At 73.9% G+C, this 111,311-nt stretch carries 103 protein-coding genes and 1 riboswitch (1 of these 104 running past the window's edge); of the genes, 47 read left to right on the forward strand and 56 right to left on the reverse strand.

All coding sequences use genetic code 11. The annotated features are described in order from the left end of the window. Nucleotides 1-3,331: HEAT repeat domain-containing protein (locus tag IF45_RS31925; protein ID WP_030308115.1), on the reverse strand; the 3,331-nt coding region annotated here is incomplete at its 3' end. A gap of 201 nt (nucleotides 3,332-3,532) precedes the next feature. On the opposite strand from IF45_RS31925, the gene IF45_RS33950 reads away from it, so the two are divergent. Next, the gene (locus tag IF45_RS33950; protein ID WP_256671085.1) at nucleotides 3,533-3,667 is read left to right on the forward strand and encodes a hypothetical protein; all 135 of its coding nucleotides are present in this window, start codon (nucleotides 3,533-3,535) and stop codon (nucleotides 3,665-3,667) included. A 98-nt stretch (nucleotides 3,668-3,765) separates the two neighbouring features. Then, the gene (bla2a, locus tag IF45_RS0116595; protein ID WP_030308117.1) at nucleotides 3,766-4,710 is read left to right on the forward strand and encodes an Exo family class A beta-lactamase; all 945 of its coding nucleotides are present in this window, start codon (nucleotides 3,766-3,768) and stop codon (nucleotides 4,708-4,710) included. A gap of 94 nt (nucleotides 4,711-4,804) precedes the next feature. Here the strand turns inward: bla2a and IF45_RS0116600 are convergent, their stop codons facing one another. Together IF45_RS0116600 and IF45_RS0116605 are read right to left on the reverse strand one after the other, a co-directional pair. Then, a complete protein-coding gene (locus IF45_RS0116600; protein WP_030308119.1) occupies nucleotides 4,805-5,017 on the reverse strand; it encodes a DUF6199 family natural product biosynthesis protein in 213 nt (70 codons plus the stop codon). An 89-nt stretch (nucleotides 5,018-5,106) separates the two neighbouring features. After that, entirely contained in the window at nucleotides 5,107-5,820 is a 714-nt protein-coding gene (locus IF45_RS0116605; protein WP_030308120.1) for a copper homeostasis protein CutC, read from the reverse strand. Nucleotides 5,821-6,046: 226 nt separating this feature from the next. Between IF45_RS0116605 and IF45_RS0116610 the strand changes: the two genes are divergently transcribed. Next, nucleotides 6,047-6,733: an HD domain-containing protein gene (locus IF45_RS0116610; RefSeq protein ID WP_008406848.1), complete on the forward strand. Its 687-nt coding sequence runs from the start codon at nucleotides 6,047-6,049 to the stop codon at nucleotides 6,731-6,733. Nucleotides 6,734-6,839: 106 nt separating this feature from the next. Here the strand turns inward: IF45_RS0116610 and IF45_RS0116615 are convergent, their stop codons facing one another. The 16 genes from IF45_RS0116615 to IF45_RS0116690 form a co-directional block, all read right to left on the reverse strand. Beyond that, nucleotides 6,840-7,022 carry a hypothetical protein gene (locus IF45_RS0116615; RefSeq protein WP_030308122.1) on the reverse strand — a complete coding sequence of 61 codons (183 nt, stop codon included), beginning with the start codon at nucleotides 7,020-7,022 and terminating at the stop codon, nucleotides 6,840-6,842. A gap of 47 nt (nucleotides 7,023-7,069) precedes the next feature. Further along, the gene (locus tag IF45_RS0116620; protein WP_030308124.1) at nucleotides 7,070-8,686 is read right to left on the reverse strand and encodes an ABC transporter permease; all 1,617 of its coding nucleotides are present in this window, start codon (nucleotides 8,684-8,686) and stop codon (nucleotides 7,070-7,072) included. Then, nucleotides 8,683-9,585 carry an ABC transporter ATP-binding protein gene (locus tag IF45_RS0116625; RefSeq protein ID WP_030308126.1) on the reverse strand — a complete coding sequence of 301 codons (903 nt, stop codon included), beginning with the start codon at nucleotides 9,583-9,585 and terminating at the stop codon, nucleotides 8,683-8,685. Before IF45_RS0116625 ends, IF45_RS0116620 begins: the two co-directional genes overlap by 4 nt. A 90-nt stretch (nucleotides 9,586-9,675) precedes the next feature. After that, nucleotides 9,676-10,077 carry a hypothetical protein gene (locus tag IF45_RS0116630; protein WP_030308128.1) on the reverse strand — a complete coding sequence of 134 codons (402 nt, stop codon included), beginning with the start codon at nucleotides 10,075-10,077 and terminating at the stop codon, nucleotides 9,676-9,678. Nucleotides 10,078-10,193: 116 nt separating this feature from the next. Beyond that, nucleotides 10,194-11,378, reverse strand: coding sequence for a sensor histidine kinase (locus tag IF45_RS0116635; protein ID WP_030308130.1), 1,185 nt, complete (start codon nucleotides 11,376-11,378; stop codon nucleotides 10,194-10,196). 82 nt (nucleotides 11,379-11,460) lie between these two features. Further along, the gene (locus IF45_RS0116640; protein ID WP_030308132.1) at nucleotides 11,461-12,132 is read right to left on the reverse strand and encodes a response regulator; all 672 of its coding nucleotides are present in this window, start codon (nucleotides 12,130-12,132) and stop codon (nucleotides 11,461-11,463) included. Nucleotides 12,133-12,152: 20 nt separating this feature from the next. Further along, nucleotides 12,153-12,362, reverse strand: coding sequence for an MbtH family protein (locus tag IF45_RS0116645; RefSeq protein WP_030308134.1), 210 nt, complete (start codon nucleotides 12,360-12,362; stop codon nucleotides 12,153-12,155). Continuing rightward, a complete protein-coding gene (locus IF45_RS0116650) occupies nucleotides 12,359-13,249 on the reverse strand; it encodes an ArsR/SmtB family transcription factor (protein ID WP_049978120.1) in 891 nt (296 codons plus the stop codon). Before IF45_RS0116650 ends, IF45_RS0116645 begins: the two co-directional genes overlap by 4 nt. Before the next feature lie 89 nt (nucleotides 13,250-13,338). Further along, nucleotides 13,339-14,181: an enduracididine biosynthesis enzyme MppR gene (gene mppR, locus IF45_RS0116655; protein WP_049978121.1), complete on the reverse strand. Its 843-nt coding sequence runs from the start codon at nucleotides 14,179-14,181 to the stop codon at nucleotides 13,339-13,341. Continuing rightward, nucleotides 14,175-15,395: an aminotransferase class I/II-fold pyridoxal phosphate-dependent enzyme gene (locus IF45_RS0116660; protein WP_051720702.1), complete on the reverse strand. Its 1,221-nt coding sequence runs from the start codon at nucleotides 15,393-15,395 to the stop codon at nucleotides 14,175-14,177. The genes mppR and IF45_RS0116660 overlap by 7 nt, the downstream gene beginning before the upstream one ends. Beyond that, on the reverse strand, nucleotides 15,392-16,522 hold the full coding sequence (gene mppP / locus IF45_RS0116665) for an enduracididine biosynthesis enzyme MppP (protein WP_234344630.1): 1,131 nt from the start codon (nucleotides 16,520-16,522) through the stop codon (nucleotides 15,392-15,394). The genes IF45_RS0116660 and mppP overlap by 4 nt, the downstream gene beginning before the upstream one ends. A 62-nt stretch (nucleotides 16,523-16,584) precedes the next feature. Beyond that, on the reverse strand, nucleotides 16,585-17,613 hold the full coding sequence (gene gntD / locus IF45_RS0116670; RefSeq protein WP_030308142.1) for a guanitoxin biosynthesis L-enduracididine beta-hydroxylase GntD: 1,029 nt from the start codon (nucleotides 17,611-17,613) through the stop codon (nucleotides 16,585-16,587). A 309-nt stretch (nucleotides 17,614-17,922) separates the two neighbouring features. Further along, nucleotides 17,923-19,236 (reverse strand): MFS transporter, encoded by a 1,314-nt coding sequence (locus IF45_RS0116675; RefSeq protein ID WP_078842883.1) that lies wholly within the window; start codon nucleotides 19,234-19,236, stop codon nucleotides 17,923-17,925. Nucleotides 19,237-19,249: 13 nt separating this feature from the next. Further along, nucleotides 19,250-20,569, reverse strand: a complete 1,320-nt coding sequence (locus IF45_RS0116680) for a serine hydrolase domain-containing protein (RefSeq protein WP_049978124.1) — start codon at nucleotides 20,567-20,569, stop codon at nucleotides 19,250-19,252. Between the two features lie 3 nt (nucleotides 20,570-20,572). Then, nucleotides 20,573-32,971, reverse strand: a complete 12,399-nt coding sequence (locus tag IF45_RS0116685) for a non-ribosomal peptide synthetase (protein ID WP_051720703.1) — start codon at nucleotides 32,969-32,971, stop codon at nucleotides 20,573-20,575. After that, on the reverse strand, nucleotides 32,958-41,033 hold the full coding sequence (locus tag IF45_RS0116690; protein WP_051720704.1) for a non-ribosomal peptide synthetase: 8,076 nt from the start codon (nucleotides 41,031-41,033) through the stop codon (nucleotides 32,958-32,960). Before IF45_RS0116690 ends, IF45_RS0116685 begins: the two co-directional genes overlap by 14 nt. Nucleotides 41,034-41,444: 411 nt before the next feature. Between IF45_RS0116690 and IF45_RS0116695 the strand changes: the two genes are divergently transcribed. From IF45_RS0116695 to IF45_RS0116705, 3 genes are read left to right on the forward strand one after another with little or no spacing between them, the layout of a single operon-like run. After that, nucleotides 41,445-42,677, forward strand: a complete 1,233-nt coding sequence (locus IF45_RS0116695) for a Cmx/CmrA family chloramphenicol efflux MFS transporter (RefSeq protein ID WP_030308150.1) — start codon at nucleotides 41,445-41,447, stop codon at nucleotides 42,675-42,677. Between the two features lie 42 nt (nucleotides 42,678-42,719). Further along, on the forward strand, nucleotides 42,720-43,829 hold the full coding sequence (locus tag IF45_RS0116700; protein WP_030308151.1) for a GNAT family N-acetyltransferase: 1,110 nt from the start codon (nucleotides 42,720-42,722) through the stop codon (nucleotides 43,827-43,829). Between the two features lie 48 nt (nucleotides 43,830-43,877). Then, nucleotides 43,878-44,336 (forward strand): DUF6234 family protein, encoded by a 459-nt coding sequence (locus IF45_RS0116705; protein WP_030308153.1) that lies wholly within the window; start codon nucleotides 43,878-43,880, stop codon nucleotides 44,334-44,336. 306 nt (nucleotides 44,337-44,642) lie between these two features. Here IF45_RS0116705 and IF45_RS0116710 read toward each other — a convergent pair whose 3' ends face one another. Further along, nucleotides 44,643-44,912: a DUF4031 domain-containing protein gene (locus IF45_RS0116710; protein WP_030308154.1), complete on the reverse strand. Its 270-nt coding sequence runs from the start codon at nucleotides 44,910-44,912 to the stop codon at nucleotides 44,643-44,645. A 10-nt stretch (nucleotides 44,913-44,922) separates the two neighbouring features. Continuing rightward, a complete protein-coding gene (locus IF45_RS0116715; RefSeq protein ID WP_003949970.1) occupies nucleotides 44,923-45,285 on the reverse strand; it encodes a DUF8819 family protein in 363 nt (120 codons plus the stop codon). Nucleotides 45,286-45,354: 69 nt separating this feature from the next. On the opposite strand from IF45_RS0116715, the gene IF45_RS0116720 reads away from it, so the two are divergent. Next, nucleotides 45,355-46,131, forward strand: coding sequence for a hypothetical protein (locus IF45_RS0116720; protein ID WP_030308156.1), 777 nt, complete (start codon nucleotides 45,355-45,357; stop codon nucleotides 46,129-46,131). A gap of 41 nt (nucleotides 46,132-46,172) precedes the next feature. On the opposite strand, the gene IF45_RS0116725 is transcribed toward IF45_RS0116720, so the two are convergent. Continuing rightward, nucleotides 46,173-46,877: a histidine phosphatase family protein gene (locus IF45_RS0116725; protein ID WP_008411338.1), complete on the reverse strand. Its 705-nt coding sequence runs from the start codon at nucleotides 46,875-46,877 to the stop codon at nucleotides 46,173-46,175. A gap of 340 nt (nucleotides 46,878-47,217) precedes the next feature. Here IF45_RS0116725 and IF45_RS0116730 point away from each other — a divergent pair, with 340 nt between their 5' ends. The 8 genes from IF45_RS0116730 (at nucleotide 47,218) to IF45_RS0116765 (ending at nucleotide 54,882) form a co-directional block, all read left to right on the forward strand. Further along, nucleotides 47,218-48,303: a VCBS repeat domain-containing M23 family metallopeptidase gene (locus tag IF45_RS0116730; protein WP_030308158.1), complete on the forward strand. Its 1,086-nt coding sequence runs from the start codon at nucleotides 47,218-47,220 to the stop codon at nucleotides 48,301-48,303. A 134-nt stretch (nucleotides 48,304-48,437) separates the two neighbouring features. After that, on the forward strand, nucleotides 48,438-49,361 hold the full coding sequence (locus tag IF45_RS0116735) for a MurR/RpiR family transcriptional regulator (protein WP_030308160.1): 924 nt from the start codon (nucleotides 48,438-48,440) through the stop codon (nucleotides 49,359-49,361). A 70-nt stretch (nucleotides 49,362-49,431) separates the two neighbouring features. Next, nucleotides 49,432-50,397 carry an N-acetylmuramic acid 6-phosphate etherase gene (gene murQ / locus IF45_RS0116740; protein ID WP_037638138.1) on the forward strand — a complete coding sequence of 322 codons (966 nt, stop codon included), beginning with the start codon at nucleotides 49,432-49,434 and terminating at the stop codon, nucleotides 50,395-50,397. Between the two features lie 44 nt (nucleotides 50,398-50,441). After that, the gene (locus IF45_RS0116745; RefSeq protein ID WP_030308164.1) at nucleotides 50,442-52,055 is read left to right on the forward strand and encodes a PTS transporter subunit EIIC; all 1,614 of its coding nucleotides are present in this window, start codon (nucleotides 50,442-50,444) and stop codon (nucleotides 52,053-52,055) included. Between the two features lie 77 nt (nucleotides 52,056-52,132). Beyond that, nucleotides 52,133-53,032, forward strand: a complete 900-nt coding sequence (locus tag IF45_RS0116750; RefSeq protein ID WP_015507369.1) for an aldo/keto reductase — start codon at nucleotides 52,133-52,135, stop codon at nucleotides 53,030-53,032. Nucleotides 53,033-53,088: 56 nt separating this feature from the next. Next, nucleotides 53,089-53,607 carry a VOC family protein gene (locus IF45_RS0116755; RefSeq protein ID WP_003949962.1) on the forward strand — a complete coding sequence of 173 codons (519 nt, stop codon included), beginning with the start codon at nucleotides 53,089-53,091 and terminating at the stop codon, nucleotides 53,605-53,607. A gap of 64 nt (nucleotides 53,608-53,671) precedes the next feature. Continuing rightward, nucleotides 53,672-54,289: a DUF6817 domain-containing protein gene (locus tag IF45_RS0116760; RefSeq protein ID WP_030308166.1), complete on the forward strand. Its 618-nt coding sequence runs from the start codon at nucleotides 53,672-53,674 to the stop codon at nucleotides 54,287-54,289. Beyond that, on the forward strand, nucleotides 54,286-54,882 hold the full coding sequence (locus IF45_RS0116765) for a GNAT family N-acetyltransferase (RefSeq protein ID WP_030308167.1): 597 nt from the start codon (nucleotides 54,286-54,288) through the stop codon (nucleotides 54,880-54,882). The genes IF45_RS0116760 and IF45_RS0116765 overlap by 4 nt, the downstream gene beginning before the upstream one ends. Before the next feature lie 44 nt (nucleotides 54,883-54,926). On the opposite strand, the gene IF45_RS0116770 is transcribed toward IF45_RS0116765, so the two are convergent. Both IF45_RS0116770 and IF45_RS0116775 read right to left on the reverse strand, forming a co-directional pair. Further along, nucleotides 54,927-55,190: a hypothetical protein gene (locus IF45_RS0116770; RefSeq protein ID WP_008411317.1), complete on the reverse strand. Its 264-nt coding sequence runs from the start codon at nucleotides 55,188-55,190 to the stop codon at nucleotides 54,927-54,929. Next, nucleotides 55,187-55,429, reverse strand: coding sequence for a hypothetical protein (locus IF45_RS0116775; RefSeq protein WP_008411314.1), 243 nt, complete (start codon nucleotides 55,427-55,429; stop codon nucleotides 55,187-55,189). Before IF45_RS0116775 ends, IF45_RS0116770 begins: the two co-directional genes overlap by 4 nt. Before the next feature lie 208 nt (nucleotides 55,430-55,637). Here IF45_RS0116775 and IF45_RS0116780 point away from each other — a divergent pair, with 208 nt between their 5' ends. Beyond that, nucleotides 55,638-56,123: a hypothetical protein gene (locus IF45_RS0116780; RefSeq protein ID WP_015507372.1), complete on the forward strand. Its 486-nt coding sequence runs from the start codon at nucleotides 55,638-55,640 to the stop codon at nucleotides 56,121-56,123. Between the two features lie 119 nt (nucleotides 56,124-56,242). On the opposite strand, the gene IF45_RS34415 is transcribed toward IF45_RS0116780, so the two are convergent. The 5 genes from IF45_RS34415 to thrC form a co-directional block, all read right to left on the reverse strand. Beyond that, nucleotides 56,243-56,320 carry a 50S ribosomal protein bL37 gene (locus tag IF45_RS34415; protein ID WP_370443954.1) on the reverse strand — a complete coding sequence of 26 codons (78 nt, stop codon included), beginning with the start codon at nucleotides 56,318-56,320 and terminating at the stop codon, nucleotides 56,243-56,245. Between the two features lie 183 nt (nucleotides 56,321-56,503). Beyond that, nucleotides 56,504-58,126 (reverse strand): chaperonin GroEL, encoded by a 1,623-nt coding sequence (gene groL, locus IF45_RS0116785; protein WP_003949957.1) that lies wholly within the window; start codon nucleotides 58,124-58,126, stop codon nucleotides 56,504-56,506. 612 nt (nucleotides 58,127-58,738) lie between these two features. Then, complete coding sequence (locus tag IF45_RS0116790; RefSeq protein WP_003949956.1) at nucleotides 58,739-58,942, reverse strand: cold-shock protein; 204 nt, start codon at nucleotides 58,940-58,942, stop codon at nucleotides 58,739-58,741. 444 nt (nucleotides 58,943-59,386) lie between these two features. Further along, on the reverse strand, nucleotides 59,387-59,665 hold the full coding sequence (locus IF45_RS0116795; RefSeq protein ID WP_003949955.1) for a MoaD/ThiS family protein: 279 nt from the start codon (nucleotides 59,663-59,665) through the stop codon (nucleotides 59,387-59,389). A gap of 80 nt (nucleotides 59,666-59,745) precedes the next feature. After that, complete coding sequence (thrC, locus tag IF45_RS0116800) at nucleotides 59,746-61,053, reverse strand: threonine synthase (protein ID WP_030770559.1); 1,308 nt, start codon at nucleotides 61,051-61,053, stop codon at nucleotides 59,746-59,748. Between the two features lie 17 nt (nucleotides 61,054-61,070). Beyond that, nucleotides 61,071-61,228, reverse strand: a riboswitch (SAM riboswitch). Between the two features lie 310 nt (nucleotides 61,229-61,538). On the opposite strand from thrC, the gene IF45_RS0116805 reads away from it, so the two are divergent. Together IF45_RS0116805 and IF45_RS0116810 are read left to right on the forward strand one after the other, a co-directional pair. Next, a complete protein-coding gene (locus IF45_RS0116805; RefSeq protein ID WP_030308170.1) occupies nucleotides 61,539-62,558 on the forward strand; it encodes a glucosyl-3-phosphoglycerate synthase in 1,020 nt (339 codons plus the stop codon). Nucleotides 62,559-62,762: 204 nt separating this feature from the next. After that, the gene (locus tag IF45_RS0116810; RefSeq protein ID WP_003949952.1) at nucleotides 62,763-64,214 is read left to right on the forward strand and encodes an alpha,alpha-trehalose-phosphate synthase (UDP-forming); all 1,452 of its coding nucleotides are present in this window, start codon (nucleotides 62,763-62,765) and stop codon (nucleotides 64,212-64,214) included. Nucleotides 64,215-64,244: 30 nt separating this feature from the next. On the opposite strand, the gene otsB is transcribed toward IF45_RS0116810, so the two are convergent. The 3 genes from otsB to IF45_RS0116825 form a co-directional block, all read right to left on the reverse strand. Continuing rightward, on the reverse strand, nucleotides 64,245-65,102 hold the full coding sequence (gene otsB, locus IF45_RS0116815) for a trehalose-phosphatase (protein ID WP_030308172.1): 858 nt from the start codon (nucleotides 65,100-65,102) through the stop codon (nucleotides 64,245-64,247). Nucleotides 65,103-65,157: 55 nt separating this feature from the next. Continuing rightward, nucleotides 65,158-65,463 carry a DUF3263 domain-containing protein gene (locus tag IF45_RS0116820; protein ID WP_010643430.1) on the reverse strand — a complete coding sequence of 102 codons (306 nt, stop codon included), beginning with the start codon at nucleotides 65,461-65,463 and terminating at the stop codon, nucleotides 65,158-65,160. Nucleotides 65,464-65,594: 131 nt separating this feature from the next. Further along, nucleotides 65,595-66,035, reverse strand: a complete 441-nt coding sequence (locus IF45_RS0116825) for a hypothetical protein (protein ID WP_030308176.1) — start codon at nucleotides 66,033-66,035, stop codon at nucleotides 65,595-65,597. A 299-nt stretch (nucleotides 66,036-66,334) separates the two neighbouring features. On the opposite strand from IF45_RS0116825, the gene IF45_RS34280 reads away from it, so the two are divergent. Genes IF45_RS34280 through IF45_RS0116845 form a run of 4 tightly spaced genes read left to right on the forward strand, consistent with a single transcriptional unit; the run spans nucleotide 66,335 to nucleotide 68,977 of the window. Continuing rightward, nucleotides 66,335-66,847, forward strand: coding sequence for a gas vesicle protein (locus IF45_RS34280; protein ID WP_078842887.1), 513 nt, complete (start codon nucleotides 66,335-66,337; stop codon nucleotides 66,845-66,847). Beyond that, nucleotides 66,840-67,784, forward strand: coding sequence for a gas vesicle protein (locus IF45_RS32405; protein WP_242536792.1), 945 nt, complete (start codon nucleotides 66,840-66,842; stop codon nucleotides 67,782-67,784). Before IF45_RS34280 ends, IF45_RS32405 begins: the two co-directional genes overlap by 8 nt. An 18-nt stretch (nucleotides 67,785-67,802) precedes the next feature. Further along, the gene (locus tag IF45_RS0116840) at nucleotides 67,803-68,117 is read left to right on the forward strand and encodes a gas vesicle protein K (protein WP_023417859.1); all 315 of its coding nucleotides are present in this window, start codon (nucleotides 67,803-67,805) and stop codon (nucleotides 68,115-68,117) included. Further along, the gene (locus tag IF45_RS0116845) at nucleotides 68,114-68,977 is read left to right on the forward strand and encodes a GvpL/GvpF family gas vesicle protein (RefSeq protein WP_078842885.1); all 864 of its coding nucleotides are present in this window, start codon (nucleotides 68,114-68,116) and stop codon (nucleotides 68,975-68,977) included. The genes IF45_RS0116840 and IF45_RS0116845 overlap by 4 nt, the downstream gene beginning before the upstream one ends. A gap of 97 nt (nucleotides 68,978-69,074) precedes the next feature. Here IF45_RS0116845 and IF45_RS0116850 read toward each other — a convergent pair whose 3' ends face one another. The 7 genes from IF45_RS0116850 to IF45_RS0116880 form a co-directional block, all read right to left on the reverse strand. After that, the gene (locus IF45_RS0116850) at nucleotides 69,075-70,280 is read right to left on the reverse strand and encodes an SRPBCC family protein (RefSeq protein WP_030308182.1); all 1,206 of its coding nucleotides are present in this window, start codon (nucleotides 70,278-70,280) and stop codon (nucleotides 69,075-69,077) included. Further along, on the reverse strand, nucleotides 70,273-70,878 hold the full coding sequence (locus tag IF45_RS0116855; protein WP_030308184.1) for a hypothetical protein: 606 nt from the start codon (nucleotides 70,876-70,878) through the stop codon (nucleotides 70,273-70,275). The genes IF45_RS0116850 and IF45_RS0116855 overlap by 8 nt, the downstream gene beginning before the upstream one ends. Nucleotides 70,879-70,902: 24 nt before the next feature. Further along, entirely contained in the window at nucleotides 70,903-71,157 is a 255-nt protein-coding gene (locus IF45_RS0116860; RefSeq protein WP_023417863.1) for a gas vesicle protein GvpG, read from the reverse strand. Between the two features lie 46 nt (nucleotides 71,158-71,203). Continuing rightward, nucleotides 71,204-71,917 (reverse strand): GvpL/GvpF family gas vesicle protein, encoded by a 714-nt coding sequence (locus IF45_RS0116865; protein WP_030308186.1) that lies wholly within the window; start codon nucleotides 71,915-71,917, stop codon nucleotides 71,204-71,206. A gap of 2 nt (nucleotides 71,918-71,919) precedes the next feature. Further along, the gene (locus IF45_RS0116870) at nucleotides 71,920-72,372 is read right to left on the reverse strand and encodes a gas vesicle structural protein GvpA (protein WP_030308189.1); all 453 of its coding nucleotides are present in this window, start codon (nucleotides 72,370-72,372) and stop codon (nucleotides 71,920-71,922) included. A 67-nt stretch (nucleotides 72,373-72,439) separates the two neighbouring features. Continuing rightward, nucleotides 72,440-72,745, reverse strand: a complete 306-nt coding sequence (locus IF45_RS0116875; RefSeq protein ID WP_023417866.1) for a gas vesicle protein GvpO — start codon at nucleotides 72,743-72,745, stop codon at nucleotides 72,440-72,442. Between the two features lie 177 nt (nucleotides 72,746-72,922). Next, on the reverse strand, nucleotides 72,923-74,260 hold the full coding sequence (locus tag IF45_RS0116880; protein ID WP_030308190.1) for an extracellular solute-binding protein: 1,338 nt from the start codon (nucleotides 74,258-74,260) through the stop codon (nucleotides 72,923-72,925). A 377-nt stretch (nucleotides 74,261-74,637) separates the two neighbouring features. Here IF45_RS0116880 and IF45_RS0116885 point away from each other — a divergent pair, with 377 nt between their 5' ends. Together IF45_RS0116885 and IF45_RS0116890 are read left to right on the forward strand one after the other, a co-directional pair. Continuing rightward, complete coding sequence (locus tag IF45_RS0116885) at nucleotides 74,638-75,561, forward strand: SIS domain-containing protein (protein WP_003949948.1); 924 nt, start codon at nucleotides 74,638-74,640, stop codon at nucleotides 75,559-75,561. 124 nt (nucleotides 75,562-75,685) lie between these two features. After that, entirely contained in the window at nucleotides 75,686-76,018 is a 333-nt protein-coding gene (locus IF45_RS0116890; RefSeq protein ID WP_030308191.1) for a hypothetical protein, read from the forward strand. Nucleotides 76,019-76,048: 30 nt separating this feature from the next. On the opposite strand, the gene IF45_RS0116895 is transcribed toward IF45_RS0116890, so the two are convergent. Then, nucleotides 76,049-76,462, reverse strand: coding sequence for a hypothetical protein (locus tag IF45_RS0116895; protein WP_030308193.1), 414 nt, complete (start codon nucleotides 76,460-76,462; stop codon nucleotides 76,049-76,051). Then, a complete protein-coding gene (locus IF45_RS0116900) occupies nucleotides 76,444-76,752 on the reverse strand; it encodes a hypothetical protein (RefSeq protein ID WP_008412564.1) in 309 nt (102 codons plus the stop codon). Before IF45_RS0116900 ends, IF45_RS0116895 begins: the two co-directional genes overlap by 19 nt. A 274-nt stretch (nucleotides 76,753-77,026) precedes the next feature. Between IF45_RS0116900 and IF45_RS0116905 the strand changes: the two genes are divergently transcribed. The 6 genes from IF45_RS0116905 to IF45_RS0116930 all read left to right on the forward strand — a co-directional run bounded on the left by IF45_RS0116905 (nucleotide 77,027) and on the right by IF45_RS0116930 (nucleotide 83,397). Next, nucleotides 77,027-77,959 (forward strand): ROK family protein, encoded by a 933-nt coding sequence (locus IF45_RS0116905; RefSeq protein WP_003949944.1) that lies wholly within the window; start codon nucleotides 77,027-77,029, stop codon nucleotides 77,957-77,959. Further along, nucleotides 77,959-79,134 (forward strand): N-acetylglucosamine-6-phosphate deacetylase, encoded by a 1,176-nt coding sequence (gene nagA, locus IF45_RS0116910; protein WP_003949943.1) that lies wholly within the window; start codon nucleotides 77,959-77,961, stop codon nucleotides 79,132-79,134. The genes IF45_RS0116905 and nagA overlap by 1 nt, the downstream gene beginning before the upstream one ends. 159 nt (nucleotides 79,135-79,293) lie before the next feature. Next, the gene (locus IF45_RS0116915) at nucleotides 79,294-80,199 is read left to right on the forward strand and encodes a helix-turn-helix domain-containing protein (RefSeq protein ID WP_030308195.1); all 906 of its coding nucleotides are present in this window, start codon (nucleotides 79,294-79,296) and stop codon (nucleotides 80,197-80,199) included. 239 nt (nucleotides 80,200-80,438) lie between these two features. Further along, the gene (locus tag IF45_RS0116920) at nucleotides 80,439-81,386 is read left to right on the forward strand and encodes a lytic polysaccharide monooxygenase auxiliary activity family 9 protein (RefSeq protein WP_030308196.1); all 948 of its coding nucleotides are present in this window, start codon (nucleotides 80,439-80,441) and stop codon (nucleotides 81,384-81,386) included. A 164-nt stretch (nucleotides 81,387-81,550) separates the two neighbouring features. Next, on the forward strand, nucleotides 81,551-82,480 hold the full coding sequence (locus IF45_RS0116925; protein WP_030308197.1) for a 1-phosphofructokinase family hexose kinase: 930 nt from the start codon (nucleotides 81,551-81,553) through the stop codon (nucleotides 82,478-82,480). 71 nt (nucleotides 82,481-82,551) lie between these two features. After that, nucleotides 82,552-83,397: a class II fructose-bisphosphate aldolase gene (locus IF45_RS0116930; protein ID WP_003949939.1), complete on the forward strand. Its 846-nt coding sequence runs from the start codon at nucleotides 82,552-82,554 to the stop codon at nucleotides 83,395-83,397. 101 nt (nucleotides 83,398-83,498) lie between these two features. On the opposite strand, the gene IF45_RS0116935 is transcribed toward IF45_RS0116930, so the two are convergent. Next, nucleotides 83,499-84,458: a carbohydrate-binding protein gene (locus tag IF45_RS0116935; protein WP_030308199.1), complete on the reverse strand. Its 960-nt coding sequence runs from the start codon at nucleotides 84,456-84,458 to the stop codon at nucleotides 83,499-83,501. Nucleotides 84,459-84,964: 506 nt separating this feature from the next. Beyond that, the gene (gene cdgB, locus IF45_RS0116940; RefSeq protein ID WP_008412054.1) at nucleotides 84,965-86,695 is read right to left on the reverse strand and encodes a diguanylate cyclase CdgB; all 1,731 of its coding nucleotides are present in this window, start codon (nucleotides 86,693-86,695) and stop codon (nucleotides 84,965-84,967) included. A gap of 418 nt (nucleotides 86,696-87,113) precedes the next feature. Here cdgB and IF45_RS0116945 point away from each other — a divergent pair, with 418 nt between their 5' ends. Beyond that, complete coding sequence (locus IF45_RS0116945) at nucleotides 87,114-87,701, forward strand: flavin reductase family protein (RefSeq protein WP_008412057.1); 588 nt, start codon at nucleotides 87,114-87,116, stop codon at nucleotides 87,699-87,701. 32 nt (nucleotides 87,702-87,733) lie between these two features. On the opposite strand, the gene arfB is transcribed toward IF45_RS0116945, so the two are convergent. Beyond that, nucleotides 87,734-88,201, reverse strand: coding sequence for an alternative ribosome rescue aminoacyl-tRNA hydrolase ArfB (arfB, locus tag IF45_RS0116950; RefSeq protein WP_018893864.1), 468 nt, complete (start codon nucleotides 88,199-88,201; stop codon nucleotides 87,734-87,736). Between the two features lie 201 nt (nucleotides 88,202-88,402). On the opposite strand from arfB, the gene IF45_RS0116955 reads away from it, so the two are divergent. The 4 genes from IF45_RS0116955 to IF45_RS0116970 all read left to right on the forward strand — a co-directional run bounded on the left by IF45_RS0116955 (nucleotide 88,403) and on the right by IF45_RS0116970 (nucleotide 92,332). Further along, nucleotides 88,403-88,978, forward strand: coding sequence for a TerD family protein (locus tag IF45_RS0116955; protein ID WP_003949934.1), 576 nt, complete (start codon nucleotides 88,403-88,405; stop codon nucleotides 88,976-88,978). A gap of 140 nt (nucleotides 88,979-89,118) precedes the next feature. Further along, a complete protein-coding gene (locus IF45_RS0116960; RefSeq protein WP_003949933.1) occupies nucleotides 89,119-89,691 on the forward strand; it encodes a GNAT family N-acetyltransferase in 573 nt (190 codons plus the stop codon). Then, nucleotides 89,691-90,866 carry a glutathione-independent formaldehyde dehydrogenase gene (locus tag IF45_RS0116965; RefSeq protein ID WP_030308201.1) on the forward strand — a complete coding sequence of 392 codons (1,176 nt, stop codon included), beginning with the start codon at nucleotides 89,691-89,693 and terminating at the stop codon, nucleotides 90,864-90,866. Before IF45_RS0116960 ends, IF45_RS0116965 begins: the two co-directional genes overlap by 1 nt. Before the next feature lie 110 nt (nucleotides 90,867-90,976). Continuing rightward, nucleotides 90,977-92,332 (forward strand): FG-GAP and VCBS repeat-containing protein, encoded by a 1,356-nt coding sequence (locus IF45_RS0116970; protein WP_030308203.1) that lies wholly within the window; start codon nucleotides 90,977-90,979, stop codon nucleotides 92,330-92,332. Here IF45_RS0116970 and IF45_RS0116975 read toward each other — a convergent pair. After that, nucleotides 92,329-93,294: an NAD-dependent epimerase/dehydratase family protein gene (locus IF45_RS0116975; protein WP_015507381.1), complete on the reverse strand. Its 966-nt coding sequence runs from the start codon at nucleotides 93,292-93,294 to the stop codon at nucleotides 92,329-92,331. The two genes, IF45_RS0116970 and IF45_RS0116975, sit on opposite strands and share 4 nt — an antisense overlap. A gap of 191 nt (nucleotides 93,295-93,485) precedes the next feature. Between IF45_RS0116975 and IF45_RS0116980 the strand changes: the two genes are divergently transcribed. Next, nucleotides 93,486-94,193, forward strand: coding sequence for a TetR/AcrR family transcriptional regulator (locus IF45_RS0116980; RefSeq protein ID WP_015507382.1), 708 nt, complete (start codon nucleotides 93,486-93,488; stop codon nucleotides 94,191-94,193). Between the two features lie 18 nt (nucleotides 94,194-94,211). Here IF45_RS0116980 and IF45_RS0116985 read toward each other — a convergent pair whose 3' ends face one another. From IF45_RS0116985 to IF45_RS0117000, 4 genes are all read right to left on the reverse strand, one after another. Continuing rightward, nucleotides 94,212-95,567, reverse strand: a complete 1,356-nt coding sequence (locus IF45_RS0116985; RefSeq protein ID WP_030308204.1) for a M1 family metallopeptidase — start codon at nucleotides 95,565-95,567, stop codon at nucleotides 94,212-94,214. Nucleotides 95,568-95,745: 178 nt separating this feature from the next. Next, the gene (locus IF45_RS0116990) at nucleotides 95,746-96,357 is read right to left on the reverse strand and encodes a TetR/AcrR family transcriptional regulator (RefSeq protein WP_003949926.1); all 612 of its coding nucleotides are present in this window, start codon (nucleotides 96,355-96,357) and stop codon (nucleotides 95,746-95,748) included. A 63-nt stretch (nucleotides 96,358-96,420) separates the two neighbouring features. Beyond that, a complete protein-coding gene (locus IF45_RS0116995; RefSeq protein ID WP_030308206.1) occupies nucleotides 96,421-97,137 on the reverse strand; it encodes an ABC transporter ATP-binding protein in 717 nt (238 codons plus the stop codon). Beyond that, nucleotides 97,134-98,261, reverse strand: a complete 1,128-nt coding sequence (locus IF45_RS0117000; RefSeq protein ID WP_003949924.1) for an ABC transporter permease — start codon at nucleotides 98,259-98,261, stop codon at nucleotides 97,134-97,136. The genes IF45_RS0116995 and IF45_RS0117000 overlap by 4 nt, the downstream gene beginning before the upstream one ends. 161 nt (nucleotides 98,262-98,422) lie before the next feature. Between IF45_RS0117000 and IF45_RS0117005 the strand changes: the two genes are divergently transcribed. From IF45_RS0117005 to IF45_RS0117015, 3 genes are all read left to right on the forward strand, one after another. Next, nucleotides 98,423-98,932, forward strand: coding sequence for a hypothetical protein (locus IF45_RS0117005; RefSeq protein WP_003949923.1), 510 nt, complete (start codon nucleotides 98,423-98,425; stop codon nucleotides 98,930-98,932). 104 nt (nucleotides 98,933-99,036) lie between these two features. Beyond that, entirely contained in the window at nucleotides 99,037-99,387 is a 351-nt protein-coding gene (locus tag IF45_RS0117010) for a hypothetical protein (protein WP_030308207.1), read from the forward strand. Between the two features lie 286 nt (nucleotides 99,388-99,673). Further along, nucleotides 99,674-100,714 (forward strand): M14 family zinc carboxypeptidase, encoded by a 1,041-nt coding sequence (locus tag IF45_RS0117015; protein WP_003949921.1) that lies wholly within the window; start codon nucleotides 99,674-99,676, stop codon nucleotides 100,712-100,714. Between the two features lie 27 nt (nucleotides 100,715-100,741). Here IF45_RS0117015 and IF45_RS0117020 read toward each other — a convergent pair whose 3' ends face one another. Continuing rightward, the gene (locus IF45_RS0117020) at nucleotides 100,742-101,218 is read right to left on the reverse strand and encodes a GNAT family N-acetyltransferase (RefSeq protein WP_018893857.1); all 477 of its coding nucleotides are present in this window, start codon (nucleotides 101,216-101,218) and stop codon (nucleotides 100,742-100,744) included. Nucleotides 101,219-101,419: 201 nt separating this feature from the next. Here IF45_RS0117020 and IF45_RS0117025 point away from each other — a divergent pair, with 201 nt between their 5' ends. After that, on the forward strand, nucleotides 101,420-101,923 hold the full coding sequence (locus tag IF45_RS0117025; RefSeq protein WP_030308209.1) for a DUF6624 domain-containing protein: 504 nt from the start codon (nucleotides 101,420-101,422) through the stop codon (nucleotides 101,921-101,923). Between the two features lie 90 nt (nucleotides 101,924-102,013). Here the strand turns inward: IF45_RS0117025 and IF45_RS0117030 are convergent, their stop codons facing one another. Beyond that, entirely contained in the window at nucleotides 102,014-102,925 is a 912-nt protein-coding gene (locus IF45_RS0117030) for an aminoglycoside phosphotransferase family protein (protein ID WP_030308211.1), read from the reverse strand. 202 nt (nucleotides 102,926-103,127) lie between these two features. Here IF45_RS0117030 and IF45_RS0117035 point away from each other — a divergent pair, with 202 nt between their 5' ends. Beyond that, nucleotides 103,128-104,525, forward strand: coding sequence for an NAD(P)/FAD-dependent oxidoreductase (locus IF45_RS0117035; RefSeq protein ID WP_030308214.1), 1,398 nt, complete (start codon nucleotides 103,128-103,130; stop codon nucleotides 104,523-104,525). 24 nt (nucleotides 104,526-104,549) lie between these two features. Here the strand turns inward: IF45_RS0117035 and IF45_RS33335 are convergent, their stop codons facing one another. The 3 genes from IF45_RS33335 to IF45_RS0117050 all read right to left on the reverse strand — a co-directional run bounded on the left by IF45_RS33335 (nucleotide 104,550) and on the right by IF45_RS0117050 (nucleotide 105,475). Then, nucleotides 104,550-104,687, reverse strand: a complete 138-nt coding sequence (locus IF45_RS33335; RefSeq protein ID WP_008414706.1) for a hypothetical protein — start codon at nucleotides 104,685-104,687, stop codon at nucleotides 104,550-104,552. Next, entirely contained in the window at nucleotides 104,665-105,078 is a 414-nt protein-coding gene (locus tag IF45_RS33955; RefSeq protein WP_008414704.1) for a hypothetical protein, read from the reverse strand. Before IF45_RS33955 ends, IF45_RS33335 begins: the two co-directional genes overlap by 23 nt. Nucleotides 105,079-105,265: 187 nt before the next feature. Continuing rightward, entirely contained in the window at nucleotides 105,266-105,475 is a 210-nt protein-coding gene (locus IF45_RS0117050; RefSeq protein ID WP_030308216.1) for a hypothetical protein, read from the reverse strand. Nucleotides 105,476-105,603: 128 nt separating this feature from the next. Between IF45_RS0117050 and IF45_RS0117055 the strand changes: the two genes are divergently transcribed. The 5 genes from IF45_RS0117055 to IF45_RS0117075 all read left to right on the forward strand — a co-directional run bounded on the left by IF45_RS0117055 (nucleotide 105,604) and on the right by IF45_RS0117075 (nucleotide 107,421). After that, nucleotides 105,604-106,422, forward strand: coding sequence for a helix-turn-helix domain-containing protein (locus IF45_RS0117055; protein ID WP_003949913.1), 819 nt, complete (start codon nucleotides 105,604-105,606; stop codon nucleotides 106,420-106,422). A gap of 2 nt (nucleotides 106,423-106,424) precedes the next feature. Further along, on the forward strand, nucleotides 106,425-106,631 hold the full coding sequence (locus IF45_RS32415; protein ID WP_174905216.1) for a DUF397 domain-containing protein: 207 nt from the start codon (nucleotides 106,425-106,427) through the stop codon (nucleotides 106,629-106,631). Between the two features lie 54 nt (nucleotides 106,632-106,685). Further along, complete coding sequence (locus IF45_RS0117065; RefSeq protein WP_003949911.1) at nucleotides 106,686-106,892, forward strand: DUF397 domain-containing protein; 207 nt, start codon at nucleotides 106,686-106,688, stop codon at nucleotides 106,890-106,892. A 52-nt stretch (nucleotides 106,893-106,944) separates the two neighbouring features. Then, nucleotides 106,945-107,151: a DUF397 domain-containing protein gene (locus IF45_RS0117070; RefSeq protein ID WP_003949910.1), complete on the forward strand. Its 207-nt coding sequence runs from the start codon at nucleotides 106,945-106,947 to the stop codon at nucleotides 107,149-107,151. Between the two features lie 63 nt (nucleotides 107,152-107,214). Beyond that, a complete protein-coding gene (locus IF45_RS0117075) occupies nucleotides 107,215-107,421 on the forward strand; it encodes a DUF397 domain-containing protein (protein ID WP_003949909.1) in 207 nt (68 codons plus the stop codon). A gap of 147 nt (nucleotides 107,422-107,568) precedes the next feature. On the opposite strand, the gene IF45_RS0117080 is transcribed toward IF45_RS0117075, so the two are convergent. Next, nucleotides 107,569-108,975 (reverse strand): hypothetical protein, encoded by a 1,407-nt coding sequence (locus tag IF45_RS0117080; protein ID WP_030308218.1) that lies wholly within the window; start codon nucleotides 108,973-108,975, stop codon nucleotides 107,569-107,571. A gap of 142 nt (nucleotides 108,976-109,117) precedes the next feature. Between IF45_RS0117080 and IF45_RS0117085 the strand changes: the two genes are divergently transcribed. Then, nucleotides 109,118-110,380, forward strand: a complete 1,263-nt coding sequence (locus IF45_RS0117085; RefSeq protein WP_030308220.1) for a molybdopterin-dependent oxidoreductase — start codon at nucleotides 109,118-109,120, stop codon at nucleotides 110,378-110,380. A gap of 325 nt (nucleotides 110,381-110,705) precedes the next feature. On the opposite strand, the gene IF45_RS0117100 is transcribed toward IF45_RS0117085, so the two are convergent. Next, on the reverse strand, nucleotides 110,706-111,311 hold the 3' portion of the coding sequence (locus tag IF45_RS0117100) for a class I SAM-dependent methyltransferase (protein WP_030308221.1). The gene runs 180 nt beyond the window's last position; 606 of the gene's 786 nt are visible here — the last part of the coding sequence; its start codon lies beyond the right edge, outside the window; its stop codon occupies nucleotides 110,706-110,708.

A 111,311-nucleotide genomic window follows, 5' to 3' on the forward strand; every position in this document is an offset into this window, starting at 1 on the left:
TTTCCGCACCTCGGCGTCGGGGGGCGGATTCGGGGCGGGTGACGGCGTCCCGGAGCGAGACGATGGCCCGAATCCGCACGTCAGGGCTCTCGTCCTCCAGAGCATGCAGCAGCCCGTCGAACGCCTCCTCGTCTGCGGAGTGTCGCCCCAGCAGGATCACTGCGGCCTCCCGCACCCCAGCGTCCTCGTCCGTGCCGGCCGCCAGCAGGAGGTCCAGCGCCCCGTCACGGTCGGAAAGGGCTCTGAGGGCTCGCACGCGTACGGTCGGCTCGGGATCTCCTGCCGCCTTCACCAGAGCGTCAGCCACGTCCTCCGCGTGGTCAGGCCACTCCTCCATCGCGGCGACGGCGGCTTTCCGCACCTCGGCGTCGGGGTCGGTCAGCGATCGCCGGACCGCGGCCCCACCCACTCCGGTGGGGAACTTGCCCCCGAACGCCCGGAGGACCGTCGCCCTGTCCTCGGGCTCGGACTCGTCCAGCGCCGACAGTGCGGTCTTCCTCGTTTCCTCGTGCTCGGGCCAGAAGACAGCGGTCGCGGAGTAGGCGAATTCGCGCACCTCGGCATCGTCATCCGCTGTGGCGAGGAGGACCAGCTTGCGGGCTTTGTCGCCGCTGCGGAGGAAGCGGCTTACCTGGCTCGACAGCGCCGTGCGGCGTGCTTCTGGGGCCTTCTCGGTCAGCCCTGCTTCGAGAGCCGCGAGTGCTCGGTCCCCGGGAAAGACGGCCAGCGCGGCCAGGGCCGCCCTCCGGATGTGAGGCACATCTGAATCGCTGGCGGTCAACAACGTGTCGAGGCAATCCGGTCGATCTGCCCAGTACCTCAGGGAATCGATCGCGGCCACGCGCGTTTCGACATGGCCGGCGGAGACCCCGGCGAGTACAGCGGCGTACGCCCGTTCCTCATGCGGCCACAGCCTGCCCAGAAGCGAGAAGGCTTCAGGCCGATGGGCCATCCCTTCACCCGCGGCCACTCGCAGTACGTAGTCGAGGCCCTTCTCCTTCGCGGACCACCTGGACAGCTCAGGCAGCAGATGGTGACCGGCCCTGTCGCCCCACGGATCGTCCAGCAACCTCAACGCCTCATCGATGTCCCGTGTCAGCGAGGCCACCACCCAAGCCGCCTGCGAATTACCGGAACCCGCCGCAACGCGCCCCCGGTACCACCGCAAGTAGCGCTCACGCCCGCTCCAGAAATGATCGAACGTCCGCAGGGCTGGCCGAGGGGGTCGGAAGGGGCTCCAGTTCACCGTGTGGAAGATCAACGCATCCACGATCGCGTCGCTCTGGGCCCCCACCGACAGCGCGGCCCTCTTTCGGTCCTCCCGGGGAGGCCCCACCTCCTCCACCTCGGCCAGCACCCGCACGGCCAGCGGGAGCATCGGCCCCCGGACCGCTTCCGACGCCCAGTACAACTCCAACAACCGCCCCAGAAACGCCGCCACATCCTTCTGGCGCAGCTTCCCCGCCATCAGCAACAACACCTCGTGCCAGGCCGGCTCCTGCGCCCGTTCCGCGAGCAGCGCGACCAGTTCCTCCCGCTCCCACTCTTCCTCGTCCCGCCGCCGCAGCAGATCCAGCGCCGCCAGGTACTCCATGAAGGTCCGGTGCACGAAGCCGTAAAGGCCGCCGCCGTAATGAGCCAGCAGAAAGTTCCGCGTGCGCAGGTGATCGACCAGTTCCCTCGCCGCCGCCATGGCCACCGAGGCCCCGACATTGGACTCCACCAGGAAGTCGCGGACGATCTCGATCAGGTCGTCGTGGTGGATGAAGGTCCCGGCCGGTGAACCCACGCCCTCCTGCATGCGCCGCGCCACCCGCTCCAGCAGCTTGAGCCGGCGGCTGACTGTCAACCCCTCCAGCGCATGCGCCACATCCGTCGTACAAGGAGTCGGCGGCGCCAGCAGCTTGGCGTCCCTGTCCCAGCGCTCGATCAGTACCTCGATGGCATGGTCGTACATCTCCCGGCGCTCACGCGGAATCGTCCGGCTCTGCCCGATCGCCGCGAGGATCGTGAGCAGCAGCGGATTCCCTGCCAGTTCACCGACGGAGCCCACGTCCCGTACGGCGCCCAGCATCCGGTCGATACGGCGTTCGGCGAGCTGCGGGTCGTCGGGATAGGCCGCCCGGTACCAGCGCCGTACGAACTCCTCCACCTGCTCGCGCGTCAGATCCTCCAACATCAGCTGGCAGAAGTCGGCGTTCACGAACTCGTGCGACTGGTAGCCGTACTCGCGCGAGGTGACGATCACCCGGCACCGCGGGTACTTCGCGGCGAAGGCGGTGATGCGGCGGGCCATCGCCGCCCGCCTGCCGGGGTCGAAGACCTCGTCCAGCCCGTCGAAGAGGACGACGGCCTCACCGTCCTGGAGCAGCCGCGTCAACAGCTCACGCGGCAGCGGCAGGTACGCCTGCGTGTGCGCCCGCTCGATGAAGTCCTCAAGGGTGTCGCCCCACGCCTCCGGTACGGCGTACTCCCGCAGCTCCACCAGCACCGGCACCAGCCCCTCCAACGGGGCCAGTTCCTCCGGTACCGCTTCCAGCCCTCCCGCCAGCGCGAGGGCGAGGTACTTGGCCAGCGTCGACTTGCCCGCCCCCGGGTCGCCCAGCACGACCGCCCGCCGCCCGCCCTCCTCGGCCAGCGCGGCGAGCACCGGACGCGGCTGCTCCTCCCGCTGGGGGAGTTCGGCGGCCCGCGCTTCCAGCTCGTCGACCAGTTCCCCGCGCGTCCGCAGGGCCTGCCGCAGCTCCTCCCGCATCCGGGGCACGTAGGACTTGGCCAACTGCGGCATGAACACCTGCCGTACCTCGATCATCGCCTGCTCGCCCGCCATGCCGGAGGGCCCGAGCACGTCGAGGTTGAGGCGGCGGTGCCGGTTCCGCACGCGTTCCAGGTAGAGGCCGATGTGGGCGCGCTTCTCAGCGGCGTCGGCCCCGGCAGCGGTGACGGGCTCTTCCCGTTCCTCGTGGGCCTCGCGCAGCAACCGGTCCCACTGCCCCTTGTTCGCCTTCCGCCAAGCAGGGGCGATCGTGCCGTCCGCCCGCAGGCTCGCCTCGCCGGCCCACGCCGACCAGACGGCCACCACCGCGAGCAGCGCACCGAAATCCTGTGGCAGCTTGCACTTGTCCGCGCGGGCAGGCGCCCAGTCGCTGACCCGCTGCCCGCTGAACGTCCCGGTCCCCGGCTCCCCCGTGCGCCGGACCGCCGCCTGCAACCGCTTCTGCGTCCCCTCCCGCCCCCGCGCCGCCTCGGCCTCCACCCGCAGGTCGTTCAGCCTCCGCCGCAGCAGCTCGGCCTTCGGCCCGCGCTTCGGTCCGTCCGACTCGGCAGCCATCTCGGCCCTCCCTCGCCCGCCCCGCCCGTCCCGTACCCGGCGGGCGTCGCTCCCCACCCCGTCCGACCGGCAGCGTAGGCACGAACACGCCCGCCTCGCCCGCCACTTCGGACAGCTCACCCACCCGCGACGCACAGTCGTGTCAACGCCGGGCCCGGCCACCGCACATTCGCCGCTCGACACGACCTCGGGAGCGCCACCATGCCCACCACCACGCCTCCACCCGCCCGCCGCAAGCTCTCGCACCTCGCCCTGCGCCGCGCCGTCCTCTCCCTGGCCGCGACGGCGGGTCCGGCCCTGCTCCTCGTCCTGGAGTGGTGGCTGACCAAGGGGTGACGGCGAGTCAGCCGCAGGCCGGGGCGTGAAACCGGTTCCCTCGGTCAGAGCGTCCTGTACGGCGTCCCCCCACACCCCTGACCGAGAGGAACCACCCCGTGCACCCCAGCACCTCCCGTCCCTCCCGCCGCACCCTGTTGACCGCCACGGCGGGGGCCGCTCTGGCCGCCGCCACGCTCGTACCCGGTACCGCGCACGCCTCCTCCGGCGGGCGGGGCCACGGCCACGGTTCCGGTTCCGTCTCCGACGCCGAACGGCGGCTCGCGGGGCTGGAGCGGGCCAGTGGGGCGCGGCTCGGGGTGTACGCGTACGACACGGGGAGCGGGCGGACGGTCGCGTACCGGGCCGACGAGCTGTTCCCGATGTGTTCGGTGTTCAAGACGCTGTCGTCGGCGGCCGTTCTGCGGGACCTCGACCGGAACGGGGAGTTCCTGTCCCGCCGGATCTTCTACACGCAGGACGACGTGGAGCAGGCCGACGGCGCCCCCGAGACGGGCAAGCCGGAGAACCTGGCCAACGGCATGACCGTCGAGGAGTTGTGCGAGGTCTCCATCACCGCCTCCGACAACTGCGCCGCCAACCTCATGCTGCGCGAGCTGGGCGGGCCCGCCGCCGTCACCCGGTTCGTCCGCTCGCTCGGTGACCGGGTCACCCGGCTCGACCGCTGGGAGCCGGAGCTGAACTCCGCCGAGCCCGGCCGCGTCACCGACACCACCTCGCCGCGCGCCATCACCCGCACCTACGGCCGCCTCGTCCTCGGCGACGCCCTGAACCCGCGCGACCGCCGCCTGCTCACCAGCTGGCTCCTGGCCAACACCACGAGCGGCGACCGGTTCCGCGCGGGGCTCCCGGACGACTGGACCCTCGGCGACAAGACCGGCGCCGGCCGCTACGGCACCAACAACGACGCGGGCGTCACCTGGCCCCCCGGCCGCGCGCCGATCGTCCTGACCGTCCTCACGGCCAAGACCGAGCAGGACGCCGCCCGCGACGACGGGCTCGTCGCGGACGCGGCCCGGGTACTGGCGGAGACGCTGGGCTGAGGGACCGGCCGCCCCGCGTGAGGGCCCGCGCCGGTACGCCCGGCGGGCCCTCGCGGTGGGGGCAGCCGGCGCGTGCCGGGGCGGGCCGGGGACGTCAGAGCGACGTGCGGAGCATGGTGACCGCCGCGATCAGGACCACGACGCCGACCACGCGCGTCATCGTGTAGCCGGCCCTGGTGGGCTCGGTCGCGTCGTAGTCCTTCACGAAGGGCTTCTGCAGCGGCCGGTTGAGCCGCCACAGGAGTTGCGGTCTCACGACCTGCACGAGGGCCATCGCGACGAACAGACTGAGCAGCACCACATACACCGACGGTCACCCTCTTCGTGAAGGAAGCGTGGACGGTGACGTCTTCCCCGGCTCGGCTCCCCGACTCCTCGCCGGGCCGGGGGCGCGCCCTACGCCCCCAGCACCCCGCGCCACTCCCCCACCGCCGAGGCCGCCACCGGCCCCTCCCACCCCTGCGGCCGTGCCGCTCCGCCGATGTGGAAGGCCGTGATCCCCGCGGCCAGCAGGTCGGGGAGGTGGGTGAGATGCAGCCCGCCGCCGACCATGAGGACGGGTTCGTAGCCCGGTTCGGCGGTGTGGGTGAGGGCGGCCTCGGCGAGGAGGGTGGGGAGGCCGTCGGTGACGCCGGCGGGGGAGCCGGCGGTGAGGTAGGTGTCGAGGCCGGGGAGGTCGGCGAGGTGCTTGCGGAGGGATTCGCGGGAGGCGGCCCGGTCGATGGCGCGGTGGAAGGTCCAGCGGGCCGGGGCCGGGTCGGCGAGGACGGCCAGGAGCGCGTCGAGGGCGCGCAGGTCGGGGCCGCCGGTCTCGTCGAGGAAGCCGAAGACGAACTCGTCGGCGCCCGCGTCGCGCAGGGCGCGGGCGGTCTCGGTGAGGGCGCGCAGGTCGGCGGGGGTGCCGACGGAGAAGCCGTCGGAGGCGCGGAGCATCACCCGGACGGGCAGCGGGACGGCGGCCCGGACCTCGCGGAAGGTGGCGAGGGAGGGGGTGAGGCCGTCGGCGGCCATGTCGGTGACCAGTTCCAGCCGGTCGGCTCCGCCTTCGGCCGCCGCGACGGCGTCCCGTGCGTCGAGGGCGATCACCTCCAGGAGGGCGCGCTTGTTCATGGGTGACCCCTATTCCGACCGCCGGTTCCGACGACCACCGCTGCCTGTCCCGCTGACCGGCAACACGATGAGCAATGTGTCAATTATGGGTAATGCGGACATCTCCGACCAGTACGTGCCACACGCGGCGCGATAGGTCTAGTCCAATGCACCACCCTACGCGGCGCGGGCCCGCCACGGCAGGGTGACTCCGGACAGAGCCGGGCCGGGCGGCCACAATGGGGCCATGGCCTCCGTACCCGCCGGGCCCGCCCCGGCCGCCGACCCCCGCCCCGCCCTGGTCGCCCGCTGGGTCGCCACCGTCGACGCCGTACGCGGGCCGGACGCGGCGGGTCCGGCCCCCGAGCCGTACGCCGAGAACCTGCTCGGCCGGTGGGACGAGCCGCAGCGGGCGTACCACACGGTGGCGCACCTGACGGCGGTGCTCGACCGGATCGACCTGCTGGCCGCGCACTCCTACGCCGAGGACATCGAACTGGTGCGCCTGGCCGCCTGGTTCCACGACGCGGTCTACCTGCCCGAGCGGGACAACAACGAGGAGCGCAGCGCCCGCCTCGCCGAACGCGCCCTGGCCGAACTGGGCCTGGACGAACGGCGCGTCGCCGAGGTGGTCCGCCTGGTCCGCCTCACCCTCAGCCACGACCCGGCCGACGCCGACGGCAACGGCGCCGTCCTGTGCGACGCCGACCTCGGGGTGCTGGCCGGCAGCCCCGAGGAGTACGCGGCGTACGCCTCGGCCGTGCGCACCGAGTACGGGTTCGTCGAGGGCGAGACCTTCCGGGCCGTCCGCGCCGAGCTGCTCCTCCAGATGCTGGAGCGGCCCGCGCTGTTCCGCACGGAGTACGGGCACCGGCACTGGGAGGAGCAGGCGCGGCAGAACCTGCGGACGGAGCTGGATCTGCTGGTGATGTGAGGGCCCCCGCGCCGGGCCGCGGGGCGTTCCCCCCGTTCCGGTGGAACGCGAACCGGCCGGCCCTCCGGGGGATGTGAGGGCCGGCCGGCGTTCGTGGGGACGGAGATCAGGCGGGGGCGTCCGCGGAGCCGGGGACGGCGTAGGAGCCGATGATCCTGATCAGGATGCCGTTGGCGTGGCGCAGCTCCTCGTTCTCCGCCTCCAGGCGGGAGATCCGGCGCTCGGTCAGCCGGCACGGCTGGTAAAGGAGTTCCGCTCGGGCAGGATCGGGATGCAGGTCGTAATCCACGTTCTTCCCTCCGGGATCGGTGCTGGGACGTAGGGGGCTGTCGCGGGTCAGGCCGTGAGGTTGCGCCTGGTCTCGGCGGCCAGGAAGGCCGCGCCGAGCATGAGCAGGGCCGCCGCGTAGAAGAGAGGCGTGGGACCGGCGGGGGCGCCCGCGTCCCGTACGGCGCCCATGAAGTCGAGGGCCGCGACCTTGTTGACCACCAGGTACCAGATCGGCAGGTAGACCGCCTGGAACACCCGGTGTGTGCGGCAGACGACGCCGAGCAGCATGGCGAGCGAGGGGATGAACAGCACCCCGGCCAGCCAGGCGGCGAGGCCCGGGAGATCGGCCGCGAGGGCCATCCGGATCAGCGGGGCCACCCCCAGGACCGCCGTCAGGACGACACCGGAGCCCCATTCGGCCAGCAGCCTCCGGCGGACCGCCGGGTAGGCGCCCAGCAGCCCCTCCATGCCGTGCTCGACCTGCTGGCTGCCCAGCCGGGACCAGATCAGCACGGGCCAGATCCAGACGGCGGGCAGGACGAGCCCGGTGACGAGGCCGGCGGGGACGGCGAGTCCGGCCACGGTCAGCGCGGCGGCCACCGCCCACCACCACGGGGAGACGCCTCCGACCAGGATGCGCACCTCCCCGGCGAGGAGCCTGCCGAAGGTGCCGCCGCCGCTCTCGGTGGCCGTCTTCGGCAGGGTCAGGGCCGCGGTGGGGGCCGGACGGTACACGGGGACGGCCGTCTGCCCGGTGTCGCCCGCCCCGGACAGGGCGGCGGCCTCGTCCTCGGCCCCGGCCTTCGCGGCGGCGCCGCGCCGGTCGCGCGAGGGGTCGAAGCGGCCGAACCAGAAGGCCGGGAGCAGGGCCAGCGCCACCGCGATCACCACGATCAGCAGGCGGCTCGCGAGGAACCCGCCGGCGAGTTCGAACCCGTCCCAGCGGAAGGGCGTCAGGGGTTCCGCGATCTGGGTGAGCCCGAGGCTGAAGGTGCGGTCGCCGCCCTTGCCCAGCTCCTCGGTCAGGGCCGCGTCCATCGAGTCGATGGCCCGGCCGACGCCCAGCCCGCCGAGGGGAGCGTCGGAGGACTGCCCGCCGATCCCCACCACCAGGGCGACGAAGAACCAGATCACGTTGCCGACGCCGCCGCGTAGCACCGGGACGGTCTCGAAGAGCACGGCCGCGGCGGCGGTGAGCGCCAGCAGCGGCAGGGCCAGCACCAGGAAGGGCTTGAGCAAGGCGATCAGGTCGATGCCGCGGTCCTCGCCGCGCATCAGCTGCATGGCGAGCGCGGTGACCGCCAGCACGCCGAGCATCGAGACCAGCACCAGGAAGCTGCTGAGGAACTTGGAGGCGAGGAACAGGGCGGTGCGGACGGGGGTGGCGGCCAGGATCTGGCCGACCCGGGTCTCCTCGTCCCGGGCGATGCCCTTGCGGACGACGTAGAAGCCGCCCAGGGTGAGCCAGAGCGCCCCCGCCAGGGCGGTGGCCACGCCGACGTACGCGCTGTTGTACGTGCCCCGGTACTCGCCGAGCGCGAGGATCACCCACCGGCCGTCGGCCGGGGGCACCGCCAGGTAGCCGAGGCCGACGGCGGCCAGCAGGACCACCAGGTAGACGGGGCGGCGCACCCGGTCCTTGAAGTCCCCGGCGGTCAGGCCGGGCAGGGCTCTCAGGTTCATCGCCGCACCGCCGGGCGGTCGTCGCTGCGCCGGTCCGCGGCGCCCCGGATGACTCCGAGGTAGGCGTCCTCCAGGTCCGGGGCGACCTGGGTGGCCTCGCCGACCGGGGGCTGGGCCGACAGGACCCGCAGCCGCACTCCGGCGGAGGTGCGGATCATGCGGCTGACCACGTAGTGGCTCTGCACGGCGGAGACGGCGGAGGGGTCGACGAGGATCTCCCAGACCCGCCCCTCCAGGTCCCCCATCAGCTCCTCGGGGGCGCCCCGGCGCAGCAGCCGGCCGCCGGCCATGACCGCGATGTCGGAGGCGACGGACTCCACGTCGGAGACGATGTGGGTCGACAGCATCACCACGCGGTCGGCGGAGAGGTCGCTCAGCAGGTTGCGGAACCGGACCCGCTCCTCGGGGTCGAGGCCGGCGGTGGGTTCGTCGACCACGATCACCCGGGGGTCGCCGAGCAGCGCCTGGGCGATGCCGACACGGCGCAGCATGCCGCCCGAGTAGGCGCCCAGCGGCCGCTTGACCGCCTCGGTGAGGTTGACCAGTTCCAGCAACTCCTCGATGCGCGCCTTGGCCGATCGGGCGGAGAGCCCTTTGGCGGCGGCGAGGTAGGCGAGGAATTCGCGGGAGGTCAGGTGGGGGTAGACCCCGAAGTCCTGCGGCAGGTAGCCGAGGTGGCGGCGGATCGCGTCCGGGTCGGCGGTGAGGTCGGTGCCCTCGTAGCGCAGGGTTCCGCTGGTGGGCCTGGTCACCGTGGAGATGATCCGCATCAGGGAGGACTTGCCGGCGCCGTTGGGGCCGAGGAGTCCCACCATCCCGTGACCGAGGGTCATGGACAGGCCGTCGACCGCGCGTTTGCCCCCCTTGTAGACCTTCGTGATGTCGGTCAGCTCAAGCATCGTCTCCGCCTTCTCGCCTTCTCCGGCCGCTCCGGCCGGCAGTTCTGCGTACGTGGTGGGGTGCTGCCCCGGGGCCGGCTCGCGGCCCGGTCAGCCCTTGAGGTCGGTGGCCTTGCCGTTGCGCAGGACGGTCAGGTCACGCGGGACCTCCACGCGGAACTTGGTGTCGCAGTCGGCCAGGCCGCTGCAGGAGGCGTCCAGGTCGAGCGTGTCACCCTTCAACTCCCAGGTGATGTCGCTGCCGCCGAGCGAGGCACCCTCGTGGAACCAGAGGGTGACGCGGACGTCCTCGATGTCGGCGGGGACCAGGTCGGTCGGGTTGTCGTTGGTGCGGACGTTCAGCTTCTTGCCGCTGAAGGGGAACGCCTTCTCCTGCGGGTCGGCCTTCTTCGCGTCGGCGCAGCCGGTCGTGGTGAGCAGCAGGCCGGCGGTGAGGGCGATCAGGGCGGCGGCGGTCCTGCCGCGGGTGTTCTTCTTGGCTCGGGTGAACATCGGGTGCTCCGTCTCCGGTCGGATGGTGATGGCTCAAGATTTCCGGAGTACGGGTCCCCTGCCATCTGCCGTTCGGCAGATATCGGGGGCGGGGCTTCACGGCCCGACGGTGGGGCCTAGGGGGTGTCCAGCGGCAGCACGCCGATCACGGTCCAGCCGGCCGGGCCGGGGCCCGCCTCAAGGCTGCCCCGCAGGCCGGTGAAGCGCTCGGTCAGCGCCACCAGGCCCGTACCGCCGTCGGCGCGGGGGGCGGGGGCGGGCCCGGTGGGGCGCCCGCCGTCGTCGGAGACGGCGACCCTGAGCCCGTGTGCGTCGCGGCCCACCGCGACCGTCACCAGGCGGGCGTCGGGGGCGTGCCGGCGGATGTTGGTCAGTGCCTCGATGACCAGGCGGTACGCGGCGTCCTCGGTCTCCCGGGGGAGTGTCCCGGCCAGTCCGGGCGGCAGGTCGAGGGCGGTACGGACGCTGCCCGAGCCCTCGAAGCGCCCGAGCAGGCCGGCCAGGTCGTCGAGACCGTGCACGCGGGTGGCCGGGGGTTCCGTCCGGGTGCCGGGTTCGCGCAGGACCCGCAGGGTGTCGTCCATGGAGGACAGGGCCCGCTGGCCGGCCGCCTCCAGCCGCTCCAGCAGTTCCCTGGTGCCCGCCTCGTCGTAGTCGACGAGGCGCGCCGCCTGGGTCTCCAGCAGGATGCCGGTCACCTCGTGGGCGACGAAGTCGTGCAGGTCCCGGGCGACCTGGAGGCGCTGGTCGCGCCGGGCCCGGTTGATCGCCTCGGCCCGGCGTTCGTCCTGGGCGCGCTGGTGCAGCCCGATCCCCGCCGCGGCGAGGGCGAGGACGGCGGCCGCCAGGACGCCGAGGACCGACTGCTCCAGCACGCTGTGGGAGTTCTTCAGCGAGAAGCGCAGGGGCAGGACGACGGCGGCGGCCGCGGTGAGCGTCCCCAGGGCGGCGGCCGGGAGCACGGGCGCCCGGCGCACCACCCGCAGCAACAGCACCAGCAGGGCCGTCAGTTCGAAGGGCAGCCAGGGCAGGGCCCACTTGACCTCCGCCCAGCCGTCGCTGGTCAGCAGGAAGCCGAGGTCTCCCAGGACGGAGAGGGCCGAGGTGGCCGCGACCGCCCTCGGCAGCGTGAGGCCGCCAAGGGGGTAGCGCGCCATGGAGGCCACCACGGCGACGGCGGTGGGGATCACCACGAACAGCGCTTCGAGGGGTGCCACGAAGGCGGGGAGGACAACCAGGCAGGTCACCAGGGCGCAGACCGTGGCCCGGCGGTTGGAGTCACGCGTCATGTCAGTCCGCATGGGGGCGAGCGTACGCACGACGGGGCCGCCTGATATCTGCCGTTCGGCAGAGGCGGAAGCGGACCGCCCCTGCCCGGCGGCCTCACTTCGGGCGGCGGCTGAAGGTGTATCCGCGCTCGAAGGCCCGGACGGCGATGCCGACCCGGTTCCGCACCCCGAACTTCCGCTGGATGGCGGCCACATGGGTCTTGACCGTGCCCGGGGAGATGAAGAGTTCGGCGGCGATGTCGGCGTTGGTGCCGCCTTCGGCGACCAGCGCGGCGATCTCGCCCTCCCGCTCGGTCAGCGCCTCCGCGCGGGGCTCCGGGTCGCCCGGCGCCCGGTTGCCGGTGACGTGCCGCAGCAGCCGCACCGTGACGGACGGGCTGATCAGGCTGTCCCCGGCCATGGCGGCGCGGACCGCCTCCACCAGCAGGGCGGGGCCCGAGCGCTTCAGCAGGAACCCGGAGGCGCCGTTGCGCAGCGCCGGGTACACGTACTCGTCGAGGTCGAAGGTGGTGACGACGATGACCTTGGGCCGCGGTTCGGGCGCCTGGGGTCCCGCCAGCCGCCGGACCACCTCCAGACCGTCCATCCGGGGCATCCTGATGTCCGCCAGGACCACGTCCGGCTGGAGGCGGCGGGCGACCTCCACCGCCTCCACCCCGTCGGCCGCCTCGCCGACCACCTCCATGCCCTGCTGGTTGTCGAAGATGACCCGCATACCCCGCCGGACCATCTCCTGATCGTCGACGAGCACCAGTTTCACCGTCATGGAGGCAGCTTGTCAGCAATTCAGCTCTGCCGCGCCACGCTCTTCGGACGCATGTCGGTCCAGTTCTCGTCCACGTAGGCCACGGCCGTCGCGCGGTCGGCGTCGGGGAGGACCACCGTCCACCCGGCGGGCACTTCGGCGAAGACGGGCCACAGCGAGTGCTGCCCCTCCTCGTTGACCAGGACGTGGAAGACGCCGTCCGCGTCGTCGAACGGGTTGCCGCCGCTCATGAGACTCCTCCTTGTACGGGGATTCTGACCCTCCCGGCCGGAGCGCCGGGACGCAGTGTCGGGGGTACGGCGAAGGAAGCCTCCTGCCGGTGCCGCTGGAGCAGCGCCATACCGAGGGACGTGAGGATGTGGATGGCCTTGTTGCGGTTGCGGGACGTCGTGATGAGGCCGGCCCGCCGCAGCACCGCCGCGTGCTTGCTGGCCCCGGCGAGCGAGATGCCGAGGCGGTCGGCCAGCTCCCCGGTGCTGCAGCTGTCCGTGAGCGCCTGGAGCGCCGCCGCCCTGGTGTGCCCGACGAGGGCGCCGAGCGCGGAGTCGTCCGGCTCGACCAGCCCGAACCAGGTGTCGCGGCGGCGCTCGGTGCTGGTCGGGAACGACAGGACCGGCCCGCCGCTCTCCCGCTCCCTGTCGATGAAGACGCAGGACTGCCCCCCGAGGAAGAAGGAGGGGCTGAGGACGAGGCCCCGGCCGCCGAGGTGGATGTCCCGGTCGGGACCGTCGTGGATCTCCAGCACCGAGTTGTGCCAGTGCAGTTTGGGGTGGAGGTTGTCCAGCAGCCGCTCGATGCCGTTGGTGATGACGATGCGGGCGCGCACCTCCCGGACCTTCTCCAGCTCGCTCTTGACCCCGCTCCAGTACGGCATGACGGCCACACGGACGAACGCGGCGAGCAGGGACCGGTTGACGGTGGTGTCCTCCTGCGGTTCGTGGCCCACGCACTGGCCGAGCGCGGCGAGCAGGGCGTGCGGGTTCCGGGTCCGCTCGGCGAGCGCCTCCAGTTCGTCCACGTAGAGATCGAGTTCCGCCCGCACCCGGTGCCGCCACGGCCTCAGCACGGCGTCGCCGCTGTGGGCGAAGAGGTGCAGCGCGAAGGCCCCCTCCACCATGGGGCCTAAGCCCGCCACCATTCTGGACTGCGCGAGTTCACTCGCGGTGAAATGAATCCTCAACATCGCTTCTCCCCCGTTGCGATCGATTAGTGGTGATCGGTCGTGAGCACAGCACCCCCGCGAAGCGTCTCGGCGTACGAGAAGACGTGGCCGCGTCCCACGTCCACCGGGGCCAGTGAGGCGAAGTCCTCCCCCAGGACCTCGTGGAAGCCGAGCCGCGCCGCTCCGCTCCACACCGGCGAGAACTCGACGCCGCTGACCTCCGAGGCCACGAGGACCGAGGGCATGGCGCCGGTGGCCGCCCAGTCGGGGAAGGTCAGGGTGTGGGCGAGGGGCACGTCGTGCAGGGCCGGCGGGGTGTCCGAGACCTCCTCCAGCGAGACGGTGGCCTCCACCGCCCGCCGCCCGTACACGGAGAGGCTGCCGGCGAAGAGCCCGCCCTTGCCGAGACGGGGGGCGGAGCGCCCGAGCGTGGCGGCCCGGCTCATGTGCACGTCCCCGAACTGCTTGGGCATGCCCTGCACCCAGCCCCGCATCATCGGCACCGGCTGGTCCACCCAGGCGAAGGGGCAGCGTGCCATCGCGCGCCCCTCGAACTCGCAGGCCAGCAGGATCAGGAACTCCGAGAAGCGGTTCCTGGCCGGATCGGTGAGTTCCTCACCCGAGTCGGAGCACCACTGCCAGTCGGCGAAGACCGCCGCGGCGGCGCCGATGTCCGGCCCGGGGCTCAGCCCCGGTGGCAGGAAGGCGGCCGCGGCGCCGGGGTCCACCCGGTAGTCGACCATCACGACCTCGCCGGTGAAGTGCCACGGCGGCGGCGTCAGCATGGACGCCTCGCCGGACGGGGACAGCGGAAGGCTGTATCCCCGCGGTCCCGCGGTGCCGCGGTCCCCTCCTGCTCCGGCGCGCGCCGTTCCCTCGGTCAGCATGAACCTTTCCCCTCCTGGTGTCGGGCCGGGTCGTGCAGGTGCGTGGCGAGTCGTCGGCCCGCGCGCTCCAGCAGACCGGGTGGGTTGAAGGCGTAGGAGAGGCGTACCGCGGTACGTCCGGCATGGCCGAAACGTGATCCCGGCGCGATCCTCATCCTCGACGCGAAAGCTTTGGCTATCAATTGCTCTTCCGGTAAACCCGGGGCGCATTCCAGCCAGAGAAAGAACCCGCCGCGCGAGGGGGTCGCGGTCCACCCGCAGGCCCCCGCCGAGGTGAGTCCCCTCAGCAGCGCGGCACGGCGCTCGCGCAGCCCGGCACGCAGGACCGGCAGGTGCCGGTCGTACGCCCCGTCCTCCAGCAGCCGCGTGACCATCATCGACATGGTGTGGTTGAGCGCGCCGCCGCTCTGGACCAGGCCGTGCCCGGCGAGCCGCCCGACCAGGCCGGGCTCACCCGTCAGCCAGCCCAGCCGCAGGCCGGGGGCCAGGGTCTTGGCGAAGGTGCGCAGCCGCAGGACACCCCGGTGACCGGCGATCCCGGCCATGGAGGGCACCGGCTCGCCCGGGTCCAGCGCCAGCTCGGCGTAGGCGTCGTCCTCGACGACGAGCACGCCGTGCCGGGCCGCCACCGAGAGCAGCTCCTCGCGCCGGGCGCGGGAGAAGGTGCGGCCGGTGGGGTTGTGGAAGGTCGGTGTGGCGTAGAGGAAGGCCACGCGGCGTCCCTCGGCACGGACCGCCCGCGCCGCCTCGTCCAGGGCGGGCACGCTCGTGCCGCCCTCGTCCGAGGCGATCCGCCGCAGCAGCAGCCCGCAGTCGGTGAAGAGCCGCTGGGCCAGGTCGTAACTGGCCTCGTCCAGCAGGACCACGTCACCGGGGCGGGCGAGGGTGGTGGCGATCAGGTGCAGCGCCTGGGAGGTGCCGGCGGTCAGCATCACCTGCTCCGGGCCGGCGAAGTCCGGGTCGTCCGGCGTGCGCTCGGCGAGGAGCGCCCGAAGCCGCAGCGCGCCCTGGTTCTCGCCGTAAGTCAGCGCGGCCGGGCCGTACTCGGCCAGCGCCCGGCCCGCCGCGTCCGCCAGGAGTTCCACCGGGAGCAGGGCGGGGTCCAGGTACCCGGGGGCGAGGTCGTCCACCCCGGGCGGGGCGACGTCCTGCACCACCCCGCGCACCCAGTGACCCCGCCCCGGTACCGCGGCCACCGTGGCGGCTGAGGTCACCGCGTCTCCAGGACGGTCCGCAGGACCTGGACGGACTTCTCCAGCGGCTCGGTGGAGCGGGAGAGGGCGATGCGCACCATGTGGTCGCCGTCCGAGGGCTCGGCCCAGTGGAACTGCCGGCAGGGCAGGGCGAAGACGTGGTGGCGCTGGAGCTCCTCCCAGACCTCGGTGCCGGTGCGTCCCGCGAAGGCCACCCGCTCCACGCTGCTGCGGCTCTCGGGGTCGGGGAAGCTGACGCCCTCCACCCCGGCGAGGGCCCGGCGGACCACCGAGCGGTTGTGGAGGATGAAGGCGTGCAGGTCGGCCAGGCCGCCGTCGGCCGCGTCACGGGAGAACTCGCGGATGAGCGCGAGGATGAGCGGGGAGACGCCGAGCAGGATGTCCGAGTAGATCTTCTCGACGGGCAGGCCGATGTCCTCGGAGAAGACCAGCAGTCCGGCCTTGAGGTCGAGCGTCGGCCAGAGTTTGCCGGTGTCCTCGATGACGACCCAGCGGCAGCCGGCCTCCTGGAGCACCGCGTAGTGGTCGTAGTGGGCGGCGGCGTCGAAGCCGCGGAAGGAGGTGTCGAGGGCCAGTACGGTGCCGTGCTCGGCGCACTGCTCGGCGAGGCGGCGCAGCCGCTCCTCGGCCAGGACGCGGCCGGTGGGGTTGTTGGGGGTCGTCACGAAGACGCAGCCCACCGAGGAGAGAAGTTCGGCGGAGAGGTCCGCGCCGTGCAGGGCGTCCTCCTCGACGGGGACGAGGTCCAGGCCGTTGCCGCGCAGCAGGTCGGCGATGTTGTCGAAGGTCGGGTGCACCAGCGCGACCCGGTCCACCGACGCGGAGAGCGATCTCGCGAGGATCTCCATGGAGACGGACGAGGAGTAGCAGCTCAGGACACGGCCGGGCTCCGCCGGGTAGCCGTGCTGGCCGAGCAGGGTGAAGTACGCCTGGTGGGCCTCGCTCTCGATCTGCTGGACCGGGCGCTGCTCGCTCTCCGCCCACAGGACGGGCAGTTCGTTCACGATCTTCTGCTGCCCGGGGCTCAGCGCCTGCCGGGCGTGGCCGTCCGCGATGTTCAGCTCACTGTTGAGGGCCAGGTACTCCCACTGGGTGAGGTTCTCCTTGAGCTGGGGCTGGGTCGTCACGATGTCATCCTCGGGTCTGGGTGGTCTGGGTGGTGGTGCGGCGGGCGGGAGCGCACGTCGGGTCAGTGGACGACCCGGGAGTCGGCGCTGAGCCGGTACTCCCGCGACCTGCGCAGATCACGGGCGATGTTGAGGCGGCGCAGCCACCGGTCGGTGCCGTCGAACCGGGCCTGGAAGGGCTTCCGCCCGTGCACCACCTGGTAGTTGTCGAGGAAGCAGATGTCACCGGGGGTCAGCACCACGCCGGACATGGCGGTGTCGATCGCCTCGCCGATCCGGTCGAGCGCCTCCTGCTCCTCCCCCTCGTGCTGCCCCTGCATGTAGTAGGGGTCGATGACGAGGTAAGGGGACTCCGGATCGCCGAAGAGGACGGCGACGGGCTCGGGCTCCTTGAGCGCCCGCTCCACCCGCTCCCGGGCCTGCTCGTGCAGCCGGGCCTCGCGCGGGGTCAGGACGCGGCCGGACCCGGCGGCCTCGGGCCGGTGCGAGTCGTCGGGGAGGATGCGGAAGCGCTTCTCGCCGAGCAGCCGGCGGGTCGCCTCGTCGAGCTGGATGTCGGCGACGTCGGCGACGGTGGTCTCGGTGCCGTCCGGGTTGCGCAGGCACATGAGGCCGAGGTAGTCGGTCCGCAGGTGGTGGAAGGCGTCCTCGGTGTGCCAGGTCAGCGTCTGGGCGCTGCCCCAGCCGATCTGGTCGTGCTCGTACTTCTCGACCGGGTAGATGTCGTGCATGATCCGGCCGTCCTGCTGGGTGGCCCAGCCGATCGGGTCGCCGAGCAGGCTCGCGATCAGGAAGAAGGCCAGGTCCTGGTGGTGCGAGGGCGAGAGGGACGGGGCCGAGGCGTGGTCGGCCGGGGTCGGGCCGAGGCTCGCGTCGTCGACGGTGAGGCCGGTGACGACCAGGGCCCCGGACTTCTCGGTGAGCCGGAAGTCCTCGAGTTCCCGGCGCACCCCGCGCGGCAGTTCCTGGGCGTACAGGCGGCTTTCCCGCAGGAACTCCGCGGACTCCACGGTGGCGTACCTGGCCGCCAGCTCCGCGCAGAGTTCCTGGACCGCCGAGACCTCGCGGTCGTCGAGCTGAAGGACGTGCATGGTGCGGGTTCCCCCCTGTCGGTCGGACTCCGGCCGCGCACGGGCCTGTAGTCCACACATTCGATTCCCGTGCCTTTGGAGCCTCACCGATGTGTCGATCCCGTACCAGTCCCTTGAACGAGGAGTGAAATTGCCCCACCTCCGGCGCCGATCTGCCGCCGGGACGACATGTGGGCGAAATGTCCCGGCAGGGGACCGCACATCTCCGACACCGGGCCGCCGGCCTCCGGGCGTACGGGAAGGACCCGGCAGGCGGCCCGGGAACGGGCTCGCGTCCTGCCAGGTCCTTCCGTGCCGCGTACTGCCGGCTCAGTCGTCCAGGGGCTCCAGGACCGAGGGGAAGCGGCGCAGCGAGGGGCTGAGCATGCTGACCGCCGCCACCGCCGCGAAGGCCCCGGCGCAGACCAGCACGGCGGTGCGGCCCTCGCCGCCCCAGGTCATCAGCAGGCCGCCAGCGAGCGGCCCGAGTGCCCCCGCGCCCCCGGAACAGAACGCGGCCACGGAACTCAGGCGGCCCCGCAGCTCGTCGGGGGCCACCGTCAACTGGTACGCCATGACGGCCGTGTTGGCGGGAGGTGCGAGGAAGCCCGCGACGCCCAGCAGCGCGCCGAGGGCCAGGCCGGTGGGGACCACCGCCATCAGCGCGGTGGCGCCGGTGGCCACGACGGCGAAGCCCAGAACGAGGACGCGCGGGCGCAACGCCTCGTAGAGCTTGCTCGCGCACAGGGCCCCGAGCAGGCCGCCCGCGCCCAGGAAGGCCATCATCATGCCCATCTCGCCCGGGTCCACGTCGTCCTCCCCGGAGAGCACCAGGATGATGACGAGCAGGGCGTTGAAGACCAGGTTGACCGCCATCATCCAGACCATGGTGTCCCTGATGACGGGGTTACCCAGAATCCACCGGACGCCCACCATGATCCCGCCGGAGTTCTCGGCGCTCCCGCCCGTTCCCGGCCGCGGCCCCGCGCCGGCCTCGGAGGCGGGTCCGGGTGCCGGGGCGCGGCGTGGCGGCAGCCGGAGCATGATCAGCGCGCCGAAGGAGAGCGCCAGCATCACGGCGGTGGTCAGGAACGGGCTGAGGGGGTGCACGGTGAAGAGGAAACCGGCTGCGGCCGGGCCGACGAGGGTGGCGACGAACGGGCGCGCCGCGTTGCGGGCGAGCGCAGCCGGCAGCTGCGCCTCAGGGACGACCTGCGGCACCGCGGCGTGTTCGGCCGGTTCGAAGACCGAGCCCAGCACCCCCTCCAGCACGATCACCACCATCACGTGCCAGAAGGAGTAGTGGCCGAGGGCGAGCGCGAGGGCCAGGCTGCCCATGCACAGGGCCCGCAGCCCCTCGCAGACCAGCATCACCCGGCGGCGGTTCCAGCGGTCGGCGACGACCCCGGCGGGCAGGGCGGCGAGCATCTTCACCGCGGCCAGCACCGAGCTGGCGAGGCCCATCTGGAGCGGCGACCCGGAGTGCGCGATGATCAGCAACGGGATGCCGATCATGGCGAGTTCGAAGCCGAGTTCGGAGAAGAGCTGACTGGACCAGAGGATGTTGTAGTTGCGGTTGCGCCCGAGCGGGGGCGGTGCCGCCGGGGCTTCGACGTGCTCGTCGTCGGGGCGGGTGATCGTCACTCTTCATCACCGATCAGTGGTCGTGGAGCCGGGCCACGCGGCCGGACACCTGGAGGTGGCGGATCCGTCCGTCGGCGGCCGGGGCTCCGGGCGCGCGCAGGAACCGGCCGCGATGGACGAGGGGACCGCCGGAGCGGGGACGCAGGGCGAACCGCAGACCGGCGTCGCACTCCAGGGCGTACCGGCCGTGCGGGCCGACGCCGAGCCACACCCCGTCCGCGTCACGGCCGACGGTGTAGTCGAGGTCGCCGTTGACGTACCGGCCGAGGCAGGCGTCGGGTACCGGGGCGGCCGGGCCGAGGCCGGCGGAGCCGGTCACCGGGTGGTCGGCCACCTTGACGCCGCGCGCCCGCAGCTCCGTCAGGAGCGCGCCCCACAGTTCCTGGCCGGTGTCGGCGTTGGTGGTCAGGGCGACGACGGTGCCCGCGGCCGGGTCGAAGCGCAGGTGGCAGCTGGTGCCGTCGCCGGTGCCGTCGTGGCCGAAGCTCTCGGGGCCGTCCCCGTCGTACCGGGCCCAGCCGAGGCCCCAGCCGTCCGCCATGCCGTAGGGCCCCGCCACGTCGGGGCCGAGCGGGTCGCGGCACATGGCGGCGACGGTCTCCGCGTCCAGCGGGCCGGGCCGGGCGTCGTGCAGGAACAGCCCCGCGAAGGCCGCCAGCCCCTCCGCGCCCAGCGCCAGGTCGCCCGCGGGCGCCTCCGCCGGGGGGCCGGGCTGGTACTCGGCGAGGACGGCCTGCCCGTCGGTGCGCCGGACCACGTGGCCGAGCACGCCCGGCGGACCGCCGATGCCCGCGGGCAGCCCGAGCGGCCGCAGCAGCATCGTCCCCAGCGCCTCGGCCCAGCTCATCCCGGTGGCCTGCTCGATGAGGCGGCCGATGAGCAGGTAGCCGATGTTGGAGTAGGAGAAGGCGCTGCCGGGCTCGGCCACCAGGGGGAAGCGCCGCGCGGACCGGGCGGTCCAGCGCTCCAGGCTGTCCAGGTGCGGGTCGTCCTCGGCCGGGTTGGCGGCGAGGCCCGCGGTGTGGCTGAGGAGCCGGCGCGGCGTGATGCCCGGGGCGTCCGGGGCGTGCGGCACCTGCTCGGCGAGGGGCGCGTCGAGGTCGATGTCGCCCTCTACGGCGAGGGTCACCGCCAGCGCCGCCGTGAACGGCTTGGTCAGCGAGGAGAGGGGGAACGCCGTGGCCGGCGTGACCGGGCGGCCACCGCCGACCGCGGTCTCACCGGTCGCGGCGCACGCGACGCTCCCTCCCCGGCCTACGACGAGCTGGGCGCCGGGCACCCGGTACCGGCCGGTCAGCCCGGCCAGCAGGGCGGTGAGTTCGGCGTCGTCCATGGTTCATCTCTCCTCTCCGTGGCGGGCCGCGGCGCGCAGCAGCCCGAGGTGCTCCGCGGCCAGCCGCTCGACGGTGGCGCGGTGGTGCACGGTTTCCGCGTAGTACCAGGTCAGCCGCAGGCGGCCGCCGGAGACCGCGCCCACCACCTCCAGCAGGTGCCCCTCGCGCGCCGCGGGGCTGCGGTCGAGGCCGACGGGCGGGCCGAAGGCGTGGAAGAGGCCCTCGGGGTCGTGCGGCAGGTCGGTCTGCCCGTGGTAGTTGAAGACGACCTCGGCGCCGGGGCCCCCGGGCACCGCGCCGCCCTCGGCCAGCCGGCGCAGCGCGCCGTGGCCCAGGCCGTTGCCGGGCGTGGCCCGCAGCCCCCGCCGGACCGCCCTGGCCAGCGCCTTCCAGTCCTCGGGGGCGCCGGAGCCGGCCTCCTCGCCGGGCAGGTCCAGGGAGACCGGGTAGAGCGTGGTGAACCAGCCCACGGTGCGGGAGAGGTCGACCTCCTCGAAGAGGTCCTCCCTGCCGTGGCCCTCCAGGTCCACCGTGACGGCGCGCTGCCCGGTCCAGCGGGCGAGGACACGGGCCAGCCCGGCCAGGACGAGGTCCCGGGGCGCGGCCCGCAGCAGGCCGGTGGCCCGGTGCAGCAGCAGCTCCGTCTCCTCCTCGCCGAGTTCGGCGAGGACGGTGCGTACCTCTCCGTGCCGGTACTCGCCCGCGCGGTCGCGCGGCAGCGGCGCCGGCTCGGGGAGCCCTCGCCAGTGCGGCAGTTCCGCGTCGAAGCCCCCGGCCCGCGTGTGGTCCCGCAGCCGGCGGGCCCACTCCTGGAAGGAGGTGGTGCGCGCGGGCAGCCGGACCGGCTCCCCGGCCCGGAGCTGGGCGTGGCCGGTGGCCAGGTCGTCCAGGAGGACGCGCCAGGAGACCGCGTCGACCACCAGGTGGTGCACGGTCAGGAAGAGCTGCCGCCGCCTGCCGGGGCCGAGGTCGAGGAGGAGGGCGGACCAGAGGCGGCCCGCGGCGAGGTCGTGCCCGGCGTCCGCCTCGGCCGCCAGCCGCTCCACCGCCGCCCACCGCTCGTCCTCGGGCAGCGCGCTCAGGTCGTGCCGTACGAGGGGCACCTCGCCGGGCGGCCCGGGGTCGATCCGCTGCCGCCACCGCGTGCCGTCGTGGGTGAAGCGTGCCCGGAGCATGTCGTGACGGACGGGCAGCTCGGCGAGGGCGGCGGCGAGAGCCTCCTCGTCGGCCCCGTCCGCCAGCTCGGCCAGGACGGACTGGGTGAAGTGGTGCGGGTGGACCGGGTCGGCGTCGAGGAACTCCTGCTGCATCGGGGTGAGCGGCAGCTCGCCGGAGACGGGCCCCCGCTCCTGGTCCGCGTCCTTCCCGGCCGGGGTCACCACGGTGGCCAGCCCGGCGACGGTCGGGTGCAGGAACAGCTCCCGGGAGGTGAGGCGGAACCCCGCCTGGCGTACCCGGTGCACGGCCTGGAGGGAGAGGACGGAGTCGCCGCCGAGGTCGAAGAAGTTGTCGTCGGCGCCGACCCGCTCCCGTCCGAGGACCTCGGCCCAGATCTCGGCGAGGACGCGCTCGGCCCCCTCGGCGGGGGCGCGGTACCCCTCCTCGGGCCCTTCGGCGGACTCCGGTTCGGGAAGCCGGGCACGGTCCACCTTGCCGCTGGCGGTCAGCGGGAGTTCGTTGAGGACGGCGACGGCCGAGGGCACCATGTAGGACGGCAGCACGGCGCGGCAGGCGTCGCGCACCCCGGCCGGCGCGAGGTGGTGGCCGGGCAGGGCCGTCACGTGCGCCACCAGACGCGGGGCACCCGTCGCTCCGGGGCGTACGGTCACGATGGCGGAGCCGGTGCCGGGCAGGGCGGCGAGGACCGCCTCGATCTCCCCCGGCTCGACGCGGTACCCGCGGATCTTCACCTGGTGGTCGGCGCGGCCGAGGAACTCCAAAGTGCCGTCCGGGCGGCGCCGGGCCCGGTCGCCGGTGCGGTACATGCGGGCGCCGGGCGGGCCGGAGGGGTCCGCGCAGAAGCGCTCGGCGGTGAGCGCGGGCCGCTTCAGATAGCCGCGTCCGAGCTGGCCCCCGGCGAGGTACAGCTCGCCCGGCGTCCCGTCCTCCACCGGGCGCAGGTACCGGTCCAGGAGGTGGGCCCGGGTCCCGGTGAGCGGGCGGCCCAGGTGGGGCGCGGCGTCGGCGGTGACGGGCGCGTACAGCGTCTCGACGGTGCACTCGGTGGGCCCGTAGGTGTTCTCGCCCAGGACCCCCTCGGCCTCGGCGAGCCGCGTCCACAGGGCCTCACCCACCGCCTCGCCACCGAGGACGACCCGGCCGGGGCGGTGGCCGCCGGGCCGGAGCAGACCGGCGGCGACCAGCTGTTCGGCGAAGGTCGGGGTGATCTCCAGGTGGTCGACGCGGTGGTCGCGGACGTAGCGGACCAGCGCCTCGGGGTCGCGGCGCGTCAGGTCGTCGACGACGTGGAGTTCGCCGCCTCCGGCCAGGACGAGCAGGCCCACCACGGAGCTGTCGAAGGCGAAGGTCGCGGTGAGGGCGGCGCGCGGGCGCCCGTCCGGGGCGCTGCCCGGGTAGCGGCCGGCCCGGACCGTCAGGTGCTCCTCGGCCAGCCGGGCGAGGTTGCGGTGCTCGACGACGACGCCCTTGGGGCGGCCGGTGGAGCCCGAGGTGTAGATGACGTACGCCGGGTCGCGCGGGTCGGCGGGGGCCGTCCGTACGGCGTCGGTGAGGGGGGCGGCGGACAGCCCCGCCAGCTCGGCGGCGAGCGCCGGGCCGGCCGGGTCGAGGCTCGGCACCGCGCCGGCCCAGGCGCCCGCGCCGGGCCCCAGCAGCAGCGCCGGCTCCGCGTCGGCGAACTGGTGCGCCAGCCGCTCGGCCGGCTGCTCCGGGTCGTACGGGAGGTAGGCGGCGCCCGTCTTCAGCACGGCGAGGAGGGAGACGACCGTGGCGGCGGTGCGGTGGCCCGGGACGGCGACCAGCCGCTCCGGGCCGATGCCGCGGGCGGCCAGGAGCCTGGCCAGCCGGTTGGCGCGGGCCTCGGCCTCGCCGAAGGTGAGCCGCTCGCCGGCGGCCACGACCGCCGGCGCGTCGGGACGCAGCGCGGCCTCCCGCTCGAAGCGGGCCACCACCCCCTCGGCGGGGAGCTCCCCGGGGCCGCCTCCGGCCGGCGCGGTGCGCGCCGCCGCGGGCGGGCCGACCGGTACGTCGGTGAGACGGCGGTGCTCGGTGAGCACCCCGCGCAGGAGCGCCTCGAAGCGTTCGGCGAGCCGGTCGACCGTGGAACGGTCGAAGAGCGCCGTGCTCCAGCTGATCCCGGCGGTGAGCCGGCCGTCCTGCTCGAAGAACTCGAAACCGAGGTCGTAGCTGACCTGCGAACCGACCAGCGGGACGGGTTCGGCCGCCAGTCCGCCGAAGGACAGGTCGCCCCCGGGTCCGCTCTCCAGCGCCACCGACACCTCGGCGAGGGGGTTGCGGCTGGCGTCGCGCTCGGGCCGCACCTCCTCCACGACCCGGTCGAAGGGCACCTCGGCGTGGTCGAACGCCTCCAGCACCGTCGTCCGGGCCCGGTCCAGCAGTCCGGCGAAGGAGAGCGCCTCGTCGACCTCGGTGCGCAGCACCACGGTGTTGACGAAAAAGCCGACCAGGCCGTCCAGTTCGGGCCGGCCGCGGCCGGAGACGGGGGTGGCCACCGCGATGTCCGACTGCCCCGTGATCCGGGAGAGCAGCAGCTGGACGGCGGCGACCAGCGCCATGAACAAGGTGGCGTCCTGGGACCGGGCCAGCTGCCGCACCCCGTCCACCACCGCCGGGTCCAGGTCCACCATCGTCAGCGCGCCCTCGGCGGAGCGGACGGCGGGCCGCGGGCGGTCCACCGGAAGGGCGAGCGGCGCGGTCCCGTCGAGCCGCCGACGCCAGTGGGCGAGGTGCCCGGCGTACTCGGGCCCCTCCAGCCGGGTGCGCTGCCAGGCGGCGTAGTCGGCGTAACGGACCGGCAGCGCCGGCAGCAGCAGGGGCTCGCCGCGCTCGGCCGCCGCGTACGCCGCTCCCAGTTCGGCGGCGATCAGGTCCATCGACCAGCCGTCGGTCGCGATGTGGTGCATGACCAGGACGAGCAGGTGTGTGTCGTCGTCGAGACGGACCAGGTGGGCTCGCAGGACGGGCGGCTCCCCCAGGTCGATGGGCTGCTCCAGCTGGTCCCGCAGGTATGTCCGGGCCGCCTCCTCGCGGGCGTCGGCCGGCAGGTGGGAGAGGTCGGCGTGGACCGGCTCCACGGGCTCGGGTGCCAGGACCACCTGGGTGGGCCGCCCGTCCACGGTCCGGTAGACCGTGCGCAGCGGCTCGTGCCGGCCGGCCACGTCGGTCAGCGCGGTCCGGAGCACGTCCGGGTCCGGCCGGCCGCGCAGGCGCAGCGCGAGAGCGGTGTGGTACTCGCTGCTCTCCGGGGCGAACTCGTGGAGGAACCACAGGCGTTGCTGGCCGGAGGAGAGCTCGGCAGGCTGTTCCGGATCGGTCGGGACCGGCCCGGAGCCGCGTCCGGGCGCGCCGCTCGCCGTGCCGTCCAGCCGCTGGGCGAGCCCGGCCACGGTGGGGGTGTCGAAGAGCTGCCGGGGCGAGACGGCCACCCCGAGGAGGGCCCGCATCCGCGAGATGACCCGGATGCTCATGACCGAATCCCCGCCCAGTGCGAAGAAGTTGTCGCTCCGGCCGACCCGTTCCAGGCCGAGCACCTCCGCCCAGATCTCCGCCAGTACCGCTTCGGCTCCCTCCTGCGGGGCCTCGTAGGCGGTGGTGGTCTCCAGCGGCCGCGCCGGGGCCGGGAGCATCCGGCGGTCGACGGTGCCCGCCGGGGTCATGGGCAGCTCCGCCAGCAGGGACAGCGCCGAGGGGACCGCCGGCGCCGGCAGCAGCGCCGAGGCGTGGGCCCGGACGGCGGCGAGGTCGGGGGAGCGGCCCGACCGGGGCACGAGGTGGGCGACGAGGCGGCCGACGCCGGCGGCGTCGGGGCGTACGACGGCCGCGGCGGCGGCGATGTCGGGGTGGCGGGCGAGGGCCGCCTCCACCTCCCCGAGTTCCACCCGGAAGCCGCCGATCTTGACCTGGTCGTCGGCGCGGCCGACACACTCCAGGTCACCGTCGGGGCGCCGCCGGACGAGGTCGCCGGTGCGGTACATCCGGGCGCCGGGGACACCCGCGAACGGGTCCTCGGGGAAGCGTTCGGCGGTCAGAGCGGGCCGGTTGAGGTAGCCGCGGGAGACGCCGTCACCGCCGATCCAGCACTCCCCGACCACCCCGGCCGGGACCGGGCGGCGGTCCCGGTCCAGCACGTAGATCCGGGTGTTGGCCAGCGGCTTCCCGATGGGGACGTGGGCGCCGTCGACCGGACGGCCGGGGAGCAGTTCGAAGGCGGTGGAGTCGACGGTGGTCTCGGTGGAGCCGTAGGCGTTGGCCACCAGGGTGCCGGGGCCCAGTCCGGCCCGCACCTCGGCGGCGGAGTCCACGGGCCACCCCTCGGAGCCGACGAGCAGCACCTTCAGGTGGTCGGCGCGCACCCCGGACCAGCCCAGTTCCTGCACCACCGCGCGGGCCAGCGTCGGGACGGTGACCATCAGTTCGGCCCGGCTGCTCAGCAGGAGGGCGGTGAGGGCCACGGGGTCGGCGACCGTCTCCGACGGGCAGATCACCATGGTGCCGCCGAAGAGCGCGGAGAGCAGGAAGTCGGCGAAGAAGAGGTCGACGGAGAGGCTGGAGACCGAGAGCACGCGGGGTTCCAGGGCGCTCAGGCCGTAGCGGGCGTCCCAGGCGTGCACCATGTGGTGCAGGTGCCGGTGCTCGACCATGACGCCCTTGGGGCGGCCGGTGGTGCCGGAGGTGTAGATGACGTACGCCAGGTCGTCCACGGCCGGACCGCCGGGCGGGGCGGTGGCCGGGCGGTCCGCCCACTGTGCGCGGTCGCGGTCCAGGCAGACCGGGACGGCTCCGGACGCGGCCGTCCTCGGCAGCAGTTCCTCCTCGGTGACGACCAGCTGGACGGCCGCGTCCTGGAGCATCAGGGCGAGCCGGTCCTCGGGGTAGGACGGGTCGAGCGGGACGAAGGCACCGCCCGCCCGACCGACCGCCAGCAGGGCCGTGACCGCGCCGGTGCCCCGTCCGGCGCAGACCCCCACCAGGACCCCGGGGCCCACGCCCCGCTCCACCAGGTGGTGGGCGAGCCGGTTGGCCTCGGCGTCGAGCTGGGCGTACGTCAGTTCGCCGGTGCCGCACCGGACGGCGACGCGGTCGGGCGTCCGGAGGGCCTGCTCGGCGAAGAGCTCCGGCACGGTGCGCGGGGCCGGGAAGCGGGCCGCCGTGTCGTTGCTGCCGTGCAGCAGGTGCGCGGTCTCCTCGTCGGAGAGCATCGGCAGCAGGTGCAGCGGCGTCTGGGGAGTGGTGACCAGGGCGTCCAGCAGGCGGTCCAGGTGGCCGGCGAGCCGCTCCACGGTCGTCTCGCCGAACAGGTCGGGGTCGTAGCCCAGGGCCAGGGTGAGCTGGTCGCCGGCGTGGGCGGTGAGGGTGAGCGGGTAGTTGGTGTGCTCGTCGCTGCGGTAGGTGCCGATCCGGATGCCCTGCTCGGTGGCGCCCTTCTCGTCGTACGGGTAGTTCTCGAAGACCACGATGGAGTCGAAGAGGCGGGTCTCGCCCAGTCCGCTCCAGCGCTGCACGTCGGCCAGGCCCGCGTACGCGAAGTCGCGGGCCTCCGCCTGTTCCTCCTGGATACGGCGGAGCCAGGTGAGGGCGGGGCCCTGGTCGCCGACGGGGACCCGGACCGGGACCGTGTCGATGAACAGGCCGATCATCGCCTCGGCGCCCGGCAGCGAGGTGGGGCGGCCCGAGACGGTGGCGCCGAAGCAGACCTCGTCCTCGCCGCTGTAGCGGGCGAGCAGCGCGGCCCAGGCCCCCTGCACCAGCGTGTTGACGGTCAGCCGGTGGGTGCGCGCGGTCTCGTACAGCCGCTGCGAGCGGTCGAGGGGGAGCACCACGCGCCGCTCACGGGAGGAGCGGGTGGAGTGGGCCTGGACGGGGGCCCGGTCGTACGGCAGCGGGGTGGCGCCCGTGAAGCCCTTCAGCGTCTGCCGCCAGTACCGCTCGGCGGCGGCCGGGTCCTGGGCGAGGAGCCAGCTCACGTACTGCCGGTAGGGCGGGCGGGCCGGGGCGGGCGCGCGGCCCGCGGTGCCGGCCGCGTACTCCTGGAAGACGTCGGAGAGGACGTGGGAGAAGCTCCATCCGTCGACCATCATGTGGTGGGTCGACCAGAACATCTCGACCGAGGTGTCGGTGAGCCGCACGACGGTCAGCCGCAGCAGCGGGACCGAGGTGAGGTCCAGGCTGCGGCCGACGCGCTCGTCCCAGTAGCGGTCGAGCGCCTCCTGCCGCTCGGCGGCGGGCAGCCCGCGCCAGTCGAGTTGCGTCACGGGCACCTCGACGTCCCGGTGCACGACCTGGACCGGCTCGGGCACGTCCTCCCAGACCACCGAGGTCCGCAGCGCCGGGGTGCGGTCCACCACGCGCTGCCACGCCCGCGCGAGGGCCCGCGGGTCGGCGACGCCGTCCAGGCGCACGCCGAAGTGGCCGGTGTACATGTCCCGTTCCGGCTCGGACAGGGAGTGGAAGAGCATGCCGCTCTGGGCCGGGGTCAGCGGGTAGACGTCCTCCACCGTCCCGCCGCCGGTCACCGTGTCCACCTGCACCTGGTCGAGCCGGACCAGCGGGAAGTCGGAGGGCGTGGCGCCGCCGCTGCCGGGCTCGGCGCAGTGCCGGACGATCTCCCGGAGCGCCTCGGCGAAGGCCCCCGCCATCCGCTCGACGGTCCGCGGGTGGTGCCGCGCGGACGAGTACGCCCAGTCGAAGCGCAGGACGCCGTCGGCGACGTATCCGTTGACCTCGATGAGGTACGGGCGTTCCTGCCCGGGGGCGCGCTCCCTCCCCTCGGTGTCGAGCCGGGCGCGGACCAGGCCGCCGGGGGCTTCGCCCGTGTCGAGGCGCCCCAGGTAGTTGAAGCTGATCTCGGGCTCCCCGGCACCGGCCAGGGGGCCGTCGGGTCCGGAGAGCCACCGCAGCGCGCCGTGGCCCACTCCGTGGGAGGGGACCGCGCGCAACTGCTCCTTGACGGCCTTGAGGACGGTGGACCAGCCGGCGCCCGCGTCGGCGCTGAGCACCACGGGGTACAGGGTGGTGAACCAGCCGACGGTGCGCGACAGGTCGAGATCGGCGAAGAGGTCGGCGCGGCCGTGCCCCTCCAGGGCGACCGGTACGGCGTCGTGGCCGGTGGCGTCGGCGACGGCCCGCCACACCGCGCTCAGCAGCAGGTCGTTGGCGCGGGTGCGGTAGGCGGCGGGTGCCTGGCGGAGCAGGGCCTCGGTCTCCTTGGGGGTGAGCCGGACGGTGACGGAGCGTTCGGTGGCGACGGTGTTGGCGCCTTCGAGGTCCACCGGGAGCCGGCCCGCCTGGGCCCGCGCGGCCTCGACGGCCTTCCAGTACGCCACCTCCTCGGCGAACCCGCCCGCGGCGGTGTGCTCGCGCAGCCGCACGGCCCACTCCTGGAAGGAGGCGGTCCGGGCGGGCAGCTCGACGGGCCGGCCGGAGCGGGCCTGCGCGTACCCGGTCTCCAGGTCCTCCAGGAGGACGCGCCAGGACACCACGTCGACCACCAGGTGGTGGGCGGCCAGCAGGAGCCGGGCGGGGGTGCCGGGGCCGGTGAGGAGGTGGGCCCGCAGCAGCGGCCCCTCGGCGAGGGGGAAGCCCTCCTGGATCCGGGCCGCCGCCTCGGCGACGGCCGCCTCGCGCCGCCCGGCCGGAAGCCCGCCCAGGTCGGTGCGGGTGAGCAGCGGGCCGTCCTCGGTCTCGGCGATGCGCAGGCGCCAGCCGTCCCCGCCCGGCTCCGCGCGCAGGCGCAGGCCGTCGTGGTGGGCCGTCAGGGCGGTGAGGACGGTGCGCAGGGCCGCCTCGTCCGGCTGCTCGCCCAGTTCCAGCAGCATGGTCTGGTTGAACCGGTCCAGGCTCGCGTCGAGCCGCTCGAAGAACCACCGCTGGACCGGGGTGGCGGGCAGGGGCCCGCTCACCGGCCCGCGCTGGAGCGCCGGGGTGCCGGGGTGCGGCGCGGCGGCGTCGGCGGCCGCGGCCAGTTCGGCGACGGTCTGGAGCAGGAAGGTCTGCCGCGCGGTCAGCGCCACTCCGGCGTCCCGGGCACGCGAGACCACCTGGAGACTGAGGATGGAGTCGCCGCCGAGGTCGAAGAAGTTCTCCTCGACACCGACCTGGTCGACCCCCAGCAGCTCGCACCAGATGCGGGCGATCACCCGCTCGGTCCCGGTGCGCGGGGCCACCCCCGCCGGGCCCTGCTCCCGGCCCGGGTCGGGCAGGGCGCGCCGGTCGATCTTCCCGTTGGCGTTGACGGGCAGGGCGTCCAGGTGGACGAAGGCGGACGGCACCATGTACTCGGGCAGCAGGCCCCGGGCGTGGTGGCGCAGCGCCGCGGTGTCCGGGCCGCTGCCGCCGGTCACGACGTACGCCACCAGGCGGCGCACGCCGCGCGTGTCCTGCCGGACCGTCACAGCGGCGGCCTGGACGCCGGGACACCGGGCGAGCACGTCCTCGATCTCGCCGGGCTCGATGCGGAAACCGCGCAGCTTGACCTGGTCGTCGGTCCTGCCCAGGTACTCGACGCTGCCGTCGGGCAGCCAGCGGGCACGGTCGCCGGCCCGGTACATGCGGGCGCCGGGGGCGCCGAAGGGGTCGGCGACGAAGCGTTCCGCCGTCAGCCCGGGCCTGCCGAGGTAGCCGCGGGCCAGGCCGGCGCCGGAGAGGTAGACCTCGCCCGGGACGCCGGCCGGCACCGGGCGCAGGAAGCGGTCGAGCAGCCGTACCCGGACGGCGGGCAGCGGGTGCCCGATCGGCACCGGGCCCTCGCCGAGGCGGGCCGGGTCGAGCGGTCCGGTGACGGTGGCGCAGACGGTGGTCTCGGTGGGGCCGTAGGCGTTGAACATGCGGCGGCCCGCCGACCAGAGCCGGGCCGTCTCCGGCGGGCAGGCTTCGCCGGCGACCGCGAGGGTCATCCCGGCGGGCAGCTGCCCGGGGTCCATGGCGGTGAGGGCGCTGGGCGGCAGGGTGGCGTGGGTGACGGCGTGCCGGGTCAGCACGGCGGCGAGGGGGTCGCCGGGCAGCAGTTCGTCCCGGTCGGCGACGACCAGCGCGCCACCACTGAGGAGGGCGGTGGCCAGCTCGTAGAAGGCCGCGTCGAAGCCGGGCGAGGCGAACTGGAGCACGCGGGAGCCGGGGCCGGCACCGATGGCGCCGCCGAGGCCCGTCACGAGGCCGTGGACGCCCTGGTGCGTGACGAGGACGCCCTTGGGGCGGCCGGTGGAGCCGGAGGTGAAGATGGCGTACGCGGGATGCCCGGCGAGCGGCGCCGTCCCGGGCGGTCCTTCGGGCTGCGCCGCCAGTGCGGCGGTGGTGGCGGGGTCGTCCAGCGCCAGGGCCGGGGCGCTCGGGGCGAGGCGCTCCACCTGGTCCTGGGTGGTGACGAGCAGCGAGGGGCGGGCGTCGTCCAGGATCAGGCGGAGCCGGTCGTCGGGGTGGGAGAGGTCCAGCGGGAGGTGGGCGGCCCCGCACTTGAGCACGGCGAGCACGGTCACGACCGCCTCGACGGAGCGGGGCAGGCCCACCGCCACGAGCTGTTCGGGTCCGGCGCCGCGCTGCGCCAGGAGGCGGGCCAGCCGGTCGGCCCGCCGGTCGAGTTCGGCGTAGCTGAGCGTCTCCCCGTCGGAGACGACGGCGGGGGCGAAGGGGCGGGCGGCGACCTGCTCGGCGAAGAGTTCGGGCACGGTCGCCACGCGGGACGCGGCCCGGTCACCGTGGTCGCCCCACTCGGTGAGGATCCGGCGCCGCTCGTCCTCGTCGAGCGGGGAGACCTGGTGGAGCGGGACGTGCGGGGCGGCGGCGATCCTCTCCAGCAGCCGGACGAGGGCGGTGGCGAGGGTCCGGGCGGTCCGTGGGGTGTACAGGTCGGTGTTGTAGCTGAGGGAGGCCGCCAGTTCGCCGTCCCGCTCGGTGAAGTCGAAGGCGAGGTCCATGCTGGAGGTCACCGAGGGGGTGGGCAGCTCGGAGAGGCGCAGTTCCGGCGGCGTGGTGAGGGCCCCGGGCGGGTTGTGGAGGTTGACGGCCACGTCGACGAGGGCCGGGCGGGAGGGATCGCGCTCGGGGCGGAGTTCCTCGACGACGCGCTGGTAGGGCACGTCCTGATGCTCCAGCGCGTCGAGCACCGTGGAACGGACGGAGTCGAGCAGCGCGGTGAACGGCCGCGACTCGTCGACGGAGGTGCGCAGCACCAGGTTGTTGACGAAGAAGCCGGCCATGCGCTCCGTCTCGGGCCGCTCACGTCCGGAGACCGCGGTGGCCACCGCCACGTCGGTCTGCCCGCTGCGGCGGGACAGCAGCAGTTCGACGGCGGCGGTGAGCGTCATGAACACGGTCGCCCCCCGCTCCTTGGAGAGCGCGCGCAGGCGGTCGGCCAGCGGCGCCGGCACGGTGAACGGGTGCAGGGCCCCGGCTCCGCTGCGTACGGCGGGGCGCGGCCGGTCCGTGGGCAGGTCCAGCGGCTGGAGCCCGTCGAGCCGCTCCCGCCAGTGGCCGAGTCCTCGGCGGGCACCGGGCCGGGCGAGGCGCTCCCTCAGCCAGACGGCGTAGTCCGCGTACTGGACGGGGAGTTCGGGGAGGGCGGCGGGCTCGCCGCGGGTCTCGGCGGTGTAGTACGCCATCAGGTCGCCGGTGAGCACCCCGGCCGACCAGCCGTCGGTGACGATGTGGTGCAGGCTCAGCACCAGGGCGTGCCGCTCGGGCGCGAGGGCGACCAGCAGGGTCCGCAGCAGGGGGCCGCGCCGCAGGTCGAAGGGGGTCCGGGCCTCGTCGAGGAGGAGGCGGTCGAGGGCCGGGCCGCGTTCCGGCGCCGGCAGATCCGTCAGGTCGTGGAGGTGGAGCGGGGGGTCCGCGACGGGCCGGGGGAGCTGCCGGCCGACGCCGTCGCAGGAGTCGAAGACGGTGCGCAGCGCCTCGTGGCGCGCGGCCAGCCGCCGCAGGGCGGCGCTCAGGGCCCGCCGGTCCAGCGGGCCGTCGAGCCGCACCCCGTGCAGGACGTTGTACTCGATGCTGTCCGGGTCGACCTCGTGCAGGTACCAGAGGCGCTCCTGCGCGGGGGAGAGGGGCGCGCCGTCCTCCCGGGCGGCGGCCGGGATGGTCTCCGGCGCGCCACGGTCCTGGGCTCGGCTGCCGAGGCGGCTGCGCAGCTGCTCCCTGAGGTGGGCGGGGAGAGCCGCGATCCGCTCCTCCCGCGATGCCGCCGTGCCGTCCGCAGTCTCATGCCGCGTCATGCGTGTCGCCTCCGACCAACTCTTCGAGGGTCTTCAAGATCTCTTCCTCGACGGCCTCGGCCAGCGCCCGCACGCCGGCCCCGTCGAAGAGGGCGCGCGGCGGCAGGTCCACGCCGAACACGCCGGATATCCGGGACATCAGCCGCAGGGCGGTGACGGAGTCCCCGCCGAGCTCGAAAAAGCCGTCCTCGACGCCGACCGGCCCGCTCCCCAGCACCTCCGCCCACAGCTCGGCGAGCGTCTGCTCGGTGGGGGTACGGGGCGCCACCGGCGCTCCGGTGGCCGGTGCGGCCGCGGGGGCGGCGCCGGGTGCCGGGGCGGCGCCGGCGCGGGGGCGGACCGCCGCGCCGATCTCGCCGACGGTGCGGTGCGGGTCGCGGGCGATCTCGGTCAGCACCGTCTCCAGGTCGTCGAGGAGGCCGCGCACCGTCGCCGCCGTGAAGAGCCTGGGGTCGTGGTGGAGCACCAGGGTGAGCCCGTCCGCGGCGTAACCGATGAGGTTCAGCGGGAAGTTGGTGCCGCTGTCCGCCTGGATGTCGACCAGTTCGAGGCCGAAGTCGGAGACGAGTTTCTGGTCGAAGGGGTAGTTCTCGAAGATCACCACGCTGTCGAAGAGCTGCTCCTCGCCCCGCGCCCCGGCCCAGCGGCGCAGCTGGTGCAGGGGGGCGTGCTCGTACCGCCGGGCCTCGGCCTGCTGCTCCTGGAGCGCCCGCAGCCAGCCGTCGAACGGGGCCCGCGCGTCCGCCCCGGTCCGGACCGGCAGGGTGTTGATGAAGAGGCCGATCATGTCCACGACGCCCTCCAGCTCGGCCGGGCGGCCGGCCGAGGTCGCGCCGAAGCAGACCTCGTCCTGGCCGCTCCACCGGCTCAGCAGCAGCGCCCACACCCCCTGGACGAGGGTGTTCATGGTGACGCCCGCCCGCTTGGCCGCCGTGTGCAGGGCGGTGGCGTCGGCATCGCGGACGCGCAGTTCCGCGCGGGCCGAGGAGGCGGAGGTGTGGCCGGCGGGCCTCGGGTGGTCGTAGGGCAGGGGGGTGGGTGCCGTCCAGCCGGCCAGGGCCCGCCGCCAGTGCCGCTCGGCCTCGGTGTGGTCCTGCCCGAGCAGCCAGCCGACGAAGTCCCGGTAGGGGCTCGGGGCGCGCGGGGTCCGCTCGCCGCCGCGGGCCAGGGTGCCGTACTCGGCCAGCACCTCGGCGAGCAGGCGCATGGCACTCCAGCCGTCGAGCAGGGCGTGGTGGAAGGTCCAGAACAACTGGACCCGGTCGTCGCCGAGCCGGGCGACCGCGAACCGGGAGAGCGGGGCCGTGCCGAGGTCCAGGCCCCGGGCGCGGTCCTCGGTGAGGTACGCGGTGGTCGCCTCCCGGCGGCCGGCCTCGTCCAGGTCCCGCCAGTCGAGGGTGGTCACGTCGATCCTGGCGTGCCGGCGGACGACCTGGAGGGGTTCGGGGACTCCTTGCCGGACGATCGCGGTGCGCAGCACCGGCGTCCGGTCCACGATCCGCTGCCAGGCGGTGGCGAGCAGGTCGGGCCGGGCGACACCGGCCAGCTCGATGTGGTTCTGTTCCAGGTAGAGGCCGCGGTCGGTGTCGAGGAGGGTGTGCAGGACCATGCCGCTCTGCATCGGCGTCAGCGGGTAGACGTCCTCCACGTCGCGGCCGTCGCCGACCAGGCGGTCGACGGTCTCCTGGTCGATGCGGGCCAGCGGGAAGTCGGAGGGGGTGCGGCCGCCCACGCCCGGTGCGGCGCAGTGCGCCACCAGTTCGGTGAGGCGTTCGGTCATCCGGTGGGCCAGCCGCTCGACGGTGGCCCGCCGGTGCACCCCCTCGCCGTACGACCAGGTGAACTCCAGCCGCCCGTCGCGGACCGCGCACACCACGTCGATCAGGTGCATGCGGGGGCTGTCGGGGTCCTGGTGGAGGCCGATGCCGGAGACGGAGCGCAGCGGGCCCTCCGCGCGGCTGCCGCCGAAGCGGCCCAGGTAGTTGAAGCTCAGCTGCGGCAGGGGCTGTTCGGCCAGTTCCCGTACGCCCGCCGTGTACCGCAGCGCGCCGTAGCTGAGTCCGCGGCCGGGGACGGCGCGCAACTGCTCCTTGACGGAGCGCAGCAGGTCGCCGGGGCCCTGGGCGGGGGAGGCGGTGAGGGCGACGGGGTAGTAGGAGGTGAACCAGCCGACCGTGCGGGAGAGGTCCTCGTCCTCGAAGAGGTCCTCCCGGCCGTGGCCCTCCAGGGCGATGACCACGCGGCCGCGGCCGGTCCACTCGGTGAGGACCGGGGCGAGGGCGGCCAGCAGGACGTCGTTGATCTCGCTGCGGTAGGCCGGCGGCACGTCACGCAGCAGGGCGGTGGTGGTCTCCTCGTCGAGGCCGGCGGTCACCTCGCGGGTGCCGGAGACCGGGTTGGGTTCCTCGCTCTCCCGCGGCAGGACGTCGGCGTCATCGGCGAACATGCCCTCCCAGTACGGCAGGTCGGCGTCGAAGCGCCCCTCACGGACCGCCCGCGCGAACCGGTGCGACCAGGCGGCGAGCGGGGTCCCGGCGGATTCCAGCACGACGGGCCCGCCGGAGGCGGCCTGCGCGTAGGCGCTCTCCAGGTCCTCCAGCAGGACGCGCCAGGAGACGCCGTCCACCACCAGGTGGTGGACGACCAGCAGGAGCCGGGCGGAGCCGGAGCCCGACAGGAGGAGCACGGCGCGGACCAGCTCGCCGGTGCGCGGGTCGAGTGCCGCGTGGGCCCGAGCGGTCTCGGCGCGGACCGTCTCCTCGTCCGCGGCCTTCGCGCGGCCGCTGAGCGGGACGACCCGCAGCAGCTCCGCCCCGGCCCCGGCCCCGTCGGGCGCCGGGTACTGGAGCCACCGGCCGCCGGTGCGGGTGAAGCGTGCCCGCAGGATGTCGTGGTGGCCCGTCAGCGCCTCCAGCGCGCGGCGCAGCGCCTCCTGCCGCGGCTCCCCGGCCCACTCGACCGTGACGTACTGGTGGAAGGCGTCGCGCCCCTCGGCCCGGTCCAGGTAGAGCCGCTGGACGGGGAGGACGGGGGCGGGCCCGGACGGGTGGCCGGCCGTGCCGGGGGCGGTCTCCTCGCGGGCCGCGTGCGGGGCCAGGGCGGCGACGGTCTGGTGGCGGAAGATGTCGCGGGAGAGCAGCCGCAGGCCCGCGCGGCGGGCGCGGGCGACGACCTGGAGACTGAGGATCGAGTCCCCGCCGAGGGTGAAGAAGTTGTCCTCGACGCCGACCCGGGGCAGGCCCAGGACCTCCGCCCAGATCCCGGCGAGGGCGCGTTCGGTCTCCGTGCGCGGGGCGACGTGCGCGCCCGGCGCCCCGCTCCCGGGGTCGGTGGCGGCCAGCGCGCGCCGGTCGATCTTGCCGTTGGGGGTCAGCGGCATCGCGGGCAGCACCTCGACGCGGGCGGGCACCATGTAGCCGGGCAGCAGTTCCCGGGTCCGGGCGGTCAGTTCCTCGGGCCGTACGGTCGCTCCCTCCTCGGGGACCGTGTACGCGACCAGGCGCCCGGCGCGGCCCGGCACCTCCTCGACCAGGACGGCGGCCTGCGACACCTCCGCCAGCCCGGCCAGGACGTTCTCGATCTCGCCGAGTTCGATGCGGAAGCCCCGCAGCTTCACCTGGCTGTCGATCCGGCCGAGGTAGTCGAGCGCACCGTCCGGGCGGTACCGCACCAGGTCACCGGTGCGGTACATGCGCGAGCCGGGCGGCCCGAAGGGGTCGGCGACGAACCGTTCCGCGGTCAGGCCGGGGCGCTGGGCGTACCCGCGCGCCAGTCCCTCGCCGGCCAGGTGGAGTTCACCGGCGACGCCGGTGGGCACCGGGCGCCCGTGGCGGTCGAGCACGTAGGCGGAGCTGTTGTCGACCGGGCGGCCGATGGCCGGGGCGCCGCCGTCCCCGGCGGGGTGGGTCTCCCCGGCGGTGGCGACCACGGCGGACTCGGTGGGGCCGTAGTTGTTGACGAGCCGGAACGGCAGTCCGGCGGCCGGGGGGCGGTGCAGGGTGTCGCCGCCGGTGAGCAGGGTCCGCAGGTGGGTGCCGGCGACCGCGGGCTGTTCCAGCACCACTTCGGCGAGCGGGGTGGCGAGGAAGCAGACGGTGGTCCGCCGCTCGGTGAGCCACTCCACCAGCGCGGCCGGGTTGCCCAGGACGGTGTCCGAGGGCAGGTCGATCCGGGCCCCGGCGGTGAGCGCGGGCCAGATCTCCCAGACGGCGGCGTCGAAGCCGAGCCCCGCGGTCTGCGCGGTCCGGTCCTCGGGCCCCACCTCGTAGACGTCGACGTGCCAGGCGCAGAGGTCGGTCAGCGCGCGGTGCGGGACCATCACGCCCTTGGGCGTCCCGGTGGAGCCGGAGGTGTAGACGAGGTAGGCGAGGTGGTCGGGGCCGGCCTCGGCGGGCGGTTCGGTGGCGGGCCGTTCGGCGATCTGCCCGGCGTCCCGGTCCAGCAGGACCGCCCGGCAGGTGGTGCCCCGGGGCAGGCCGTCGACCAGCTCCGAGGTGGTGATCACGACGGGGGCGGCGGTGTCCTCGACGATGAAGCCGAGCCGCTCGGCCGGCAGGCCCGGCGCCAGCGGCACGTACGCCCCGCCGGCCTTGACCACGGCGACCATCCCGACCAGCAGCTCCGGGCTCCGTTCGAGGAGGAGGGCGACGGGTACGTCCGGTCCGACGCCGAACGCCCGCAGGTGGTGGGCGAGGCGGTTGGCGCGCCGGTCCAGCTCGGCGTAGGTCAGCTGCCGGTCGGCGGTGGCGACGGCCACGGCGTCGGGGCGCAGCGCGGCCTGCCGGGCGAAGAGCTGGTGCGCGGCGAGCGCGGGGCGCGGGCGCCGGGGCCCGCGCCAGCCCGCCAGCAGTTCCCGGTGGCCCTCGCCGGTGAGCAGGGGCAGTTCGGCGACGGGCCGGCCCGGCTCGGCGACCGAGGCGGCGAGCAGCACCTCCAGGTGTCCGGCGAGGCGTTCGACGGTCGACGCGTCGAAGAGGGCGGTGCCGTACTCGATCATCACGTCGAGCGCGTCGTCGCGTTCGGTGAACTCCAGCGTGAGGTCGAGCACCGCCGCGGTCCTCGGCACGGGGAGGCGTTCGGCGCGCAGGCCCGGCAGGGAGAGGCCGCCGCCGGGCGCGTTCTGGAGGACGACCAGCGCCTCGACGAGCGGGGTGCGGCTGGCGTCGCGCTCCTCGCGGAGTTCGTCGACGAGGCGCTCGAAGGGCACGTCCTGGTGGCCGAAGGCGTCGAGGACCGTCTCGCGCACCCGGTCGAGGTGGTCGCGGAAGCTCGCGGTGCCGTCGACCTCGGTACGCAGCACGACGGTGTTGATGAAGGCGCCGACGAGCCCTTCGAACTCCTCGCGGTCCCGGCCGGAGACGGCCGTTCCCACCGCCACGTCGCTCCGGCCGGTGAGCTTGGCGAGGAGCACCTGGGTGGCGGCGGCCAGGGTCATGAAGAGGGTGCCGCCCCGCTCGGCGGCGACCGCGCGGAGCCCGGCGACCAGGTCGCGGCCGAGGGTGAAGCGGTGGGCGGCGCCGGCGGTGGAGCGGACCGGCGGGTGCGGCCGGTCGGTGGGCAGCTGGAGCGGGGTCACCCCGTGCAGCCGTTCCCGCCAGTGGGCGAGGTGCGCGGCCCGCTCCGGGGAGTCGGCGTGCCGCCGCTGCCAGGCGGCGTAGTCGGCGTAGCCGATGTCCAGCGGCGCCAGTTCCGGCGCGCGGCCCTGGAGGCGGGCGGTGTAGAGGGCACCGAGTTCGGCGACGAGGAGGTTGGTGGACCAGCCGTCGGTGGCGATGTGGTGGACCCCGATCGCCAGGACGTGGTCCCGGTCGGCCAGCCGGACGAGCAGGGCGCGCAGGACGGGGCCGCGCCGCAGGTCGAAGGGGCGCCCCGCCTCGGCCTCCAGGAGGCGGGCCAGTTCCTGTTCGCGCTCGGCCGCCGGCAGGCCCGTGAGGTCCGCCCGCTCGGTGGCCGGCCGCAGGGAGCCGGCCGGGTGCACGGTCTGGAAGACGCCGTCCTCGTCGGTGTCGTAGGTGGTCCGCAGCGGTTCGTGGCGGGCGAGCAGGCCGGTGAGGGCCGCGTCCAGCGCCTCGGCGTCCAGGGTGCCGCGCAGCCGGAAGGCGGTGTGCACGTTGCCGGCCGCACTGTCGGGAGCGAACTCCTGGGCGAACCAGAAGCGTTGCTGGGTGAAGGAGAGCGGCAGCCGCTCCCGCCGGTCGACGCGTTCCACGGCGGCCCCGGCCCCGGGCGCGGGCCCGGTGAGGGCGGGCTCGGCGGCGAGTTCCCGGACGGTCCGGGCGCGGAAGAGCGTACGGACGGGCAGTTCGGCGCCGAGGACGGTCCGCAGCCGGGAGAGGACCCGGACCATCGACAGGGAGTCACCTCCGATCTGGAAGAAGTCGTCGGTGGCGCCGACCTCCTCGACCCCGAGCACCTCCCGCCAGACGGCCGCGACGACGCTCTCCGTCCCCTCGGCCGGCGGGACGAGCGCGGCGTCGACGCTGTGCCGCCGGGCGGGGGCGGGCAGGGCGCGCCGGTCCAGCTTGCCGTTGGTGGTGAGCGGGAAGCGTTCCATCGCGACGAAGGCGGACGGCACCATGTACGCGGGCAGGGTCCGCAGCGCCTCGTCCCGCAGGCGGGACGGTGACGGGAGGGTGCCGCCGTCCTCCGCCGGCACCAGGTAGGCGACGAGGCGCCGGTCGCCGGGCCGGTCCTCGCGGACGAGCACCTGCGCCTTGCCCACGGCGGGGTCGCGCTGGAGGGCCGCCTCCACCTCGCCCTGCTCGATCCGGAAGCCGCGCAGCTTGATCTGGTCGTCGCCCCGCCCCAGGTACTCCAGGCCGCCGTCGGCCCGGGGGCGCACCAGGTCGCCGGAGCGGTACATGCGGGCGCCGGGCGCGCCGAACGGGCAGGCGACGAACCGTTCGGCGGTCAGGCCGGGGCGGTTGGCGTAGTTGCGGGCGAGTCCGGGCCCGGTGACGTACAGCTCGCCCGCCGTCCCCGGGGGCACCGGCCGCAGGTCCTGGTCGAGGACGTGGAAGCCGAGGTCCGCCAGGGGTTCTCCGACGAGACTGCCGTCGGCGCCCGCCGCCAGGGCCCGGTCCAGGGCCAGGAAGGAGGCGTGCACGGTGGTCTCGGTGATGCCGTACATGTTGACGAGGACCGGCGCGTCCTCGGCGTGGCGGGTGTACCACTCGTCGAGCCGGCCGAGGTCGAGGGCCTCACCGGCGAAGACGATCCGCCGCAGCCCCAGCCGGGACCCGGTCCGCGGGTCGGCGCGGTCGGCCGCCATCAACTGGTAGAAGGCGGAGGGGGTCTGGCTCAGGACGGTGACCCGCTCGTCCGCCAGCAGCCGCAGGAAGTCGCCGGGGGACCGCGTCACCTCCTGGGGGACGACGACGAGCCGCCCGCCGTGGAGCAGGGCGCCCCAGATCTCCCACACCGACACGTCGAAGGCGAAGGAGTGGAAGAGCGACCACACGTCGTCCGGGCCGAAGCCGTACCAGTGCTCGCTGGAGGAGAAGAGGCGGGTCACGTTGTGGTGCGGCACCACGACGCCCTTGGGGCGCCCGGTGGAGCCGGAGGTGTAGATGGCGTAGGCGGGCTGCCCGGCCGACCGCCCCGGCGGCACCATCCGCTCCCCCGCGCCGTCGTCGGGCCCGGTCCCGGTCGCCTCGCCGTCGCCGTCGCCGTCGAGCAGCAGCCAGGGCGTCGCGGTCTCCGTGGTCTCCAGCCCCGCGCGCACCTCGGTCGTGGTCACCGCCAGTACCGCGTGGGCGTCGTCCAGCACGTACCCGACGCGCTCCGCCGGGTACTCGGGATCGATCGGCACGTACGCGGCCCCGGTCCTGAGGACGGCGAGGATCGCCACGACCAGCTGGGCCGAGCGCGGCAGCAGCAGGGCCACGAACCGCTCGGGCCCGGCTCCGGCGGCCGCCAGGCGCCGGGCCAGCGTCTCGGCCCGCGCGTCGAGTTCCGCGTACGTCAGGGACTCGTCGCGGAAGGTCAGCGCCGTGGCGTCCGGCGTGCGCGCCACCTGCTCGGCGAACAGGTGGTCCAAGCAGCGGTCGTGTGCCACACCCATCGAACAGCTCCCTCTCGGACCGGGCTGCCGCCCACCGCGGCCTCGTCACCGTGCATCCGTTCGAGAGTCTTACGGCGGCCTTCCTGGCGATCCATGTGTTTGACTCGTCCGCTAAACAGGTCCGCCGGGCCCCGGACGGGGACCCGGCGGGCTCCTCCCACCCCACCCCCGGGGCCCCCTGCCGCGGCGTTCCGGCCATCGCGCCCCGTCCCGCCCCGCCGAACCGGTCATTCCGCCCGGGTGCCGTCCGGACCGGGGAATGCGCCCCGGCACCCCGGGGTTGCCCCCCACGTGTCCGATTCAGCTGAGCACCCTCGCGAGCCCGACCCCACCCGTACCCCCGCCCCCACGACGGCCACGGAGCAACCCGTCGCGCCCCCGGAGCAGTCCGGGCCCCCCGCCCGCGAACCCATGCCCCTGGCCGTCTACATCCTCGGCCTCGCCGTGTTCGCCCTCGGCACCAGTGAGTTCATGCTGTCGGGGCTGCTGCCGCCGATCGCACGCGACATGGATGTCACCATTCCGCAGGCGGGGCTGCTGATATCGGCGTTCGCCGTCGGGATGGTGGTGGGCGCGCCGCTGCTGGCGGTGGCGACGCTGCGGCTGCCGCGCCGGGTGACGCTGATCGCCCTCATCACCGTCTTCGGCCTCGGCCAGGTCGCGGGCGCCCTCGCTCCCTCGTACGGCGTGCTGTTCGCCTCCCGGGTGGTCAGCGCGCTGGCCTGCGCCGGGTTCTGGGCGGTCGGGGCGGCGGTGGCCATCGCGATGGTGCCGGTCACCTCGCGGGCGCGGGCGATGGCCGTGATGATCGGCGGGCTCTCCGTCGCCAACGTCCTCGGGGTGCCGATGGGCGCCTTCCTCGGGGACCAGCTCGGCTGGCGGTCGGCGTTCTGGGCGGTGGCGGCGGCCTCGGCGGTGGCGCTGGTCGGGGTGGTGGCGCGGGTGCCGCACATCCCGCGTCCGGCCGAGAAGCCGGTGCTGCGCAAGGAGTTGGCGATCTACGCGGACCGGCAGGTGTGGCTGGCGATCGTCGCCACCGCCTTCGCGGCGGGCGGCGTCTTCTGCGCGTTCAGCTACATGGCGCCGCTCCTCACCGACGTGGCGGGACTGGCCGAGTCCTCGGTGCCGTGGGTGCTGGCGCTCTTCGGCGCGGGCGCGCTGGTCGGTACGGCGATCGGCGGGCGGGTGGCCGACGCGCACCTCTTCGGCGTCCTGCTGAGCGGGATGGCGGCCTCCGCCGTCTTCCTCACCGCGCTGGCCCTGCTCTCCTCCACCGCCGCCTTCGCCATCGCCCTCTCCTTCCTGCTGGGCCTCTCGGCCTTCTACACCGCTCCGGCGCTCAACGCCCGCATGTTCAACGTCGCGGGCGCCGCCCCCACCCTGGCCGGCGCCACCACCACGGCCGCCTTCAACCTCGGCAACACCGGCGGCCCCTGGCTCGGCGGCACCGTCATCGACGCGGGCCTCGGCTACCCGGCCACCGCCTGGGCGGGCGCGGCCATGCTCCTCGTCGGCATCGCCGCCGTCGCGCTGGCGCTGCGGCTGGGCCGGGGCGGGGGCCGGAGCCGGGTCGCGGCCCGGTCGGCCGGGCGGTCGGCGGAGGCGGCCGAGCCGCAGGCCGCGCCCGTCTCCGGCACGGCGTAAAAGGCCGAGCCGGAACCGGCCGCAGCGCCTACCCTCGGCCTCATGCTGGAGATGGGCGCGGATCAGGTGGACGAGGCCGTCGCGGAGTGCGCGGCGCTGCTGCGGTCGGTCGCGGACCGGGACTGGGAGGTGCCGGCCGGTTCCCTGGAGTGGTCGGTGCGGCACACGGTGGAGCACGTGGCGGACGATCTCATCGCGTACGCCGCGCAGTTGACCGGCCGCGCCACCTCCAAGTATGTCGGGTTCGGCATCACCCTCGCGGACGGGATGAGCAACGAGGACGCGATCGGCGTCGTCACCGCCACCGGCGGCCTGCTCTCCTCCGTCGTCCGCACGACGCCGCCGGGGGTGCGCGGCTGGCACTCCTTCGCGTACGGCGCCGGGGACCGGACCGGGTTCGCGGGGATGGGCGTCGCCGAGGTGCTGCTGCACACGTACGACATCGCCTGCGGGCTCGGGGTGGAGCGCTGGCGCCCGCCGGGGCAGCTCAGCCAGTCCCTGCTGGCCCACCTCTTCCCGCACGTGCAGCCGGGCCCCGACCCGGCGCGCACCCTGCTGTGGGCGACCGGCCGCGGCGACCTCCCGGGGCGTCCCAAGGTCACCGCCTGGCACTGGCACAACGCGATCGTGCTGCCCGTCGAGGACGAGGAGGCCGGGGCGGACGTGCTGGAGCTGCGCGAACTCTCCCCGGCCGCCGCGATGGACCTCTCGGTCGGCGGTACGGCCGGCCACACCTGGCTCGGCGACGACCCCGACGAGGGCAGCCGCGCGGCGGGCGCCATGGTGGCGCGGGCGTACGCCCGGGGCACGCACCGGCCCGAGTGGGGCACCTTCGTCCTCGTCCGGGTCCGCGACGAACGGGCGCTGGGCACCCTCGGCTTCCACGGCCCGCCCGACGAGACCGGCAGCGCCGAGGTCGGTTACGGCCTCCAGGAGAAGGCCCGCGGCCACGGCCACGCCACCGCCGCCCTGCGCGCCCTCGCCGTCTGGGGCCTGGGCCAGCCGGGCTCCCCCACCCTGCGCGCCCGCGTCGACCCCGACAACCAGGCGTCCCAGGCCGTCCTGCGCCGCGCCGGTTTCACCCCGGCCGACCCTCCGGTCGTCGAGGACCTGGACGAGGGGATGGACCTGCGGTACGAGCGGCGGGGCTGAGTACGTCTACTCAGGCGCGTACCCCTCCGGTGCGCCACAGTCCTTGCCATGACGCCGAGTTCACCGTCACCGAGACCCGGAACCAGACTCCCGCCCCCGGCCGGGCCGCGCGAACCGCTGGGCCCGCTGGCCCAGTTCGGCGTGGCGCTGGGGGTGATCGTGCTGGAGCTGGCGCTGACGGCCGCCGTGCTGCTGGTCTGGTTCTTCGCCGCCCTCCACCTGGACCCCGGGACCCCGGCGCCCGAGGTCTCCCCGGCCCCCTACCTGCTCGCCGTGGTCGCGATCGGGGTCGGCGCGGGCGCGGTGGCGGTCACCTGGGGCCGCCGGCGGGCGTGGGGCGTGGCCCTCACGCAGGGAGTCATGGCCGCCCTGCTGACCTGCGGCGCCCTCGTCGGCCTCGCCTACGAGGCCCGCGACGCCGCCCCACAACAGCCGGCGCCCGCCCCCGGCATGGTGGGCTGCCGCAGCGGCGACCACAGCCAGGAGTGCGCGCACCTGGGCGGCTGAACCCGCAGCGGGCCCCGGGCTCCTCCCCATCCCCCGCCGGGAGGAGCCGGGGCTCCGCGTCGCGCCCCGGTCCCCCGTCCGGGCGCGAGAAGAACCCTGCCAGCACCGCCGGGCCCTGTCCTTGACCAGGAGTCCCCACTTCTCGACCCCGCGTCTCCGGCCCGGACGACCCGCCTCACTCCCTGCCCGGCGCCTTCCGCAGCGGGAACCAGAGCGCGGCGGCGAGCCGGGCCCGCCGGGTCAGCACGGTGTACGGGACCGGGGTGGCGCCCGCCCGCTCGGCAGGGGGCGACCATGACCGGCCTGCTAGGGGGTGCCGTCCCGCCGCTTGCGTCGCCGGAGTCCGGCCCGGGTGAGCAGCAGCACCACCTCGCGGCTGGAGACCTCGGCGGCCCCGGCCCGTACCGCGTCCGCGTACCGGTGGGCGGGCAGGTCGTAGTGGTCCCGCTCGAAGGCGCGCGGCGGCACCCCGATCCGGGCCGCGAAGGCGTGCAGCTCCTCGTAGGAGACGTCGCTGACCAGGTGGGACCAGAGGTGGCCGTGGCCGGGCCAGGTGGGCGGGTCGATGTAGATCACGGGTGTCCCGTCAGCCCGCCGGGGTGCCGCCGAGCGAGCCGACCGGCGCGATCACTGCCCCGGCCTTGCCGCACACCCAGTGCGGGTCCTCGCCCAGCTCCGGTTCGACGTCGAGGGCGTGCGGGTCCTCGTCCCCGCAGACCGGGCAGAGCGGCCAGCGCCCGACCCGCTCCAGCAGGGCGTCCTGCACGTCCTGCGCGACCAGCCCGGTGACGTACGCCGCGCCCTCCGGCCACTGCTCGACCCACCAGCGCCGCCCGGCCACCGCGTCCTCCACCAGGTCGGCCTCCTCGGCCGACCGCACCCCGAGATCGGCGAGGACCGCCGCCCGGGCGGTGTGCAGGGCCTGTTCCGTCCGCGCCATGTCGTTCATTCCCCCATTGTCCCCCGGACCCCGGTGACACCGGCGGTGATGTCGGCGGGGCATGGCACGGTGAGGCCCATGACCGTGATCATCACGCCTGAAGCCGTCCGCGAGGCCGCCCTCGACGCCGGGCGGGCCCTCGGCCTCCCCGAGCCGGTGACCGAGGCGTACGTCCGCCTGCTGCGGCCCTGCCTCCACCTCTGCCCCTACGACAAGCTGCCGGAGGAGCTGCGGGGGGAGGGCGCCCGTCCGGTCGCCCGGGTGGCGGGGCCCGCCCGGCTGCCGAAGGGCGTGGTCGTCCCCTCCTACGTCCCGCACGTGCTGACCCTCGACTGCGCCGCCCTGCCCGCCGGCGTCCTCGACATCGCCCTCCCCGCCGACGGCCACCTGGTGGTCCTCGCCGCGATCACGGACCAGGACCACGGCTGGGTCGTCCGCGTCCCGGCGGGGACGGAGACCGTCGAACGCCACCCGGGCGAGCGGGACGCCCTGGCGTCCGTCGCCCCCGTCCCGCTCTACGCCGTACCGGGCGTCACCACGCCCACGTACGTCGACAGCTCGGAGATACCGGAAGCGGCCGCCTACGCCGAGGGGAACGCCGAACGGGCCGGGCTTTTGGAGGAGTTGTCCGAGAAGCTGGAGTCGCTGGTCTCCGTCCCCTGGGCCTGGGAGATCCAGCTCGGCGGCTGGTCACCCGCCTGGCACGACCCGCTGGAGGACCGCGGGGACATCCTCCTCGTGGCCGTCCCGGAGGGCGCGGTCTCCGGTGGCGACTGCATCACCTACGTCTCGGGCACCCCGGAGGAGATCGCGGAGTGCCGCTACGACGGCATCGCCTTCTCGGTCGAATGCTGATCCGCCGAAGGCCGCCGGCCGGGGGCCTCTGACCGGACCGCTCAGAGGTGGCCGGTGCTGTTCCACACCCCCGGCACCAGGCGGCCCCCCGCGTTGTGCCAGCGGGAGACGGAGGCGTTGGCCACCTGGGGCCGGTCGGGCACCGGCGCCCCGAGCCCCTCCAGCACGTACGCCACGGCCAGGGCCACCGCGTCGTGCGCCACGACCAGTACCCGCCGTCCCGCCGCCACCGCGTCCAGATCCCCGAGCAGGCCGCGCACCCGCAGGGCCACGTCCGCCAGCGACTCCCCGCCCGGCGGCCGGTACGTCCACTCCTCGCTCCGCTCCCGCCGCGCCCACTCCTGGGGGTCGGCCGCCCGCCAGGCGGGGGGCGAGTGCAGCGCGAACACCCCGTTCTCCCGGTCCCGTACCCGCTCCTCCACCACCACGGGTGGCGCCGCCCGCTCCCCGTACTCCCCCGCCGCGATCTCCCAGGTCCGCCGCGCCCGCGCGTACGGCGAACACACCACCAGCTCGGGCCCGTCCTCCACCGCCGCCAGCCACCGCCCGAGCGCGGCCGCCTGCTCCTCCCCGCGCCCGGTCAACGGCGTGTCCTCGGACCGCCCTTCCGGCACGGACAGGTCCCCCGTCTCCACGGCCCGCCGGTAGCGGACGTTGGCCTCGCTCTCGCCGTGGCGGACGACGGTGACGGAGGCGAGACGGGTGACGGTGGGGAGGGGCGGGAGGGACGGGAGCGGGGTGGGCATGGGGGTCCCTTCGTGACCGGTGACGGGGGCGCCCGTGCGCGCGACGCACCTCCAGCCTTTCCCCGGTGCGCCACCCGGCATTCCGGGCGGGCCCGCGGCCCTCCTCGGCGCCTCCGTACCGCCTCAACTCGGTTGCTGGTAACGGCACTTGAGGAACGAGAGGGCAGCCGGACCCTGGGCCCGGACCCAGTCGGGGTGATTGGGCCCGTGGCTCCATTGACGGCTCTGACGCCACTGACGCATCGTCTGACGCACACCGGACGTCCACATTTTGTTGACCCGGAGGGGGGTACGGCACACCCGTGCCGCGCGCCTCCCTCCCTCAGCCAGGGAGGCGCTCGTGCGACACAGCGTCAGGGCCGGACTCGGCCTCGTTCTCGCCCTCCTCACCACGGCGGCGCCCGCCGGAGCCGCGTACGCGGGAACGACGGGCGGCTCGCCGGGTCCCCCCGAACCGCAGGTGCGGGCCGTCTCCGGCCCGGCGCCCGGGGCGGTCACCGGCCTCGCGGCGGGGGCGCCGTTCAAACTGCCGTACCCGGCGGGCCAGCGGTACACCGTGACCCAGACCCCGGGCAGCGGCTACTCGCACAACGACGACTACAACCGCCACGCCGTCGACTTCGCCATGGGCACCGGCACCGCCATCGTCGCCTCGGCGGGCGGCACGGTGCACTACGCGGGCTGGACCGACGGGGGCGGCGGCAACCAGGTCCTGATCAACCACGGCAACAACCGGTGCACCCAGTACGCCCACCTCAGCTCCGCCAGCGTGCGGGCCGGGGCCCGGGTGGCGCAGGGCCAGCGGATCGCCAGCTCGGGCGCGACCGGCAACGTGACCGGCCCGCACCTGCACTGGAACGTGGTGCACTGCAGCAGCTTCCTCAGCCGCGAGATACCCAACACCGTGGAGACGGGCACCAGTTACCCCACCGGCTCCGCGCCGCTGAGCCAGAACAGGCCGGGCTCCTCGACCCGCCCCGACCTGGAGCGCGTCTCCGACTGGAGCGGCGACGGCAAGGCGGACGTGCTCGGCGTCGACTCCGGCGGCAAGCTCTGGTACTACCCGCACAACGGCAACGCCCTCAGCTCACCCGTCCAGCTCGGCCACGGCTGGGGCTCCTTCCGGCACGTCATGGCCGCCGACTGGAGCGGCGACGGCAAGGCCGACATCCTCGGCGTCGACGCCCAGGGCCGGCTCTGGTACTACCCGCACAGCGGCAACGGCTTCGGCGCGCGGAAGCAGATCGGCCACGGCTGGCAGAGCTTCCGGCACGTCAAGGCGGCCGACTGGAGCGGCGACGGCAAGGCGGACGTGATCGGCGTCGACTCCGGCGGCAAGCTCTGGTACTACCCGCACAGCGGCAAGGGCTTCGGCCCGCGCAAGCAGCTCGGCCACGGCTGGGGCTCCTTCCGGTTCGTGATGTAGGCACCCGCGCCGACGGCACGCGCCACGGCCCGCCGGGCCACCCCTCCATCCCGGGGTGGCCCGGCGGGCCGTCGCCGTTCCCCGGCCGCCGCCACCTCTTGCCAAAACCCGGACCCTGAAAATACCTTTCAGAGGTGACCAGCAACGTGAAGGAAAGTTTCGGACACTCCGCCCCGCCGGCCCCCGCGGCGCTCGCGGCCAAGGTCAGGACGTTGGCGCCGTCGATGACGCGGTCGATGCAGCGGGTCGCGGAGGCCGTGGCGGGGGACCCCGCGGGGTGTTCGGCGTTGACCGTGACCGGGTTGGCCGAGCTGACCGGGACCAGTGAGGCGACGGTGGTGCGGACGGCCCGGCTGCTCGGGTATCCGGGGTACCGGGACCTGCGGCTCGCGCTGGCGGGGCTCGCCGCGCAGCAGGAGTCGGGGCAGTCGCCGGCGGTGACCGCCGACATCGCGGTGGACGACTCCCTGGCCGACGTGGTGGCGAAGCTGGCCTACGACGAGCAGCAGACCCTCGCCGACACCGCCGCCGGGCTGGACACCGCGCAGCTCGCGGCATGCGTGGACGCGCTGGCGGGGGCCCGGCGGATCGACATCTACGGCATCGGGGCCTCCGGGCTCGTCGCGCAGGACCTGGCGCAGAAGCTGCTGCGGATAGGTCTGATCGCCCACGCCCACGCGGACCCGCACCTGGCGGTGACCAACGCCGTGCAGCTGCGCCCGCGGGACGTGGCGATCGCCATCACCCACTCCGGGACCACCGGCGACGTGATCGAGCCGCTGCGCACCGCCTTCGAACGGGGCGCCATCACGATCGCGGTGACCGGACGGCCCGACGGCGCCGTCTCCCAGTACGCCGACCACCTGCTGACCACTTCGACGGCGCGCGAGAGCGAGCTGCGGCCGGCCGCGATGTCCTCGCGGACCAGCCAGCTCCTCGTCGTGGACTGCCTCTTCGTCGGCGTCGCGCAGCGTACGTACGAGACGGCGGCGCCCGCGCTCTCCGCCTCCTACGAGGCGCTGGCGCACCGCCACGACCCGCGCTCCGGGCGCCGCTGACCGCGTACCGCCCGCCGCGCCCGCCCCGAGAACTCCCGCACCCGCACCCCGTACCGAAAGAGCCCGCCCGATGACCGACACCACCGCCCGCGCAGACGCCCCGTCCGACGGGGGCATCCGGGCCCAGCTGGAGACGCTGACCACCGAGGCGTTCCGGCCCGAGCTGGCCGAGATCGACCGGCTCTCCACGCTGGAGATCGCCCGCACCATGAACGCGGAGGACGCCACCGTGCCCGGCGCCGTGGCACGGGTGCTCCCCGAGATCGCCGCCGCCATCGACCGGATCGCGGAGCGGATGGCGCGCGGCGGACGGCTGGTCTACGCGGGCGCCGGTACGGCCGGACGGCTCGGCGTGCTGGACGCCAGCGAGTGCCCGCCCACGTTCAACACCGACCCCGCCGAGGTCGTCGGCCTGATCGCGGGAGGCCCCACCGCCCTGGTCACCTCGGTCGAGGGCGCCGAGGACAGCGCCGAGCTGGCCGCCCAGGACCTGGCCGCGCTGGCGCTCACCGCCGAGGACACGGTGGTCGGGATCTCCGCCTCGGGCCGCACGCCGTACGCGGTCGGCGCCGTGGAGTGCGCCCGGCGGGCCGGGGCGCTCACCGTCGGCCTCTCCTGCAACGCGGGCAGCGCGCTGGCGGCCGCCGCCGACCACGGCATCGAGGTCGTGGTGGGGCCGGAGCTGCTGACCGGCTCGACCCGGCTGAAGTCCGGCACCGCGCAGAAGCTGGTGCTGAACATGATCTCGACCCTCACCATGATCCGGCTCGGCAAGACGTACGGGAACCTCATGGTCGACGTGCGGGCCTCCAACGAGAAGCTGCGCGCCCGTTCGCGCCGCATCGTCGCGCTGGCCACCGGCGCCGGGGACGAGGAGATCGAGGCGGCGCTGACCGCCACCGGCGGCGAGGTGAAGAACGCCATCCTGACGATCCTGGGCGGCGTCGACGCCCCCGCCGCCGACCGCCTGCTCACCGACGCCCGGGGCCATCTGCGGGAGGCGCTCGCCGCCGCCCGGCCCGGCAGCACCACCTGACCGCACCACCGCCCCACCCCCCGCACAGCAAGGCAGCACGCACCATGGCTGAGAACAAGAACCGCGCCCTCGCCGCCGCGATCCTCCCGCTCGTCGGCGGCGCCGCCAACGTCACCACCGTCGTCCACTGCATGACCCGGCTCCGGCTGGGTCTCGCGGACCGCTCGCTCGTCCAGGACGAGGCCCTGAAGGCCGTGCCCGGCGTGATGGGCGTGGTCGAGGACGACACGTACCAGATCGTCCTCGGGCCGGGGACGGTCGCCCGGGTCACCCCGGAGTTCGAGGCACTGGTGGAGGAGGAGCGGGCGGCCGCTCCGGCTCCGCGGCCCGTGCCCGCCTCCGCCGGCGCCCCCGAGCCGCACCCGGTCACCGCCGAGGAGCTGGCGGCGCGCGGGGCCGAGATCAAGGCGGAGCGCAAGGCGCGCAACGCCACCCCGCTCAAGCTGTTCCTGCGCCGCATCGCCAACATCTTCGTGCCGCTCATCCCGGCCCTGATCGGCTGCGGCATCATCGCGGGCGTCAACGGCCTGCTGACCAACCTCGGCTGGGCGCCCGGCGTCACCCCGGCGCTCGGCGCGCTCGCCTCCGGCTTCATGGCGCTGATCGCGGTCTTCGTCGGCTACAACACCGCCAAGGAGTTCGGCGGCACGCCGATCCTGGGCGGGGCGGTCGCCTCGATCATCGTCTTCCCGGGCATCGGGGACGTCGAGGTCTTCGGCTCGAAGCTCTCGCCCGGCCAGGGCGGGGTGCTGGGCGCGCTGGGCGCGGCGGTCCTCGCGGTCTACGTCGAGCGGTGGTGCCGGCGCTGGGTGCCGGAGGCGGTGGACGTGCTGGTCACGCCGACCGTCACGGTGCTCGTCTCCGGCCTGGTCACCGTCTTCGGCCTGATGTTCGTCGCCGGGCAGATCGCCTCCGGCATCGGCACCGGCGCCGACTGGCTGCTGGAGAACACCGGCGCCTTCGCCGGGTTCGTCCTCGGCGGGCTCTTCCTGCCGCTGGTCATGCTCGGCCTGCACCAGGCGCTCATCCCGATCCACACCACCCTGATCGAGTCGCAGGGCTACACCGCGCTGCTGCCGATCCTCGCCATGGCCGGCGCCGGACAGGTCGGCTGCGCCGTCGCCGTCTACCTGCGGCTGCGCCGCAACGCCTCGCTGCGCCGCACCATCCGCTCGGCGATGCCCGCCGGCATCCTCGGCGTCGGCGAACCGCTGATCTACGGGGTCTCGCTGCCGCTGGGCCGCCCCTTCGTCACGGCCTGCGTCGGCGGCGCGGCGGGCGGTGCCTTCATCGGCGCCTTCTCGATGCTCGGCGACACGGTCGGCTCCACGGCGATCGGCCCCTCCGGCTGGGCCCTCTTCCCGCTCCTCGCGGGCAACCAGAGCCTCGGCCTGCTCATCGCCGTCTACGGCGGCGGCCTGCTCACCGGCTACCTGGTCGGCTTCCTCGCCACGTACTTCTTCGGCTTCAGCAAGCAGATGCTCACCGACCTCAACGCCGCCGTCGACGCCGGCGAGTCCGGCGAGGCCCGCGCCGAGGCGGAGCCGACGGACGCGGCGCCGGACTCCCCGGAGGCGCCGGACGCACCCGGGACCCCGGGCGGCCCCCGCCCGGGAACGCCGCCGGCCCCCGCCCCGGCGCCCGCGCCGAGCAGCTGACCCGTACGGCCCCCGGCACCGCGTCGCGTGAGCGCGAGGCGGTGCCGGGGGCGCTGCGCCCTGCTTGAATCCACCCCATGACGACACCCCCGCCCCACCCCTCCGCCCTCGACTCCGGCACCTGGCAGCTCGCCGACGACCTGCCCGCCGTCCGCCGCGTCGGTTACGGATCGATGCGCCTGCCCGGTCCCCTCGACGGGCCCGGCACCGACCGCGAGCGCGCGCTGCGGGTGCTGCGCCGCGCGGTGGAGCTGGGCGTCAACCACTTCGACACCGCCGCCTTCTACTTCTCCACCACCCGCTCGGCCAACGAGCTGATCAACGCCGCCCTCGCCCCCTACGCCGACGACCTGGTCATCGTCACCAAGGTCGGCCCGGGACGCGACACGTGGGGCCGGTGGCAGTGGGCGAGCCCGGAGCAGTTGCGCGGCCAGGTCGAGGAGAACCTGCGCCAGCTCGGCCGCGACCACCTGGACGTGGTCAACTTCCGCGTCCAGGGCCAGGAGTCCACCCAGTCCCTCGCCGACCACTTCGGCGCCCTCGCCGAACTCCGCGAGGCCGGCCTCGTCCGCCACCTCGGCGTCTCCAACGTCCGCCCGCACCACCTCGCCGAGGCCCGCGCCATCGCCCCGGTGGTCTGCGTGCAGAACCTGTACGGGACCGGCGCGAGCGCCCAGGAGCAGGAGTTCGTCCAGGAGTGCGGCGAGGCGGGCATCGCCTACGTGCCGTTCTTCTCGATCTCCGGCGCCCGTCGCGAGGCGGGCGCGGGTGAGCCCGGGCAGGCCGTACGCGAGATCGCCGAGGCGCACGGCGCGACCCCCGCCCAGGTGAAACTGGCCTGGACGCTCCAGCAGGGCCCGCACGTCCTCGCCATCCCCGGCACCACCGACCCGGCCCACCTGGAGGAGAACGTGGCGGCGGGCTCCCTGCGCCTGAGCGAGGCGGAGTTGGAGCGGCTGGGCACCCCCGTCGCCTGACCTCGGCCCGGCGCGGCGGCACCCCCCGCCGCGCCCCGGCGCCGGATCATGGCGCGATGACCGTACGCGGAATCGACCACATCGGCCTCACCGTCCCCGACCTGGAGGCCGCCACCCGCTTCCTGGCCGACGCGCTCGGCGCCGAGGTGCTGTACGACACGCTCCCCGCCGGCCGGGGCCCGGTCGGCGGCCCGGAGACCGAGCAGCGCCTCGGCGTCCCGCCCGGCACCCGCCAACTGGCCATCCGTATGCTCGCCCTCCCCGACGGCCCCGGCATCGAACTCTTCGCCTACGACCCGCCCGGCCGCTCCCCCGCCCTCCCCCACGACCTCGGCTGGCAGCACCTCGCCCTGTACGTCGACGACCTGGACGCCACCCTCGCCCGCGCCGTCGAGGCGGGCGCCGACCCCCTCGCCCCGCCCCATCCCCTCCCCGGCCCGGAGGCAGGCCCCGCCAACCGCTTCGCCTACCTCCGCACCCCCTGGGGCAGCACCCTGGAACTGGTCACGTACCCGGACCCGCAGCCGTACGAGGAGGAGACGGCGCGGCGTCGGTGGCGGCCCGCGCGGGGTTGACGGGGGCGGGCCGTGCCGCGAGCATCGGCGCGGACCCGACGGCTGAAGAGAGGACCCCGGGCCCGTGGCCCTGCCCCCTCCCCCGGCGGACACGCCCGCAGCCCACGCCCTCGCGCTCCTGGGCGAACGGGGTGCCGGCCGCCTCCCGCACCCCGGCGGTGACCTCGCCACCCACCTCCGGCGCGTCCACAGCCAACTCGCCACGTGGGGCGCCCGCCCCGCCCTCCGACTGGCCGGCCTCTGCCACGCGTTCTACGGCACCGACGGCTTCCCCACCGCCCTGCTCCCGCTCCCCCGCCGCGCCGAACTCGCCGCCGTCATCGGCGAGGAGGCGGAGGAACTGGTGTACCTGTACGCCAGTTGCGACCGGCCGGCGACCTACCCCCGGCTCGCCGACCCCGAAGCCCCGTTCCACGACCGCTTCACCGGCACGACCACGCTCCCGAGCCTCGCGGCCCGCCGCGACTTCGCCGAAATCAGCGCGGCCAACGAACTCGACCTCGCCGCCCACGACCCGGACTTCCTCGCCGCCCACGGCCCGGACCTGCTCGCCCTCTTCACCCGGGTCAGCTCCCTGCTGTCCCCCGCCGCCTGGGCCGACTGCCAGGCCGTCCTCGCCGACCCGCTGCCCGGCTCCCCCGAGGGGCCGCCCCCGCCCTGCGGCGTACCCTCGGCCGGATGACCGAGCCCGACTCCCCCGCCCCCGTCCCCGACGCCCCGCTCCTCTGCGGCGCCCTGATGCGCCTGGTCCGCCCCGACGACGCCCCCGCCCTGCTCGCCGCGTACCGGCGCAACGCGGCCCACCTCGCGCCGACCGAACCCCGGCGCGGGGAACGTTTCGCCACGCTCGAAGGGCAGCGCGAGCGGATCGCGGGGCAGCTGCGGGAGTGGGAGGCCGGGCGGGCGGTGCCGTGGGTGCTGGATGGTTCCGGCGTGCCGGGGGCCCCGCCGGTGCTCGGCACCCTCACCTTCACCGGGATCGTGCGCGGCCCGCTGCTCAGTGCCTCGGTGGGCTACTGGGTGGACCAGGGGCACACCGGGCGGGGCCTCGCGGGGCAGGCGCTCGCTCACGCCGTGGCGTACGCCCGGGACGCGCTCGGCCTGCACCGGCTGGAGGCGGGCACGCTGCTGGACAACACCGCCTCCCAGCGCGTCCTGCTCCGCGCGGGCTTCACCTGGTACGGCACCGCCCCCGACTACCTGCACATCGCGGGTGCCTGGCGCGACCACCACCGCTACCAGCTGATCCTCGGCGAGGTGGAACCCCGGCTGTGACGGCTCCGGCGCCGGTCCCCCCGTGACCGGCGTTCCGGGGCGCCTCAGGGCAGCCGCCCTTCCCAGTTGATCTCCCGCACCTTGGCGCGCAGCACCTCCTTCCGGTCGGCGGCCCGCACGGCGCGCGGCGGGCAGTCCCACTCCTTGCCGCCGCCGGGCGGCCGCAGCTGGATGTACGGCCCCTCGCTGCCCATGACCCGGCCGAGGCGGCCGTCCCGCGCGTCGACCGCGAAGGCGCCGACCACCCAGGCGACCTCGGGCGCCTCCGGCTCGTCCCCGCCGGCGCAGCAGGCATCGTCGTCGCTCATCGCTGCCGGGCCCCCTCCAGGACGGCGCTGAGCCGGTCGGCGGTCTCGACGTTGCACCGCCCGAGGTCGACGAGCGGGGCGGGGTCGTTCCCCGCGCTCGACACCGGCTCCAGCCGCAGCGACGGCAGGACGATCCCCGCCTCCGCCAGCCCGGCGCGGAGCCGGTCCACCGCCTCCTGGGCGGCCCCCACCCGGTCGGTGGTCCTGCCGTGCGCCTCCGTGCCCTTCACGGCGCTCACTCCCTCTCCATCGTCCACGCTCTGTAGTGAGATTGCCCACACAGCGTGTTCAACGCGCCGAGGCCCCCGACAGTGGCGCTCCTCCCCACATCCGGGGGTAGCGGCAGGCACATCCGGGGGTGGCGACGGCGCGCGGAGCCCTCCGGACGACCACCCCGCACACCCCCCGCCGGGCCGCCACCCGCCCGCGTACCGGAGGATGGGCCCCATGACCACGACCCGCCCCGGCACCGCCCCCGACGGGGCGGACGACCCGTACGAGCCGGTGTTCACGCCCGCCCGGGGCGGCGCGCGGTACGTCTACAACCACCGCAATCCGGTCGGGCTCGCCCTGATCCTGCTGGCGCCGCTCACCGCGCTCGGCGTCATCCTCTACCTCCACGACTCCGGCAGCTGGAGCCGCGGGGAGCTGCGGGACGCGGTCTACGGGGCCGCCGAGGAGATGAACCGGGCCCCGCACGTCCACCACTCCGACCTCGGCTACGCCTGGTCCCTGGAGGACGCCGTCGACCGCCAGCCGGGCACCCCGTTCATCGGCGCCTCCGTCCACCGGGGCACGGGCCCGGACCGCACCGCGTACACGGTCACCGGCTCCGGCACCTCCGCCGCGTACTGCCTCCACGTCTACGAGGGCCACGACGCCGCCGCCGACCGGTCGATCCTGCACGTCTTGGCCGAGGACGGGCCCTGCTGACCCGCTGCCGGACACCACGACGCCCCCGCCTGCCGCCTGCGGCGGTGTGACGGGGGCGTGGTGCCGGCGCACCCGGGCCCTTCGGGGTCTCCCCCGGCCTCAGGAACGCCGCACGGAAGTCAGGACTGCGGCCTGCTGCCGTGGTTGGCGCCGTTCTTGCGACGCGCCTTCTTCTTACGGCGACGCTTGGAGGACATGACCGCGCTCCTTTCTCTCGGACGTTCCGTGGCCGTGAGGCCGGGTCCACCCTCGCACATCGCGGGTGTCCGAGGCGATCCCGAGGACGGACAGCACCAACGCCACCGGGGCGGCATCCCTCGGAAGAGGGACACCGCCCCGGTGGGCGTGGTGCCGGACGGGCCGACCGGAAGCGGGTCCGGTCAGAAGTCCATGTCACCGCCGGGCATGCCACCCGGGGCAGCGGCGGCGGCCTTCTCCGGCTTGTCGGCGATGACGGCCTCGGTGGTGAGGAAGAGGGCGGCGATCGACGCGGCGTTCTGGAGCGCGGAACGCGTCACCTTGGCCGGGTCGAGGATGCCCTCGGCGATCATGTCGACGTACTCGCCGGTCGCGGCGTTCAGGCCGTGGCCCACGGAGAGGTTGCGCACCTTCTCCACGACCACGCCGCCCTCCAGGCCACCGTTGACGGCGATCTGCTTGAGCGGGGCCTCCAGGGCCAGCTTGACGGCGGCGGCACCGGTGGCCTCGTCGCCCTCGAGCTCGAGCTTCTCGAAGACCGAGGAAGCCTGGAGCAGAGCCACGCCACCACCGGCGACGATGCCCTCCTCGACGGCGGCCTTGGCGTTGCGCACCGCGTCCTCGATGCGGTGCTTGCGCTCCTTCAGCTCGACCTCGGTGGCGGCACCGGCCTTGATGACGGCCACGCCGCCGGCCAGCTTCGCCAGACGCTCCTGGAGCTTCTCGCGGTCGTAGTCCGAGTCGCTGTTCTCGATCTCGGCGCGGATCTGCGCGACGCGGCCGTTGACCTGGTCGCTGTCGCCGGCACCGTCGACGATCGTGGTCTCGTCCTTGGTGATGACGACCTTGCGGGCGCGGCCCAGCAGGTCGAGACCGGCGTTCTCCAGCTTGAGGCCGACCTCCTCGGAGATGACCGTGCCGCCCGTGAGGATGGCGATGTCACCGAGCATGGCCTTGCGGCGGTCGCCGAAGCCCGGGGCCTTGACGGCGACGGACTTGAAGGTGCCACGGATCTTGTTGACCACCAGGGTCGACAGGGCCTCGCCCTCGACGTCCTCGGCGATGATCAGCAGCGGCTTGCCCGACTGCATGACCTTCTCCAGCAGCGGGAGCAGGTCCTTCACGTTGCCGATCTTGGAGTTGACGATGAGGATGTACGGGTCGTCGAGCGACGCCTCCATCCGCTCCATGTCGGTGGCGAAGTACGCCGAGATGTAGCCCTTGTCGAAGCGCATACCCTCGGTGAGCTCCAGCTCCAGACCGAAGGTCTGGGACTCCTCGACGGTGATGACGCCTTCCTTGCCGACCTTGTCCATGGCCTCGGCGATCAGCTCGCCGATCTGGGTGTCGGCGGCGGAGATGGAGGCGGTGGAGGCGATCTGCTCCTTGGTCTCCACGTCCTTCGCCTGCTCCAGCAGGGCGGAGGAGACGGCCTCGACGGCCTTCTCGATGCCGCGCTTCAGGGCCATCGGGTTGGCACCCGCGGCGACGTTGCGCAGACCCTCGCGGACGAGCGCCTGGGCCAGGACGGTCGCGGTCGTCGTGCCGTCACCGGCGACGTCGTCCGTCTTCTTCGCGACCTCCTTGACCAGCTCGGCGCCGATCTTCTCGTACGGGTCTTCGAGCTCGATCTCCTTGGCGATGGAGACACCATCGTTGGTGATCGTGGGGGCGCCCCACTTCTTCTCGAGGACGACGTTGCGGCCCTTGGGGCCAAGGGTGACCTTGACGGCGTCGGCGAGCTGGTTCATCCCGCGCTCGAGACCGCGCCGCGCCTCCTCGTCGAACGCGATGATCTTGGCCATGTGAAGTGGTCCTCCCAGGACTGGGGGTCCCCCCGGACTCTGTCTGGGGGAGGGTGGATACTCCGGACCGTGCTGGCGCCCGCGACGGACGGCCTGCCTGCCTCGCGGTTCCTTGCCCCGCGTGGCCAGCGGGCCTCACCGACCCGGTCCTTCTGTCACTCTCACTCGGAGAGTGCTAACGCCAATAATTAGCACTCGGGGTAGGAGAGTGCAAGGCGCTAGGGGCCTCCGGCCCCGCGCCCGCGTGCTGGGGGTGCCCTGTCCGCGCCGGCGGATGCGGAGGTCAGGCCGCCCCTGCCGCGGCGGGGGTGGGGTGGCCTCAATCGCCGGCCGGGCTCGAAAGATGGCCTCAAGCGCCGGCCGGGCTGATCTTTGACGAGCCGTCCGCTCACAGGCGCGCGCCAAAGATGGCCTCAAGCGCCGGCCGGGCTATAGATAGCCCGGCCGGCGATTGAGGCCACCCTTGGAGCCCGGCCGGCGTTTGAGGCCACCCTTGGAGCCCGGCCGGCGTTTGAGGCCACCCTTGGAGCCCGGCCGGCGTTTGAGGCCAACACAGAGGGCCCGCCCCCTGTTGGTGGGGCGGGCCCTCGTGAGTGTGGTGCGGTCGGCGCCTCAGGCGGCCACACGGACCATGTCCGCCTGCGGCCCCTTCTGACCCTGCGAGATCTCGAATTCGACCCTCTGACCCTCTTCAAGGGTGCGGTAGCCGTCCATCTGGATCGCGCTGTAGTGGACGAATACATCCGCACCACCGTCGACCGCGATGAAGCCGTAGCCCTTCTCCGCGTTGAACCACTTGACGGTGCCCTGAGCCATGCCTAACTCCCCTATTACTGGCCCTTGCACAGGCCCGCACTTCGCGGACCCGGGTCAGACCTCACCCCCCAACCTTCGGTCGGGGGTGTGCGCCGGAACGCGTCGACCGCCGCTGAATGTATCTGCCCAACTGCCGTCTGCAACAGGTCAGTCGGACGAGAAATCCGGGCGCGGGGAAACGGCGGAACCGGGAGGATGCGCCGGAGTTCCGGGCAAGTCGGGCCCGGCAAAAGGCGCGCAAGGGGGCGAATGGCCGGGGTACTTTGTGTGCTGCTCGCCGGGGAAAGAACGGCGGCTCATATGCTCCCGGCACAAACGCGGGAGGCTGTTCCCCAACTCTACCGCGTTCAACCATGCAGAATTGCCCCCTCCGCTTTCCCCGGGGGGAATGGAGCGGAGAGGGCAATTCGGTGGAGCGGGGGTTCGCCGCGCGGGCGAGGGGGCTCAGCAGCCGCCGGCGACCGCCGGGATGATCGAGATACCGGCGCCGTCGGGCGTGGCGGTCTCCAGGCCCTGCTCGAAGCGGACGTCGTCGTCGTTGACGTAGACGTTGACGAAGCGGCGCAGCTTGCCCTGGTCGTCCAGGACGCGGGCGGCGATGCCGGAGTGGTTCTTCTCCAGGTCGGCGATGACCTCGGCGAGGGTGGCGCCCTCGGCGGGGACCTCGGACCGGCCGCCGGTGTAGGTGCGCAGGATGGTGGGGATGCGGACGTTGACGCTCATGGGAGTGCCTTCCGGAAGCTGGTGCGGCGGTACGGGTGCGGGCGCGCCTAAGGCGCGCGGGTGACGGCGTCGGGAGGACGTCAGGAGGTGGCGAGACCGGCGGCGCGGAAGGCGTCCAGGTCGGGCCGGATGGTCGCGGTCGGGCCGGTGGTGGGCGCCACCGCGTCCAGGGTCTTGAGGCCGTCGCCGGTGTTGAGGACGACCGTGGTCAGGGACGGGTCGATCAGCCCGGCCTCGATGAGCTTGCGGGTGACGCCGACGGTCACGCCGCCCGCCGTCTCCGCGAAGATGCCCTCGGTGCGGGCGAGCAGCTTGATGGCGTCGACCACCTGCGCGTCGTCCACGTCCTCGACGGCGCCGCCGGTGCGCCGGGCGATGTCCAGGACGTAGGGGCCGTCGGCCGGGTTGCCGATGGCCAGCGACTTGGCGATGGTGTCGGGCTTCTGCGGGCGGACCACGTCGTGCCCGGCCTTGTAGGCGGTGGAGACCGGCGAGCACCCCTCGGCCTGGGCGCCGAAGATCTTGTACGGGCGGTCCTCGACCAGCCCGAGCGCGATCAGCTCCTTGAACCCCTTGTCGATCTTGGTGAGCTGCGAGCCGGAGGCCACCGGGATCACGATCTGGTCGGGCAGCCGCCAGCCGAGCTGCTCCGCAATCTCGTACGCCAGGGACTTGGAGCCCTCGCCGTAGTACGGGCGCAGGTTGACGTTGACGAAGCCCCAGCCCTCGCCGAGCGGGTCGCCGATCAGCTCGGAGCAGAAGCGGTTCACGTCGTCGTAGTTGCCCTCGATGCCGACGAGGTCGCCGCCGTAGACCGCGGCCATGACGACCTTGCCCTGCTCCAGGTCGTGCGGGATGAAGACGCAGGAGCGGAATCCGGCGCGGGCGGCGGCGGCGCCGACGGCTCCGGCCAGGTTGCCGGTGGAGGAGCAGGAGAGGGTGGTGAAGCCGAAGGCGCGGGCGGCCTCGACGGCGATGGCGACGACGCGGTCCTTGAAGGAGTGCGTCGGGTTGCCGGAGTCGTCCTTGACGTACAGGCCGCCGGTGACGCCCAGCTCGGCGGCGAGGTGGTCGGCCTTGACCAGCTGGGTGAAGCCCGGGTTGAGGCTGGGCTTGGTGGCGACGTCGGCGGGGACGGGCAGCAGCGGGGCGTACCGCCAGATGTTGGCCGGGCCGGCCTCGATGGCGGCGCGCAGGGCCTCGGGGTCGCCGGTGGGGAGGTCGTAAGCGACCTCCAGGGGCCCGAAACAGCTCACGCAGGCGAAGACGGGGCCGAGCGGGAAGCGCTCGCCGCACTCGCGGCAGGAGAGGGCGACAGCGGGGCCGAGATCGACCGCGGAGGTGTCCTGCGAGGGGGTTGCGGGGGTGGCGACGGTGTGCACAGCCATGACGGCGAGGCCCTTTCTCCTCATCTTCCTCGCGACGCATCTCGCCGCGAGACGGAATTGGCACCTTCCCGAGCCGGGAGCCTCGCGGACGCGGGTGGAACACGCGCCGGGAGTACCGACCGGAGGGTTGCCGGGGCTTCAACGGGCCGTGTCCCTCTGCCCCTCTGGATGAGCGGTATGGCGTCGGATCCCTTGTCTGGCGGGGCCGAACGCGTTTGTCGGGCGCGGAACCGGCGTCTCTCGACATGCGATGGTCACGCGCGCTGTTCAAGACTGTAACCGACGGCTTGGACAGTTGTGTGGGTCGTCCGAACCGCGAGATGGGGACCCCGGCCCCGGCAGCGCCGCCGGCACCGCCGCCCCCTCGCACGTGGCCGCTCGACACCGCGCCGCCCTCCCCCGAGGACGCGCGGAGGCCCGGGGGATCATGGGACATCACCTAGGACATGGCCTCGGACATGACCCGGACATGAGGGGACGATCACGTGCTCGAAGAGGTGGAGCGCTGGCTCACCAAGCGGTCCTGGTCCGCCGCCGACCGGCCGCTGAGCGCACTGGTGGCGGCCAAACGCAGGAGCGGGTCCACGGTCAGCGTGGTGCTGCCCGCCCTGAACGAGGAGGCGACGGTCGGGGCGATCGTGGCGGAGATCCGCCGCTCGCTCATGGAGGCCGTGCCGCTCGTCGACGAACTGGTGGTGATCGACTCCGGTTCCACCGACCGCACCTCGCAGGAGGCCGCGGCGGCCGGGGCCCGGGTCGTGCACCGCGACGTGATCCTGCCGAGGATGCCCGCCGTGCCCGGCAAGGGCGAGGTGCTGTGGCGGTCACTGATGGTGACCAGCGGGGACATCGTCTGCTTCGTCGACGCCGACCTGAAGGACTTCTCCCCCGACTTCGTCTCGGGCATCGTCGGCCCGCTGCTGACCGAGCCGGACGTCGACTTCGTCAAGGCGATGTACGACCGCCCGCTCGGCTCGGCCCCCGGCCAGGGCGGCCGGGTCACCGAACTCATGGCCCGCCCGGTCCTCAACCTGCACTGGCCCCACCTCGCGGGCTTCGTCCAGCCGCTGGGCGGCGAGTACGCGGTCCGCCGCGGCCTGCTGGAGCAGCTGCCGTTCCCCGTCGGCTACGGCGTGGAGCTGGGGCTGCTGGTGGACGCCCTGCACACGGTCGGCCTCGACGCGCTGGCCCAGGTCGACGTGGGCGTCCGCGTCCACCGCCACCAGGACGGCCTGGCGCTCGGCCGCATGGCCGCCGCCATCTACCGCACGGCCCAGCTCCGCCTGGCCCGCGGCCACCTGGTCCGCCCGGAACTGACCCAGTTCGAACGCGGCGACGACGGCTTCGTGGCCCGCACCACCAAGGTCGACACGGAGGAGCGCCCCCCGATGATCGAGATCACCGAGTACCGCGGCGGCCGCCTCGCCGGGCCCCCCCAGGAGCCGCTGCCGGAGCACACCGCCCACACCCGGCTCCCGGACTCGTACCACCGCCGGACGGGGTGAGGGCCCGCCCTCACCCCGCGACGACCCGGCTTCGGGAGCCGAAGGGGCGCGTCGTTGTCGAGACGCCCGTCGCGCGCAGGCCGCGAAGCGGTTGAGCACGTCGGGCGTCTCGACAACGACACCCAGCGCCCCGGAGGCGAGCGAAGCTCGCAAAAGAAGGAGGCGCCGCGTTTGCACCTCCTGGGAAGGGGCTAGGTACGCCGCATGGCTGTTACTGCTGACAGTGCACGCATTCTGGTCGCCTCCAACCGCGGCCCCGTCTCGTACGCCCTGCTGCCCGACGGGGAGCTGGAGGCCAAGCGGGGCGGGGGCGGGCTGGTGTCGGGGCTCTCGGCGATCGGCGCGGACGCCTCCACGCTGTGGGTGTGTGCCGCGCTGGGCGACGGGGACCGCGAGGCGGCGCGCCGGGCGGGGACGGGCACGCTGGAGACGGAGGACACCGGCGGGCAGCGGGTGCGGATGCTGGACATCCCGGCCGACACGCACGCCGCCGCGTACAACGGCATCGCCAACTCCGTGCTGTGGTTCGTCCACCACATGCTGTACCAGACCCCGGTGGAGCCGGCCTTCGGCCCGGAGTTCCGGGAGGAGTGGGCGGCGTACGAGGCGTACAACCGCGCCTTCGCCCAGGCGCTGGCCGCCGAGGCCGGTGAGGGCGCGGCGGTGCTGGTGCAGGACTACCACCTGGCGCTGGTCCCGGGGATGCTCCGCGCACTCCGGCCCGACCTGCGCATCGCGCACTTCACGCACACGCCGTGGGCCCCGCCGGACTACTTCCGGCTGCTCCCCGACGACATCGCCGCCCAGCTCCTGACCGGCCTGCTCGGCGCGGACCGGCTCGGTTTCCTCACCAGGCGCTGGGCGGGCGCCTTCGCCGACTGCGCGCAGGCCGTCCTCGGCGCCGAGCGCGCCGGCGCCTCGGAGCTGGCGTACGACGGGCGGCGTACGGCGGTCGGGGTGTACGGGCTGGGGGCGGACGCGGAGTTCCTGCGGGAGCGGGCGCACCGGACCGATGTGGACGACCGGCTGGTGGCGCTGCGCGAGCAGATCGGCGAGCCGGACCGGAAGACGATCGTGCGGGTGGACCGCACCGAGCTGTCGAAGAACATCGTCCGCGGCCTGCTCGCCTACCGCCAGCTCCTCCTCGACCACCCGGAGTGGGCGGGCCGCGTCGTCCACATCGCCTTCGCCTACCCCTCCCGCCAGGACCTGCCGGTCTACCGCGAGTACACCGCCTCCGTGCGGGCGCTGGCCGACGAGATCAACGAGCAGTTCGGCACGGTCGGCTGGACGCCGGTCGTCCTGCACGTCGAGGACGACTTCGCCCGCTCGCTGGCCGCCTACCGGCTGGCCGACGTGGCGCTGGTCAACCCGATCCGGGACGGCATGAACCTGGTCGCCAAGGAGGTCCCGGTCGTCTCCGACGCGGGCGTCGCCCTGGTCCTCTCCCGCGAGGCGGGCGCCTACGAGGAGCTGGGCGAGGACGCCCTGCCGGTCAACCCGTACGACGTGAGCGCCACCGCCCGCGCCCTCCACGACGCCCTGATGATGCCGCCCTCGGAGCGCGCCGAGCGCAGCAAGCGCCTGGCGGCGGCGGCCACGGCCCTGCCGCCCCAGCGCTGGTTCCTGGACCAGCTGGAGGCGCTGGGCGGCTGACGGGCCGGCCGGGGCCCGGTGGGCCCGGCCTCAGCGGGCCCGGCGGATCGTCTCGGCGATCGCGGCCAGCAGCGCGGCGACCTGGCCGGGCCCCGGCACGACCAGGTCGGCGCGGGAGGCCAGTTCGGGGACCTCGTCGCCGCTGCACACCAGCAGTCCGGGCACGCCCTCGCCGCGCAGCCGGTCGACGGCGTCGTAGGCGGCGAGGTCGCCCAGGTCGTCCCCGGCGTAGAGCACGGCGCGGGCGTCGGTTTCCCGGACGTAGTCGATCAGCGCGACGCCCTTGTCGACGCCGGGCGGGCGGATCTCCAGGACGAGGCGGCCCGGCTCCAGGTGCAGGCCGTGGCGTTCGGTGAGGGCGGCGAGGGGGCCTCGGAGGGCGGCGAACGCGCCCTCGGGGTCCTCGGCGCGGCGGGTGTGGACGGCGAACGCCTGGCCCTTGTCCTCGGTCCAGATGCCGGGCGGGTCCCCGGCGTCCGCGAGCACGGCGGGGAGTTCGGCGCGGGCGGCGGCGAGCCCGGGGGGCGTCTCGGGGGTGTGGAGTTCGCCGGTGGCTGCGTCCCAGCGCTGGGCGCCGTAGTGGCCGAGGACCGTGAGGTGGCCGAGGCCCGGCTCGTCGGCGAACCCGCCGAGCAGCACGGCCTTCTCGGCGGGCCGCCCGGTGATCACCGCCACCGAGCGCACCAGCGGCGCCAGTGCGGCGAGGGCGGGGACCGCGTCGGGGTGGGCGCCGGCCCGGTCGGGGTCGGCGACGATCGGGGCGAGGGTGCCGTCGAAGTCCAGTCCGACCACGGCCTCCGCGGGCCGGGCCAGCAGGGTCTCCAGCCCTTCCCGCCCGGCGGCGGTGTCGGGCAGGGGCAGGGGCGAGGGGCGCGCGGGGCTGGCCATGCGGCCGACCCTACCGAGCGGGGCCGCGGCTGCCCATGGGGCACGCCCGGCCGGGTCAGCGGGCGGCGCGGCGGGCGGCCCGGCGTTCGCGGAGGCGGTTGACGGTGACCGGGTCGTGGCGCAGGGCGGCCGGGTCGTCCAGGAGCGCGCCGAGCAGCTGGTAGTAGCGGGTGGGCGAGAGGCCGAGCTGCTCGCGGATGGCCCGCTCCTTGGTGCCGGGGCGCTGCCAGCCGCGCGCCTCCAGGGCGAGGACGGCGCGGTCCTGCTCGCTGAGGCCGTCGCCGAGGTCTCCGGCGCCGTCGGCGGAGTCCGGTTCCTGGGGCGTCGCCGCCTCCGGGGAGGCGGGCTCGTGGTCGGTCATACCTTCAGCCTATGTGCGGCGGGGCGCAGGCGACCACTGCGGGCGTCGGCCCTGGTGAGGGGTGTGTACGCAGCCGTTTCCCCGCCGCGTCCTCGGTGGGGAGGGCCGTGGCGGGGAAACGGGCGGAGCGGTCAGATCCGGCCTCCGGTCAGACGGGTGATCGGCCCGTGGTGGGCGGCCGCGGAGCGGCGGCCCAGGGCGTAGGCCCCGCCGACGACGGAGACGGCTCCGGCGGCGACACCGGCCGCGATCACCTTGCGGTACTTGAGGACCGTCCAGTCCGCCGTGGCCTTGGTGGACACCTTGCCGGCGACCGCCGCGACGCTCTGCTGGCTCTTCTCCCAGCCGGCCGACGCGAACCGCTTCGTGGCCTCGCCCGCGGCACCGGCCCGGCCCACGGTGTTCTCCCCGGCCTTGGCGGCGGTGTCCTCGGCCTTGCCCGCTGCGGCCTGCGAGCCGGACTTGGTCCGGCTGCCGGCCCGCTTGACGGCCTGAGTGCCCTTGCCTGCGGCGGAACGGCCCTTGGTGGTCGTCCCGTTCGTGTTCTTGGTCTCATCGCTGTCAGCAGTCATGGCTGCCGCGTAACCCGCTCTTCGGGATCGAAACAATGAACGACCCGAGAACATCTCCGGGAGGGGCGGACACCGTCCGTTCACGCGCGAACACGGGGGCGTACGCCGTCGCGCGGGCGGCGGAGACCTGCGCCACCTCCCTGCATGAGGCGTCCGGGGGCGGACATACGGACAAGATGACCCCGAACCAGCCAGAGCCGATACCCGGCCAGCGGGCCGTCACCCCGAGTCAGCCGCCCGGGTCACGGGGAACCGTGACCGCCCGGGGCTCCTCGGGGCCGATGGCGCAGAGCAGGATCATGGAACCGCGCAGGGACGGCGAGGGGAGCCTCGCCCATGTCGTGGAGACCCTGCTCGACAAGGGGCTCGTCCTCAACGCCGACATCATGGTCTCGGTGGCGGGGGTCGAGCTGCTGGGCATCCGGCTGCGCGCCGCCCTGGCGTCCTTCGAGACGGCGTCGCGCTACGGGCTGGAGTTCCCCGCCGGCACCGACACGGAGACCGCCGCCTGGCGCGAGACCCGGGTCGAGAAGGAGACCTGCCCCGAGTGCGGCAAACGCTCCCCGACGCGGCAACTGCTGGAGGAGTGGTGCCCGTGGTGCGGCTGGCGGAGTGCGCAGTCCCTGGAGCAGGGCCGGACCACCCTCCCGTCGGCCGACGAGGACGCCCAGGACGCCGACGCGTCCAGAGACGGCGGGGCCCGGACCGCAGAGAGCCGGGACAAAGACGAGGGCCAGGCCACGGGCGGCAGGAAGCCGTCCGGGCGCGCGCGTTCCGAGGCCGAGGCGGAGGGGACGGGGGACCGTGGCTGAGCAGCCCCCCATGAAGCCCACCCGCGACCCCCGGGTGACCCTCGACGACCTCGTCGAGGTGCTGCTCAACAAGGGGGCCGTCCTCCATCTCGACCTCATCATCTCCGTCGCCGACATCCCCCTCATCGGAGTGAACCTCCGGGCGGCGATCGCCGGGATGGAGACCATGCTCGAACACGGCATGATGCGGCAGTGGGACGAGCACACCCGCGCCTGGGTGGAGGGCTCGTCGGCCCGGCGGGTCCTCGACCTGCGCGACGGCGAACGGCACGTCGCGCAGATGCACGGCGGCCACCTCTTGGAGGAGGGCGTGTACACCGCCTGGCGTCCCGGCACCGTCTTCCTCACCGACCAGCGCCTCGTGGTGCTGCGCCGCGACCCGCACGAGATCATGTGGCAGGCCGACCTGTCCGCCGTGCGCGCCGTACGTCCGGAGACGGAGCGCAGCGCGGGCGGCGCCCCTCGCACCCGGGTCCGCCTGGAACTGGACGACGACTCCACCGCGCTGCTCTCCGCGGCCGACCCGGGGGCCCTGTGCGACCTGCTCGACCGGAGCCTGCCCGGGGTCCTCAGGGAGGAGCTGCGGCCCGGCGCGTCCCAGCAGGTGCTGGCCGAAGGCCACCTCTGGTATCAGGAGCCGCGGCGGGACGGGCCGCTGTGGCGCGGCGGCACCGGGAGACTCACCCCCGGCGGACTCGTCTGGAAGTCTCCGCTCGACGCCCGCCCCGCCCTCGCCGTGCCCGCCGACGACATCCTCGGCGTCCACCAGGTGGCGGGCCGCAGTCCCGGCGGCGAGGGCACGGTGCTGGAGGTGCGCACGCAGAGCCTGGGGGTGCTCGCCCTCGCGGCCACCGACCCCGCGCACTGGCTGGCGTCGTTCCGCGAGACCACCGAGAAGACCGCTCCCGCCGCGCCCGCGGACGCGGCCGCACGTTGACGCCAGAAGGAGGAGACCATGGCCATCACCGTTGACGAGAAGAGCCTGAAGCACGGGGTGCTGTCCCTCGTGGTGACCCTGGTCGAGGTGATCCAGGAAGCGCTGGAACGCCAGGCCGAGCGCCGGATGCAGGGCGGCTCGCTCACCACCGAGGAACTCGAACGCCTCGGTGACGCCCTCCTGGAACTCGACGAGGCGATGGAGGAGATCAAGGAGGAGCACGGCATCACGTCGTCCGTCGCCGACCTCCACCGGGGGCTCGACGAGGTCGTGGACGACGTCGTCGACAAGCTCGTCAACCCCGCCCGCTGGGCCGAGGAGGCCGGCCGATGACCTACGAGTCGCAGGAGACCCTCGCCGGGGCGGCGGCCGACGGCGCGGACGCGCCCGGCCGGAACGCGCTCTACGTCTACGCCCTGCTGCCGGAGGGCGCCACGCTGCCGCCCGGCGCGACGGGCCTGGACGGCCGCCCGCTCCACCTGGTCACCGCGCCGGGCAGCGGGGTGGCCGCCCTCGTGCACTCCACCGCTCCCGCGCCCTACCAGGGTCCGGACGAGCAGGTGCGCGAGTGGGTCCGGGAACAGGACGCGGCACTGGTGGCCGTCTGGGAGTACGTCGGCACCGCGCTGCCCATGACCTTCAACGTCCTCGTCGCCCCCGACCAGGAGGCGGACGCGGAGCAGAGGGTGCGGGAGTGGCTCGCCGCCCGCGCCGACGTCCTCCGTGACCTGCTGGGCTCGCTCGCCGGGCGGGCCGAGGTACGGGTGGAGATCAGCCTGGACCGGGAGGCCGTCACCGAGGACGACGAGGAGGCCAAGGCGCTCGTCGAGGAGATGGACGGCCGGTCGCCGGGGCTGCGGCGGATGCTCGCCAAGCGGCTGGAACGCCTTCGCAAGGAGGCTGGGGACCGCCTCGCCGACACCCTGCACGCGGGCGTCCGGCGCCGGCTCGCCGCCGTCGCCGACGATGTCAGCGTCCGCTCCGCCCGCGCCCAGGAGGCGGGAGAGGTCAGCGTCTTCGCGGGCGCTCTGCTGGTGCGCCGGGAGGAGATCGACACCGTCGGTGCCCTCCTCGCCGACCTCCAGGAGGAGCATCCCGCCGCCCGCATCCGCTTCCTCGGCCCGTGGCCCCCGTACTCCTTCACCGAGCTGCCGGCCGCGCCCGGCGAGGAGCCGGTGGCGGAGGAGGGGTGACGGGTGCGGGCTCCTCGGAGCCCGCAACGGAACGACCACGCGATCGGGCCGGCCGGGAGTCTGTACTCTCCGGCCGGCCCGATCGGTGTGCGCGGTGTCAGCCGCGCGCCGGGGAACGGCGCCGGGGCTCCTCCTCCGGCTCCTCCTCGTCCCACTCGGCGTCCTCGTCCACCGGGTCGGCCTCCTCGTCGTCGGCCTCGTCGGCGGGCTCGTCCTCGGCGTCCTCGCCGTCCTCGGGCTCGACGTCCTCATCGGCCTCCTCGGCCTCGGCGTCGTCCTCGTCGAACTCGTCCTCGGGCTCGTCGTAGAACTCCTCGTCCGGCTCGTCCTCGTCGCGCTCGTCGGCCTCGTCCTCGACGTCACTGTCCTCGGGCTCACCGTCCTCGAAGTCGCCGTCCTCGAACTCGCCGTCCCCGGACTCGGTCTCCTCCTCGGAGGTGGCGTCGCCGTGCTCCTCGGACTCCTCCTCACGGCGGACGGCCTCGTCGTGGTCGACCACGACCTCGCCGTCGCGGATCTCCCCGCGCCAGCTGTCCGTCGCCTCACCGCGCATCATGATGAACTTGCGGTACAGCTTGAGGTCGAGGCGGGCCCGGCGGCCCTGGGCGCGCCAGATGTTGCCCGTCTTCTCGAAGAGGCCCTTCGGGAAGTACTCCAGGACCAGCAGCACCCGCGTCAGGTTGTCGGTGATCCGGTGGAACGTGACGACGCCCTTGACCGTGCCCTTGGCGCCCTCGGTGGTCCAGGTGATCCGCTCGTCCGGCACCTGCTCGGTGACGTTCGCCTTCCAGCTGCGCGTGGACTTGGCGACCTTCACCTTCCAGTTGCTGCTGGTGTCGTCGGACTTCTCGACGCTGACGACACCCTTGGCGAAGGTGCTGAACTCCTGGAACTGCGTCCACTGGTCGTACGCCTCGCGCACGGGCACGCCGACGTCGATGTCCTCGGAGATCGTGACGCTCTTCGACTTGCCGCCGCCGCCCTTGCGCCCCTTGCCGAACACGCCCTTGACCTTGTCCTTGATCGTGTCCATCACGTGGGAGCCGCCGGCGCTCAGCGCCGCCTGGGCGGGCGACTTGCCCTCGCCGAGCGCCTTGCCGCCCTTGGCGAGGGACTTCACCGCGCCGGTGGGGGCCGGCCCGTCGGCGAGCTTGCCGGCGCTCTCCCCCAGCTTGTGGCCGAGGTTGGTCACGGCGTGCCGTGCCCGGGCGCTCAGGTAGTTCTGCAGCTCGTCGCGGAGCCGCTCGGTCGCCGGATTCTTGGCGACGTCGTCCTTGAACTTGGTGAAGGCGGAATCAGTCACGGCTGCCCCCACGCGTCGAGCGGGACTTGGCCGCGGTCTTCTTCGCCGGAGCCTTGGCGCGCGCCTGCGAGGTGGTCCGCCGGGCGGTCGAGGCCGCCTTCTTCTTCGGGGCGGAGTCCGAGGAGCCACCGCTGCCCGAACCACCGCGCGCGGACGAGGACTTGCTGGAGCGCGCCGGCTTCTTCTCGGACTTCTCCCCGGATTCCTCGTCGCGGTCCTCCGGCTCGTGCGCCTCGTCCTCGGCCGCGTCGGTGTCGGCGGCGTCGTCGGCGTCGCGCTGCTCCTCCTCCCGGGCGGCCTCCGGGTCGTCGAGGCGCAGGGTGCGCTGGTGCAGAGAGTCGGCGAAGCTGGTCGCCCGCTGGGTGAGCGCGTTGGTGGCCGCGGTGCGGGTGGCCCCGACGAGGTCCTTGCGGACCTGGTCGCTCAGGCCGCCGAGCACCGGCGAACTGGCCAGCATGCTGCCGAGCTTCTTCGGGTCGAGGTCGAGCTTCTTGCCCGCCAGGAACATGCCGAAGCCTATTGCCAGTTTCGCTTTCTTCGTACGGCCCAGCAGGTATCCACCCACCAGGGCCGCGCCTATCTTGACGTTCTTCGTCATTGCTGAGACCTCGCTCTCCGGGATTCAGGAATTCTGCCGGCTCTGCTGGTACGCCTCGCACTCTTCGAGCCAGTCCAGCAACTCGTCCTCACGACGGTCGAATTCCTCCTCGTCGATCTCACCGTTCAGCAGCTGCTGTTCCAGCGCGGCGAGTTGCTGCCGTACCTGTCCCGGGTCGTAGTGTTCTCGCTCGGCAGCGAGCACCACTTGATCGAGTACCCAAGCGGCGCCCCTGACCGGGGCGAGGGGAAGTGTGAGGACATTCATGAGGAGACCCATGGCGAATGCCTCCGATCGGTCGCACGGATCGCGGGGGAACCGCGGGTCACACGAAGCTGTAGGGCGGCAACGGGCCGTTCAGCGTGAACGTGTAGTCGTCGCCGTACTTCTCCGCCGCCTCGTGCACCGCCTGGGAAAAGGCGGCCGCGTCGTCGCGGGCGACCAGATAGGACACGTTGAGGAGATGCGCCTTCGTGGGACCGGCGTCGGAGCTGCGCTCCGCGGCCGGTGCCAGCTCTGCGGCGATGCGCTCGCCGGCGGCATCACTCCTGGCCTCGATCTCCCGGGAGACCAGTTCGCCGAGGGCGACCTTCTCCCCGTGTGCGTCCGGGTTGCTCCGGGTGTGGTCCCTGAGCCGCCGTGCCTCGTCCGACTCGGTGAGGATCTCCCGCAGGAGGCTGTCCTCGTCCCGCGCGACCTTCAGGTTGTACTCCAGGCGGCCGTCGAGTTCTTCCAGCCGCTGGGCGTAGGTGTCCTGCTCCTGTTCGAGCGCGGCGCGCACCTGGTCGTCGTCGGGGCCGACCAGGCCGAACCGCATCGGCAGCGCGGCCCCCTCGGTCATCAGCCGCTCCAGGACGCTCTGGTGGGCCACGAGGTCACGGCGCTTGGCCCGCAGCTCCGCCGGGGCGTCGCTGACGACGGCCGCGTGCCGCTCGGACCTGACTACCCGCAGTTCGGACGGGTTCTCGCCGACCCCGACGAGCCCGTCGAGGCGCAGCGGGTGGTCGGCCGCCGTGATGGCGTAGATGTAGGTGGCCATGGTCACTCCTCTCGTCGCTGGCTGGTGCGGCGGCTGGAGGAGGACTTGCGGGCCGGCCGCTTCTCCTCCTCCTTCTCCTTGTCCTTGTCCTCGGAGTCGTCACGACCGCCCTGGAAGGACTCGGTGAACGCCTCCACCGCGCCGGTCAGCGCTCCTTTCGACTTCCCTTTGGCACCGCTCTCCACGGTGTCCCCGACGATGTCGGTGAGCTGGGTCGGCGCCTTGCGTCCGGACTCCAGGTCCAGGCGGTTGCAGGCTTCGGCGAAGCGCAGGTAGGTGTCGACACTGGCGACGACCACCCGGACGTCGATCTTCAGGATCTCGATGCCCACGAGCGAGACCCGCACGAAGGCGTCGATGACAAGGCCCTTGTCGAGGATCAGCTCGAGGACGTCGTAGAGATTTCCGGAACCGCCCGTGCTGTTGGGGGCGCTGCTCTGCTGTACGAGACTCATGGCCGGGCTCCCTCCTACTGTTGGGTGCGCGCGAGCCGTTCCCCGCGGTCTCTGCCGCGAGGAACGCTCAACGGTCTACTTGACCGCGCGTGTAGCGGCGTGTGCGTTCATATCCGAGGAGTTCTCCCTGCTTTCCGAGGGAGACGTGGTAGGACGCCATGACACTGGTCGTGTCCGGGACCTTTTCGATCTCGACCACTTCCACGTCCGCCGTCCATCCGTCATCCGTGGCCTTCAGCGAAGAGACGGAACTCGGTTCGCAGCCGAGGAGTTCGGAAAGCTGACCGGCCGCCTTGCGCATCGCCTCGGATATCCCGACCCGCGCGGGGGCACCGCCGCTTTCCTTTCCGCCGTTCTCCTCATCCTTCGCCATAAGGCTTCCTGCCCTGTCTCATCGATTCCTCCGGTCCGCCCGTTCACGTATTCGACCGGGTCTTTCCTCCGCGTTCCCGGGCCGCCCCGACGTATGCGTTCACGAACGGAGACACCGGAGGGACGACCGCGTGCGCGGTCGTCCCTCCGGTGTCCGGGCCCTTCACGGGCGAGGTTGTCAGCCGTTCCCGGCCTGCGGGTTCTCGTAGGCGGCGGCGTGGCGCTGGAGGCGGCTGAGGACGGCCTTGGGCGAGCCGCCGGGGGCGACGGCGTCGGCGAGGCCCGACTTGATGCGGGTGCTCAGCTCGGGCCAGGAGGTCTTCTCGGACGGGTAGAGGCGGGCCTCGGGGAGTTCGGCGAGGAAGCGGCGCAGGGTGGTGTTGCCGGGGGCGGCGGTGAGGGTGTCGGAGGCGGTGTGGGTGACGGGGAGCAGGTCGTGGGCGCGGGTGAAGGCGAGGACGTTCTTCTCGCTGTACACGTGGTCGAGGAAGGCACCGGCCTCCTCGGGGTGGCCCGCCTGCCGGAACCCGATCATCCAGTCGGTGACGCCGAGGGTGGCCCCGGCGTCCTCGGTCCGTCCGGGGACGGGGGCGACGCCGTAGCGCACGCCGGAGCGTTCTGCGGCGCGCATCAGCGAGGGGTGGCCGTTGACCATGCCGACCCGCCCCTTGGCGAAGGCGGCGTAGGCGTCGGCCCGGTCCAGCTCGCCCGGCGGGGTGGGGCCGGTCAGCCCCTCCCCCACCAGCTCCTTCTTCAGCCAGCCGACCGTCTCCACGTTCTCCGGCGAGTCGAGCGTGTACGAGCCGAGGTCGTCGGTGTAGCCGGAGCCGCCCGACAGCAGCCAGTTGAGCGTCTCGGCCTGCGCCTCCTCGGGCCCGAGCGGCAGCGCGTACGGGTAGGGCACGTCCCGCTTCTTCAGCGCCTCGGCGGCGCCGCGCACCCCGTCCCAGGTCTTCGGCGGGGTCAGGCCGGCCTCCTCGAAGAGGTCGCGGTTGTAGAAGAGCAGCCGGGTCGAGGCGGCGAACGGCATCCCGTACTGCACCCGCTGCATCTCCCCGGCGCGGGCGAGCGGCGGCAGGAAGTCGGCCTGGGTGCCGATGGAGAGCAGGTCGTCGGCGCGGTAGAGCCGGCCGTCGGCGGCGTACGAGGCGTAGGTGCCGCTGATCGCGAGGTCGGGGGCGTCGCCGGCGGCGACCTGGCGGGCGAGGACCTTGTCGACGGTGCGCCAGGGGTGCACCTCCACGTCGACGGTGGTCCCCGGGTGCCCCTTCTCGAAACTGGCGACGACCCGCTTCCAGTACCCCTTGCTGCTGGTCTTGGCCGAGTCGCCGTACTCGGGGGCGACCAGGCGCAGGGCGACCTCCTCGTCGGCGCTCTCCTCGGCGCTGTCCGAGCCGCAGCCGGCGAGGGCGGCCGCCAGCGCGAGGACGACCGCGAGCGCGGTGGCCGACCGCGCCGCCCCCCGGCCGCGCCGGTCGCCTCGTCCCTCGCCCCGTCCCTCGTGGTGTCGCCGCACGCCGTGCTCCTCGCCCTGATCCGCCGGGTCCGGGCCGCTCCCGGACGTCCCGGGAAGGTGTACACCGCCGAAGGGCCTGGCCAGGACCACCTCCGGTGGCCGTTGCCCCGGCTTGTCCGGGACTGCTATGCACTTCCGTGCCGAGGTCACATCGACCCTGCACACCGCGTCCACCGCACGTCACGAGGACCGCACGCGGCCTCCGGCGGGTCCGCACAGCAGGACGGGAACCGCGGGAGGGCCGACGTACCGTCAGACCTCGGAGGACACCACCGGCTCCCGCAGCCGGCCGGAACGTACGAGAGCGAGAGCACAGCCCCGCCGGGGGCGGCCGCACCGGAGCCGCCCGGGCGGAGAACCGTGAGGGGTAGCCGCGCATGTCCCGTACCGCAGCAGAGATCACCACCCAGCCCGCCTGCTGGCGCCGCGCCGCCGAGGAGGCGGCCCGCTTCACCGCCGCGCCCCGGCCCGGGGAACGCGTCGCCGTCGTCGGCTGCGGCACCTCGTGGTTCATGGCCCAGTCCTACGCCGCCCTGCGCGAGGGAGCGGGCCAGGGCGCCACCGACGCCTTCGCCGCCTCGGAGTTCCCGCGCGCCCGCGCCGTCGGCGCCTACGACCGGGTCGTCGCCCTGACCCGCTCGGGCACCACCACGGAGGTCCTGGAACTCCTCGCCCTGGTCCGCGCCGCCGGCACCGCCACCGTCGCCCTGACCGCCGACCCGGCGACGCCCGTGATGACCGCCGCCGACGAGGTGGCCGTGCTGGACTGGGCCGACGAGGAGTCCGTGGTCCAGACCCGCTTCGCCACCACCGCCCTCGCCTTCCTCCGCGCCACCCTCGGCGACCTCCCCGGCCTCGCCTCCGTCCCCCGCGCCGCCGACGACGCCGAACACGCCGTCACCGAACCCCTCCCCCGCCCCCTGCTCACCGCCGGACAGTGGACCTTCCTCGGCCGGGGCTGGGCCTACGGCCTCGCCCAGGAGGCCGCCCTGAAGATGCGCGAGGCCGCGGGCGCCTGGACCGAGTCCTACCCGGCCATGGAGTACCGCCACGGCCCCATCGCCATCACCGCCCCCGGCCGCGTCACCTGGCTCTTCGGCGAGGCCCCCGCCGGCCTCGCCGACGACGTCCACCGGGTCGGCGGCCACTTCGAACACCACCCCACCACCGACCCCCTCGCCGACCTCATCCGCGCCCAACGCCTCGCGGTCGCCCTCGCGGAAGCCCAGGGCCACAACCCGGACCGGCCACGGAACCTGACGCGCAGTGTGGTGCTGGCAACGGACGACAGCCGGCACTGACCCACACCGCCGACCGCCGCCACCCTCCCGTCACGCACACCGCGCCCCCGGCGGTGTGGCAGTGGTCCCTTGCCGTACCCCTGCCACACCGCCGGAAGCCCGGAAGGAACCCGAGGAACAACACATGCCCTACTCGTTCCTCCTCCGGCTGCTCCCCACCGAGACACCCCCGCACCTCTACCGCGCCACCGTCCACAACGCCGACGGCACCCAGGAGGCATTCCTCCTCCTGACCCCGTCCCCACCCTCCGTCCACCTGACGGACGCCCGGGGAAACCCCTCGGGCGGCCTACGGATGTCCCTGGCGGACGGCACCGTGGAAAGGACCGACGCCGAGCCGCAGGAGGCGCACCCCGCCCTCACCACGGAGGACTTCATGACCGTGGCGGCCCATCTCCTCACGCAGCATCGGAGACAGGGGAGGCCACCCGGGGAGGTGTGCAGGGTCTTCGCGTGACCTCGCCGTCGGCGGGGGCGAAGCGCACGGTCATACAGCGATGAGCCGAACGTGGTCCTCGCAGAGTTTCCCCATGTCGTCGAGGTCCGACGTCAGGAGGGCAACCGGTCGCTGCTGCCGCGTCGCCAATTCCGCGACGGCCGCGTCGATCGCGTACTTGTGCCCGTGCAGCCCCGTCCGCAGAAGAAGGGCAGAAGCCGCCTTGGCCTCCTCTTCTCCGACAGGCGCCACCCGCAGCCCCGACAGCACCCAGGCCAGGCGCCTTCTGTCCGTCCGGGCATGCACCGCCTCGATGAGGGCGAGCGCACAGATCACCACGTCCATACCGCGCCGCCGCGCCTCCGCGACCATGGCCACGGTCCTGGCATCGTCGACCAGCAGCTTGGACAGCCCCTCGCTGTCGAGCAGCAGCGTGCCCTCGTGCGTCAGCTTGCGGCGGGCCACTGCTTGCCCTCGTCCTCCCGGAGGGCCGCGTCCTGCGAGAACACGTCGTCGAAAACCTGCCGTGCCTCAGCCTGCAGCCGAGCGGGGAGCGGTCCGTGACGCCGCTCGTAGTCGGTCAGGTACTCGTCCAGGATCTGCCCCCGCAACTCCCGCTCGACCGCGGCCGCCACGAAGGCCGAGAACTCCCTCTTCCCCACCCGGGCCCGAATGGCCTCAGCGGTGCCCTCGGGAAGCGACAGGCTCACCCGAGTCGCAGGCCCTTCACCGATGCCGTACTCACCTTCCACCATGCGACCGATCGTATCAAAGAAGTAGGAAACAGCCCCGGAGACCCAGCACCGGCCGCACCCTCCAAGCCCAGCCGGCGCTTGAGGCCATCCTGAACCGGCACCCGGAGCCGGACCGGTCCCAAAACAGCCCGGCCGGCGCCTGAGGCCACCCCACCCCCGGCCCCGCCGGACCAGGGGCCGAGCCCGGCCAGGGGCACCCCGGGCTCGTAAGCGCGCCGCAGGCGATTTCCCCACTGGACTAGACCTCTCTCGCCCCACCGGTCAGACTGTCCGGGTGAGACATGTGATCGCGCTCGATGTGGGCGGCACGGGAATGAAGGCGGCTCTGGTCGGCCCGGACGGCGAGCTGCTGCACGAGGCGCGCCGTGACACGGGCCGCGACCGGGGCCCGGACGCCGTCGTGGCCTCGATCCTCGACTTCGCCGACGCCCTGCGCGCCCACGGCCTGGCCGAGTTCGGCGAACAGGCCGCGGCGGCGGGCGTCGCCGTGCCCGGCATCGTGGACACCGAGAAGGGCGTCGCGGTCTACGCGGCCAACCTCGGCTGGTCCGACGTCCCGTTGCGGGACATGCTCACCGCCCGTCTCGGCGGCACCCCGGTCGCCCTGGGCCACGACGTCCGTACCGGCGGCCTCGCCGAGGGCCGGATCGGGGCGGGCCGGGGCGCCGACCGGTTCCTGTTCATGCCGCTGGGTACGGGCATCGCCGGTGCCATCGGCATCAACGGCGTCATCGAGCCGGGCGCGCACGGCTCCGCCGGGGAGATCGGCCACGTCGTGATCCGGCCCGGCGGCATCCCGTGCGGCTGCGGCCAGCGCGGCTGCCTGGAGCGGCTGGCCTCGGCCTCGGCCGTCTCCCTGGCCTGGGCGGAGGCGAGCGGCGACCCGGAGGCGGACGCCGCCGACTGCGCGCGGGCGGTGGCGGCGGGCGACCCGAGGGCCGTCGCCGTCTGGCAGGAGGCGGTGGACGCGCTCGCCGACGGCCTGGTCATGGCCGTCACTCTCCTGGACCCCCGCACCCTGATCATCGGTGGCGGCCTCGCCGAGGCGGGGGAAACGTTGTTCACACCGCTGCGGGCGGCTGTGGAGGAACGCGTCACCTTCCAGAAGCTCCCCACGATCGTCCCGGCGGCCCTCGGGGACACCGCCGGATGCCTGGGCGCGGGGCTCCTCGCCTGGGATCTACTCGCCACGGAGGTATCCGCCTGATGGCCGCTCCCGCACGCAAGGTACTGACCGGCGCCCGGGTGGTGCTGCCCTCCGGCACGGTGGACGACGGCGAGGTCGTGATCGACGGCGCGCACATCGGCGGGAGCGCTCCCTCGGCAGGTCAGGAGGGCGAGGCCGAACGCTGGGACCTCTCCGGCCACTGGATCGTGCCCGGCTTCGTGGACCTCCACAACCACGGCGGCGGCGGCGCCTCCTTCACCTCCGGCACCGTGGACGACGTCCTGACCGGCATCGCCACGCACCGGGCGCACGGCACGACGACCCTGGTCGCCTCCACGGTCACCGGCGAGATGGATTTCCTCACCGCCCGCGCCGGACTCCTCTCGGAGTTGACCGAACAGGGCGACCTGGCCGGTATCCACTTCGAGGGCCCGTTCATCTCCCCGTGCCGCAAGGGCGCCCACAGCGAGGCCCTGCTGCGCGACCCGCACCCCGCCGACGTGGCGGCCCTGCTCGACGCCTCCCGGGGCGCCGCCCGCATGGTCACCCTCGCCACCGAACTCCCCGGCGGCCTGGACTCGGTACGCCTCCTCGCCGACCGGGGGGTCATCGCGGCGGTCGGCCACACCGACGCCACCTACGAGCAGACGGTCGAGGCCATCGACGCGGGCGCGACCGTCGCCACCCACCTCTTCAACGCGATGCCGCCGCTGGGCCACCGCGCCCCCGGCCCGATCGCGGCCCTGCTGGAGGACGAGCGGGTCACCGTCGAGCTGATCAACGACGGCACCCACCTGCACCCGGCCGCCCTGGAACTGGCCTTCCACCGCGCGGGCGCGGACCGGGTCGCCTTCATCACCGACGCGATGGACGCAGCCGGTTTCGGGGACGGGCGCTACCTGCTGGGCCCGCTGGAGGTCGACGTGGTCGACGGGGTGGCCCGCCTCGTCGAGGGGGGCTCGATCGCCGGGTCGACCCTCACCCTGGACCGGGCCTTCCGGCGCGCCGCGCTGGTCGACAAGCTCCCGGTCGACCAGATCGTACGGGCGCTCTCCGCCAACCCCGCCCGCCTGCTCGGGCTCGACCACCGCATCGGCTCGCTGGAGCCCGGCAAGGACGCCGACCTCGTCGTTCTCGACGAGGGGTTCGAGGTCAAGGGGGTTCTGCGCCACGGGGACTGGGTTGTTGCTCCGCAGGTGGCGGCTGCTGCCTGATCCGGTGGGGTGGGGCTGCGCGGGCGGCGGCTGAGGGGCTGCGCGGCCTGAGCCTGCGCGCCCGAGCTTCTTCACCCACGGCGCCTGGACGGGCTTGTTGCACATGCCGTAGCGGCATGTGGTGGGGTCGGGGCACCAGCACGAAAGGCTCCGTCTGCGATGTACCCCTCCCTCACGCCTCCCCGGCAGGTCAAGATCGGTGATGCCGCAGCGTTCGCCGGGACCACCCCGCGCGCCATCCGTCACTACCACGCGATCGGTCTGCTGCCGGAGCCCGAGCGCGGCGGAGACGGCCGCCGACGCTACGGCTACGACGACATGATCCGCCTGCTGTGGATCCGCAGGATGGCTGATGCCGGTATCAGCCTGGACGACATGCGGGCCGCCTTCGGCGAAGCCCGGGATGAAACCCGGGACGAGAGCGGAGACGGGGCCTCGGACCAAGCCCCGGGTATCGAGTCGGTCCTGGGCAGGCTGGAGGCGTCCTTGGCGGCGCAGGAGGCCGCCGTCAGACGCCGGCGCGCGGCCGTCCAGCGCCTGCGGGCGGTGGGCAGTCCGCTGGGGCTGCTCTCCGAACTGGTCACGGACCGGCTCAGCCCCCTGCCCCCGGGCGCGTTGCGCCCTTCCGACCTCGACGCGCTGCTGGTCACGGAACGGATCTGCGGGCCGCTGGGCGCCGCGATCCAGGCCAGCGCGTTCATCGTGCTGGCCACCCATCCCGATCTGCGGGCGGAGGACGACCGTCTTGAGGCGGCCGAGGCCGCCCTCGACGACGGCGTCGCACCCGACGACCCGCGTGTCGAAGCGCTGGCCGTCCAGCGGTGCGCGCACCAGATGGCCCTGGATCAGGCCATCGAGGCAGCGGGGCTCGAAGCGGCCGAGGCGAAGATCCTCGAAACCTACGACGCCGGCCTGACCGGGGAGGAGGGCAGAGAGATGAGCGCCGCCACAGCGGTCACCAAGATGCCTTACGACTTCTCACCCGCCCGGATGCGCTGCCTGGAACTCGCCGGACGGCTCTTCGGCGAGGCCCTTGCCGACGCCCACCCCGCAGACGGTTCTTGACCGGGACCTGTCACCAATTTCCGACGCGGCCATTTACTACTCCACCCCCTCGCGCTACAAGTGAATGGGAGCGCTCCCACTAGCCCTCGTCATTCCCCCACCCCTCCACGCCAGTCCCTCTTGCAGATCGATCGCCGGGCCCGAACGGTCGGCTCCCGCAGCACGGGGCGACGCCCGCGACAGGTCCCGGCCGGTCGGCCGGTGCTCGAAAGGGAACCTTTCACGAAGGAGACCGACTCATGGCCATCCACTCGATCCGCACCCGGCACACACTGGCCCTGGCCGCGGCAGCGGGCGTTGCCGCGGCGGTGCTCTCCGTGCCGTCCCCCGCGTCGGCGCACGGCGTCAGCATCATGCCCGGCTCGCGGACCAACCTGTGCTACAAGGACCTGCTCCAGAACGGCTCGACCCAGATGCCGTCCAACCCCGCCTGCGCCGACGCGGTACGGCAGACCGGTACCACCCCGCTGTACAACTGGTTCGCCGTTCTGGACTCCAACGCCGGTGGCAGGGGCGCGGGTTACGTCCCGGACGGCAAGCTGTGCAGTGCGGGCGACCGCAGCCCGTACGACTTCTCCGCGTACAACGCGGTCCGCACCGACTGGCCGAAGACGCACCTGACCTCCGGGGCGACCATCCAGCTCAAGTACAGCAACTGGGCCGCCCATCCCGGCAAGTTCGAGGTCTACCTCACCAAGAGCGGGTGGAACCCGAACCAGGCCCTCGCCTGGGGCGACCTGGACCACCTGCAGACGGTGACCGACCCGCCGCAGAACGGCGGTGTGGGCACCAACGAAGGCCACTACTACTGGAACCTCCAGTTACCGCAACGGAGCGGTCAGCACATGCTCTTCATCCAGTGGATCCGCTCCGACAGCCAGGAGAACTTCTTCTCCTGCTCCGACGTCGTCTTCGACGGCGGCAGCGGTGAGGTCACCGGTCTGGCGGGCGGCGAACAGTCGGCCGCCGAGGTCGAGGCGCTCGGGGCGGACGTCGAGAACACCAAGGCCGACCCGATCCACGCCGCCGGACACACCGAACACGCCGCGGCCGGAGAGGAACTGGCAGCCTCCGGCAACGAGGCGGCCGGCGCCGTGCCCGCGGTGGTGGCGGGCCTGGGGGCGGTCGTCTTCGCCGGTGGCGCGATGGTCTTCAACCGGAGCCGCCGGACCAGGCAGCACGGCTGACGACCGAGGACCCCGGCGCCGCAGCGCCGGGGTCCTTTCCCCGTGCCCCCACCCCCCTTCCGCAGCCCTGCCGCATCGCCTAGGTTTGGCATGATCAGGCCACGAAACCGCAGGCAGACCCGCCAGCACCCCCGGGCGGGCCAGGGCAGCACAGGGCTGGAACCGTGATCCTCACCGTCACTCTGAACACCGCAGTAGACCTGACGTACCACGTCCCCACCCTGCGCCGACACACCACGCACCGCGTCACGGAGACCCAGGACCGCCCGGGCGGCAAAGGCGTCAACGTCGCCCGCGTACTGGCCCGTCTGGGCCACCCCACCACGGTCACGGGCTTCGCCGGCGGCCCCACCGGAGTCTGGCTCCGCGAGGCCCTGTCCGGAGAGCCCCACCTCAAGGACGCCCTGGTCCCCATCGGCGGCACCACCCGCCGCACCGTCGCCGTGGTCGACGCCGCCGGCGGCGACACCACCCAGTTCAACGAACCCGGCCCCACCGTCACCGCCGCCGAGTGGGAGGCCCTGAAGAAGGCGTACGCCTCCCTCCTGCCCGGCGCCGAGGCGGTCGCCCTCTGCGGCAGCCTCCCGCCCGGCGTGCCCGTCGGCGCCTACGCCCACCTGATCCGCGAGGCCCGCTCCGCCGGCGTCCCCGTCCTCCTCGACACCAGCGGCGAACCCCTGCGCCGGGGCATCGCCGCCCGCCCCGACCTGGTCAAGCCGAACGCCGCCGAACTCGCCGACCTCACCGGCACCCGCGACCCCCGCCACGCCGCCCGCGCCGCCCGCCGCCGGGGCGCCCGCGCCGTGGTCGCCTCGCTCGGCGCCGAGGGCCTGCTCGCCGAGACCCCGGTGGGCGCCTGGCGCGCCGCCCCGCCCGGCCCGGTCCGGGGCAACCCGACGGGCGCGGGCGACTCCGTCGTGGCCGGGCTGCTCGCCGGTCTCGCCGAGGGCGCCGACTGGCCGGACCGCCTCGTCCGGGCCGCCGCCCTCTCCGCCGCGACCGTGCACGCCTCGGCCGCCGGGGAGTACGACGAGGCCGCCTACCGCGACCTGGCCGCCCGCATCACCGCCACCGCGCTGCCCGGGGCCGCGTGACCCCGTAGCGCCGAGCCCGACCGGACGCGGCCACCCGGCCGACGTCAGCCGACATCCGCAGGGGGAGAGCCGTGCCACTCGTACCGACCGGGGAACTCGTCACCGAAGCGGCGGCCGCAGGCCGGGCCGTCGCCGCGTTCAACGTCATCACCCTCGAACACGCCGAGGCCGTCGCCGCCGCCGCCGAGGAGGCGGGGCTGCCCGCCGTCCTCCAGATCTCCCAGAACGCCGTCGCCTACCACGGCCACCGGCTCGGCCCGATCGCCGCCGCCACCGGCGCCGTCGCCCGCTGCTCCACCGCGCCGCTCGCCCTCCACCTCGACCACGCCGACTCCTGGGAGCTGGTCGAGGCCGCCCCCGCCGAGGGGTTCGGCTCGGTCATGTACGACGCCTCCCGGCTGAACGCCGAGGAGAACCTGCGCCGCACCGCCGAGGCCGTACGGTTCGGCCACGCCCACGGCCTCTGGGTCGAGGCGGAGCTGGGCCGGATCGGCGGCAAGCCCGGCGAGCCGCCGCTCGACGCCCACGCCCCCGGGGTCCGTACCGACCCCGCCGAGGCGGCCGCGTACGTGAAGGAGACCGGGGTCGACGCCCTGGCGGTGGCCGTCGGCTCCTCGCACGCCATGACGGAGCGCACCGCCGCCCTCGACCACACCCTGATCGCCGCCCTGCGCTCGGCCGTGCCCGTCCCCCTGGTGCTGCACGGCTCCAGCGGCGTGCCGGACGAGGAGCTGGCCCACGCGGTCCGCTCCGGCATGACGAAGATCAACATCGGCACCGCCCTCAACCAGGCGTTCACCTCCGCCCTCACCACCCACCTCACCGACCACCCGGACCCGCGCCCGTACCTCTCCCTGGCCCGCGCGGCGGTACGCGGCCGGGCGCACCACTTCCTGACCGTGCTGTCCGGGGTCTGAGCCGGCCCCGCCACCGGGAGCGCGTACGCGAACGGCCGGGCCCGCCCCTCGTACAGGGGGCGGGCCCGGCCGCGTACCTCAGCGAGTGCCGGTGGCGGGCGTCAGCCCTGCGTGCCTTCCTTCAGCCACAGCTGGTCGAAGTTGGCGTCGCACTGGTTGCCCTCCTCGCAGGAGAGCGTGATGGTGTTGGTGCCCTTGGTGAGGTTGACCACGGCCCAGGTGTTGACCCACTTGTCGGACCACTCGCCCTCTTCGACATTGGCGAAGTTGTCCATGTTGAGCGGGCGCTCCTGGGCCTTGCCGTTGACGAGGATCGTGGCGTTGGCGGCCTTGCCGGGGACGCCGTAGGAGACGCGCAGGCTGTAGCCGGCGTCCTCCGGAATGCCGTTGACCGTCCAGGTCACCTTGGCGCCGACCTTGTTGAACCCGGCGACGTACGTCCCGGCCTCGGCGCCCTGGATGTCGGAGGCGGTGACGGTGCCGCCCTCCAGCTTGAGGGCCTTGGCGTCGGTCTTCGGCAGGTCGACGGGCTTGTCCTCCTCGTCGTCCTGCGAATTCTCCTGCTGCTCGTCCTCGCCCTCGCCGCCCCCGGCGTCGGCGGTCGGCGCGGTGTCCTTGCCGGCCTCGTCGCCCTTGTCGTCGTCGCCGGAGAACATCGTGACGGCGATCACCACGATCACCGCGACGACCACCGCGACGGCGCCGATCAGCAGCATCCGCGTGTTGGGCCCGCCCGAGCCGGAACCGCGCCCGCCCCCGGGCGCCACCGGCGGCGGCGCCCCGTGCTGCTGCTGCGGCGGCACACCCTGCGGCGCCTGCCCGTAGGGCTGCTGCTGGGGCGGGTAGCCGTACCCGCCCTGCTGCCCGCCGTACCGCCGCTCACCGACGGCACGCACCTGGTTGTACGAGGAGCGGGGGCCGGGGTAGCCGTAGCCGCCGCCCCCGCCTGGAGGGGTGGCACCGGCCGCCTGCCCGTCGGCGTACAGGTAGCCGAACGGGTCGTCGCCCTCGGGCGTGCCGTTGTCGCCAGAGGCGCCGTTGTTGCCAGGGCCGGGTGTCATCCCGTGGTCACTCCTCAAACACGTACCGGAATCGCAGGGTCATCGACTCGGCGAGCCTACCCGCTCGAACTGACGCGAAGGGGTGATGTAGCCCTCCCCAAGGTTTCAACTCGCCTACAGCTACGGGGACGTTTGGGTCCCCGGTCCGGCCGGGGCTGTGCGTGGACTCACCTTCACACCCCTCCCCGAGGGAGAAACGGGAAGAAAAAGGAAGAAAGCCATGGCAGACCTCCACCGCCAGCCCCAGCCCCGACCTGGCGCACCAGCGCGTCTCCCACCGTCTCCAGCCCGGGGCCGCACCACACTCAACCCGGCCGGCGCTTGAGGCCACTTCTCAAGCCCGGCCGGCGCTTGAGGCCATCTTTCACCGGCACGGTCAGGACGAAGCCCGGCCACCAACAGCCCGGCCGGCGCTTGAGGCCACCCCACCCCACGCCGGCTCGGGCCGGCCCCGTAGGCAACGGACCCCAGCCCCGGCGGAACAGCCAAACAAAGGCGGCCGGGCCCTATCCGGCCCGCCGCTGCTGCTTGGAGCGGGAACGTTTCTCGATGTACATCCGCTGGTCGGCGCTTTGCAGGACTTCCTCGACGGACATGCCGCAGTGGGCCCAGCCGATGCCGAAGCTGGCCCCGACGCGCACCGCGCGTCCGTCCACGCGGATGGGCGGGATGATCGCGTTGCGCAGGCGGACCGCGAGGTCCTGGGCGTCGGCGTGGCAGAGGCCGTCGGCGAGGACGACGAACTCGTCGCCGCCGAGCCGGGCCACGGTGTCGCCGTCCCGGACGCCGCTGGTGAGGCGGCGGGCGACCTCGATGAGGACGGCGTCGCCGGTGTGGTGGCCGAACCGGTCGTTGATGGACTTGAAGCCGTCGAGGTCGCAGAAGAGCACGGCCAGGCCCTTGGCGCCCTCGCCGTCCTGGTCGCCGTCCTCGTCGGGGGCGACGGTGTGGACGTGGTGCTCGTAGGGGGCGACGCCGAATCCGGCGCCGGTCGGCCCGGCCGCGTGGCGGGCGCCGCCGAGGCCGAGGCCGAGGTCGAAGTCGTGGGCGTCCGCGTCGTAGGCGTCGGGGTCGGCGGCGGGGCCGGGGAACGAGCCGGGGGCGGGCCCGCCGTAGGCGGCGTCGAGGGTGTCGACGGCGCTGGGGCGGCCGGCGTGCGGGCGGGTGCAGAGGCGGGCGGAGAGGCGGGCGCGCAGTTCGGCGCTGTTGGGGAGGCCGGTGAGGGCGTCGTGGCTGGCGCGGTGGGCGAGCTGCATCTCGTGGCGCTTGCGCTCGGTGATGTCCTCGACGTGGGTGAGGAGGAGGCGGGGCCCGTCGGTGGCGTCGGCGACGACGGAGTTGCGCAGGCTCACCCAGAGGTAGGCGCCCTCGCTGGTGGAGAGGCGGACCTCGGTGCGCCCGCCCTCGGCGCTGGTGCGCAGCAGGGTGCCGATGTCCTCGGGGTGGGCGAGGTCGGAGAAGGTGTAGCGGCGCAGGGTGCCCGCGCGGCGGCCGAGGAGGCGGCAGAGGGCGTCGTTGGCGCGGAGGATGCGGCCGTGCTGGTCCCCGCCCATCTCGGCGATGGCCATGCCGCTGGGGGCGAACTCGAACGCCTGGCGGAAGCTTTCCTCACTGGCACGCAGTGCCTGCTGTTCGCGTTCCAGGCGGACCAGGGCCCGCTGCATGTTGGCGCGGAGCCGGGCGTTGGATATCGCTATCGCGGCCTGGAAGGCGTACATCTGGAAGGCTTCCTGGCCCCAGGGGCCGGGGAGGCGGCCGTTGCGCGGGCGGTCGACGGAGATGACGCCGAGGAGTTCGTCGCTGCCGGTGACGTGGAGCGGGGCGAAGAGGCGGTCGCCGGGGTGCCACTCGTCCTCGTAGCGGGGGACGGGGGCGGGGGTGTACCAGCCGGGGACGCCGTCCTCGTCGAGCTGCCACGCCTCGGTGTGCGAGATGAACCGCAGGTCACCCCAGTGTTCGGCGAGGGAGAGGCGGTGGTCCCAGGCGTGCCGGGGGCCGACCTGGCCGGTGAGGAGGGCTTCCGCGGAGGAGTTCCCGGCGACGGCGGCGACGACGAGGTCGCCGTCGGCCTGGACGAGGTTGACGGCGGACAGTTCGTAGCCGAGGCCGGTGACCACGCCGTCGGCGACGGTCTGGAGGGTGTCCGCGAGACTGCGGGCACTGTTCAGGTCCGCGATGACCTGATGCAGCTGCCGCAGGGTCGCAAGGCGGACGTAGGGCTCCGACTCGGTCTCCATGCGCTCTCTCCCCGAGACCTCGACAGCAACTCCAGGATGGGCAGCGTCCCTCAGTGTCACGTCATCCGTTCCCGGCCACTGAATCACAGCGAGCTGTTCACTCGGTACACAGGGTCAACGAAATGTGCGTTCTGTGACTCAAGTCACATGATCCACGGGTGACTTGGCCACCTTGCGGCATATTCACCCGGAGTTGCTCAGGGCCCGCCCGAACCTGGACGGAACACGCATCCCGCCCGGTCCCGGAAGGTGTCCTTCCGCTCATACCCTGCCACTCTGCGGCACCGGACGGTCGACAACGGCCTGATTCAGCCAACCCGGCGGCGAAACCAAAGCGGGGGTCGGACCCGGGACCTAGGTCCCCGCTGGTTCCCCCGGCCGATGTGGGGGCGCGGCAGCGCGCACTAGCGTGACGAGGGTGTTCACGACCCGCGCCACCTCCGGCTCCCCCGCGTCCGCCGTCCCCGCCGCCCCCTCCGCCGGGCCGGGGCATGCTGAAGGGGTGAGCAACGAAGAGTTCCGCGCCGCCATGTCCCGGCTGGCGGCCGGCGTGGTGCTGGTGACCGCGCACGACCCGGAGGACGGCCCGCGCGGCGAGGACGCCGGGATGACCGCCACCGCCTTCGTCTCCGTCTCGCTCGACCCGCCGCTGGTGATGGTGAGCGTGCGGACCGGCTCCCGGATGGACGACGTCCTGACCGACCGGCCGCTGTGGGCGGTCTCGCTCCTCGGCGAGGACCAGCGTGACATCGCGGGCCGGTTCGCGATGAGCGGCCGCCTCAGCGACAGCCTCCTCTTCGCCTCACTCCCGCACACCCGGGGCGAGTTCACCGGCGCCCCGCTGATCGAGGGCGGCCTCGGCGCCGTGGAGTGCCGTACCGAGCAGCGCGTCCAGGCGGGCGACCACACCCTGCTGATCGGCCGCGTCCTGTCGGCAGCCCTGCCCGCCGCCGAGGGCGGGCCCCTCGTCTACTACCGGGGCCGGTACCGCCACCTCGGCCGATAAACGTCCCCGGGGGTTGCCCCGGGGCGCGCGGCTCACCAGTCGCCGCCGCGCCCCCGGTTCTTCTTCACTTCGGAGCGCTGCTTCTTCTCGCGCAGCCGGCGCTCGTTGATCCCGCGCGGGATGCGGGTGGCCCGGCGCTGCCGGGGCGGTGGCGCGGTGGCCTCGCCGAGCAGGGAGACCATCCGGTCGAGCGCGGTCTCGCGGTTGCGCCACTGCGAGCGGTGGTCGGAGGCGCGGACGGCGAGGACACCGCCGGTCAGCCGGCCCGCGAGCCGCTCCAGCGCGCGCTCCTTCCACACCTCGGGCAGCGCCTGGGTGGCGGCCAGGTCGAAGCGCAGCTCCACCTGGCTGTCGCTGGTGTTGACGTGCTGCCCGCCCGGGCCGGAGGAGCGCGAGAAACGCCAGGTCAGCTCGGAGTCGGGCAGGACGACCGAGCCCCGGATGACGCGGCCGCCGGTGGGGGCGGGCTTCGGGGTGCCGGGCTTTCGGTCGGTGGACATGTCATCCATGGTCGCGCGTCCGGCGGCCTCGCGTCACATCGTTTTCACCGCCGGTCCCCTCGCCGGCGGCCCGCCTCCCCGCCTTTCGGCAAAGAAAGTAAAGCGAGATGGAACCCTCCGGGGTGGCTGCGGCGTTGCAAAGGGTGACGGTAGCTTCGTCCCGCGTACGAAGCCCGCGACACACGACGAAAGGGACATCCCATGGCTGTAAGCCTGTCCAAGGGCGGCAACGTCTCGCTCACCAAGGAGGCTCCCGGCCTGACCGCCGTCACGGTCGGCCTCGGCTGGGACGTCCGCACCACCACCGGTACGGACTTCGACCTCGATGCCTCCGCCATCGCGGTCAACGCCGAGGGCAAGGTCTACTCCGACGGCCACTTCGTCTTCTTCAACAACAAGCAGACGCCGGACCAGACCATCGTCCACACCGGCGACAACCGCACCGGCGAGGGCGACGGCGACGACGAGGCGATCAACGTCAACCTCGCCGGCCTCCCCGCCGACGTCGACAAGATCGTCTTCCCGGTCTCGATCTACGACGCGGAGTCCCGCTCGCAGAACTTCGGCCAGGTGCGCAACGCCTACATCCGCATCGTCAACCAGGCCGGCGGCACCGAGATCGCCCGCTACGACCTGAGCGAGGACGCCGCCACCGAGACCGCCATGGTCTTCGGCGAGCTCTACCGCAACGGCGCCGAGTGGAAGTTCCGCGCCGTCGGCCAGGGTTACGCCTCGGGCCTGGTCGGCATCGCCCAGGACTTCGGCGTCAACGTCTGACCGACGCCCCGTACCCGCCCCGCCCGGCCCTCCGTCCCACCCCGGAGGGCCGGGCGGTCGCGGTTTCGGTCCCCCCGCCGCAGAATCGAAGCCCCGGCTCCGGCCGGACCGGGGTGGTGCGGACGAGGGAGTGAGCGCGCGTGGCCGCCATGTACGTCGACATCGTGACCCCGGACGACGCGGCGCTGCCCGGCGCCCTGCTCACCGAGATCACCGGGGTCTACGCCTCCGCGCAGGCCTTCCACGAGCTGACCGGCGACTTCCCGGACGCCGGGGACATCCGCGTCCCGCAGGTCGCCGCCGCCCTCGCCGACGAACTCGCGGTGCCCGGCAGCGTCGTCCACCTGGCCCGGGTCAGGGGCGAGCTGGTCGCGGTCGCCGTCACCCTCGACCACCACCCGGCCGACCCGGACGACCCCGACCCGTGGATCGGGCTGCTGCTGGTCCACGGCGAGCGGCGCCGCGAGGGACACGGCCGCGCCCTCGCCGGCCACCTGGCCGCCCGCTTCCGCGAGGCCGGCCGCACCGGGCTGCGCCTCGCCGTGCTCGACACCAACACCGCCGCCCTCACCTTCTGGCAGGCCCTCGGCTACGTCCCCGTCGACCACCGCCCCGACCTGCGCCGGGGCCGGGAGTGCACGGTGCTGCGCCTGCCGCTGGCCACGTCGCGGGAGGGCCGGGCCGAGGCGGGCGCGACGGCGGGCGAGAGCTGATGCGCGCCGTCGTCTACGAGGGCGAGCGGCGCGTCGCCGTCCGCGAGGTCGAGGACGCCGTGGTCGAGGAGGAGACGGACGCGCTGGTCCGGATCACCTCCAGCGCCCTGTGCGGCACCGACCTGCACATGTACGACGCGCGGACCGGTGCCGAGCCGGGGCTGGTGCTGGGCCACGAGCCGCTCGGTGTGGTCGAGGCGACCGGCTCCGCCGTCACCTCGGTCCGCCCCGGCGACCGCGTCGTCCTCCCCACCCACCTGTACTGCGGGACGTGCCCGCACTGCGCCCAGGGCCTGACGGCGGCCTGTTCGCGGGTGCGCCCGGGCGGCTTCGGCGCCGCCTACGGCTACGCGGGGATGGGCCCGTACCGGGGTGCCCAGGCGGAGCTGCTGCGCGTGCCCTTCGCCGACGCCAACTGCGTACCGCTGCCCGGGGAGCCGGGGGACCGCTTCGAGGACGCCTTCGTGCTGCTCGCCGACGCCTTCGTCACCGGCTGGCACGCCACCGAGCTGGCCGGGGTCGGGCCGGGCGACAGCGTGGCGGTCTTCGGTGCCGGGACGGTCGGCCTGCTGGCCGCGCACTCGGCGCTGCTGCGGGGCGCGGGCGAGGTCTACGTGGTCGACCACGTCCCGGCCCGGCTCGCCGTCGCCGCCGAGTTCGGGGCGGTCGCGGTGGACTTCACGGCGGGCGACCCGGTCGAGCAGATCCGCGTCCACCGCCGGGCGCGCGGCCTGCCGCCCGGCGAGGCGGGCACCGGCGGCGTGGACCGGGGCATCGACGCCGTCGGCTTCCAGGCCCGCGACCGCGCCGACCCGGCCCGCGAGAACCCGGCCCAGGTCGTCGACGACCTGGCCCGCCTGGTCAACCCGACCGGCTCGCTCGGCATCGCCGGGGTCTACGCCGCCAAGGACCTGCACCCCGCCGCCCCGGCCGGGCACCGTGACGGCTCGCTCCGCGTCCCCTGGGCCCAGCTCTTCGACAAGGGCGTCCGCGTCGGCTTCGGCCGCACCCACGACCGCCGCTACACCCGGCTCCTGCGCGACCTCATCCTGGACGGCCGCGCCCACCCCGAGCGGGTCGTCACCCACCACGGCACCCTGGACGACGCCCCGGACTTCTACGCCACCTTCGACCGCCGGGAGGACGGCATGGTCAAGGCCGTCCTGCGTCCCTGACCGCCCGTCCCCGACCGGGCCGGGCCTGCGCACCGGTCTGTGCACCACCCACGTAACAGAACCCTCCGGTTCCTTGCCCGGGTGCGGTCCGCGCAGGTGGAGTCGGGGGAATGGGTTCCTCGACAGCAGGCAGGAAGTTGTTCCGGCGGCCGGGCGGCAGGCACGTCCTGGTGACCGTTCTCGTGGCGGTGGCGGTGCTCGCGTACCTCGTGCTCCTCCCCTCGGACGAGGTGGCGCCGGTGCCCGGCAGCCCCTGCCGGACGGACGGCCCGGCCCGCACCGACCCCCTGCTCGCCCCCGATCTGGACGGGGACGGCTTCGGCGAGCTGGTCTACGAGGACGCCCGGGAACCGGACGGCTTCCAGGTGGTCGTCGTCCCCGGCTCGGCGCGCGGCCCGGACGCCGGCCGCGCCACCGTGCTGGACCGGGACGACCTGGGCGTGCCCGACTCCGTCCAGTCCATCGACGACACCTGGCGGCCCACCGTCGCCGACCTTGACGGGGACGGCCACCTCGACCTGGTCGTCAGCGGCGCCGCCCAGGTGGTGTGGGGCGGGCCGGACGGACCGCGGGCGGACGGCCCGCGCGGGCGCGTCCCCCTGCCGGGCGGGCCGTACGCCGACGCCCCGGTCGCGGGGGACGTCGACGGTGACGGTCACACCGACCTCGTCGCGTACCGGTTCTCCGCCGAGAACCCCGGGCTGGTCGTCCTGAAGGGCCCGTTCGAGCGCTCCGGCGCCCCCGCCGACACCGTGGAGATACCCACCCCGGTCAACGAGGCCGCCTCCCCCGCCCTGCTCCTCGGCGACGCCGACGGCGACCGGGCCGCCGACCTCGCCGTCTACGACTCCCCCTACGACCCGCCGCTGCTGCTCACCGGCGGCGCGGACACCCCGAGCGGCCTCAACGACAAGCCCCAGCGGCTGCCGGCGGGCGAGAGCGTCGCCTTCGGCGACTTCGACGGGGACGGGCGCCGGGACATCGCCGTCGGGCAGAGCTTCGTCGACCCGTACGACGAAGAGGAGACCCCCTACCGGCGCGGCCAGGTCCGCATCGCGTACGGCAAGGAGCCGGGCACGTGGGTGACGGTGGAGGGCGGCGCGCCGCAGGAGGGCTTCGGTACGCGGCTGGGCGCCGGGGACTTCGACGGCGACGGCTGCGACGACCTGGCCGTCCAGCTGACCCGGAAGAAGGAGGCGGCCGACGCCCGGTTCGCGGTGCTGCACGGCGGCTCGGACCACGGGCTCGCCTCCGAGCCCTGGCGGACGGTCCGCCGTACCGTCGCCGAGCCCTCGGGCCCGGTGGACGAGGGCCCCGTCGACGGCTCGCTCTTCGCCGCCGCCGACTGGGACGGCGACGGCCACGCCGAACTGGCCCTGGCGGGCGGCGGCCACTGGTGGTTCACCGACGGGACCGACCGCGACACGGCGTCCTTCCCGGAGCCGGGCCGCGGGGACACGCGCTAGCGCCGGGCGACGAGGAACTCCCGGTACCAGGCGAGGGTGTCGTCCAGGGTGGTGCCGAGGTCGACGGGGCGCAGGCCGAAGGCGTCCTGGACGGCGGTGGAGTCCATCACCTGCGCTTCGGTGTGCTGGTAGAACAGCTCGGCGTACGCGTCCATGAAGGTCTGGTCGAACGGGCCGAAGGGGCGCGGGGCCTCCATGACGTGGAGGGCGAGCGGGCGCCCGGTCCGCTCCTCGATCATGCGGAAGATCTCGCGGGTGGTGCGGGCGGGCGCGGTCGGCAGGTGCCAGACCCGGCCGTCGCCCTCGGGATGCTCGCCGAGGGTGGCGAGGCCGGCGGCGACGGCGCGGATGTCGGTGTAGCTGTGCGGCAGGTCGATGTCGCCCAGCGCCAGCACCTCGCCGCCGGTCAGCGCGCCGGGGAAGACGGCGCCGCCGAGGGTGGAGTTGAGGACGCCGGGGCCGGTGAAGTCGGCCGAGCGGCCGAGCACGACGCGGACCCGCCCGGCGCGGTGCGCGGCCAGGTACCTCTCGTCCAGCGCGGCCCGCATCAGCCCCTTGGCGCCGGTCGCCCGCCAGGGCGTGGACTCGGTCATCACCTCGCCGTGGGTCTCGCCGTACGGGTAGAGGGTGTCGAGCACGACGAGCCGGGCGCCCTCGGCCTCGGCCGCGCCGAGGACGGCCTCCTGGATGCCGGGCAGGACGGCGGTCTGGAGGTGGTAGGGGACGTTGACGCAGTGGTGGACGACGGCGGCGCCCCGGATCGCCGCCCGGGCGCCCTCGGGGGTGCCGACGTCGCCCCGGACGCGGGTGACGCCGGCGGGGGCCGGGCCGGTGCCGGACCGGTCGACGAGGCGGACCTCGTGTCCCCGCCGGGCCAGTTCCCCGGCGAGGGTCGTGCCGGCGGGGCCGGCTCCGAGGACGACGTGCGGTGGGGCGGGGGCGTCGTGCGTGGCGGTGGTCATGGTCTCGTTCACCTCTCGTGGGCGGGGCGGACACGGGCGGACCGGCTGGGCAGAGGGCCCGCGAACTACTGGCCATCACTTCAGTTATAGCATGTAACTGAAGTGATTGGCAGTCGCGAAGTCAGGCGCCCCCTCGCAAGTGCGAGGCCCTAATGTGTGCGCCACGGCCAGAAGCCAGAAGGAGGCCACGCATGGCAGACCGAGCCCGCACCCCGCGCGAGCGGTACCGCGAGCAGACGCGCGGCGAGATCAAGCGGAGCGCGGTGCGGCGGCTCGCCGAGGGCGGCGTCGAGAACGTGGCGCTGCTGCGGATCGCCAAGGAGATCGGCCTCTCCGGGCCCGCCCTCTACCGGTACTTCGGCAGCCGGGACGAACTGCTGGCGGAGCTGGTCACCGACGCCTACCAGGCGCTCGCGGACGCCGTGCGCGCTGTCGACCTGGGCGGCGGGGGACGCGCCTCCCTCCAGGCGCTGGCCGCCGCCTACCGCGCGTGGGCGCTGGCCCAGCCGCACCTGTACCTGCTGATCCAGGGCACCCCCGTGCCCGGCTTCGAGGCACCGGCCGAGACGGTGGAGCGGGCCCGCGCGGTGCTCGGCCCCTTCCTCACCGTCTTCGCCGAGGGGCGGCCCACGCCCGCGCTGGAGCCACTGGTGGCCGAGTCGGCGGCGTGGCTGCGCGAGGACGCCGCGGTCGCCGCCTGGGTCGAACGGTGGACGGGGCTCGCCGCGGACGCGCCCGGCGCGGCCGTGGCGCTCACCGGCGCCGTGACGGCCTGGCCGCAGACGCACGGCGTCGTCGGCCTGGAGGCGGCGGGCCAGTTCACCGGCATGGGCCAGCGGCCCGCCACGCTGCTCCCGCTCCAGATGAACCTGCTGGCCGACGCCTTCCGGCTGCCCTGACCGGGGCGCCGGGGCCCGTCAGCGACCCGGCCGCGCGCTGTCCGGCTTGCCCTCGGCGCGCAGCCACGCGGACCAGGTGCGGGTCAGGGCCTCGCGGGTCGCGGTGTCGGGGGCGAGGGACTCGGCGTAGGCGGTGAAGTCGGCGGTGCGGGCGTGGCCGTACGCGTGCTTCTTCGGCCAGCCGGTCAGGAGGCGGGCGAAGCGGTCCTCGCCGAGGAGGCGGCGGACCTGGTGGAGGGTCATGGCGCCGCGCTGGTAGACGGGGTCGGAGAAGAGGTCGTCGGGGCCGGGCGGGTCGGCCGGGGGGAAGGCCCAGAGGTCCGCGTCCTCGGAGGTGGCGTAGAGGCGGTCGAAGGTGGACTGGGCGGTGGGCCCGTCGTGGTCCTCCTCCCAGAGCCATTCGGCGTAGGTGGCGAAGCCCTCGCTGAGCCAGATGTCCTGCCAGGTCCGGGGCGTGACGGAGTTGCCGAACCACTGGTGGGCGGTCTCGTGGACGACCAGGCCGACGCCGGGGGCGCCCGGGTAGACGGGCCGGGTCTGGGTCTCCAGCGCGTAGCCGGCGGTGCCCGGGTCGAGGACGAGGGCGCCGTAGGAGTCGAACGGGTACGCGCCGAACCGCTCCACCGACCAGTCGAGCACCTCCGGCAGCCGCTCCAGCACCTCGGCGTCCTCGCAGGGGGCGACCGCGTTGACGAGCGGGAGGTCGGAGGAGGCGCGGCCGGTGCTCAGTTCGTAGCGGCCGATGGCGAGGGTGGTGAGGAAACTCGCCATCGGGCGGCGGGAGTTCCAGGTCCAGGTGGTGCGGCCGTCGCGGGCGGGCTTCGGCTTCAGCGTCTCGGGTTCGCCGTTGGAGACAGCCCGCTGCCCCTTCGGGACGGTGGCGCGGAGGGTGTACGTGGCCTTGTCGAGGGGGTGGTGGTTGCCGGGGAACCAGGTCATCGCCCCGGACGGCTCGCCGAGCGCCACCGTCCCGGCCTTCCCGGTCAGCCACCCCTCCTCGCTGCCGTCGGCGTCCTCCAGGGGGCCGGGGCGGCCCGCGTACTCGACGGTGGTCCGGAAGGTCGACCCCTTGTCCAGTTCCTTCTCGGGCCGGACGGTCAGCTCGGTCCCGGCCTGGCCGTAGCGGGCCGGCCGCCCGTCGACGGTGACGGAGGTGACCTCCAGCCCCTTCAGGTCGAGGTTGAAGGCGCTGAGGTTCTGCGTGGCCCACGAGGTGATCCGCGCCGTCCCGCGCAGGGGCTGCTCGGCCCGCTCCCCGGACGTGGCCGGGGCCCAGTCGAGCGCGAGGTCGTAGTGGCGTACGTCGTACCCGCCGTTGCCCAGCCGGGGAAAGAGCGGGTCGAGCACCCCGGCCGCCCCCGGCGTCCCGTGCACTCCCCCGCTCCCGCACCCGGCGACCGGGATCAGCACGGCGAGGGCGGCAACGGCGGTACGGAGGGGGCGGGGGCGGCGTGGGGGAGGCACGGGGGTGATCTTAGGCGGGCGGTCGGGCGGGGACGGGGGTCCGGGGATCGGCGTGTGCGGCGGGCTCGCGGGACACGCGACCGCGAGGTCAGCGCCCCGCGTCCGCCGCGCGGCCCGTCCCCCCGGAGCGGGTGAGGCAGCGGCGCACCAGTGCGAGGGTGCGCCGGGTGACCGTTTCGAGCGCGGCGCCGTTCTCGACGGCGGCGAGAGCCGTGTGGAGCATTCCGGCGATCAGGTCCGCCGTGAGTGCGGGCTCGGGTACGTCGAGCTCCCGGACGGCGGCGCGGAAGGGTTCCACCTGTTCCAGGTGGAGCTCCATCAGCCGCTGCTGGCAGGCGGAAGGGAGGCCGGCGCCCATCAGCGCGGCGGCGGGGCGGTGCGCTCCTTCGGCACCGAGCCGGAGGCTCTCGCCGAAGAACGCCTCGACGCGTTCCAGCGGACCGTCAGCAGCGGCCATCGCCTCGGTGAGTGCCTGGTTGGAGCGCCGGAAGGCTTCCTCCGTGATGGTGGCCAGGAGAGCCGCCGAGGAGTCGAAGTACTGGTAGACGCTGGAGCGGGCCAGGCCCGCGCGGGCGCCGACCGCCGCCGGTGTGACGGCGGCGGCGCCTTCGGTGACCAGGATGTCGATCGCCGCCCCGACCAGCGCCTCGCGCTGCCGGGCGCGGTGTTCGGCGACGGTGGAGGCGTTGATCTTCGGCATGCGGGGCGGACTCCTGGGGAGGGCGGGGGCGGGTCCAGGAGCGAGACCCGCCTGCGGCCACCCTCAGGAGAGGCGGCCGTCGACCATCTCGTGGACCCGGTCGGCAGCGTCCATTATCGCCGTGTCGTGGGTGACCATGACCGTGGCGGTCCGGTGTTCACGGGTCTGCTCGGCAATCAGCCGTACCGCCTCGGCCGACCGTACCCGGTCCAGTGCGGAGGTGGGCTCGTCCACCAGCAGCACGGCGGGGGAGGTCATCAGCGCGCGTGCCAGCCCTGCCCGCTGGCGTTCCCCTCCCGACAACTGGTGCGGGCGGGAGCCGGCACGGTGCGCGAGCCCGACCGCCTCGATGAGTTCGCCGGCGCGGGCCCGGGCCGCGTTGTCGAGGCGGCCGTCGATGTGCAGGGGCAGCAGGAGCTGTTCCCTGACGGTGAGGGAGGCCAGCAGGTTGGACTGCTGGAAGACGAAGCCGACGTGGCGGCGGCGGGTGGCGGTACGTTCCTTGTCCCGCAGGGCCGTCAGCTCGGCGCCGGCGACGTGCACGGTGCCCGCGGTCGGCCGCTGAAGGCCGCCGGCGACGGCCAGGAGGCTGGACTTGCCGGACCCGGAGGGGCCGACGACGGCCACGAACTCGCCAGGAGCGACGCTCAGGTCGACGTGGTCGAGAGCGGTGACGGCGGTGTCCCCGTCCCCCAGGGTGAGGGTGACGTCGAGCAGCCTCAGGCCGCCGCTTCCGGCGGCGTCCTGGTCGGCCCGGTGGTCGGTGGAGGTCGTGGTCATCGGCTGGCTCCCAGCGCGGTCAGAGGGTCTACGGCGGTGATGCGGCGGACGGCGACGACGGCGCCGACGGTGCCCAGGCCGATGAGGAGGCCGGAGGAGGTGGCGATGGCCGGGGCGGAGAGGGAGAAGGGGGCCTTGCCGATCATCGCGCTGCCCAGGGCCAGCCCGACGGCGGTGCCGAGGGCCGTCGCGCCGACGAGCACGGCGACGACCTGGGCCAGTGCGTCGCGCAGGATGTATCCGGTGGGGGCGCCGAGCGCCTTCAGCAGGGCGATCTCGGCTTTGCGCTGCACCGTCCAGACGGTGAAGAACGCACCTACGACCAGGGCGGAGATGGCGTAGAGGAAGCCCTTGATCAGGGCCATGGTGCTCGACTCGGCCGTGTAGCCGGGGGACGCGCCGAACGAGGTCTCCTTGGTGTCGGCGCGGGTGGCGGTCGCCTTCTCCGCAGCGGCGACGTCCGCGCCCGGCTCCAACGTCAGGGCGACGGCCGTGGCCTGGCGCTTCGCGGCCTCGGGCAGGTCGCCCGGCAGGCCGTAGTGCAGGTGCCGCCAGGTGTCGAGGTCGGCGTACGCGACGCCGATGTGGCCGTAGGAGATCGTCTCGTCGACCAGGCCGACCACCTTCAGCCGCACCTCGCTCTTGTCCGCGGTCAGTTCGTCCCCGACGCTCACACCCAGATCGGCGATCTCCTGGGTGATCACGATGCCGGCGCCGCCGTCGGCGAGACCCTCACCACTGCTGGGGCTGGGTGCCATGGGGGACCCCGGTTCCACGCCGAAGACGGCGAGGTTGACCTGCTCGCCCTTCTCGGCGCCCTGCGTCACCTGCGCGTTGGCCAGGGTGTTCCCGAACGGCTCGGCCCGCTCGACCCCCTGCACCTCGGACCATGTCTCCCAGTCCTCCTGTTCCACGGTGGAGCGGGAGAACTGCTCACTGGTCGCCTTCTCGTCGAAGGCCAGGTGGGTCACGGGCAGGGCGCGCAGACCGGATATGCCGGCGTCCGCCAGGCCGGAGGCGAGTCCGGACAGCAGGACGCCGAGCACGGCGATGAGGGCGACCACCGCGCCCATCAGGGCGAAGCGCCCGCGGGCGAAGCGCAGGTCGCGTAGGGCGAGGAACACAGGATCTCCGGGGAGGGGTGAGGACGGTCAGGCATGACGACGGGAGCCCCCAGGGCTTTGCCTGAACTTGACGACTCCAGTGTCGGCATCATAGGCGAACTTAACGACAGCCCTGTCGGCATGTGGCCTCCCCAGCCCTCCGGGTGCCGGACAATGGACGTGTGCTCGACATCGGCTACGCCCTCTCCGCCCGCTTCCCCGACCCCTCCGACCTGGACTACGCCCGGGTCGACCGGCATGCCCTGCGGCACGATCTGTTCTGCGGGGATGTGTATCTGGCGGACACCAAGGCCGACCGGGAGTTGTCCACAGCCTGGGGATGGGTGCCGGTGCTGGACTTCGCGTGGGCGCTCTGCGACATCGTCGAGCAGGTCGACCAGGATCCCCGGGGCAGCCGGGCCTCGCGGCCGCAGTACGCGGAGCTGGACTTCACCGAGTCGAGTGACCGGATGCTCTTCACCCGGCGGTTCGGCTGGGTCGACATCGAGGCCGACTGGATGAAGGCCGACGAGCCGCCGCTGACCTTCTCCCACACCGAGCTGCGCCGGGAGGCCCGCGACTTCCTGCACGACGTCGTCGCCGACCTCTGCGACCTGCACGACTCCCTGGCGGACAACCCGGTGGTCTGGGACCTGCAGGCCCGTTTCCCCCGCCTGCCCGCGCCCCGCTGAGGGCCGACCGGGGCCTGACCGGGCCGCCGGCGGGTACGCGTCCAGCCAGGGAGTCTCTTCACACTCCCCCGGACACGTCCGAGGCCGACGGAGGGAATGGCACCGTGAACCACTCGCACGCCGCACCCGGCACGACCCGGATGACCCCGCACCGGGCCCGGCCGCCGCGCCGGGGCAACACCAAGTACCCGCTCTCCCCGTCCACGGTCCGCGTACTGCGCTGGGGCCGCTGGTTCTCGCTGACACTGGCCGTGCTGACCTGGGCCGTGGTGATCACGGCGCTCGTCACCGGCTCCTGGGGCGCGGATCTCTTCCTGCTGGTCACCAACGCGGTCGGCGCCGTGCTGTGGCCGGCCCACGCCGCCTGGTCCTTCCACGCCCTGCTCCGCCACCGGGCCGCGGTGGCCGCCGCCGGAGCCGTGGACCACGCGGACCGCGCCGACGCCGCGGTGTGAGGCCGTACCCCGGCCCGCGTTCGCCCCGGTCCTTGACCTCGACCCGGCTTGAGGTTGCAGGCTGCGCTCAGCGCGGAGTCGATGCCGCGCCTGGGGAGAGGCCGGTCCGCCCGAGCAGGTGGGTGGACCGGCCTTCGCCCTGTTTCCTGGCGAAATCGCCCAAGGAACGCCCCGCTCACGGCCATTGACGGGCCGACGGGTGGATGGAACGGTTCCGGTTCAGTGGGGCCCGGCCCGATGACGGCCGGGCCCCGCCCGTACGCCGCCTCCGTGCCCCACTCAGGAGATGACCGTGAGCAGACGCCGTTCCGCCGCCCTCGTGATCGCCGCCGCCCTGCTGGCCTCGCCGCTCGCCGCGACCCCCGCCGCCGCCGCTCCCCCGCCCCCGCCGAAGCCCGGCCCCTGGGTCTGCGAGGGCGAGCCGGTGAAGCTGAACCGGCTGACCAGCAACGCCGAACTGAGCGCGGAACTGCGCACGCTGGCCAAGCGCCACCCCCGCACGCTCGACGTGGAGACGGTAGGCCGCTCGGTCGACGGGCGGCCCCTGTACACGGCGACGGCCGGCACCGGCCCGCGCAAGCTGCTGATCCTGACCCAGATGCACGGGGACGAGCCGCTCGGCACCGAGGCGGCCCTGCGGATGCTGAAGAAGGTGGCCGGACCGGGCCGGGCCGCCCGTGAGCTGCGCGAGGAGGTCACCGTCAAGGTGGTGCCGCGCGTCAACCCGGACGGCTGGGAGCGGTATCACGACCCCGACTTCCGCGAGGGGACCGATCCGCGCCTCAACTCCCACAAGGTCGACCTGAACCGCATGTTCGGCCCGTCCCCGGAGTACGACATGGCCCTCGCCCCGGAGGCGGCGGCCGTGCACGGCGTGGTCGACGGGTTCGACCCCGACCTGGTCCTCGACTACCACCACCAGGTCACCTACGCGACGCCCGACGGCCGCATGGTGACGATGTCCGTGCTCTGGTCGACCCACCCGGACGTGGCCCCCGAGGTGGCGGCCGACGGGAAGCGGGCCGCCGCCGTCGTGGGCGACGCCCTCGCGGACAACCCCCGCTCCAACCTCACCCTCTACCCGCGCAGCGACACCGCCTCCACCGCCCGCAACGGCCTGGGCCTGGACGGCTATCCGACGCTCCTCCTGGAGCAGCGCGGCCAGCAGGAGGCCGGCCAGAAGGGCGCGGGCCCGCTGATCCGCGAGGCCCAGACGGCCATGGAGTCCATCGCCGGTTCGCTGGCGGACGGCTCCTTCGCCACCGTCGACCCGGCCCGCGCCGACCTGCTCCCGGAGCGCGGCGCCAAGGTCGACCCGCCCTGCTGATCCCGGCCGGGTCCGGCGGACGGCGCCTTACCGGGCGCCCAGCCCGGCGAGGGCGCCGTCCGTCAGCCGGTACACCGTCCACTCGTCCTGCGGGCGCGCGCCCAGCGACTCGTAGAAGCGGATCGAGGGCTCGTTCCAGTTGAGGACCGACCACTCCAGGCGCTGGTAGCCCCGCTCGACGCAGGTGCGCGCCAGTTCGCGCAGGAGCGCCTTGCCGTGGCCGCCGCCGCGCGCCTCCGGGCGGACGTAGAGGTCCTCCAGGTAGATGCCGTGGACGCCGCGCCAGGTCGAGAAGTTGAGGAACCAGAGGGCGAAGCCGACGGGCTCGCCGGTGGTGTCGTCCTCGGCGAGATGCGCGAAGGCGGCCGGGTGCGGCCCGAAGAGCGCGGTGCGCAGCTGCTCCTCGGTGAGGTGCACCTCGTCGAGAGCTTTCTCGTACGAGGCGAGGTCGCGGATCATCGCGTGGACGGCCGGTACGTCGGCGGGGCGAGCGGTACGAATCATGGGCGAAGGCTAGGGCCTGTCCGGCGGATCGTGTGACTTCTCCGCACCTACCCACGTCAGTTCAGCGCGGCGGGCGTCGGGGCAGCCACCGGTGCGGTGCGGCGCCTGTCACCGTTCCCCGGAATGATCTTTACCTCCGATTCGCACCTCTAGTCTTACGGGCGGACACAAGGCACGTATCGCACCGGGGAGTTGAGAGTGATGCACGACGTTGCCGCGCTGACAGCGGAGCTCACGGACATGGCTGCGGCCGATCACCGGTCGGCAGTCCACGCGAACAGCGACGAGCCCGCCGAGCAACTGGCCTGGCGGCGGCTGACCGCCCGGCACGGTGACCGGCTCAACGAGATCATGGACGAGTACGGCTGGCCGACGGCGGAACTGGTCGGCGAGGAGGCCGCACGCGCGGCATGGCTCATCGCCCAGCACGCCGACCGGCAGCTCGACGTACAGCGTCGCGCCCTCCGGCTGATGCGGCAGGCGGTGTCGGCAGGCTCGGCCGGCCCGCGCGAGCTGGCCTTCCTGCACGACCGCACGCTGGTCAACGAGGGCCGCGAGCAGGTCTACGGAACTCAGATCGCCGGCGTGAAGGACGGCGCGCCGGTTCCGTGGCCCTGTGAAGACCCCGAGCGCATGGACGAACGTCGTGCGGAAGTCGGCATCGAGCCCTTCGACGAGTACGTCGCCCAGTTCTCCCTGGCCTGACGCCCCCTTCCCGGTCGCTTCCGGTGGCTCACTGCCCGGACTCACCTGCCACGGGCGATGATCCGCCGGACAGGCCCTGGCCGTGGCCGCTCACGCGCGGCCCAGCAGGACGCGGGCGATGTGGGCCTGGTCGGGCTGGAGGCGGTGGGCGCCGTCGAGGACGTTCCACCGGGTCTCCTGGAGGACGCGGGCCAGGGTCCAGCGGGCGGCGCGGGCCCGGTCGAGCCCGGCCAGCGCGGTGAGGGCGTCGAAGCGGCGGCGGACGGCGCCGGGGTCGAAGCGGTTGTAGAGGGCGGGGGCCAGGTCGAAGCCCGGGTCGCCCGCGAGCGGTTTGGGGTCGATGGCGAGCCAGGGGCCACGGGTGGCGGCCTCGGTGCCGGGGTGCGGGGCGAGCACGTTGCCGTAGTGCAGGTCCCAGTGGAGGAGGCGGTCGCCCGGTTCGGGCAGGACCTCGCGGACGGCGGCGGCGACGTCGGTGAGCAGGGCCCGCTCGAAGGGGTCGCTGAGCGAGGCGGCGGCGCGCGGCGCCTGCCGGACCAGCCGGTCCGCGATGTCGGCGAGGCTCCGCAGGCCCGGCGGGGCGGGGCGGGCGGCGAGCCGGGCGAGGAGGGTGCCGAGCACGGTGACGGCCTCGTCGGTGTCGGCCAGCGCCTCCAACGGCCGTGCCTGGTCGAGCCGTTCGACGAGCAGGGTGCCGGTGGCCGGGTCCTCGGCGAGGAGGCGGGCGGCCCCGTCACCGTCCCAGGCCCGCAGCGCCGCCCCCTCGCCCGCGCTCTCCTCGTCCAGCAGCTGGAGCTTGAGGACGGCCGGGGTGTCGCCGTGGGCGGGCAGCCGGACGGGGAGGACGAGCGAGGCCATGCCGTGCATCGCCGGGCCGTCGGGGCGCAGGCCCCAGGCGTCGCGGTAGTGGGCGGCCCGCTCCGGCAGTCCGGCGATGAACGCCTGGCCGCGTGCGCCGTTGAACCGCGCCTGGCTGACGGCCAGTTCGGCGGGCACGGTCAACCCCGGCCAGGCGGGAGGTCCGTACGGGTGCGGGAGGGCGCCGGGGTGGGTCACGCGGGGCATCGTACGAGCCGGACGGCCCCGGGGCGCGGGAATTCGCCCCGGCCCCGGGCCCCTCTCCCGCGCCGTCGGCCCGCGCAGTACCGTCCTGTCCAGCCGACCGCGCCGCCTCGGCGCCGACCAGACCCGGGACACGACACACATGAGCACAGTGACCGTCAACGGCGGGATCTCCTTCTGGCCCGCCGACCAGGGCTCCGCCGACCCCCGCGAGCCGCTGCCCGGCGACACGACCGCCGACGTGTGCGTGGTCGGCGGCGGCTACACCGGGCTGTGGACGGCGTACTACCTGAAGAAGGCCGCGCCGTACCTGCGGATCACCGTGCTGGAGCAGCGGTTCTGCGGCTTCGGCGCCTCGGGGCGCAACGGCGGCTGGCTGTACAACGGCATCGCCGGGCGCGAGCGGTACGCGCGGCAGCACGGCAAGGAGGCCGCGATCCGGCTCCAGCGGGCGATGAACGCGACCGTGGACGAGGTGGTGAAGGTCGCCGCCGAGGAGGGCGTGGACGCGGACATCCACCAGGGCGGCGTCCTCGAAGTGGCGTACACGCCGGCCCAGTTGAGGCGGCTGAAGTCCTTCCACGAGGCGGAGCTGGGGTACGGCGAGAGCGACCGCGAGCTGTACGGCGCCGCCGAGACCGCCCGCCGGATACGCGTCGCGGGCGCCGTCGGCTCCACCTGGACGCCGCACGGCGCCCGCATCCACCCGGTCAAGCTCGTCCGGGGCCTGGCGGCGGCCGTCGAGGCGCTGGGCGTGGTCATCCACGAGGCGACCCCCGTCACCGAGATCCGCCCCAAGCACGCGGTCACCCCGTACGGCACGGTCCGCGCCCCCTACATCCTGCGCTGCACCGAGGGGTTCACCGCCTCCCTCAAGGGCGAGCGCCGCACCTGGCTGCCGATGAACTCCTCGCTCGTCGCCACCCCGCCGCTGCCCGCCGAGGTCTGGGAGGAGATCGGCTGGGAGGGCCGCGAGACGCTGGGCGACATGGCCCACGCCTACCTGTACGCCCAGCGCACCCCGGACGACCGCATCGCCCTCGGCGGCCGGGGCGTCCCGTACCGCTACGGCTCCCGCACCGACACCGCCGGGCGCACCCGGCCCGCCACCGTCGAGGCCCTGCGCGAACTGCTGGTCCGCCTCTTCCCCGTCCTGGAGGGCACCGGGATCGCCCACACCTGGTCCGGCGTCCTCGGCGTCCCCCGCGACTGGTGCGCCACCGTCACCCTGGACCGCTCCACCGGCCTCGGCTGGGCCGGCGGCTACGTCGGCTCCGGCGTCGCCACCGCCAACCTCGCCGCCCGCACCCTCCGCGACCTCGTCCAGCAGGACGCCGGCCAGGGCACCGCCACCGACCTGACCACCCTCCCCTGGGTCAACCACCGCGTCCGCAAATGGGAACCCGAGCCTCTGCGCTGGCTCGGCGTCCACTCCCTGTACGCGGCCTACCGCTCGGCCGACCGGCGGGAACTGGCCCGCCCGGACGCGGAGACGGCCTGGATGGCACGGGTGGCGGACCGGGTTTCGGGGCGGGAGTAGGGGCCGCGCCACGGGCGCCCCGCGTCACTCCCAGTCCGGGGGCAGCTCGTGGAGGCGGCCGCAGGCGAGCATGGGGCAACGGACGTAGCGAGGGGCCGTGTCGTCGTGGTGGCCACCTCTGTCCTGGTCTTCGGCGTGGTCATTGTCGGGTTCGGTCTGCACGGTGCGGCTCCTCGGCCGGGGTCGGGGCACTCGGGACGTGCACGGGGCGGGCGTAGAGCCGGTACCAGCCGGAGGCATCGCGGGCGAGGAATCCGTACGGCATTCCGTCCGCGAGGTATCGGAAGGCCGTCTCCTGAAGCCCCATGTCTGCTGCCCAGTAACGGAGTTGGGTCGGGGCATCGGCGCCGGCGTGGGGCGTCGTCCACAAAGTCCCGGGCGGTGCCCACGCCCTGTCCGGGCCGGGGTCTAGGCCGTCGGCGATCCGGACTGCCTGCCCCCGAAGCCACCGGAGAGCGAGACACCGGGTGGGGGCGACGGTGCCCCCGAGCCACAGGCTCCGCGCACCGTCCCCGCCGTACACCTCGGCGAGATACCGGACGGCGCCGCTCACGAAGTTCCCCGCAGCCAGCGACGTAAGCGGTTCTCCTCGGCCATACGGGCTCGGAGGGCGCGCATCGAGGGGGAATCCTCGTCCGGTTCGGGGGTGGGACCGGGACCGTGACCGGAGCCAGGGCCATGACACGGACAGCCACAGTCAGCCCCACAGACCGGACGCCCACGCCCCGGAGGCGCCGCCATCACACCGGCTCAGGGGCCGAGCACTCCCCCGCCGCCCGGTGCCGCTTGAGCAGGACACGGCAGTCGGTGGCCTTGCTCCAGTCGAACTCGGCGTTGGCCTCGGCCTCGGCGAGGGTGAGGTGGTGGCAAGGGAGGCAGAGCGGGGCTTCCAGTGCCCGCACCAGGCTGTCGGCCCCGACGAGATGGCGTTCTTGACGGTCATGGCTCATACGTACAGGTCCTTCGCCGTAGTGCTGCGGGCTCTCTTTTCCGATGTACTCACAGCCTCGGCCACCAGACGTACTCTCAACAGAGAGCGACTCATGACTCACGATCAGTCATCACCAACGGAGGCCCCGTGACAGCCGAGAACGACGCGCCGGACCCGACGACTTCCCTCTTGGCCTTCTTCGGCACCGAGTTGCTGCGCCTGCGCGGGGAGCGCGGAGTGTCGCAGACGCACTTGGCGAAGTCGGCCTTCTCCACCCAGTCCATGATCAGCAAGATCGAGGCGGCCCAGCGGGTCCCTTCCAAGGAACTCGCCCACCATCTCGACGTGGCTCTCGACACGGGAGGCCACTTCTCACGCCTGTATCCCCTGGTCATCAAGTACGCCTACCCGTCGTGGTTCCTGCCCTTCATCGAGCTGGAACGCGAGGCGTCGACCATGCGGGTCTTCGAGTCGCAGATCGTCCCGGGCCTCCTCCAGACCGAGGAGTACGCCAGAGCCATGCTGAGTGCCGTCCGCCCGGACAACCTCGACGACCTCGTCGCCGCCCGGATGTCACGGCAGGAGGTGTTCGAGCGCGAGCTTCCGCCACGCATGTGGTTCGTGCTGGACGAGCAGGCACTGCACCGTCCCATCGGCGGCGCGGCGGTGTGGCGTGCCCAGCTGGAACACATGCTCAAGACCGGCCAGGAGCCTCGGGTCGTCATTCAGGTGGTACCTCGCAAGGTGACCTCCCACCCGGGCCTCGCAGGGCCGTTCTCGGTTCTGGGATTCGAGGACGACACTCCTGACGTGCTCTACGTGGACGGCTTCTCCCAGGGCCGAACAGCCCTGGACGCAGCCGAAGTTGCTCAGGGCGCCCACGCCTATGATCTGCTCAGGGCGGTCGCGCTCTCACCCGAGGAGTCAGCCGACCTGCTCAGCGACTACATGGAAGGGCGCAAGTGACGATGACCGGTACGCGCTACCTGCACTGCGATTGGCAGAAGAGCAGTTACAGCACCAACGGCGGCAACTGCGTGGAAGTCTGCACGAACCTGCGCTCCACCGTCCCCGTCCGGGACAGCAAGCTCTCCGGCAGCCCCGTGATCGCTGTCCGCCCGGCCGCCTGGTCTCTCTTCATCGAGGCCGTGGGCTCGGCATCACCGCAGAACTGAATTCCGAAGACGAAGTTCGCGCCGCCCGACCAGCCAACTGCGAAAGGGCACCCTGTGACGACCGAACCCCTCGCTTGGTTCAAGTCCTCGTACAGCACCGACGGTGGCCAGTGCGTAGAGGTCGCCGCCGACCTGATCGCCTCGCACGGAGTGGTCCCCGTCCGCGACTCCAAGATCCAGTCCGGCCCCGTCCTGGCGCTGCCCGTCTCCTCGTTCTCCGCCTTCGTCGCGGGGGTCAAGGCCGGGGACTTTCCAGTCTGACCAACCGCTGGCGCACCCTCCCCGTCATCGACCCCTCACGAAAGGGCACCCCATGACGACCGAGTCTCTCGCCTGGTTCAAGTCCTCCTACAGCTCGAACGGCGGCAGTTGCGTAGAGGTCGCCGCCGACTTGGTCGCCTCCCACGAGATGGTCCCGGTCCGAGACTCCAAGGTTCAGGCTGGTCCGGTCCTGGCACTGCCCGCCTCGTCCTTCGCGGCCTTCATTGCAGGGGTCAAGGCGGGCGGCTTCTCAGCCTGATCCTCTTCTGGGGCGAAACCGTCACTGAATATTCGTGATCAACCAGCCGCAAAGGGGTACCCCATGACGACCGGTTCCTTCACCTGGTTCAAGTCCTCCTACAGCGCCAACGGTGGCCAGTGCGTAGAGGTCGCCGCCGACCTGATCGCATCGCACGGGGTAGTCCCCGTCCGCGACTCCAAGATCCAGTCCGGCCCCGTTCTGGTGCTGCCCGTCACCTCGTTCTCCGTCTTCGTCGCGGAGATCAAGGCCGACGGTTTCCCGGCCTGATCAAGCACCGGGTCGCCTCGACCACAGGACGCACGTAAGCCCGTCGCCAGCCCGCGCCAGGGATGTCGACGGGCTCTGTGCTGGAAGAGCACGAAGGCCGCCCTTTTCGGGCGGCCTTCGTCGAGTCTGAGCCTCGCGCCAGCCCCCTCACCACCCCGTCCACACCAGGTGATTGACCAGCAGCGCCACCCCCGCCTGCGCCCCCAGCCACCCCCGTCGCCCCCTCACCGGAAGCAGCGCCGTAGCCGGAAGCAGCCAGAAGTAGAACGGCTGCCAGATCCGCTCCGTCTCGGCCTTGCTCATGCCGGAGAGGTCGGCGGCGAGGAGGGCCAGGAGGGCGGCGAGGACGAGGAGGGTGAGGGCGGCTTCGGGGGTGGGCGTGGGGCGGCGGGGGTGCAGGGCGCCGAGGGCGGCGGACGGGGTCGCGGTCAGGGTGCGGCGGAGGCCGGCGGCGGTGGCGAGGCCGACGGCGAGGGTGGCGGCGGCGAGGTTGCCCCAGACCCAGTAGGCGTAGGGGCGGACGCCGCCCGCGCCCTGGTAGTAGCGCTCGACGAGGAGGGGGTACGCCTCCCACCAGGCGAAGCCGGTGAGGGTGAAGGCGAGGGGGACGGTCAGGGCGGCGGCGAGGAAGGGGAGGACGGGGCGGGTGGTGCGGGTGATGAGGAGGACGGTGGCGAGGGGGAGGGCGATGAGGGGGAGGCCGTAGGAGAGGTAGCAGGTCCAGCCGAAGAGGAGGCCGGAGGCGCAGGCCGCGAGCAGGGAGCGGCGGGTGGCGGCGACGGCGAGGAGGGCGATGGACCAGGCGGCGACCCCGGCGAAGTAGCCGTCGGCCGAGGTGCCGGTCCAGACGGCGAAGGGGGCGAGGGCGAGGAAGGGGGCGGCGCGGCGGGCGAGGCGTTCCCCGGCGAGGGCGCGGACCGCGATCAGCACGGCGGCCACGCCCGAGGCGCCCAGCACGATGCAGAAGACCCCCGCCCAGGCCCCGCCGCCGAGGCCGATCCGGTCGAGCCAGACGAAGGTGAGGGTGGCGCCGGGCGGGTGGCCGGCGACGTGGGCGGGCCAGTTGCCGGGCGGGCCGACGACGATGTGGTCGGTGAAGCCGCGCAGGGCGGCGGGGATGTCGTCGAAGCGGTCGATGACGCGCAGGTACTCGTGTTTGGTGGTGAGGCGGCGGGCGATGCCCCGGTACCAGCCTTCGATCAGGGCGAGGGAGAAGATCCAGGCCAGCGCCGTGGCCCAGGCGGTCAGGAGCAGGCGGCGCCAGGGCAGGCGGTCGGCGAGCGCGGGGCCGTACGCGACGACGGCGGCGGCGACGGTGAGGGCGGCCGGGGTGCCGGGGCCCACGTGCGGGTTCCAGGAGGCGAGGAGCGGGGGCCACTGGGCCTGGAGTTCGCCGTTGGACCTCTGCCACGCCCAGCCGACGCCGCAGGCCACCGCCACCAGCAGCGCGCCCACCCCGGCGGCGACCAGGTCGGGGCGGTGGCCCGCGCGCCCGGCCGGGGCGGCGGGCTCCTCGGCGGGCCGGCTGCTGTCGCTGCGCTCCTCGGTCTTCACACCGGCACGCTATGCACGCGGGTGCCCGGGGCGGCGGTGCGACGCCGCCACGTCACGCGGACGCCGGGCCGAAGGGTGACGTACGGGCGCGTGCGGCGCCGTAACCCCTTTCGGGACGGGTTGTCCGGCTTACCGTCGCCCCATGCCCGCCTCCCGCCAGCCGTCCGCCGCCCCCGCGCGGCTCCCCTCCGACCCCCGGTTCTGGCGCAGCCCGGTGCGCGGGGTGCGGTTCACCTCGGTGCTGGGGCTGGTGCTGCTCGGTGGGATCACCGTGCTGTTCGTGACGGGGCTGCTGTCGTACGCGGCGTACAACCCGGATCTGGCGGCGGTGAACGACAAGACGCCGGAGAAGGGGCTGCTCGGGTTCTACCTGTTCGCCTGGCCGACCGGGCCGCACTGGCTGTACCGGCTGACCCAGGGGGTGCACGTCACCCTCGGCATCGTGCTCGTCCCGGTGTTGCTGGCGAAGTTGTGGTCGGTGATCCCGCGCCTTTTCGCGCTGCCGCCGGCCCGGTCGGTGGGGCGGGCGCTGGAGCGGGTGTCGCTGTTGCTGCTGGTGGGCGGGGCGCTGTTCCAGTTCGCCACCGGGCTGCTCAACATCCAGCTGGAGTACCTGTTCCCGGGCTCGTTCTACGTGCTGCACTTCTACGGGGCGTGGGTGTTCATGGGCGCGTTCGTGGCGCACGTCGTGCTGCGGCTGCCGAGGACGGTGCGGGTGCTGCGGCACGGGGTCGCGCCCGGCGAGCGGGACGAACTGGCCGCGCCCGCCCCGGCCGGGGCGACGGTGTCGCGGCGCGGGGCGCTGGCCGTGGTGGGGGCCGGGTCGCTGCTGCTCCTGGTGACCTCGGTGGGGCGGAGTTTCGACGGGACCTGGCGCCGGGTCGCGCTGCTCACCCCGCGCGGCGGCGCCGAGCCGGGCAGCGGGCCGAACGGCTTCCAGATCAACAAGACGGCCCGGAAGGCGGGGATCGTGACCGCCGACACCGGTGAGCGGTGGCGGCTCACGCTGGCCGGCCCCGCCGGGGAGCTGCGGCTCTCCCGGGCCCAGCTCCTCGCCCTGGAGCAGCACAGCGCCGCCCTGCCGATCGCCTGCGTCGAGGGCTGGTCCACCGCCGACCAGCTCTGGCGCGGGGTGCGGCTGCGCGACCTGGCGGCGCTCGCGGGGTACGGGGACGGGCCGCCGCCCGCCGTCCTGGTCGAATCGCTCCAGGTCAGCGGCCCGTTCCGGTCGGTGGCCCTGCGGGACAACCAGGTGGCCGACCCGCGCTCCCTGCTCGCCCTCACCGTGGGCGGCGCGGCGCTCTCCCTCGACCACGGCTTTCCGGCCCGGGTGATCGTCCCGGCCGCACCCGGGGTGATGAACACGAAATGGGTGGCGCGGATGACCTTCGGAGACCCGCGATGAGCCGGGCCCGGGGGCGGGCGGCCCGCTGGTACGGGGAGGGGCCGCTGCACCTCGTCCTGATGGCGGCCTCGTTCGCGCTCGCCGGGTACGCGGGGGTGCGGCTGCTGGCGGGCGGTCAGGCGTGGCTGGTCGTGGTGTGGTTCGCGGGGGCGGCGCTCGCCCACGACCTGGTGCTGGTGCCGCTGTACTCGCTGGCGGACCGGGCCGTGGCGCGGGCGCTGGGGCGGCGCCGGACGCTGGTGAACTTCGTCCGGGTGCCCGCGCTCCTGTCGGGGCTGCTCCTGCTGATGTGGTGGCCGCTGATCACGCGTCACCCGCCGGGCGCCTACGCCTCGGCGAGCGGGATGTCCCCCGACAGGTTCCTCGGCAACTGGCTGCTGATCACCGCCGGGCTCTTCGCGCTCTCCGCGCTGCTGCTCGCCGTACGGGCGGTGCGCTCCCGGCGCAGGGCGACGAAGGGCCGCCCGTCGGCCTCCCACTGATCGGCGATGCCCCAGCCGTGCGCGCGGGCGTGCCGGAGCAGGGCCGGGGTACCGACGCGGGCCCACGGGAAGTGGCCGGCGGAGGCGTCGGGGCCGCGCCCGTCGTCCAGGCGGACCCGGACGTGTTCGTCCACGTCGTGGGGGGCCGTCTCGGCGACGAGGAGGCCGCCGGGGACGAGCAGGGCGGCGATGCGGGCGAGCAGGGCGCCGGGGTCGCCGCCGATGCCGATGTTGCCGTCGAGGAGCAGGGCGGTGCCCCAGGTGCCCTCGCCCGGCACCTCGTCGAAGACGCAGCGGCGCAGCGCGGTGCGGCCCAGCCGCTGGGTGTAGGCGACGGCCGCCTCGCTGACGTCGATGCCGAGCGCCTGGTGCCCGCGCCCGGCGAGGGCGGCGACCAGGCGGCCGGGCCCGCAGCCGATGTCGAGGACCGCGCCCTCGCAGCGGCGCAG

It is taken from the genome of Streptomyces albidoflavus, assembly GCF_000719955.1.
Taxonomy (GTDB): Bacteria; Actinomycetota; Actinomycetes; order Streptomycetales; family Streptomycetaceae; genus Streptomyces; species Streptomyces albidoflavus.

What these genes read in the sequence shown, in the direction of transcription:
- IF45_RS33950 (WP_256671085.1), top strand. Translation starts at nt 3,533, where the DNA reads ATGCCCACCACCACGCCTCCACCCGCCCGCCGCAAGCTCTCGCACCTC.
- IF45_RS0116605 (WP_030308120.1), bottom strand. Translation starts at nt 5,820, where the DNA reads ATGAACAAGCGCGCCCTCCTGGAGGTGATCGCCCTCGACGCACGGGAC.
- IF45_RS0116610 (WP_008406848.1), top strand. Translation starts at nt 6,047, where the DNA reads ATGGCCTCCGTACCCGCCGGGCCCGCCCCGGCCGCCGACCCCCGCCCC.
- IF45_RS0116620 (WP_030308124.1), bottom strand. Translation starts at nt 8,686, where the DNA reads ATGAACCTGAGAGCCCTGCCCGGCCTGACCGCCGGGGACTTCAAGGAC.
- IF45_RS0116625 (WP_030308126.1), bottom strand. Translation starts at nt 9,585, where the DNA reads ATGCTTGAGCTGACCGACATCACGAAGGTCTACAAGGGGGGCAAACGC.
- IF45_RS0116630 (WP_030308128.1), bottom strand. Translation starts at nt 10,077, where the DNA reads ATGTTCACCCGAGCCAAGAAGAACACCCGCGGCAGGACCGCCGCCGCC.
- IF45_RS0116635 (WP_030308130.1), bottom strand. Translation starts at nt 11,378, where the DNA reads ATGCGGACTGACATGACGCGTGACTCCAACCGCCGGGCCACGGTCTGC.
- IF45_RS0116640 (WP_030308132.1), bottom strand. Translation starts at nt 12,132, where the DNA reads ATGACGGTGAAACTGGTGCTCGTCGACGATCAGGAGATGGTCCGGCGG.
- IF45_RS0116645 (WP_030308134.1), bottom strand. Translation starts at nt 12,362, where the DNA reads ATGAGCGGCGGCAACCCGTTCGACGACGCGGACGGCGTCTTCCACGTC.
- IF45_RS0116650 (WP_049978120.1), bottom strand. Translation starts at nt 13,249, where the DNA reads ATGGTGGAGGGGGCCTTCGCGCTGCACCTCTTCGCCCACAGCGGCGAC.
- mppR (WP_049978121.1), bottom strand. Translation starts at nt 14,181, where the DNA reads ATGCTGACCGAGGGAACGGCGCGCGCCGGAGCAGGAGGGGACCGCGGC.
- gntD (WP_030308142.1), bottom strand. Translation starts at nt 17,613, where the DNA reads ATGCACGTCCTTCAGCTCGACGACCGCGAGGTCTCGGCGGTCCAGGAA.
- IF45_RS0116680 (WP_049978124.1), bottom strand. Translation starts at nt 20,569, where the DNA reads ATGGACGACGCCGAACTCACCGCCCTGCTGGCCGGGCTGACCGGCCGG.
- IF45_RS0116685 (WP_051720703.1), bottom strand. Translation starts at nt 32,971, where the DNA reads ATGACGCGGCATGAGACTGCGGACGGCACGGCGGCATCGCGGGAGGAG.
- IF45_RS0116690 (WP_051720704.1), bottom strand. Translation starts at nt 41,033, where the DNA reads ATGGGTGTGGCACACGACCGCTGCTTGGACCACCTGTTCGCCGAGCAG.
- IF45_RS0116695 (WP_030308150.1), top strand. Translation starts at nt 41,445, where the DNA reads ATGCCCCTGGCCGTCTACATCCTCGGCCTCGCCGTGTTCGCCCTCGGC.
- IF45_RS0116700 (WP_030308151.1), top strand. Translation starts at nt 42,720, where the DNA reads ATGCTGGAGATGGGCGCGGATCAGGTGGACGAGGCCGTCGCGGAGTGC.
- IF45_RS0116705 (WP_030308153.1), top strand. Translation starts at nt 43,878, where the DNA reads ATGACGCCGAGTTCACCGTCACCGAGACCCGGAACCAGACTCCCGCCC.
- IF45_RS0116715 (WP_003949970.1), bottom strand. Translation starts at nt 45,285, where the DNA reads ATGAACGACATGGCGCGGACGGAACAGGCCCTGCACACCGCCCGGGCG.
- IF45_RS0116720 (WP_030308156.1), top strand. Translation starts at nt 45,355, where the DNA reads ATGACCGTGATCATCACGCCTGAAGCCGTCCGCGAGGCCGCCCTCGAC.
- IF45_RS0116725 (WP_008411338.1), bottom strand. Translation starts at nt 46,877, where the DNA reads ATGCCCACCCCGCTCCCGTCCCTCCCGCCCCTCCCCACCGTCACCCGT.
- murQ (WP_037638138.1), top strand. Translation starts at nt 49,432, where the DNA reads ATGACCGACACCACCGCCCGCGCAGACGCCCCGTCCGACGGGGGCATC.
- IF45_RS0116745 (WP_030308164.1), top strand. Translation starts at nt 50,442, where the DNA reads ATGGCTGAGAACAAGAACCGCGCCCTCGCCGCCGCGATCCTCCCGCTC.
- IF45_RS0116750 (WP_015507369.1), top strand. Translation starts at nt 52,133, where the DNA reads ATGACGACACCCCCGCCCCACCCCTCCGCCCTCGACTCCGGCACCTGG.
- IF45_RS0116755 (WP_003949962.1), top strand. Translation starts at nt 53,089, where the DNA reads ATGACCGTACGCGGAATCGACCACATCGGCCTCACCGTCCCCGACCTG.
- IF45_RS0116765 (WP_030308167.1), top strand. Translation starts at nt 54,286, where the DNA reads ATGACCGAGCCCGACTCCCCCGCCCCCGTCCCCGACGCCCCGCTCCTC.
- IF45_RS0116770 (WP_008411317.1), bottom strand. Translation starts at nt 55,190, where the DNA reads ATGAGCGACGACGATGCCTGCTGCGCCGGCGGGGACGAGCCGGAGGCG.
- IF45_RS0116780 (WP_015507372.1), top strand. Translation starts at nt 55,638, where the DNA reads ATGACCACGACCCGCCCCGGCACCGCCCCCGACGGGGCGGACGACCCG.
- IF45_RS34415 (WP_370443954.1), bottom strand. Translation starts at nt 56,320, where the DNA reads ATGTCCTCCAAGCGTCGCCGTAAGAAGAAGGCGCGTCGCAAGAACGGC.
- groL (WP_003949957.1), bottom strand. Translation starts at nt 58,126, where the DNA reads ATGGCCAAGATCATCGCGTTCGACGAGGAGGCGCGGCGCGGTCTCGAG.
- IF45_RS0116790 (WP_003949956.1), bottom strand. Translation starts at nt 58,942, where the DNA reads ATGGCTCAGGGCACCGTCAAGTGGTTCAACGCGGAGAAGGGCTACGGC.
- IF45_RS0116795 (WP_003949955.1), bottom strand. Translation starts at nt 59,665, where the DNA reads ATGAGCGTCAACGTCCGCATCCCCACCATCCTGCGCACCTACACCGGC.
- thrC (WP_030770559.1), bottom strand. Translation starts at nt 61,053, where the DNA reads ATGGCTGTGCACACCGTCGCCACCCCCGCAACCCCCTCGCAGGACACC.
- IF45_RS0116810 (WP_003949952.1), top strand. Translation starts at nt 62,763, where the DNA reads ATGGCTGTTACTGCTGACAGTGCACGCATTCTGGTCGCCTCCAACCGC.
- otsB (WP_030308172.1), bottom strand. Translation starts at nt 65,102, where the DNA reads ATGGCCAGCCCCGCGCGCCCCTCGCCCCTGCCCCTGCCCGACACCGCC.
- IF45_RS0116820 (WP_010643430.1), bottom strand. Translation starts at nt 65,463, where the DNA reads ATGACCGACCACGAGCCCGCCTCCCCGGAGGCGGCGACGCCCCAGGAA.
- IF45_RS0116825 (WP_030308176.1), bottom strand. Translation starts at nt 66,035, where the DNA reads ATGACTGCTGACAGCGATGAGACCAAGAACACGAACGGGACGACCACC.
- IF45_RS34280 (WP_078842887.1), top strand. Translation starts at nt 66,335, where the DNA reads ATGGAACCGCGCAGGGACGGCGAGGGGAGCCTCGCCCATGTCGTGGAG.
- IF45_RS0116840 (WP_023417859.1), top strand. Translation starts at nt 67,803, where the DNA reads ATGGCCATCACCGTTGACGAGAAGAGCCTGAAGCACGGGGTGCTGTCC.
- IF45_RS0116845 (WP_078842885.1), top strand. Translation starts at nt 68,114, where the DNA reads ATGACCTACGAGTCGCAGGAGACCCTCGCCGGGGCGGCGGCCGACGGC.
- IF45_RS0116855 (WP_030308184.1), bottom strand. Translation starts at nt 70,878, where the DNA reads ATGACGAAGAACGTCAAGATAGGCGCGGCCCTGGTGGGTGGATACCTG.
- IF45_RS0116860 (WP_023417863.1), bottom strand. Translation starts at nt 71,157, where the DNA reads ATGGGTCTCCTCATGAATGTCCTCACACTTCCCCTCGCCCCGGTCAGG.
- IF45_RS0116865 (WP_030308186.1), bottom strand. Translation starts at nt 71,917, where the DNA reads ATGGCCACCTACATCTACGCCATCACGGCGGCCGACCACCCGCTGCGC.
- IF45_RS0116870 (WP_030308189.1), bottom strand. Translation starts at nt 72,372, where the DNA reads ATGAGTCTCGTACAGCAGAGCAGCGCCCCCAACAGCACGGGCGGTTCC.
- IF45_RS0116875 (WP_023417866.1), bottom strand. Translation starts at nt 72,745, where the DNA reads ATGGCGAAGGATGAGGAGAACGGCGGAAAGGAAAGCGGCGGTGCCCCC.
- IF45_RS0116885 (WP_003949948.1), top strand. Translation starts at nt 74,638, where the DNA reads ATGTCCCGTACCGCAGCAGAGATCACCACCCAGCCCGCCTGCTGGCGC.
- IF45_RS0116890 (WP_030308191.1), top strand. Translation starts at nt 75,686, where the DNA reads ATGCCCTACTCGTTCCTCCTCCGGCTGCTCCCCACCGAGACACCCCCG.
- IF45_RS0116900 (WP_008412564.1), bottom strand. Translation starts at nt 76,752, where the DNA reads ATGGTGGAAGGTGAGTACGGCATCGGTGAAGGGCCTGCGACTCGGGTG.
- nagA (WP_003949943.1), top strand. Translation starts at nt 77,959, where the DNA reads ATGGCCGCTCCCGCACGCAAGGTACTGACCGGCGCCCGGGTGGTGCTG.
- IF45_RS0116915 (WP_030308195.1), top strand. Translation starts at nt 79,294, where the DNA reads ATGTACCCCTCCCTCACGCCTCCCCGGCAGGTCAAGATCGGTGATGCC.
- IF45_RS0116920 (WP_030308196.1), top strand. Translation starts at nt 80,439, where the DNA reads ATGGCCATCCACTCGATCCGCACCCGGCACACACTGGCCCTGGCCGCG.
- IF45_RS0116935 (WP_030308199.1), bottom strand. Translation starts at nt 84,458, where the DNA reads ATGACACCCGGCCCTGGCAACAACGGCGCCTCTGGCGACAACGGCACG.
- cdgB (WP_008412054.1), bottom strand. Translation starts at nt 86,695, where the DNA reads ATGGAGACCGAGTCGGAGCCCTACGTCCGCCTTGCGACCCTGCGGCAG.
- arfB (WP_018893864.1), bottom strand. Translation starts at nt 88,201, where the DNA reads ATGTCCACCGACCGAAAGCCCGGCACCCCGAAGCCCGCCCCCACCGGC.
- IF45_RS0116955 (WP_003949934.1), top strand. Translation starts at nt 88,403, where the DNA reads ATGGCTGTAAGCCTGTCCAAGGGCGGCAACGTCTCGCTCACCAAGGAG.
- IF45_RS0116965 (WP_030308201.1), top strand. Translation starts at nt 89,691, where the DNA reads ATGCGCGCCGTCGTCTACGAGGGCGAGCGGCGCGTCGCCGTCCGCGAG.
- IF45_RS0116970 (WP_030308203.1), top strand. Translation starts at nt 90,977, where the DNA reads ATGGGTTCCTCGACAGCAGGCAGGAAGTTGTTCCGGCGGCCGGGCGGC.
- IF45_RS0116975 (WP_015507381.1), bottom strand. Translation starts at nt 93,294, where the DNA reads ATGACCACCGCCACGCACGACGCCCCCGCCCCACCGCACGTCGTCCTC.
- IF45_RS0116980 (WP_015507382.1), top strand. Translation starts at nt 93,486, where the DNA reads ATGGCAGACCGAGCCCGCACCCCGCGCGAGCGGTACCGCGAGCAGACG.
- IF45_RS0116990 (WP_003949926.1), bottom strand. Translation starts at nt 96,357, where the DNA reads ATGCCGAAGATCAACGCCTCCACCGTCGCCGAACACCGCGCCCGGCAG.
- IF45_RS0116995 (WP_030308206.1), bottom strand. Translation starts at nt 97,137, where the DNA reads ATGACCACGACCTCCACCGACCACCGGGCCGACCAGGACGCCGCCGGA.
- IF45_RS0117015 (WP_003949921.1), top strand. Translation starts at nt 99,674, where the DNA reads ATGACCGTGAGCAGACGCCGTTCCGCCGCCCTCGTGATCGCCGCCGCC.
- IF45_RS0117020 (WP_018893857.1), bottom strand. Translation starts at nt 101,218, where the DNA reads ATGATTCGTACCGCTCGCCCCGCCGACGTACCGGCCGTCCACGCGATG.
- IF45_RS0117025 (WP_030308209.1), top strand. Translation starts at nt 101,420, where the DNA reads ATGCACGACGTTGCCGCGCTGACAGCGGAGCTCACGGACATGGCTGCG.
- IF45_RS0117035 (WP_030308214.1), top strand. Translation starts at nt 103,128, where the DNA reads ATGAGCACAGTGACCGTCAACGGCGGGATCTCCTTCTGGCCCGCCGAC.
- IF45_RS0117050 (WP_030308216.1), bottom strand. Translation starts at nt 105,475, where the DNA reads ATGAGCCATGACCGTCAAGAACGCCATCTCGTCGGGGCCGACAGCCTG.
- IF45_RS32415 (WP_174905216.1), top strand. Translation starts at nt 106,425, where the DNA reads ATGACCGGTACGCGCTACCTGCACTGCGATTGGCAGAAGAGCAGTTAC.
- IF45_RS0117070 (WP_003949910.1), top strand. Translation starts at nt 106,945, where the DNA reads ATGACGACCGAGTCTCTCGCCTGGTTCAAGTCCTCCTACAGCTCGAAC.
- IF45_RS0117075 (WP_003949909.1), top strand. Translation starts at nt 107,215, where the DNA reads ATGACGACCGGTTCCTTCACCTGGTTCAAGTCCTCCTACAGCGCCAAC.
- IF45_RS0117085 (WP_030308220.1), top strand. Translation starts at nt 109,118, where the DNA reads ATGCCCGCCTCCCGCCAGCCGTCCGCCGCCCCCGCGCGGCTCCCCTCC.